This is a genomic window from Streptomyces sp. NBC_01750 (genome assembly GCF_035918095.1).
Lineage (GTDB): Bacteria > Actinomycetota > Actinomycetes > Streptomycetales > Streptomycetaceae > Streptomyces.
This window is the reverse complement of sequence record NZ_CP109137.1, coordinates 5,998,194-6,111,792: the sequence shown is the minus strand read 5'-3', so window position 1 is coordinate 6,111,792 and position 113,599 is coordinate 5,998,194. Positions and strand designations below refer to the sequence as shown.

Sequence of the window (113,599 nt, the reverse complement as noted above, 5' to 3'; positions counted from 1 at the left end):
CCCGCGGGCGTCTCGCGCCGCGACACAGTCGTCGCGGGCTCGTCCGAGGGCTTGCGCAGCCCCACAGAACCCAGTCCGGAAAGCCTTCCCAGCCCCGTGAGCGGCACGGCCGCCGGTACGCCTCCGGGCGGCGACGCCGACTCCTCGTGGCGCGCGGCAGGCACCTCCTCGCCCGCCGGGGTGCGGCCGCCCGGCACCGGGGCGCCCGAGCGGTCCGTCACGAGCGCCAGCGCCCTGCGACCCGCCACGGTGCCGCGCTTGTCGGCGAGCGCCCCGCGCATGCCGATCGAGGCCTCGAGCTCGGCGCGCGCCCGGTCCAGGTTGCCGTTGCAGAGCGCCAGAACGCCCAGTTCGTGGTGGAAGTACGCCTCTTCGGCCACTTCGCCCGCCAGCCGGGCCGCTTCGGAGCCGACCCGCAGGGTCTTCTCCCAGGCGCTCCAGTGCTGCCCGGCCGCGAAGGCGGGCGCCGCGCTGCGGGCCAGCAGTACGGCCGTGCTGGGGTGTCCGGACTCCTGGCCGGGCACGAGCGCGGTCAGCGCCGCGAGCACGGCGTCCGCCTCCGCCACGGCCCGCTCGGGCGTCACCGAGGGATGCCCGGCCCACCAGGCGTAGTGCTGGGCGGCGGTGTGTGCGTGTGCCGCCGCGTCGGTCGCGTAACCCTTCTCCGTCAGCTGCGCGATCACGCCGGCCGCCAGCCGGTAGCGCGTGCCGACCGGGGTGAGCAGGCCGCAGCTCATCAGTTCGCCGACAGCGGCGTCCGCGTGGGTGTCCCCCACGAGCGCCGGCAGATGCGCCTGGTGCGGGACCTCGCCACCGAGCGCGACGGCGAAGCGCAGCGTCTCGCGAGCCGACTTGCTCAGCCGGGAGGCGAGCAGCGCGGCGGGCGCGGCACCCTCCGCCAGACTCGGCAGCGGTATGTCGCCCCCCTCGACGCGGTCGGCGGGCATGTACGGGTCGAAGTCCTCGGGGTCGGTACGCAGGGCGTCGCACTGCCGCAGCAGAGCGCCGGCCTGTACGAAGCGCAGCGGCAAGCCCTCGGACTCGAACCAGAGGTCGCCCGCCCAGTTCGCCTCGTCCTCGGTGAGCGGCCGGTCCACGGTGCGCTGCAGCAGCTCCAGCGAGGCGCTGCGGCCGAGACCGCCGAGGAAGACCTCTTCGAGGTGTGAGTCCGCGGCGGGCGCGGCGACGTCGGGTGTGGCGGCGACCAGGAAGGCGCATTCGGGTGCGGAGTCCAGCAGCTCGCCGAGTGCGGCGCCACCGAACTCCAGGTCGTCGAGGAGGACGATCGCACCGATGTCACGGACGAGCGTGAGCAGCCCGGCCCGGTCGGGCCGGTGCTGAGGAGCCTTGTGGACGATGGCGTAGAGCTCGTACAGCAGCTCGGTGGGGGTGCGGCGGTGGCCGCTGAGGCGGACGACACCGTCGGGCGCTAGATCCGCGCACTCCTGTGCGACGGTGTCGAGCAGGGCGCTGCGTCCGGAGCCCGCGGGGCCGGTGAGCCGCACCGAGCGGCCTCGGCCCAGCAGCCGTACGAGCCGTCGGCGCTCCTCGTCGCGTTCCAGCAGCGGGAGCCGCGGCGCGGCAGGCCCTGCGGGTACGGGCGGCTGCGCCGCGCGCTGCAGCTCGGTGCGCTCGGCGGCGCTGTGCCGGGCCGGCGGCGCGGTCCGCTCTCCCCCATGGCCTTCGGCGTGGGCGGGGCCCCCACCGGGCGGGCAGGGCTCGATCTCGCTGCCGTCGACGGGATTGACGGTGAGCAGGAAGTCGCCCGAGACGAGCTGGACGGTACGGGCGAGAGTCGGCGCGGACTGTCCGAAGTCCGGCGTGGTGGCCTCGCGCGGCGTACGGGCCTGGCCCGCGCCCTCGCCGAAACTGTCGTTGTCCATGGTCCAAGCCCCCCAGATGCGCTTCGCTTAGCTTCGTCCCCGCCAGGATCGTGTGTTTTCTGGTGGCGGAGCCGCGTGCGGATGTGTCCCTCCCGGCTTTCTGCACGCCCCGCTGTAGCTTCGGTCCGGTGCCCGCCGCGTGGGTACGTCGAAACGGCGGGCGACCGAACCTTAGACCTTCGCTCAGTATCTATGAACCGGGGGGGTGCCGCCCCGCCCGTGACGTCACAGTCTCGTGAGGATTGCGAGCGTCGTACGGTTCACACCCGGGGAAGCGTTTCGGCCGCGATGCCGCCCTCGACGGCAAGGATGCGATGCAGCCGGGTCGCCACCAGCAGTCGCTGCATCTGCGGGGGAACTCCGCGCAGCACCAGTCGGCGGCCGCACCGGCCGGCCCGGCGGTGTGCGCCCATGATGACCCCGAGCCCGGTGGCGTCCCAGGAGTCGAGATCGGTCAGGTCGAGCACCAGGTCGCCGACTCCGCTGTCGACCGCCGCATGCAGGACCGTACGGGCGTCCGCCGCGCTGCGGACGTCGAGGCGGCCCCCGACGACCAGCTCGGCGTGGTCGCCCCTGATGTGCATATGCGCTCCCCGAGAGTGCTTCAGTGCCCTGTGTCTGTCTGTTCTGGTCTGCTTCTGTCTTGTTCCGTCTTGCACCAACTGACTGCCGTGCAGGCAGCGCGGTTGCTGCTTGTAAGCGAACCGATACCGAATTCACCCTGTGGGGTGATACCAAAACGGTCGATGAAGGTCAGTGCTTGTAGAAGCCCTGCCCGCTCTTGCGGCCGATGTCACCGGCATCCACCATCCGGCGCATCAGCTCCGGCGGCGCGAACTTCTCGTCCTGGGACTCGGTGTAGATGTTGCTCGTGGCGTGCAGCAGGATGTCCACGCCGGTCAGGTCGGCGGTGGCGAGCGGCCCCATGGCGTGGCCGAAGCCCAACTTGCAGGCGATGTCGATGTCCTCCGCGGAGGCCACGCCCGATTCGTACAGCTTGGCGGCCTCGACGATGAGCGCCGAGATCAGGCGGGTGGTGACGAAGCCGGCGACGTCGCGGTTGACGACGATGCATGTCTTGCCGACCGACTCGGCGAACTCCCGCGTGGTGGCGAGCGCTTCGTCGCTGGTCTTGTAGCCGCGCACCAGCTCGCACAGCTGCATCATCGGGACGGGCGAGAAGAAGTGCGCGCCGACGACCCGCTCCGGACGCTCCGTCACTGCCGCGATCTTCGTGATCGGGATGGCGGAGGTGTTCGAGGCGAGGACGGCGTCGTCCCGTACGAGCTTGTCGAGCGTACGGAAGATCTCGTGCTTGATCTCGAGCTTCTCGAAGACCGCCTCGACGACGATGTCCGCGTCGGCGACGGCGTCCAGGTCGGTGGTGGTGGTGATGCGCGCCAACGCCGCGTCGGCGTCGGCCGCTTCGAGCTTGCCCTTCGAGACGAACTTGTCGTACGAGGCCTTGATGCCGTCCGTACCGCGGGTCAGGGCCGCGTCGGTGACATCACGCAGCACGACCTCCCAGCCCGCCTGGGCCGAGACCTGCGCGATACCGGACCCCATGAGTCCGGCCCCGATGACGGCGAGCTTCCTGGCCACTGCGGCACTCCTTAACACCCGTTTACATGTGGACTCTCTGCGGGAGGTTAGCGCTCGTGAGGGGCCGTGTGGTGGTGAAGAGATGCGCGTCACGTCTCGTATTACGGACATCACACTGGTGCGACCCATCAGGCGTCGCATACGGCGCACTTGAGGATCTTCTCCCCCAGGACCTCCGCCATGTCGTCGGGGAGGACGAGGCCTCCGCGGGAGAACCCCCTCCGGGAAGCGGCACGGCCACCACCTCGCGGCCGTGCTGTCCGGCGCGATCATGGCGATCACCTTCGCGCCGGCGGCCGTGACGGTCGGCACACGTGTCTTCCGGCGGGCCGGTGCGTAACTAGGCTGGTCGCATGGTCAACCTCACGCGCATCTACACCCGCACCGGCGACCAGGGCACGACAGCCCTCGGCGATATGAGCCGGACGGTCAAGACCGATCTGCGGATCGCGGCGTACGCCGACGCCAATGAGGCCAATGCCGCCCTGGGCACGGCCGTCGCGCTCGGACAGCTGGACGCGGAGGTCGTACAGGTCCTCGTCCGGGTCCAGAACGACCTCTTCGACGTGGGCGCGGATCTGTGCACCCCCGTGGTCGCGGAGCCGGAGTATCCGCCGCTGCGGGTCGAGCAGTTCTACATCGACAAGCTGGAGGCTGACTGCGACCGCTTCAACGAGGAGCTGGAGAAGCTGCGCAGCTTCATCCTGCCGGGCGGTACGCCGGGGGCGGCGCTGCTGCACCAGGCCTGCACGGTCGTACGGCGCGCGGAGCGCTCGACCTGGGCGGCGCTGGAGGTGCACGGCGACATCATGAACCCGCTGACTGCCACCTATCTCAACCGGCTCTCCGACCTCCTGTTCATCCTCGCGAGGACGGCGAACAAGGAGGTCGGCGACGTGCTCTGGGTACCCGGCGGCGAACGCTAGGCCACTGTCCCGGCGGCTTCGCCCCGGACGCGCCCGCCCAGCGGGTACGGCAGGGGCGGGGCGCGGAACGAGCTCCGCGAGCGGGCTAGCGCTCGACGCCGACCCGTTCGCGCTCCGCCGCCGGTGCCTTCTTCGGGAAGAGGGTGTAGCTCCCGGCGATGATCACATTGATGCCGATGACGAAAAGCATCCTCTGCTGCCACATGCGCAGCGAACCGATGTCGCCGTCGCCGCCGACGTACCAGATCGCCACCTGCAGCAGGCCCATGGCGACCACTGCGGCGACGGTCCAGCGGGTGGCCGTCTTCCACTCGTGGATCATGCGGGCGGTGCCGTACTTCGGCGGTCCGACGGGCGGCGGACCGCCGGCGAAGCGGTGCGCGACCCGGGCGTCGACCCACTTGATCGTGTGGTGGCCCAGGCCCACGGTGAAGCCGATGTAGACCGCGGCGAGTCCGTGCTTCCAGTCCGGCGCGGCGCCGTTCTTGAGGTCGATCGCCGTCACGGCCAGCAGGACGACCTCCAGCAGCGGCTCGCAGAGCAGCACGGCCGCGCCGAGCCGCGGCATCCTCGCCGGATAGCGCAGGGCCAGTCCGGTGGCCAGCAGCACCCAGAAGCCGACCTCGCAGATCACAATCAGCGTGACGATCACGGCACTCTCCCTTCGTTCCGGCTTCACACTCCCGTCCCTACGGCGGTGAATCGTCGTCGGCAGTGACGAAGCGGCACTGCATCCTTCGATGTACTCGGCCTTCACCCGCGACGTGGAGGCTCGCGCGCCGCCTGCCGTGTTTGATGGGTCGGTGACCGCTCTCCCCCGCCCCCACCGCGACGATGTGCTCATCGCCGTGGCCGGTTTCCTCGGCGGCCTGCTGCTCTGGTCGCTGGGTCTGGACACCCGCCGCGGTCAGGGTTTCGACCCGCGCTGGCTCTCGCTGCTGCCGCTGGCGGTGATGTGCGGGGCGGAGCTGCTGCGCCGGACGATGCCGAACACCGCGCTGGCGATCGGCTGTGCGGCGATGCTGGCCGACCAGTTCACCGACGGGAACGTCGCCACGATCGCGCTGTTCACGGACCTGGTCTACGCGGCGGTCCTCTACGGCACTCCGGCCGCCGCTCGGCGCATCCCCGCCGTGTCCATGGTGGCCACCGCCGCCGTCACCGTCACCGCACTCGTCGTCTTCCAGGATGCGCAGGCCGTGCTGCTCGGTCTGCTCTTCGCGGTGGTCACGGTGGCCCCCGCCTGGACCGGCGTGAGCGTACGCACCCACCGCGACGCCGCCGAGGCGGCCCGGCTGCGTGCCGAGCAGACCGCACTGCTCGCCGAGATCGACCGCACCCAGGCCGTCACCGCCGAGCGCGCCCGGATGGCCCGGGAGCTGCACGACATGGTCGCCAACCACCTCTCGGCGATCGCCATCCACTCCACGGCCGCGCTCTCCCTCGACGATCCGAAGACCTCCCGCGAGGCACTCGGCGTCATCCGCGAGAACAGCGTCGACGGACTCGCCGAGATGCGGCGGCTGATCGGGCTGCTGCGGGAGAGCGGCGGCGAAACGTCGACGTCCGCCGTGCCCAGGCTGGCCGGCGTGGACGCGCTGCTGGAGCAGGCACGGACGAACGGCGCCTCCAGCGGCCTGGAGTTCACACTCACCGACAACCGCGGGGAGAACCTCCCACTGCCCGCACCGGTCGAGCTCGCCGCCTACCGCATCATCCAGGAGTCGCTGACCAATGCGCTGAAGCACGCCTCCCCCGGCGGGATCACGGTCGCTCTCGGCCGGGACGGGCAGATGCTGACGGTGGGCGTCACCAGCCCGTACGGGGACGCGGACGGGCCCGGACCGCGCGCCCCCGGCTCGGGAGCCGGTCTGGTCGGTATGCGCGAGCGTGTGGCGCTGCTGGCGGGGACCTTCGACTCCGGGCCGGTCACCGCCGCGGACGGAGCCAGGATGTGGCAGGTACGGGCGGAGCTGCCCCTCGACGAAGGGAACGGGACGGCATGACGATCCGGGTACTGGTCGCGGAGGACCAGGGCGCTGTGCGCGCCGGTCTGGTTCTCATCCTGCGCAGCGCGCCGGACATCGATGTGGTCGGCGAGGCGGCCGACGGCGAGGAGGCGGTACGGCTCGCCCGCGAACTGCGCCCGGATCTCGTCCTGATGGATGTCCAGATGCCGCGGCTTGACGGGGTGTCGGCGACCCGGCAGGTCGTCGCCGAACAGCTTGCCGACGTCCTCGTGCTGACCACGTTCGATCTGGACGAGTATGTCTTCGGGGCGTTGAGAGCGGGGGCCGCGGGCTTTCTGCTGAAGAACACCGAGGCCCACGACCTTCTCGAGGCGGTACGCACAGTGGCGCGCGGCGAGGGGCTCATCGCCCCGGCGGTCACCCGTCGGCTGATCGCGGAGTTCGCGGCGCCACGGTCCGCCAACGCGCGCGGCCCCGCCGTCCTCGACCCACTCACCAGACGCGAGCGCGAGGTGCTCTCCTGTATCGGTGAGGGGATGTCGAACACCGAGATTGCGGGGCGGCTCGACATGGCCGAGGCCACGGTGAAGACCCATGTGAGCCGACTGCTGGGCAAGCTGGCGCTGCGCAGCCGGGTTCAAGCCGCCGTACTGGCACGGGAGTTGGGTATCTGACCCACTTCTGACTCGCCGTCCGGTGCACGTCCGGCCCGCGTGGGACTCAGACCTCACGCGCAAACCGACCCGCGGCCGATCCCACCCTCTCGCCCACCCACCACAGCTTTGGTCTGGACCTATTGACGATTGGTCCAGACCTTCCTACTCTCACCGGACACGCTGCGGTGAGCCGTCGCAGGGTGCGCAGTTCACGGACCACCCCGATTGTCCGTCCGCAACTCGAGGAGCACCCCTTGAGCACCCAAGCCCCCCTCCACCGAGATAAGTTCAGATCCAGAGCCGTCGCGGGTCTGACTGCGCTGCTGCTCCCCCTCGCCGCCATGGTCGGCCTCGCCTCGCCCGCCCAGGCCGCCGCATCGGCCACCGCAAGCTACGTCAAGGTCTCCGACTGGGGATCCGGCTTCGAGGGCAAGTGGACGGTGAAGAACACCGGCACGACCTCCCTCGGCTCCTGGACCGTCGAGTGGGACTTCCCCTCCGGCACCTCCGTCACCTCCGCGTGGGACGCCGACGTCACCAGCTCCGGCACCCACTGGACCGCCAAGAACAAGAGCTGGAACGGCACTCTCGCGCCCGGCGCGTCCGTCTCCTTCGGCTTCAACGGCGCGGGCCCCGGCGCCCCCTCCGGCTGCAAGCTCAACGGCGCCTCCTGCGACGGCGGCAGCGTCCCCGGCGACAACCCGCCCTCCGCCCCCGGCACCCCGAGCGCGTCCGGCATCACCGACACCGCGGTGACGCTGAGCTGGACCGCCGCCACCGACGACAAGGGCATCAAGAACTACGACGTACTGCGTGACGGCGCCAAGGTGGCGACCGTGACCGGCACGACGTACACCAACACCGGGCTCACGGCCGGCACCGACTACTCCTACACCGTCCAGGCGCGTGACACCGCGGACCAGACAGGACCGGTCAGCGGCGCCCGCGCGGTCCGCACCACCGGCGGTGGCGGCGATCCGGGCCCCGGCCCGGGCTCCACGGTCAAGCTCGGCTACTTCACCGAGTGGGGCGTCTACGGGCGCAACTACCACGTGAAGAACCTGGTGACCTCCGGCTCCGCCGCCAAGATCACGCACATCAACTACGCCTTCGGGAACGTCACGGGCGGACGCTGCGCGATCGGTGACGCCTACGCCGACTATGACAAGGCCTACACCGCCGACCAGGCGGTCGACGGCGTCGCGGACACCTGGGACCAGCCGCTGCGCGGCAACTTCAACCAGTTGCGCAAGCTCAAGGCGAAGTACCCGAACATCAAGGTGCTCTGGTCGTTCGGCGGCTGGACCTGGTCCGGCGGCTTCGGCCAGGCCGCGGCCAACCCGGCGGCCTTCGCGCAGTCCTGCTACGACCTGGTCGAGGACCCGCGCTGGGCCGATGTCTTCGACGGTATCGACCTGGACTGGGAGTACCCGAACGCCTGCGGTCTGTCCTGCGACACCAGCGGCGCCGCCGCCTTCAAGAACGTGATGCAGGCGATGCGCGCCAAGTTCGGTACGAACAACCTGGTCACCGCCGCCGTCACCGCGGACGCCTCGTCCGGCGGCAAGATCGACGCGGCCGACTACGGCGGCGCGGCCCAGTACGTCAACTGGTACAACGTGATGACGTACGACTTCTTCGGCGCCTGGGCCGCACAGGGCCCGACCGCCCCGCACTCCCCGCTCACCTCGTACCCGGGCATCCCGCAGGCGGGCTTCAACTCCGCCGAGGCGATAGCCAAGTTCAAGGCGAAGGGCGTGCCGTCGGCCAAGCTGCTGCTGGGCATCGGCTTCTACGGACGCGGCTGGACCGGAGTGACCCAGAGCACGCCGGGCGGCACAGCGACGGGACCGGCCCCCGGCACCTACGAACAGGGCATCGAGGACTACAAGGTCCTCAAGAACAGCTGCCCGTCCACCGGAACGATCGCCGGCACGGCGTACGCGAAGTGCGGCAGCAACTGGTGGAGCTACGACACCCCGGCCACCGTCGGCTCGAAGATGAGCTGGGCGAAGGGCCAGGGCCTGGGAGGCGCGTTCTTCTGGGAGTTCAGCGGTGACACCACGAACGGAGAGCTGGTCGGCGCGATCAACAGCGGCCTGAACTAGCCGTCCGGACCAGCACTGCGTACAGCGAAGCCCGGGAGGCCTGCTCTCCCGGGCTTTGTCACACTCTCAAGCTACGTTCCCGCTTCCCCGGACTTCGTCCGGGGGCACCCCCACCCAACGAGACAGCCTATTTATGCCACATTGACTCTCCCCCAGACTCCGCCCGGGGGCACCCCCACCCAACGAGACAGCCTATTTATGCCACATTGACTCTCCCCCAGACTCCGCCCGGGGGCACCCCCACCCAACGAGACAGCCTATTTATGCCACATTGACTCTCCCCCAGACTCCGCCCGGGGGCACCCCCACCCAACGAGACAGCCTATCTATGCCACATTGACTCGTTGGCCGGGCGGAGCCGCCTCGAGCCAGGCAAGGAAGCCGGTGAGCGCGTCCTCACTCATCGCCAGCTCCAGGCGTGTCCCGCGGTGGCGACAGACGAGCACGACCGCGTCGGACAGCAGCGCCAGCTCCTCCTCACCCTCGGGCGTACGGCGTGCGACGACCTCGATGGCCGAGCGCTCCAGGAAGCGGCGCGGGCGTGGGGCGTACGAGAAAACCCGAAACCACATGATCCGGTCACCGCTGTAGCGGGCGACGCCGTACACCCATCCCTTGCCGGAGACATCGGTCTCCTCCGGGATGTTCCAGCGGAGGCTGCAGTCGAAGGTGCCGCCGGAGCGCTGGATCAGCCGCCGGCGCAGCCCGAAGACGAAAAGCCCGATCACCACCAGTGCGACGACCAGGCCGCCCACAAGAAGAGCGAGGAACATCTCCACCGACCTCCTCGCATCGTCCAGTAACGGGAATTCCGCTCGTACCTTCACCTGCATTGCCTCAGCCGCGGCACGCTCTGGAGAGTTCCAGGCCGGGCCGCGGCTGAGACGGAAACTGTCGGCGGGGCGCCTAGCGCACCGCCACCGCGCGCAGACGGACATCGGCGCGCCGCTCTGCGGCGGCGTCCTCGTCCGACTTGGCGCGCTCCAGCGCCCGCTCGGCGCGCTGTGCGTCGATCTCGTCCGCGAGCTCGACGATCTCCGCCAGCAGAGAGAGCTTGTTGTCCGCGAAGGAGATGAATCCTCCGTGGACAGCAGCGACGACGGTCCCGCCTTCGCTCGTACGAATGGTCACCGGGCCCGATTCCAGCACACCGAGCAGCGGCTGGTGACCGGGCATGACGCCGATATCGCCGGACGCGGTGCGCGCGACGACCAGGGTGGCCTCGCCGGACCAGACCTGTCGGTCCGCGGCGACCAGCTCGACATGCAGCTCAGCAGCCAAGGGTGGCTCCTCGGGTCACCACCCGGCGGTTCTGCCGGGTGTTGGGTCAAATTCTAGTAGGCGTAGTGAGAGGGGCGGGACACCCGCCCCTCTCACGGAGTCACGGGACTCAGGAGACGCCGAGCTCCTTGGCGTTGGCCTTGAGGTCCTCAATGCCACCGCACATGAAGAACGCCTGCTCGGGGAAGTGGTCGTACTCACCGTCGCAGATCGAGTTGAACGCGGCGATCGACTCGTCGAGCGGCACGTCCGAACCGTCCACGCCGGTGAACTGCTTGGCGACGTGGGTGTTCTGCGACAGGAAGCGCTCGACGCGACGGGCACGGTGGACAACGAGCTTGTCCTCCTCGCCCAGCTCGTCGATACCGAGAATCGCGATGATGTCCTGGAGGTCCTTGTACTTCTGGAGGATCCCCTTGACGCGCATGGCGGCGTTGTAGTGGTCCGCCGCGATGTACCGCGGGTCCAGGATGCGGGACGTCGAGTCCAGCGGGTCGACCGCCGGGTAGATGCCCTTCTCCGAGATCGGACGCGACAGAACGGTCGTCGCGTCCAGGTGGGCGAAGGTGGTCGCCGGCGCCGGGTCGGTCAGGTCGTCCGCGGGGACGTAGATCGCCTGCATCGAGGTGATCGAGTGACCGCGGGTCGACGTGATGCGCTCCTGCAGCAGACCCATCTCGTCAGCCAGGTTCGGCTGGTAACCCACCGCGGACGGCATACGGCCGAGCAGCGTGGAGACCTCGGAGCCGGCCTGGGTGTAACGGAAGATGTTGTCGATGAAGAAGAGCACGTCCTGCTTCTGCACATCGCGGAAGTACTCCGCCATGGTCAGACCGGCAAGCGCGACACGGAGACGGGTGCCCGGGGGCTCGTCCATCTGACCGAAGACAAGCGCCGTCTTGTCGATGACGCCGGACTCGGTCATTTCCTCGATGAGGTCGTTGCCCTCACGGGTACGCTCACCGACGCCCGCGAACACCGACACACCGTCGTGGTTGTTGGCGACGCGGTAGATCATTTCCTGGATCAGAACGGTCTTGCCGACACCGGCACCACCGAACAGACCGATCTTTCCACCCTTGACGTACGGGGTGAGAAGGTCGATGACCTTGACGCCGGTCTCGAACATCTCGGTCTTGGACTCGAGCTGGTCGAAGGAGGGCGCCTTGCGGTGGATCGGCCAGCGCTCGGTGACCTCGACCGTGGACGGGTCCACGTTCAGGATCTCACCGAGGGTGTTGAACACCTTGCCCTTGGTGATTTCGCCGACCGGCACCGTGATGCCGTTGCCGGTGTCCGTCACCGTGGCCTGGCGGACCAGACCGTCGGTGGGCTGCATCGAGATCGCGCGGACCACGCCCTCGCCCAGGTGCTGGGCGACCTCGAGGGTCAGCTTCTTGAGCTTGCCGTCCTCGGCCGGGTCGGCGACCTCAACGGTCAGCGCGTTGTAGATCTCGGGCATCGCGTCGACGGGGAACTCCACGTCGACGACCGGGCCGATGACCCGGGCGACGCGGCCCGTGGCGGCGGCCGTCACTTCGTTCTCGGTAGTCGTCGTCACTTACTTGTCACTCCCCGCGGTCGCGTCGGCCAGGGCGCTGGCGCCACCGACGATCTCGCTGATTTCCTGGGTGATTTCGGCCTGGCGGGCCGCGTTGGCAAGCCGGGAGAGGGTCTTGATGAGCTCTCCGGCGTTGTCGGTCGCCGACTTCATCGCGCGGCGGGTGGCAGCGTGCTTGGAAGCAGCGGCCTGAAGCAGCGCGTTGTAGATCCGGCTCTCGACGTACCGCGGCAGCAGGGCGTCGAGGACGTCCTCCGCCGACGGCTCGAAGTCGAACAGCGGAAGGATTTCGCCCTTCGTACCGGACTCCTCGGCCGCCTGCTCGAGGCTGAGGGGCAGCAGCCGGTTCTGTACCGGCGTCTGCGTCAGCATCGAGATGAACTCGGTGAAGACGATGTGGAGCTCGTCCACGCCGCCCTCGGCCGTGTCCTGCTGGACGGCCTCGATGAGCGGAGCCGCGACCTTCTTGGCGTCCGCGTACGTCGGGTTGTCCGTGAAGCCACTCCACGATTCCGCGATCTTGCGCTCGCGGAAGCCGTAGTAGGCGACACCCTTGCGGCCGACGATGTACGTGTCGACCTCCTTGCCCTCACCACGGAGCCGCTCGGTGAGCTGCTCCGCCGCCTTGATGGCGTTGGAGGAGTAGCCGCCGGCCAGACCACGGTCGCTCGTGATGAGCAGTACCGCGGCGCGGGTCGGGGCGTCCGCCTCGGTGGTCAGAGGGTGCTTGGTGTTCGACCCGGTGGCCACCGCGGTGACCGCGCGGGTGAGCTCGGTCGCGTACGGCGTGGAGGCCGCCACCTGGCGCTGCGCCTTGACGATGCGCGAGGCGGCGATCATCTCCATCGCCTTGGTGATCTTCTTGGTCGCGGTGACGGATTTGATGCGACGCTTGTAGACCCGGAGCTGGGCTCCCATGAGTCAGGTCCCTTCCGTCGTCACTTGGAGACGTTGACGGCCGGCGCGTCTTCGCCCAGAAGCTTGCCGTCCGAGGTCTCGAACTGCCGCTTGAAGGCGGTGATGGCGTCTGCGATCGACTGCAGCGTGTCGTCGGACATCTTGCCGCCCTCGGCGATGCTGGTCAGAAGCTCCTTGCGCTCGCGGCGCAGGAACTCGAGCAGCTCGGTCTCGAAGCGGCGGATGTCGGCGACCGGGACGTCGTCCATCTTGCCGGTGGTGCCGGCCCAGACGGAGACGACCTGCTCCTCGACGGGCATGGGCTGGTACTGGCCCTGCTTCAGCAGCTCGACCATGCGCTTACCGCGCTCCAGCGAGGCCTTGGAGGCCGCGTCCAGGTCGGAGCCGAAGGAGGCGAACGCCTCGAGCTCACGGTACTGGGCGAGGTCCACGCGAAGCCGGCCGGAGACCTGCTTCATGGCCTTGTGCTGGGCGGAGCCACCGACACGGGAGACCGAGATACCGACGTTCAGGGCCGGACGCTGGCCGGCGTTGAACAGGTCGGACTCCAGGAAGCACTGACCGTCGGTGATGGAGATGACGTTGGTCGGGATGAACGCCGACACGTCGTTCGCCTTGGTCTCGACGATCGGCAGACCCGTCATCGAACCGGCGCCCATGTCGTCGGAGAGCTTGGCGCAGCGCTCCAGCAGACGCGAGTGCAGGTAGAAGACGTCGCCCGGGTAGGCCTCGCGGCCCGGCGGGCGGCGCAGCAGCAGCGACACGGCGCGGTAGGCGTCGGCCTGCTTCGACAGGTCGTCGAAGATGATCAGGACGTGCTTGCCCTGGTACATCCAGTGCTGGCCGATGGCCGAACCGGTGTACGGGGCGAGGTACTTGAAGCCGGCCGGGTCGGACGCCGGAGCCGCGACGATCGTCGTGTACTCGAGGGCGCCTGCCTCCTCCAGCGCACCGCGCACGGACGCGATGGTGGAGCCCTTCTGACCGATGGCGACGTAGATGCAGCGGACCTGCTTCTTCACGTCACCGGAGCGCCAGTTGTCGCGCTGGTTGATGATCGTGTCGACAGCCAGAGCGGTCTTGCCGGTCTGACGGTCACCAATGATCAGCTGACGCTGGCCGCGGCCGATCGGCACCATGGCGTCAACGGCCTTGTAGCCGGTCTGCATGGGCTCGTGCACCGACTTACGGACCATGACGCCCGGAGCCTGCAGCTCGAGGGCGCGGCGACTGTCGGTCGCGATCTCGCCGAGGCCGTCGATCGGGTTGCCGAGCGGGTCGACAACGCGGCCGAGGTAGCCCTCGCCGACGCCGACGGAGAGCACCTCACCGGTGCGCTGCACCGGCTGGCCCTCCTCGATACCGCTGAACTCACCGAGGACGATCGCACCGATCTCGCGCTCCTCGAGGTTGAGGGCGAGACCGAGGGTTCCGTCCTCGAACTTCAGCAGCTCGTTCGCCATGGCCGAGGGAAGGCCCTCGACCTTCGCGATGCCGTCACCGGCAACGCTGACCGTACCGACCTCCTCGCGCGAGGCCGCGTCCGGCTGGTACGACTGGACAAAGTTCTCCAGCGCATCCCGGATCTCCTCCGGCCGGATCGTGAGCTCCGCCATCTGGGTTCCCTGCTCTCCTTGTTGGGCCCGAAGTTTCTTAGGGGGTCTGGGGGCCGACCCCCAGGAATCTTCTGCAATCTCTGCACGGCCCAACCGGGCCGCTCGTACTGCTTCGTACTGCTTGTTCAGTTGGTGGCTGGTCAGCCGGCGATGCGGCGGCCCGCCTCGGCGAGACGTGCCGCGGTGGTGCCGTCGATCAGCTCGTCGCCGACGCGCACCTGCACTCCGCCGAGGACCTCGGGGTCCACGTCGAGGTTGAGGTGCATCTCTCGGCCGTAGATGCGAGACAGACGGGCGCCGAGGCGCTGCTTCTGCTCATCGGTCAGCGGCACCGCCGAGGTGACGACCGCGACCATCCGGTCCCGGCGCGCCGCGGCGAGCTTGGACAGGGACTCGAGTCCAGCTTCCAGGCTACGTCCCCGGGGCTGGGTCACAAGACGGACGACCAGCCGCTCGGTGACCGGATTCGCCTTGCCGTCGAGCAGCCCGCGCACCAGGCCGCCCTTGGCGGACGCCGGCGCAGACCTGTCGGTCAGCGCGGCACGCAGCTCGACGCTGGAGGCGACGATCCGGCCGAACCGGAACAGCTCGTCCTCGACGTCGTCGAGAGCACCGGCCCGCTGCGCCGCGGTGAGGTCGGCGGTGGCCGCCAGCTCCTCGACCGCGTCGACCAGATCGCGCGACCGCGACCAGCGGGAGCGGACCATGCCCGCGAGCAGGTCGACGGCTTCGCTGCCCACCTGACCGCTCAGCAGCCGCCTGACCAGCTCGGCCTTGGCCTCGCCGGACTGCGCCGGGTCGGTCAGGACCCGACGCAACGACACCTCACGGTGGAGCAGCGCGGTGACGGCGGCCAGCTCCTCGGCGAGCTTCGCCACGTCGACCGACGTGTTGTCGGTCAGCGCGTCGAGAGACTCGCGTGCGGTAGCCAGTGCCTCGCGGCTCGCTCCGTTCATCGCGTGGCCTCGGCCTTCGAAGCGCCGTCCTCGAGAGCCTCGAGGAAGCGGTCGATGGTGCGGCTCTGTCGGGCGTAGTCCTCGAGGGACTCACCGACGATCTTGCCGGCCAGTTCGGTGGCGAGCTTGCCCACGTCCTGACGCAGCGCCGCGGCCGCGGTCTTGCGGTCGGCCTCGATCTGGGCGTGACCGGCAGCGATGATCTCCTCACGCTGCCGCTGGCCTTCCGCCCTCATCTCCTGGATGATCGCGGCGCCCTGCTCGGTCGCCTCCTGGCGCATACGAGCGGCCTCGTGGCGGGCCTCGGCGAGCTGAGCCTTGTACTGCTCGAGCACACTCTCGGCTTCGATCTTGGCCGCATCAGCCTTCTCGATGCCACCCTCGATGGCCTCTCGGCGCTCTTCCAGAACCTTGTTGATGTTCGGGAGGAGCTTCTTGGCGAGGAAACCGAAGACGATGACAAAGGCGATGAGGCCGATGACGAGCTCGGGCAGCGGCGGAATGAGAGGGCTCTCCACCTCCGCGGCTGCGAGAGGAACCAGAGGGTTCACATCAGTGCCTTTCGTCTAGTTGGCTGGTCGTGGATCCGAAGATCACTGGCCGTAGACGAACGGCATGACCAGACCGATGAGGGCGAGCGCCTCACAGAAGGCGAAGCCGAGAATCTGGTTCTGGCGGATCAGGCCGGCCGCTTCGGGCTGGCGAGCAAGAGCCTGGGTGCCGTTACCGAAGATGATGCCGACGCCGACGCCGGGGCCGATGGCGGCGAGGCCGTAACCGATGGAGCCGAGGGAGCCGGTGACGGCAGCAAGGGTCTGGGACATGCCAGTTCTTCCTTCTCTTTCACGGACCGGTGGGGGTTGGCCACCGGACGACAATGGGGTTCAGGGGTGGGCGGTCAGTGGTGCTCGGCGAGCGCGCCCTGGATGAAGCTGCAGGCCAGGAGCACGAAGACGTATGCCTGAACCGCTTGGATGAAAAGCTCGAAGAGGGTCATGACCAGGACCATCACGAACGAGACGCCGGCGTAGGCGATGCCGATTCCGTTCAGCAGGTACCAGCTGGCGATCGTGAAAAGCAGCAGGAGCGTGTGTCCCGCGAACATGTTCGCGAAGAGTCGGACCGCGTGCGTGAAGGGGCGGACCAGCACGTTCGAGAAGAACTCGATGACGACGACCAGCGGCAGAATCGCGCCGAGCGACTTGTCGTAGCCGGTCAGATTCTTGAAGCCGCCGACAAAGCCGTGTTTCTTGAAGGTCAGGGTCATCCAGATCACATAGACGATGGCCGCGAGACCAGCCGGGTAGGCGATGATCGCCGTCACCGGGAACTGGGCGAGCGGAATGATCGACCAGAGGTTCATCATCCAGACGAAGAAGAAGAGCGAGACCATCAGCGGGACGTACTTCTCGCCGGCCTTCTTGCCGATGATCTCGTAGACGATGCCTCGGCGGACGAAATCGTAGCCGGTCTCGGCGACCATCTGGAGCTTGCCGGGAACGACCTTCGGCTTGCGGAAGGCCGCCCAGAAGAAGCCGACGATGATGACCGAGCCGAGCAGGGCCAGCAGCATCGTCTTGTTGAAGTAGATGTTGCTGTCCGCATTGCCGAAGATCGGCTCGAACAGGAACGAATGCAAGCCGGGAGCCGGGAAACCACAACCGGAGAAGATGTGGCAGTCGGTCTCGAAGGCGAGCACCGTCGTCGGGTCAGCACTCACCGCGGGCTCCTTCAGCGTGGCGCATAGGTACGGCAACCTCGTTGTGTCGGCGCGGCGCACAGCCGCTGATCGGCACTGGACTGGTGTTACGAATGTGGGGGCGGCTGGCAGGCAGGGAGCCTCGCGATTGAGCAGGCGTCAGCTCAGATGCCCGCGCCCGCAGTGCCGCAGTTGGCACCGGACGATAGCAGGATCGCGAACGCCCGCTTATACCGGCCCTACCCCTCACGAGGAAGACCCCTTGTTCTCGGGCTTCTTGCCCTCGGAGGAGTCCGGTTCGACATAAAGGATTTTGGCCTTCATGTGCGCACGGGTCTGCGCGGCGATCCACACGAGGGTCGCTGCGACCAGCGTGATCGCGAAGGCCTTGGGGTTGAACAACGTGGTGTTCTTGAACGCGGCGACAAAGATGAACAGCAGCAGAATCTGTGCCGTATAGAGCATGAGCCCCATGGCCTGGAACAGATGCGGAAGCGACTTGGCCGTCCGCTCCAGGACCACCAGCCCGATCCCCATGAAGAGGATCACGATCAACGTCGCAACAACAGCGCCGAGAGCTCCCTTACCACCGGCAACCAACGCGCTGATCCCGACGGCAACAGCGCCGGCGACAGCGGTGGGTACGGCGACTCGAAGGAGAGTCCGGACGTCGTTGGACGGCATGGCGGCAGCTCCGCTTGCTTGGTGGGGGCAGTGGTGTCGTCATGGACGAGCGTAGGCCCGGTCCGAGTTGGGTCCTCGGGGCCAAAGAACCGTCGCACTACGATCCCTCGGCTCGTCTCCGGGTCTCGTGAACGGTATCACAAACTATTTGATGAGGTCTTTACCTGAGCGGTGTGCTGACTGTCACACATGAGAGTGAGTGCGCGCGTGTGTGCACTCAAACTGGTCGCCATGTCTGGTAATGGGCGGACATGCAGAGACACGTCACCCGCGGGTTCCGGCCTTCCGCCGGTCCGGGAAACGCGAACGGGGGCCGATAGCAGTCGCTCCGTTGACGCCCGCCGGAACGGGGGGCCGCTCCTCGGGCGCCCCCTCCGACGCCTCCGGCTCGTACGCAAGCGCCGGAACAGAGGACTCCGGAAGCACCTCGCGGCGCCGGTAACGCGGCGGAACGAAACCCTCCGCCCAGCGCGGGGCGCGCGGAGTGAAGCGCGGCAGCAGCAGAAGCACCAGGCCCACAGCGCTCAGCGCCACAATGAGCAGAACGCTCCACATCGACGCCGAGTGCACCGAGTACGCGACGACACCGAACGCGATCAGCGCCGACCAGAAGTACATGATCAGGACCGCGCGGCTGTGCGAGTGTCCGATCTCCAGCAGCCGGTGGTGCAGATGGCCACGGTCCGCCGCGAACGGCGACTGCCCGTTCCAGGTACGGCGGACGATCGCGAGCACCAGGTCCGCGACCGGGATCGCGATGATCGTCAGCGGCAGCAGCAGCGGGATGAAGACCGGCAGCGCCGCGTGCGTGGCCTGGCGAGTGCTGCCCTCGAAGATCTTCAGGGCGTCCGGGTCCACCTGTCCTGTCACCGAGATCGCGGCCGCCGCGAGCACCAGACCGATCAGCATCGATCCCGAGTCACCCATGAAGATCCGCGCGGGGTGCATGTTGTGCGGCAGGAAGCCCAGGCACATGCCCATCAGGATCGCGGTGAACAGAGTCGCGGGAGCGGCGGCCTCGATGCCGTAGCTGAACCAGATCCGGTACGCGTACAGGAAGAAGGCCGCGGCGGCGATGCAGACCATGCCGGCGGCGAGGCCGTCCAGGCCGTCCACGAAGTTCACCGCGTTGATGGTGATGACGACGAGGGCGACGGTCAGCAGGGTGCCCTGCCACTGGGTCAGCGAGACGGTGCCGACGCCGGGCACGGGGATCCACAGGATCGTCAGACCCTGCATCACCATCACACCCGCGGCGATCATCTGGCCGCCGAGCTTGATCAGGGCGTCGATCTCGAACTTGTCGTCGAGAACACCGATGATCCAGATCAGCGCCGCGCCGGAGAGCAGTGCGCGCGGTTCGTTGGACAGCTCGAAGACGCTGTTGAGGTTCTGCAGATGGTCGGCGACGAGCAGGCCCGCGCACAGGCCGAAGAACATGGCGATGCCGCCGAGTCTCGGTGTCGGCTCTCGGTGTACATCGCGGGCGCGGATCTGCGGCATCGCACCGGTCGCGATGGCGAACTTCCGCACCGGCCCGGTCAGCAGATACGTCACCGCAGCCGTGACACAGAGCGTCAGCAGGTAATCACGCACGGGCTGCCCCACAGGAATCGCTGGCCATCTCAGCCCCACACCCTAGCTCTGGTAGCCACATGCTTGAGGACATACGGGGACCGACGACGGTTGCACGACGTACCGGCTACCCCTGATAAGGCGGAAATCTACCCGTCAGCTCACGCACCTCCGCACGGATCTTCCTCGCCTCCTCGCCGTCCTCACGCATCGCCGCCGTGAAGAGTGCCGCGATCCGCGCCATCTCCGCCTCGCGCATGCCCTGGGTGGTGACGGCAGCGGTGCCCAGCCGGATGCCGCGCCCGTCCCCGTACGGCAGTGCGCAGGTGTCGAGGACCATACCCGCCGCGGCGAGACGGCCGCGGGCCACCTTGCCCTCCACACCCAGCGGAGCTGGATCCGCGCTGATCAGATGGGTGTCGGTGCCGCCGGTCAGCACCGCGAAGCCCTCCGCCTCGAGTCCGTCGGCCAGTACCCGCGCATTGGCGACGACCTGATGGGCGTACGCCGCGAAGGCGGGCGTCGCCGCCTCACCGAAGGCGACGGCCTTGGCGGCGATCGTGTGCATCTGGGCGCCGCCCTGGGTGAAGGGGAAGACCGCCCGGTCGATGCGTGCGGCCAGGGCGGAACCGCAGAGGATCATCCCGCCGCGTGGCCCGCGCAGCACTTTGTGGGTGGTGGCGCACACCACATCGGCGTACGGGACGGGGCTGGGGGCCGCGCCGCCGGCGATCAGGCCCATCGGGTGCGCGGCATCGGCGATCAGATAGGCGTCCGCCTCGTCCGCGATCTCGCGCAAGGCTGCGTAGTCGGGATGGCGGGGGTAGGAGATCGAGCCGCAGACGATGGCCTTGGGTCGGTGCTGCCGGGCCAGGACGCGCACCTGGTCGTAGTCGATCAGTCCGGTCTCGGCGTCGACGCCGTAACCGACGAAGTCGAACCAGCGTCCGGAGAAGTTCGCGGGCGATCCGTGGGTGAGATGCCCCCCGTACGGCAGTCCCATGGCGAGCACGGTGTCGCCTGGCTTGAACAGCGCCGCGTACGCCGCGAGGACCGCTGAGGAGCCGGAGTGCGGCTGCACATTGGCGTGTTCGGCGCCGAAGAGAGCGGTGGCACGCTCGACGGCGATCCGCTCGGCCGCGTCGACCAGCTCGCAGCCGCCGTGGTGGCGGGCGCCGGGGTAGCCCTCGGCGTACTTGTTGGCGAGCGGGGAGCCGAGGGCGGCGAGGACCGCGGGTGAGGTGAAGTTCTCGGCGGCGATGAGCTGGAGACTGTCGCTCTGCCGTCCAAGCTCTCCCAGGACCACTTCGGCGATCTGCGGGTCCTGTCGGCGCAGGGCTTCGAAATCCGCGCCGGGGGTGGTGATGCGGGCGGCGTCTGGTGCAGCGGTGACCGGCATCTGTGGCTCCAGGCGTGGGCGGGCCGTAACTGTGTCCTCCCGGGGACGGTGCTACCAGCGACCGACGCCGCGGGCCCGGCCCCCCGGCCGGGGAGTTCGGCAGGCTGAGCGGATCGTCCTCGCGAGGGTGAATCCCAGTGGAAACCAATGTAGGCCGGTGCGACGCGCGATGCGCGCCGATCGTCCGGGCGAGCCGTCAGTGACGCGCCGAGACCCCCGTCAGGGCCGTCACCACAGGGTCCAGCGCCTGGTTGATCTCGTCGCCGATCGAGCGGAAGAACGTGATCGGCGCGCCGTAGGGGTCGTAGACCTCGTCGGCGTCCGGGCTCGGGGCGAGCAGCCAGCCGCGCAGCGCCGCCGCCGCTCTGACCAGGGCACGAGCACGCTCGACGACGCCCTCGCGCGGCTCCGGCAATGTTGCCGGGTCGATCGCCCGTACAAGCCGGGTGAACTCCTTGAGCGTGAAGGTCCGCAGGCCCGCCGAGTGACCCATCGAGATCACCTGCGCGCGGTGGTCCCGCGTCGCGGTGAGGACGAGGTCGGCACGGATCACATGCTCGTCGAGGAGTTCGCGGCCGACGAAACCGGTCGCGTCCGCGCCGAAATCGGCCAGGACGATCTCGGCGTTGGCCTCCATCGGGGCGCCTTCGTGGCCCCAGGTGCCGGCGCTCTCCACGATCAGGCCACCCGTCAGCGGATCGCCGAGGCGGTCGCTCAGGGCATGGCGGGTCAGCCGCTCGGTGATCGGCGAGCGGCAGACGTTGCCGGTGCTGACGTGGAGGATGCGGAAAGTGGAGGTGTCTCCCCCGGACTCCGCCCGGGGGGACCCCCAGGATTCCGCTATGCCACGCCCCTCAGGGACGGTCAATTGGCCACCTCGAGGTCGGGTACGACCTTGCGCAGCTCGTCCGGTGAGAGCGCCCCCTCGCGCAGCAGGACCGGGACCTTGCCGGTGACGTCGACGATCGAGGACGGGACGATGCCCGGCGTCGGGCCGCCGTCCAGGTAGACCGAGACCGAGTCGCCGAGCATCTCCTGCGCGGCGTCACAGTCCTCCGGCGCCGGATGTCCGGTGAGGTTGGCGCTGGAGACGGCCATCGGGCCGACCTCGGTGAGCAGCTCGATCGCGACCGGGTGCAGCGGCATCCGGATCGCGACGGTGCCCCGGGTGTCGCCCAGGTCCCACTGCAGCGAGGGCTGGTGCTTGGTGACGAGGGTCAGCGCGCCCGGCCAGAAGGCGTCGACCAGCTCCCAGGCCTGCTCGGAGAAGTCGGTGACCAGGCCGTGCAGGGTGTTCGGGGAGCCGATGAGGACAGGGGTGGGCATATTGCGGCCGCGCCCCTTGGCCGCCAGCAGGTCGGAGACTGCCTCGGAACCGAAGGCGTCCGCACCGATCCCGTACACGGTGTCGGTGGGCAGCACGACAAGCTCGCCGCGGCGAACGGCCGACGCGGCTTCACGCAGACCAGTCGTACGGTCGGTCGCGTCGTTGCAGTCGTATCGCCGTGCCATTTAACGGCCCTCCTCGGACAGGGTCTGGAGATGATGCTGCGGGTCAGGATTGCCGGTCACGGCATGGCCTTGCGTGCGGTCGCGAAGCGCGGCCGCCGGTTCAGGTCGGGATGGTCGGCCGCGTCCGCCCATCCGGCCTCCTCGTTGAAGATCCACGGCACTTGGCCGCCCTGGGTGTCGGCGTGCTCGATGACCACCAGGCCGCCGGGCCGCAGCAGCCGGTGAGCGGTCCGCTCGATACCGCGGATGGTGTCCAGGCCGTCCTCGCCGGAGAAGAGCGCCATGCCCGGGTCGTGGTCACGGGCCTCGGGCGCGACATACTCCCACTCGGTGAGCGGGATGTACGGCGGGTTGGAGATGACCAGGTCGACCTGGCCGTCGAGCTCCGGCAGAGCGGTCAGCGCGTCGCCCTGGTGCACGGTGACGCGGGAGCCCTCGGCGTTCTTGCGGGTCCACCGCAGCGCGTCCTCGGAGAGCTCCACACCGTGCACGCGCGAGCGCGGCACCTCCTGCGCCATGGCGAGCGCGATGGCCCCGGAGCCCGTACACAGATCGACGATGAGCGGCTCGACGACATCCATGGCCCGTACGGCGTCTATGGCCCAGCCGACGACCGACTCGGTCTCCGGGCGCGGTACGAAGACGCCCGGGCCGACCTGCAGTTCGAGGAAGCGGAAGAAGGCGCGTCCGGTGATGTGCTGGAGCGGCTCACGGGCCTCGCGGCGGGCGACCGCCTCCCAGTAACGGGCGTCGAAGTCCGTGTCCTTGACGTTGTGCAGCTCTCCCCGCTTCACGCCGTGCACGAACGCGGCGAGCTCCTCCGCGTCGAAGCGCGGCGAGGGCACGCCGGCGTCGGCCAGCCGCTGGGTGGCCTGGGCCACCTCGGCAAGCAGCACAGAACGGGGGGACGGGGGTCGTCCCCCGGGAGTTAGCTGCACGCTGGTCCTCCGGGGCTGGGGCGGTGTACTGGGCTTACTGGGCGGCGGCGAGCTTGGCGGCGGAGTCGGCGTCGACACAGGCCTGGATCATGGCGTCCAGATCCCCGTCGAGCACCTGGTCCAAGTTGTACGCCTTGAAGCCGACGCGGTGGTCGGAGATCCGGTTTTCCGGGAAGTTGTACGTCCGGATCTTCTCGGAACGGTCGACCGTACGGACCTGGCTGCGGCGGGCGTCCGACGCCTCCTTCTCCGCCTCCTCCTGTGCCGCGGCAAGCAGCCTGGAGCGCAGGATACGCATCGCCTGCTCCTTGTTCTGGAGCTGGCTCTTCTCGTTCTGGCAGGAAGCGACGATGCCGGTCGGCAGATGCGTGATGCGCACCGCGGAGTCGGTGGTGTTGACGGACTGGCCGCCGGGGCCCGACGAGCGGTAGACGTCGATCCGCAGGTCGTTGGCGTAGATCTCGACGTCGATCTCCTCCGCCTCGGGCGTCACCAGAACGCCTGCCGCAGAGGTGTGGATACGGCCCTGGGACTCGGTGGCCGGCACCCGCTGCACGCGGTGCACTCCGCCCTCGTACTTCAGCCGCGCCCAGACGCCCTGTCCCGGCTCGGTCGCGCCCTGGCCGCCCTTGGTCTTCACCGCGACCTGGACGTCCTTGTAGCCGCCCAGCTCGGACTCGGTGGCGTCGATGATCTCGGTCTTCCAGCCGACGCGCTCCGCGTAGCGCAGATACATCCGGAGCAGGTCACCGGCGAACAGGGCGGACTCGTCGCCGCCCGCGCCGGCCTTGACCTCGAGGATGACGTCCTTGTCGTCGCTGGGGTCGCGCGGCACGAGCAGCAGCCGCAGCTTCTCGGTGAGCTCGTCGCGCTGTTTGTCCAGCTCTTTGACCTCGGCGGCGAAGTCCGGGTCGTCGACGGCCAGTTCACGCGCGGTCTGGATGTCTTCCCCGGTCTGCTTCCAGGAGCGGTACGTGCCGATGATCGGGGTCAGCTCGGCGTAACGCTTGTTGAGCTTGCGCGCGTTCGCCTGGTCCGCGTGGACCGAAGGGTCGGCGAGCTTCTTCTCAAGATCGGCGTGCTCGCCGATCAGTTCCTCGACCGCCTCGAACATCGGGTGCTCCTGGTTTTGTACGCGAGTACACGAAAGGATTGCTGCTCAGAATGGACAAAGCGCCGGCCTCGGCCACCCCGAGCAGGGGCGGCCAAGGGCCGGCGCAGTGGCTCGCTACTTCTTGGCGGAGCCGGCAGCCTTGCCGAAGCGGGCCTCGAAGCGGGCCACACGGCCACCGGTGTCGAGGATCTTCTGCTTGCCCGTGTAGAACGGGTGGCACTCGGAGCAGACCTCGGCACGGACGTTGCCGGACTCGATGGTGCTACGGGTGGTGAACGACGCGCCACAGGTACAGCTGACCTGGGTCTCGACGTACTGGGGGTGGATGTCGCGCTTCAAGGGTGTCTCCTAGTTTCGGGAGGGCACCGGGTCGTACACGCGGATTGCTCGTACGTGAACCGGGGCCGACGTACCAGTCTGCCAGGACCGGCCGTATCTCCCAAAACCGGGGTCGGGCCGGAGGTATTCCCTGCCGCGCTCAGCGGCTCTGCACGAGGGAGCCGGCAGCGCCCTTGTCGCCGGCGGAGTCCTTGACGGCGGAGGCGGGGATGGGCCTGTCCTGCTTGAGCGCGGTCCAGACCTGCCGGGAGGCCGTCTTGATCGGGATCACGCGGTTGGGGTCGGCGGGGTCGTACTCCACCGGCATCGTGATCATGTGCACGTCCTGGGGGCCGAGACCGCTGAGCCCCTTGGCGAAGCTCATCAGCTCCTTGACGGAGTCGAGCTCGGAATCGGGCGTGATCGCCTTGGTGCCGGTGTCGGCGACGTCGTAGAGCTTCTTCGGGTTGGTGAAGACGCCGACGTTCCTGACCTGATTGATGAACGCCTTCATGAACGCCTGCTGGAGCTGTATCCGGCCGAGGTCGCTGCCGTCGCCGACGCTCTTGCGGGTCCGTACGAGACCGAGCGACTTCTCCCCGTTGAGGGTGTGCGTCCCGGGCTTCAGGTGCAGATGGCTCTTGGAGTCGTCGATCGGCTTGGTGGTGGTGATCTCCACGCCGCCCAGCTCGTCGATGAGCTTCTTGAAGCCGGTGAAGTCGACCTCGACGTAGTGGTCCATGCGGATGCCGGACATCTTCTCGACGGTCTTCACCGCGCAGGCCGGACCGCCGACCTCGTACGCGGTGTTGAACATGGCGCGCTTCGCGCCGGAGACGGATGCGGATGCGGATGAGCCCTTCTCGCCGGCACACCGCGGTCGCTCGACAAGGGTGTCGCGCGGGATGGAGACGACACTGGCCTTCTTGTGGCCCTCGTAGACGTGCACCATCATCGCGGTGTCGGAACGGGCGGCGCCCTCGTCGACGCCGTACTCGGCGTTCGCGCCGGAGCGGGAGTCGGAGCCCAGGACCAGAATGTCCATGGAGCCGTTGTCGACGTTCTCGGGGCGGTCGGTGCCGAGTGCGGCATTGATGTCGACGCCCTGGATGTTGCCGTTGAGCTTGAAGTAGACGTAACCGAGGCCGGAACCACCGACCAGCACCAGACCCGCGGCGGACCACGCGGCGATGGTCAGCGCCCGGCGGCCCCCGCTGGGCTGCTTACGGCGCTTGCCGCGGCTGCGTATTCGGCTTCCGGTGCTGCTCTGCTCGCCCATGCTCTCCTCGGCTCTCTATGGTCCCGCTACCCCCTGCCGTGGTGTTCAGGCGCGGTTTGTCGGCACTTGGTCAGACGGTGAAGCACCATGAAGGGTTGCACAGGAGCCCGAGAGCCCCCTGAGAAACGCCTGGTGCCCACCGCGCACTGCGCGGTGGGCACAAGTCGGCGTGTGCGCTGGGGCTTTAGCCGAAGAGGTTGTACGCCTGCCAGCCGGTACCGAAGGCGACACGTGTGGCGAAGATCCCACCCGTGGACTTTCCGTTACCGGGGTAGAGCCAGAGCTTGCCGGTGGTGTCACGGGCGAGCAGGTCGGCGTTGCCGTCGCTGTTCACGTCACCTGTGGTGACAAGGGCGTTCATGCTGCTGAAGGCGCCCACCAGCACCCGCGGCGCGAAGGCGGCGGAGACGTTGCCGGTGCCCTTGTAGAGGTACGTCTGCCCGTCGGAGGCACGCGCGAGGAGGTCGGCGTTGCCGTCGCCGGTGAAGTCACCGTGACCGCGGACCATGCCGTACTGGCCCCAGCCGCTGCCGACCAGGACCGGCGCGGCGAAGCCGCCGTTGCCCTTGCCCGGGTAGATGTAGAGCTTGCCCGCGGAGTTGACCGCCAGCATGTCGGGCAGGTCGTCGCCGGTGACATCGCCGGGCGTCAGGATCTGCTTGTACGAGCCCCAGGCCTTGGCGACCAGCTTGGACTCCCACTCGTCGAGAGCCGGGTTGTAGTGGTCCCAGAACACGTCGCCGTTGCTGACGCGGTACAGCATGTCGCCGAAGTCGTCGCGGTTCAGGTCGTTCTGCGCCATCAGGTTGATGCCGCCGAAGTTGCCGTGGTTGAACGTGCGTGTGAGGCCGGTCACCTTCGAGGTCCAGCCGAAGAGCGTGCTGTCCGAGGCGCGGCGGGCCAGCAGGTCGGCCGTGTGGTCGTTGTTCCAGTTGGTGTCGTCCGCCCGCGACTGGATCTGCGCGGAGTACGTGGACACCTTCGCGTAGACCGTGTACTTGCCCGCGGCCGAGCAGTTCACATCGCCCCAGGACACCAGGCCGACGAGCTTGCCGCCGGCCACCAGCGGGCCGCCGGAGTCGCCGTTGCACGCGGTCTCGGAGGTCGCGTCGGAGCCGGTCGGCGGAGCGCCGGCACAGACCATGTGGCCGGCGATGAATCCGCCGGGGTAGGCGGCGCTGCAGGTGCTGTTGGAGTTGATGTCCGCGTCGGCCGTCTTGAGCGTCTGCGAGATGCCGGGCTCGGTGGAGCTGGTGCGGCCCCAGCCGTACACCTTCGCGTCCGTACCCGGCGTGTAGACCGCCGAGTCGGTGGGCTGCACGATCTTCAGCGGCTTGACGGCGACCGGCTCGGTCAGCGTCAGGACGGCCACGTCGTTGTCGATGGTGGCGCTGCTGTATCCCGGGTGGTTCCACTGCCGGTACGCCCCGACGAGCTTGCCGCCGTGGAAGTCCCAGTTGCCGGCGGTGTCCTGCGTGGGGAGCTGGTCGGTGCCGGTGATGATGGCGCCGCCCTGGTAGAACTTGCGGCCCTTGACGCAGTGCGCCGCCGTGGCGACCTTCGTCGGGGCGATCACCACACCACCGCAGAAGTAGCCCAGGTCGTCGGTGGTGTCGTCAGGGGTGCCCATGTCGTCCGTGTAGTGGACCTGGGCCATCCACGGCGCGGTGGAGATGGTCGTCTCGCTGCCGCCGATGATCCTCGGGTCACGCGTCGGAGCGTTGGTCGCGGCCTCACGGGGCGCCTTGGTGTCGCGGGCGTCGGCCACCATGGCGTCGATGACGCGCTCGCGCAGTTCCTTGGTGGACGGCGCCGTGGGCTTCGTCGCGTCGTAGCTGATCTTCGGCTGCTGACCGGCCTCGGCGGCCTGGGAGCCGGACATGGCGACGCCGGTACCGACCAATGCGATGACTGCGGCGGCGGCCGGGACCGCGATTCTCATTCGGCGCTTGTGCCGACCACCACGGGTGCGAATCTGCACTCGGTAACCCCTCGGGTTGAACCGGCGGAGCGCACGGCGCACCACCGGAAGACAAACGGGTAGCGGTGGGGCTGACGAGTAACAGGGCAGTCCGGATCCGAGGCCCCCCGGCCTCTCTCGGTACTGCGGCGGAATTCCCCCCCACCAGTAACCAGGACATGCTACGCCCGTCAACTGCGCGTTGACCAGCGGCTGGTGGGGCGTACGTGAAAACGAGACCGCCCCGTCACTTCCGTGCCGGGGCGGTCTCGTTCACTGCGAAGGAACGTCAGTCGTTGCCGTTTCCGGCGGACGGAGTCGTCTTCTGGATCTGCAGCAGGAATTCGGCATTCGACTTCGTCTGCTTCATCTTGTCCAGAAGCAGCTCGATCGCCTGCTGCTGGTCGAGCGCGTGCAGCACCCGGCGCAGCTTCCAGGTGACGGCGAGCTCGTCGCTGCCGAGCAGGATCTCTTCCTTACGGGTGCTGGACGCGTCCACGTCCACCGCCGGGAAGATGCGCTTGTCCGAGAGCTTCCGGTCGAGCTTGAGCTCCATGTTGCCGGTGCCCTTGAACTCCTCGAAGATCACCTCGTCCATGCGCGAGCCGGTCTCGACCAGCGCGGTGGCCAGGATGGTCAGCGAGCCGCCGTCCTCGATGTTCCGCGCGGCACCGAAGAAGCGCTTCGGCGGGTAGAGCGCGGTCGAGTCGACACCACCGGACAGGATGCGGCCGGAGGCCGGCGCCGCGAGGTTGTACGCACGGCCCAGGCGGGTGATCGAGTCCAGCAGCACGACCACGTCGTGACCCAGCTCGACGAGGCGCTTGGCGCGCTCGATGGCCAGCTCGGCGACGGTGGTGTGGTCCTCGGCCGGGCGGTCGAAGGTCGAGGAGATGACCTCGCCCTTCACCGACCGCTGCATGTCGGTGACCTCTTCCGGACGCTCGTCGACCAGGACGACCATCAGGTGGCACTCGGGGCTGTTGACGGTGATCGCGTTGGCGATCGCCTGCAGGATCATGGTCTTGCCGGTCTTCGGCGGGGCCACGATCAGGCCTCGCTGGCCCTTGCCGATCGGCGCGACGAGGTCGATGATCCGGGTCGTCAGGATGCCCGGGTCGGTCTCGAGGCGCAGTCGGTCCTGCGGGTACAGCGGGGTCAGCTTCTGGAACTCCGGGCGCCCGCGGCCGGATTCGGCCGCCATGCCGTTCGCCGAGTCCAGGCGTACGAGCGCGTTGAACTTCTCACGGCGCTCGCCCTCCTTCGGCTGCCGCACCGCGCCGGTGACGTGGTCGCCCTTGCGCAGGCCGTTCTTGCGGACCTGGGCGAGGGAGACGTACACGTCGTTCGGGCCCGGCAGGTAGCCGGAGGTCCGGATGAACGCGTAGTTGTCGAGGATGTCCAGGATGCCCGCGACGGGGATCAGGACGTCGTCCTCGGAGACCTGCGGCTCGTTGCCGAAGGAGTCCTCGCGGCCGCGACGGCCACGACGGTCGCGGTAACGGCCACGGCGTCCACGCCGGCCGCCCTCGAAGTCGTCGTCGGCCTCGTCGGCACGCGGGCCCTGCTGACCACCCTGCTGGCCGCCCTGGCCGCCCTGACCGCCCTGACGCTGCTGGCGCTGGCCGCCCTGCTGGTCGTCGCCCTTGCCGCGACGGTCGCGCTGACGGTCACGGCGCTCGCCGCCGCGGTCGCCGCCGCGCTCACCACGCTCGCCACGCTGGCCCCGGTCCTGGCGGTCGCGCCGGCCCTCGGCGGTGTCGGCGGCGGCCTCTGCCTTGGCATCCGGCTGAGCGTCCGTCTTGACGTCGACGGCCGTCTCGGTCCTGGCCTCTGCCTTGGCCTCGGTCTTGGTGTCCGGGCTGCCCGCCTGGGCGGTGGCCCGACGACGGCGGCGCTCACCGGCCGGCTGGTCGTCGCTGGCCGGCTGACCGGGAATGTCGATCTGCTGCTGCGCGACGGCCTTCTCGGCCTTGTCCGCCTTCTCGGCAGCGGCCGTGGACTCGTCGCCCGTGCGCGCCTTGGAGGTGGCGCGCCGCTTCGGCTTGGTCTCGGCCTCGCCGGTGCCCGCCTCGGCGCTCTTCGGCGCGGACGAGCCCCCGCCCGCCTGCGCCTCCTTGATGACCTCGATCAGCTGGCTCTTGCGCATCCGCGCAGTGCCCCTGATCCCGAGGCCGGACGCGACCTGCTGCAGCTCGGCCAGGACCATGCCCTCGAGGCCGGTGCCGGAGCGGCGGCGCCGTGAGGTGGTGCCAGAGGCAGCACCTGCGGCGGGCGCGGCGGTGTCGACGTTGTTGTCGGCAGTCACGCCCATCAGATCGGTGGTGTCGCTCACGAAGGGTCCTTCCCTGGAGCGGACGTCGGCCTTCTGGCTCGGCGACCGGTTGTGCTGTCCGACGGCGGTCCTGGCTTGCGGACCGTGTCGGAGCGGTGGTCCCGCCGGCAATTAACGGCGGAGAGATATACGTGCAAAACCCGGCCCGAGGTTCCCCCTGCTCGGCCCACTCCTGGAAAAGCGAGGGGTTTCGTGCCGTTTCCGGAGCGTGCTCGAAGCTGCTCAGGCAGGCTGCTCAGGCAGTCGGGGAGGCTCCCGGAAGAATGTTGGTCCCGAATGGGGACGCTAAGCACCGCGCCACAAAAACGTCGGGTGCAGACTTGAGGTTAACACTACCGGCTCCAACAAACATTCCCCCTCTCCATCACCGGCAATCTTGGTGTCGCTACGGGGCGAGCGGCAGAACACTCGCTCCCGCGACGTCGAAGGTGAGCCGGTTGGCCGCCCACCCCTCGCCCGCCAGCCGTGCGACCTTGTCGGCCACACCGTCCTCGGTCAGCGCGAGCACCGTCGGGCCGGCGCCGGAGATGACCGCAGGGACGCCGTCGGCGCGCAGTCGGTTGACCAGTTCCACGCTCTGCGGCATCGCCGGGGCGCGGTACTCCTGGTGGAGCCGGTCCTCCGTGGCGGGCAGCAGCAGCTCGGGGCGCCTGGTCAGCGCCTCGACGAGGAGGGCGGCGCGGCCCGCGTTGGCGGCTGCGTCCACATGGGGGACGCTGCGCGGAAGCAGCCCGCGCGCCGTCTCGGTAAGCACCGGCTTGCCAGGGACGAAAACCACCGGAACGACGGAATCGGAAGGATCCATCCTGATGGCGCGCGCCGCTCCGCCGTCGGTCCAGGCGAGCGTGAAGCCGCCGAGCAGACACGCGGCGACATTGTCGGGATGCCCCTCGATCTCGGTGGCGAGTTCGAGCAGCGCCTCGTCGTCGAGCCTGGCGTCGCCGCCTATGGTCACGGCGCGGGCGGCGACGATGCCGGCGCAGATGGCTGCCGACGACGAGCCCAGACCGCGCCCGTGCGGGATGCGGTTGGCGCAGACGACCTCGAGGCCGCGCGGCTGTCCGCCGAGCAGGTCGAAGGCCGTACGCAGGGAACGTACGAGCAGATGGCTTTCGTCGCGGGGAAGCGTCGTGGCGCCCTCACCCGCGATGTCGATGTGCAGACCGGAGTCCGCGACCCGGACGACCACGTCGTCATACAGCCCAAGGGACAGCCCGAGGGCATCGAAGCCCGGGCCGAGATTGGCGCTGGTGGCGGGGACGCGCACTCGGACGGCGGCGGCGCGGAACGCTGGACCGGCCATCGCTCGATGACACTCCTTGGTTCTGACTGCGAGATTTTTCGAGAGTTACGAACACCCGTGGGCCGTAACGGCAACAACACCGCGGCATATGCGGCGGGGCGGGATCAGGTACAGCGTAGCGAAGGATGGCTGAGTGGCGACATAGGGCGCACGGGAGGCGCACGATGCGTGTCGTAAGTCTCCTGTGCCCCTACGTACACCGTTGTCCGGCTTGCCATGCTTTCTCAGGTGCGCCCCGGGAAGGCAGGGCGGGGCTCTGCGGCAGAGCCCTATGCCAGACCTTTACCCAGAGCATTACCCGAGTACCCGGAGCCTTACCGCGACGTTCGCTCGGGGCTCTGGGCGGGGCTTCCCGCGCAGGGCTCTCAGCGCAGTGCCCTCCGCACAGTGCCCTGCGCGGAGGCCTTACGCAAGACCGAGCTGCTCCGCGGCCGCGGCCGCGTCGACCGGCACGGTGACCGGCTGGGGCGCTCCGGCGACCGCCCAGTCCGGATCCTTGAGTCCGTTTCCGGTGACCGTGCAGACGATTTTCTGGCCCGGGTCGACCTTGCCCTGCTCGGCGGCCTTCAGCAGACCGGCCACGGAGGCGGCCGACGCGGGCTCCACGAAGACGCCCTCCTGCGAGGCCAACAGCCGGTAGGCGCGCAGGATCTCACGGTCCGTCACCTCGTCGATGAAACCGCCCGACTCGTCCCGCGCGGCGAGCGCGTACTGCCAGGAGGCCGGATTGCCGATCCGGATCGCGGTGGCGATGGTCGACGGGTCCTTGACGATCTCGCCGCGCACGATCGGCGCCGAACCGGAGGCCTGGAAGCCCCACATCCGGGGAGTGCGCGTGGACATCCTGTCCGCGGCGTACTCCTTGTACCCCTTCCAGTACGCGGTGATGTTGCCGGCGTTGCCGACGGGCAGCACGTGGATGTCCGGGGCGTCGCCGAGCGCGTCGACGATCTCGAACGACGCGGTCTTCTGGCCCTCGATACGGAATGGATTGACCGAATTGACCAGCGCCACCGGGTAGTTCTCGGACAGGCCGCGCGCCAGGTTCAGGCAGTCGTCGAAGTTCCCGTCGACCTGCAGGATCCGCGAGCCGTAGACCAGCGCCTGCCCCATCTTGCCGAGGGCGATCTTGCCCTGGGGCACCAGGACGGCGCAGACCATTCCGGCCCGTACGGCATAGGCGGCGGCCGAGGCGGAGGTGTTGCCGGTGGAGGCGCAGATGACCGCCTGCGCGCCCTCCTCCTTGGCCTTGGTGATCGCCATGGTCATACCGCGGTCCTTGAAGGACCCGGTGGGGTTGGCGCCCTCGACCTTGAGGTACACCTCGCAGCCCGTGCGCTCGGAGAGGACCTGCGCCGGGACGAGCGGCGTGCCACCCTCGCCGAGCGTGACGACAGGCGTCGTGTCCGTCACCGGGAGACGCTCCCGGTACTCCTCGATGATGCCGCGCCACTGGTGGGTGCCGTTGGTCGTCATGGGTCCCTTACTCCCCTTCAACACGCATGATGCTGGCGACACCGCGCACGGTGTCGAGCTTGCGCAGCGCCTCGACGGTCCCCGAGAGGGCGGCGTCGGGCGCGCGGTGGGTGACGACGACGAGGTCGGCCTCGCCGTCCTTGCCCTGCTGACGGACCGTATCGATGGATACGCCGTGCTCGGCGAAGACCGTCGCCACCTGGGCGAGTACGCCAGGCTTGTCGGCCACGTCGAGGCTGATGTGGTACCGCGTCACCACCTCGCCCATGGGGCTCACGGGCAGCTGGGTGTACGCGGACTCGCCAGGACCGGTGGAGTCGGCGAGCTTGTTGCGGCAGACGGCAACGAGGTCGCCCAGCACCGCGGAGGCGGTCGGCGCGCCGCCGGCGCCCGGACCGTAGAACATCAGCTGCCCGGCCGCCTCGGCCTCGACGAAGACGGCGTTGTACGCCTCTCGGACGGAGGCGAGCGGGTGGCTGAGCGGAATCATCGCCGGGTGGACGCGGGCGGTGACGGACCGGCCGTCGGCCGCGCGCTCACAGATGGCGAGGAGCTTGACCGTGCAGCCCATCCGCTTGGCGGAGGCGATGTCGGCGGCGGTGACCTCGGTCAGGCCCTCGCGGTAGACGTCGTCGAGGCGTACGCGGGTGTGGAAGGCGATCCCGGCGAGGATGGCGGCCTTGGCGGCGGCGTCGAAGGCCTCGACGTCGGCGGTCGGATCGGCCTCGGCGTACCCGAGGGCGGTGGCCTCGTCGAGCGCCTCGGAGTAGCCGGCGCCCGAGCTGTCCATCTTGTCGAGGATGAAGTTGGTCGTGCCGTTGACGATGCCGAGCACGCGGTTGACCTTGTCGCCCGCGAGGGACTCGCGCAGCGGCCTGATCAGCGGAATCGCACCCGCGACGGCGGCCTCGAAGTAGAGATCCCTGCCGTGCTCCTCGGCGGCGGCGTAGAGGGTCGCGCCGTCCTCGGCCAGCAGCGCCTTGTTGGCGGAGACGACGGACGCGCCGTGCTCGAACGCGGCGGTGATGAGGGAGCGGGCGGGCTCGATGCCGCCGATGACCTCGATGACGACGTCGATGTCTCCGCGTTTGACCAGGGCTGTCGCATCGGTGGTGATCAGCGCGGGGTCGATGCCCTCGCGCACTTTGGAGGGCCGGCGGACCGCCACACCCGCCAGTTCCACCGGAGCGCCGATACGGGCCGCGAGGTCTTCGGCGTGCGTCGTCATGATGCGCGCCACCTCTGAGCCGACCACTCCGCAGCCCAGCAGCGCCACCTTCAGCGGACGCGTACGCATCATCCGACCTCGTTTCGTGTGCATCAACGGTGTGGACCAGTCTCACTCACCGGACGGGAGTTTCTATCCCCCGTCCGGCATGCGAGACATCTATCTCAACTAACCGACATCCAGACGCAGGAGATCTTCCTCCGTCTCACGCCGGACGATCACCCGCGCCTCGCCGTCCTTGACAGCGACGACGGGCGGGCGGAGTGCGTGGTTGTAGTTGCTGGCCATGGACCGGCAGTACGCGCCGGTGGCGGGCACGGCGATCAGATCACCGGGCGCGAGATCGGCCGGGAGGAAGGCGTCCTTGACGACGATGTCGCCGCTCTCGCAGTGCTTGCCGACGACGCGGGCGAGCATCGGCTCCGCCTCGGACGTCCTCGACACGAGCGCGACGCTGTACTCGGCGTCGTAGAGGGCCGTACGGATGTTGTCCGACATGCCGCCGTCGACGGAGACGTACGTACGCAGCCCCTGGAGCGGCTTGACGGTGCCGACCTCGTACAGGGTGAACGCGCTGGGCCCGACGATGGCGCGGCCCGGCTCGACGGAGATCCGGGGCGTGCGCAGCTTCGCCGCCTCACACTCGCGGGTGACGATCTCGCTGAGGGCCTTGGCGATGTCGTGCGGCTCGCGCGGGTCGTCGTCGGACGTGTACGCGATGCCGAGACCGCCGCCGAGGTCGATCTCGGGCAGCTCGATGCCGTGCTCGTCCCGTACTTCGGCGAGCAGCCGCACGACGCGGCGCGCGGACACCTCGAAACCGGCCATGTCGAAGATCTGCGAGCCGATGTGCGAATGAATGCCGATGAGCTCGAGGCCGTCGAGCCTGAGGGCGCGCCGTACGGCTTCGGCGGCCTGCCCGTCGGCGAGTGCGATCCCGAACTTCTGGTCCTCGTGGGCGGTGGCGATGAACTCGTGCGTGTGCGCCTCGACGCCGACGGTGACGCGGATCTGGACGCGCTGGCGCTTGCCCTGGCGCTGCGCGATGTGCGCGACACGGACGATCTCCTGGAAGGAGTCGAGGACGATGCGCCCGACGCCGACGCGTACGGCCCTTTCGATCTCTTCCTCGGACTTGTTGTTGCCGTGGAAGGCGATGCGGTCGGCGGGCATGCCGGCGTCGAGGGCGGTGGTGAGCTCGCCGCCGGAGCAGACGTCGAGATTGAGGCCTTCCTCCGTGAGCCACCTGACGATGGCCCGTGACAGGAACGCCTTGCCCGCGTAGAACACATCGGCGTCCTTGCCGAAGGCGTCGGCCCAGGCACGGCAGCGGGCCCGGAAGTCGGACTCGTCGAGGAAGTAGGCGGGAGTACCGAACTCCTCAGCCAGCCGCGTCACTTCGATCCCGCCGACGGCGACGGCGCCGTCCTCGTTCCGGGTGACCGTCCTGGCCCAGACCTTCTCGTCGAGGACGTTGAGGTCGGTCGGCGGGGCGGTGTAGTGGCCCTCGGGGACGACATCCGCGTGGCGGGGCCCGGCGGGGTGTGCGGAACGGCTCATGGTGTCTCTTTCACAGGTGTTCGGGTGCGCTGATGCCGAGCAGGGACAGGCCACCGGCGAGCACCGTCCCGGCGGCTTCGGCGAGCGCGAGCCGGGAGCGGTGGGCGGCCAGGGGTTTTTCGTCGCCCATGGGCAGCACCGTGTGCTGGAAGGCGAGGAGGGCGTCGGCCGTGTCTTCCAGATACCGGGCGAGCCGGTCGGGGGCGCGGTGACGGGCGGCGCCGGCGAGTGCGGCGGGGTAGTCGCCGATGGCGGTGGTGAGGGCGGCGGCGTCGACATGCGTTTCGGGGGCACTGCCGAAGTCGAGTTGTGCGGCGTTACGGGTGAGGGCGCGGGTGCGGGAACAAGCGTACTGGATCTTGAACAGTGGGTTGCTCTCCTGCCGCGTCATCAGCTCGTCCCCGACAAAGGGGTGATCGTGCCCGGCAGGTCGCAGCAGCGCCCAGCGCGCGGCATCCGGCCCGAGCCGCCGGAGGAGTTCACGGGCGCTCTCCCCGGCGGGCACGGGGGTCACATCCGTGGGCAGGTGGCGGCGTCCCCCCTGCGCCTCGACGCGCACGCCCAGCTCGGCCCAGACCGGGTCGGCCGCCCCTTCGCAGCTGGTACGGACGAGGGTGCCCTGCGACACCAGGATCCGGCGCAGGGCATCGGCGGTGACGGCAGCACGCACCTCGGCGCGGTAGCCGGGTTGCGCGACCGCCCCGGTCGGCGCGATCCACCCGTACCTGCTCCCCCGCTCCAGCACCTCCCGTACGAGCGCCTGCTGCGCGCCCGCGTCCAGGGTGATGTTGAGGAAGCCGGGCCCGGTGATCTCGATCCCGGCGATCCCGGGGACCTCGGCGATCCGGTGCCGCAGCATTTCGGCCACCGCGCGGGGCCGCTGCCCGGCCGGCCCGGCGAGCCGTAGGGCGACATTGGTGGCGTAGTCCCCGCAGCCACCGGGCCGGGGCCGCTCGACACTGACACTCTCGGGCACGGGCGCCCGCAGCGCACCGTCCTCCACCGCGCGGCACACGGCGTGCAGCACGGTTCGGGAGAGCTCGGCGGGGGTCACGGGACAAGCGTATGGGAGGGAGGGGGGCCCTTCGCGAACCGGTTTCGCGATGCGGTCAGCCGCGTGCGCTTCCCGCCCGCCCGGCGCCATGCCTGCCGTCGACGGACGGCGGGCCCTCCCTGTGCATCAACTGCCGTACGAGACGGACCAGCTCGGACGGTTCGAAGGGCTTCGCGAGAAAGGCGTCCACACCGGCGGCGAGCCCGTTCTCCACCTCGTACTGCGTGCAGGCACTGATGATCGCGACGGGCAGATGCCTGGTCCGCGGATCGGCCCGCAGCCGGGCGACGGTGCGCAGCCCGTCGAGGCGGGGCATCACGACATCGAGCGTGATCACATCGGGGCAGACGCGATGGACGACATCCAGACACTCGGCACCATCGGCCGCGGTCACGACCTCGAAGCCCTCCAGCTCGAGATTGACCCTGATCAGCTGCCGTATGACCCTGTTGTCGTCGACAACGAGCACCCGGCCGGACGCGCCTGACACAACTCGAGAGTAGGTCGGGGGGCAGGGCCGCGTCCGGGTTTTGCCGACTTCCACCCTGGCCGCGCGCCGCGAGCGGGCGGGGGACGGGGGCGAGGGGATGGGCGCGGGGGCTGCAGCTGGGGGCGGAAATACCTGTTCACGGCGACCCTGTGGGAGCTGGTAGGGTTCTACCCGTCGCCGCAGAAGTGCGGTGGAACGCCCCCGTAGCTCAGGGGATAGAGCAACGGCCTCCGGAGCCGTGTGCGCAGGTTCGAATCCTGCCGGGGGCACCCTGCATGAGGTGCCCAAAGACCCCGCCACCAGCGCTTTGGCTGAGGACGGGGTCTTGGCGTATGTGCAGCCGTATGCCGCTCACGGCCGCCGTATGACGGACTCTGTGGACTATTTGTGGACAGGATCTTGGTGGCATCTGCCCAGGCCAGTCCCCCGAAATGACGAAGGCCCCTGGACATGTCCAGGGGCCTCGGAGCGTACCGCCGCTCGCTCTCACTCGTACTCGCTCAGCAGGTCCTCGATGCGACGGTTGGCAACCTCCTGACGGCCGTCGAGACACTTCGCGTACCGACTCAGCAGGACCTCAACGCTGTTGCCTGCGCGCTCGGCAACCTCGGTTGCATCCACACCGGCGTTGAGCCATGTGGACAGGGCGGAGTGCCGAAGGTCGTACGGCCGGCGAGCCAGCGGCGAGGCGACCGCGGCGGGCGGGAGAGCCAACGTCCGGGCTTCCTGCCAGGCCCGGTAGTACGTGGAGGAGGAGACCACTCCCCCGCCCTCGCTGAAGAACAGCCGGCCGTCACCGGCGGTCCCGAAGGTGTCGATGTGCTCCCGGAAGATGGTCACGAGCTGCGGAGGAATCGGTACGCGCCGCACGTCCTCGGTCGGCCGGTTCTTCAGCCCGCGGTCGTCGTGGCTCTCTCCGGAGTCGGTCCACTGCTTGCCCACACTGGGGCGGGTGCGATGGAGCAGCGCGGCGCCCCATCCGGAGCCGGGCAGCGTGAGGTCAGACTCGGCAAGACCCACCACCTCAGCGGGGCGGAACCCGCCGAAGTACATCCCGGCGAACAGCCCCACGAGGCGACGGCCGCGGGCCCGCCGATAGCCACCGACGTACGAGACCGCATGCAGCAGCGACCGCGCCTGCTCTGGATTGGCCACCACTCGGGGATCCACCTCACTCGATACCTTGGGCTTCTGCCAGCGCACCGCGGCGAGCGGGTTTTCCTGGAACTCCCCCAGGTCGACCGCATAGTGCACGGCATTGACCAGGGTGCGACGCTTCCGCCGTACGGTCTCGGCAGCAGCCGCGGTCCCGTCTAATTTGATCTTGAGCGAATCGAGAACGGCCCGACCGGTCACCGGGTCCGCCAGGTCCGAGAGAGGCCGAGAGGCTTTAGCGACCCAATGCAACGTGTTGCCGATCTCCGTGGGGAGATCCCGATCATCCGGACCGGGGAGGACAAAGGCCCAGTTCCGCAGAGCTTTGCGCAGCAGTTCGTCCGCCGGCCGCCCGGGACGATCGTCCAGAAGAGCCACGGTCACCGAGGCTAAGGATTCGTTGATCCCATCGCGGGTGTTCGGAGCGGCATGCGGCCACTTCATAGCCAGGTATTTCAGCGCGAAGGCGTACCAGCTCAGCGTGGCTTTCTTCTCGGCCATCGAGCCGGGAAGGCCGGACTCGGTGTCGAAGTCCTCACCGTCGCGGGTCGCGCGCATCAGCATCGAGCGGTAGTTGTCGGCGAGCCCTTTCGTCCTGAAAGAATCCGAGAACACCCGGCCGGCTACTGACCAGCGCACATCGTACGAAGCCTTTTTGGTGTTCCGCTTGCGGACGCCCCAGATCTTGACGTCGAGCGACTTCATACCGCAGCGCCTTCCAGATTTCGCAGCCAGGCAGTGAAGTCGCTGCGCCAGACGCGCAGTTCACCGTTGGGCAGCTTGAAGGCAGCCGGTCCCCTCCCCAGCTCTCGCCACCGATAGAAGGTCCGTCGGGATACCTCACCGAGTTCCTCCAGGATCTGCGGAACAGTCATCAGCTCGTCCTTCACGGCATGGCTCCTTCCAGCGCACGTTGGTCTTGCATGGCTTCTCTGGCGGTTTCTCGGTTGATGCGGATGTCTTCGGCGATGGAGGCGGCGAGGGCGGATTCGCCGGGGGTGTGGCCGTGGCCGGCGTAGCGCCAGTCGGCGAGGACAAGGGTTGTTTCCGGCTCAGGCAGGCCGAGTGCCTGGCGTTGCTCGGTTGCGCGGTAGTCGGCGCGGACCTGGCGCCGTTCGGCGAAGGTCGAGGAGTAGCGGCGGGACTTGGTGAGGAAGTGGCCGCGGAAGCCGAGCATGTGAGCCCAGGCCCAGAGCTTCCGTTCGGGGTAGAGCGGGTCGAGGTCCCAGCAGGCGCGGATGAGCCGCCGGGCGTGGTCGGGTACGTCGTGCTGGTCGAGTTCGGCGAGTTCACCGACGCGGCGGTCGAGGGTGCCGGTGGTCTCGGCTGCCTTGGTGGCGTACTTGGCGACGTAGGCGGCCACCGCCCCTTCACTGATGTCGTCGCCGTCGTCGAAGGCCTTGATCGGGCGGATGTCGAGCTGAGTGCCCCAACGCAGCGTGCGGGCGGGCTGGTCACCGGCAGCGGGCACCTTCGCGGTGACGTAGGGGTGTGCTGCGGCGGCCTCGATGCAGTGGGTGAGGAGTTCGGTGGTGGCCCACTGGGGCGGAAGCGTGTCGGGGCCGTCTGGCCCGTCGATGCGGATCACTGCGTGGAAATGGATGGCGCCGCGCTTCTGGAACTCTGCGACCTTGTTGAACGACAGCCGGGCCGTTTCCTTGAACGCCTTCTGAGTAAGCCCGGCATACGCGGCGAGCTCGCGACGGAGCCGGTTGACGAACCGGTGCCACAGCTCCCCCGCGTTGTTGTTGAACAGCACCGCGCCCGCGTAGTCGTACGTTGCCGGATCCAGGGCGGTGCCGAGGGCGGGATCACCGTCCTGGTGGCGGGTGCCGCAGCGGCAGCGGCCGGAGTCGGGGATGTTGTGCACGTGGCCGAACGAAGGTGGGGTGAGTGTGGCGAAGACGCGGGGGCGTTCGCGCACGGTGGCAGGGATGTTCATGGCGTCGTCGCCGGACAGGCCCGCGCGGATCAGGCGGTACGCATCTCCGGCGTAGAGGTAGGCGCAGGGCTGGCAGCGGGAGGCCCGGCGGTTGCCGCAGGCGATGCGCAGCCGGCCACCGGGCTCATCCTCGGTCGAGTAAGTGTGCAGGACCTGCCCGGTGGCCTTGTCCCGGGTCAGCGACCAGCCGGTGAGGTGGACGGGTTGGGCGCATCCGCCGGTCTTGCGGATCTGGTCTTGCCAGCGGGCGAAGTCAGGGGCCGAAGCCACCCTGACCAGGTCGCCCAGGGTGGTCGGATCGAGCGTGTCAGGCACGGGCAGCCTCCAACCCGTCAGCGAGAAGCGGTGCGGCGAGCAGGCCGGGCGGCGGGGTCCACAGACCGCGTGCACCGGGCCACGGCAGCGGCTCGGCGAGCGGGTTCACGTCGGTCAGTCGCCAGTGCCAGCGGCCGCGGGCCGACCAGAGGGTGCACCAGCCGTCGTCCTCGTGGCAGCCGTCCAAGCGGGCGACGGCGACGACCGCACCTCGGGGGAAGGGGCGGCGCAGGAACGGGCGGCCCAGCGGCATGTCTTTCGCGTTCGGGTCGACGGTGCGTCCGGCATGGATGAGGACCAGGCCCCGGTGCTCGGTGGGCCAAGACCGGTTGTCGATCCGCTTCGTGCCGTAGGCGACGCAGGAGGCCCAGGGCTGCCACAGCGTCAGCGCCAGGACAGGGGTGCTGTCGTGCTCGGGGAGGTGGGTCATCAGAGCACCTCCAGGAGGGCGGAGGCGATCCACTGGGCGACGTTGGCGGGCACGGCGTTCCCGGCCTGCTTGGTCTGCTCTCCCCCGTGACCGAGCACCGTGTAGTCGTCGGTGAAGCGCTGGGCGCGCAGGTGCTCGCGGGCGGACAGCATCCGGAAGTAGCAGTCCTCCACATCGATCTGTTCGGGGGTGCTGTCGGCGCCGAGGACCACGCCGGCCGACTCGCGGGTGGCGATGGTGTGCAGCGGTGTCCCGGTCGTGGTCGGGCCGCCCCTGCGATACGGAATGACCAGGCCGTGGTGATTGCCTCCGGCGGTGATCGCGGCCAGCGGATCGTTGACGCCCCTCGTGGTGGAGCCACCGCCGCGGTGCTCGGTGATGAACGGACCGGGCAGCAGCAGGGCTTCACTCTCGCGGGTGGTGCGGGTCCGCATCGGCACGGTGACGGCCGCCGCGTCCGTGTTCCAGCTGCCGCCGACCGGGACGAGCAACGGCGGGATGGCGATGCCGTCCCCGATCCGAACGGTGCGAGTAGGCAGCGGTGCGGCGAGCGCGGGGAAGGCGCGGCCGTCGCCCTGGTCGGCGTGGTTGACCGTGACCACGGCCGGCACGCGGTGCTTTTCCAGTCCGAGGCGGATCTTGCGCAGGGTGGAGGCGGCGAGGGACTTCATGCCCTTGGTGTGCCGGTCGCCGATCCGGATTCCGGGGTCTGACCAGTTGATCGCACTGGCAGCGGGGCGCACGTACGGTTCGACGAGCCGATGGCGGCAGGCGGTGTTGGGGCACCGGAAGTCGTACTGCTGCCGGTACTTGCCGATCTTCCTCCCGTTGCGCCAGGACTGCACGGCCGGCACGTCCTGTTCGCAGACCGGGCACCAGGCGGGCGGGCGGACATCGAGGTTCGGTGCCCGCAACTCCCGTCGGGTGAAGACGATGAAGATGCGGTCCCGCCACTGCGGGGCGTGCGGGTTGTCGTCCGCGCCGATGTGGGCCGCGGTGACGGACACGATCTGGTGGCGGAAGCCGAGGATCTCCCAGGCGTGCAGCCACCAGGAGAACAGCGGCCAGGCGGTGGCGAAGCGGGGGACGTTCTCACACACGACGGCGTCGAAGTGGTGGACCTCGGCGGCGCGCAGGATGTCGTAGGCGGTGGCCCGGGTGCGCTCCCACGCGGCGTCCTGGATCGGTCCTTCTTCCAGCAGATCCAGTTGGCCGGGGGTGGGCGGGGGCTTGGGGCGGCTGATGCCGTCGGCGGGGCTGCCCTCGGTGCAGATCGGGGAACCGACCAGGACGCGGGCTTTGGGCAGACGCCGCATGTCGTAGTGGTCCAGGTCCACGCAGAGGTGTTCGGCCTCGGGAAAGTTCGCCGCGTGCGTCTCGACGGCGCGGTCCCAGTGATTCGCGCCCAGCACCACATCGAAGCCGGCCCGGCGGAACCCGTCGGAGTCCCCGCCAGCGCCGCAGAACAGATGGATCGAGGTGGGCCGGGAAGTGGCGGAACGGCGCGTCATCGAACTGCCCCCTGCACGGACGAGTCAATGGCGGGGCGGCGGGTGGTGACGAGCCAGGTCGGGGCGGTTCCGGTGCCGTGGCAGGCCGGGCAGACAACGGGCAGGGTGGTGCGGGTGCCGTCCTGGTTGCGGGTGCCGGTGGTGATGGCGACGGTCGGGAAGCCGTCGCAGTCGGGGCAGATCCGCGCAGCGCGGTCGGGCATGATGGAGTTTCCTTCCGGTTTCAGTGATCGGGTAGGGGCTTGGGCCGTCCGGGCGGCGGATGCTTGGCGGTATCGGAGCCGCCCGGAGGGCCGGTCAGCGGTGGTTGTTCATGAGTGAGCGGATGACCACGGCGAGCAGCGCGAGTGACCCGGCGGTGATGGCGATGGCCAGGAACATCGAGGTGAGGACCGCACCGCCGACCACGACACCTGCCGCGACGGCGAGCGGCTTGTTCTTGACCAGCTCCAGGACTGCGCTGGTGTGAGTCGCCGGGGTGGTGGCCGGCCGGGGCGCGGGAGTCTTGTTCTGTTGCGGAGCCGGGACGACGGCATGGGTGGTCGCGGTGTAGGTGTCGGGGGTCGGGTACTTGGGCTTGAACATGACGGATCTTCCTTTCGGGCCTGGTTACTTGGTGGTGCCGTTGACGACGTCGACGCCGTTCCTGGTGCCGGATTCGATGGCCGGGGCGAGGAAGGTGTCGGCGAGAAGGAAGCCGCCGAGGAGGAGCACGACGATCAGCCAGGTCGGCGGGCGCAGCATCTTGATCCCGAAGTAGCCGAAGATGGCGACCACGAGGATCAGGGGCAGTTCGAGGGTCACGAGGGTTCGGTCCCTTCAGTGATCTGGTGGGCGATGGCGTCGGCGAGCTGCGGGGCGACGCCGAGGCGGGTGCGCAGCGTTGTGGGGTCGATCGGGCTGCCGGTGGTGGCGCGGTGCGCGTCGGCGACCTTGCGCGCGTGCGCCAGCAGCGCGGGAGGCACCGCGATGGCGGGAGGCAGAGCCGCAACCGGAGCAGCCTCGGGAGCCGGGACCGGAGCGGGTGCATCGCGGCTCACGGCGATGTCCGGAGCCGGTCCGGCACCCGGAGCCGCATTCGGCGTCTCGGGGCGCGAGTGCGTTGGGGTGTGGACGAGGAGGGTTCCGCCGAGGAAGGCGAGGGCGGGCCAGCCGGCGACCAGGATCCGGAGCCAGGCCGGAACATCGGTCAGGTCGAGCAGCCCCGCGGTCGCGACATTGGCACCCAGGGATGCGGCCAGGGCGACGGCGAACCAGGTCCAGGCGGCACGGGTCGGGCCACCGGCCGAGCGGAGGATGCGCAGACGTCGCCAGGCAGCGACCAGCAGCAGGTCGACGCTGATGGGGTAGGCCCAGGCTTTCCAGCCGTCTTGTCCGGCGGCGGCGGCGATGTCGTGCAGGTGGGCGAACGACAGCGCACCGGCGATCACGGCCTGAACGAGTACGGCATCGGGCCGGACGGAACGGGTCGAGCGGGTCACGGGTCTTCACCTCCTTCACAAGGGGGTTGGGGCCGGGGCCGGGCGGGGCTCACAGGTCCTGCCGCCCGGCACCTGGCGGGGATCTAGTCGGGGGCCTGGCCGGTGCCGAAGCAGGTCAGGCAGAGGGCTTCCTGCCGGTCGCTGCTGTCGCGCTTGCTGCGGGTGCCGACCTTGAAGGACTCGGAGACCTGGCCGGTCTGGCAGTCCGGACACGGTGTGGGCTTGGGCTTGGCCGTTCGGCGGGCGGCGCGCTTGGCTGCGGTCACGGGGTTTCTCCTTTCAGGCATGGGAGGGGTAGGGACGTGGCGCGAAGACGGTCACGCCGACCGGGGGAAAGGGGGGTGCTACCAGGACTCGGGGACCGTCACCGTTGCGGCAGCCGGCGCCGGAACCGGAGCGGGGATGCTGGCCTCGGGGCGGAACGGCTCCAGTGCCGGAACGTTCGGGGTGAGGTGCGCGAACTCGCGGCACACCGCGGCGACTTCACCCAGCGTCGTCCTCGGAGTGCGGATGCGGGACCAGCCACCCGAGGAATCACCCGCGATCGCCGTCCCGGCGCGTTCCGGGGCGATGTTCGTCGCGGCGACGACGGCGAGTTCGTTGATGTCGCCCAGGCCCATGTCGGCGGTCTGCTTGTCGTTGCAGCGGTGCACCACCCGGCCGGTGAGCTGGGCCCGCAGGGCTGTTGCGCCCTTGCCGAGTTCGGAGCCGAAGCGCTGCCCGCACACCTCCAGATAGATCCCCACCGCACGAGCGAGCTGCGCGAGACGGACCAGCTGAGTGACCATGCGGTCCCGGCGCGCCGTGTCTGCCCTGGAGGTGATCAGGAACAGTTCGGCGATCTCATCGATCAGGACCACGATCGGGACCGGGCGCAGCTTCTTCGGCAGGCCCCAGATGTCCGAGGTGATGTCTTCCAACTGGGTGCCGGGGCCGATGCCCTGGTGCAGGCACAGCAGGTCGAACCGGTCTTCCATCTCCGCGACCAGGGCATCCAGCAGCCCGTCGGCCTGATCAGGGGTGATGGCGAGTGCGGTCAGGCGAGGGGCGAACGGGGTCTGTTCCACGCCGCGTTTGCAGTCGATGCCCACGATGGCGACATCCAGCGGCGCGAGGCCTTTGATCAGGCAGCGTTGGTACATCGACTTGCCCGACTTGTTCGCGCCCAGGGTGAGGCCGTGCGGAATGTCCTGGTAGTCACGGACGAACGGCAGGCCGTCTTCCCGCAGCGCCACGGTGACCGACAGTGGACCGGTGGCGAGGCGGCGGGGAATGCGCACCCGGTCGAGGATGTCGAAGCCGGTCAGCCGCAGGTCGACGACACCGGGCTTGATCTCGGCGACGTGGACGGAGTAGATGCCCCAGGCGTGCCGCAGCCGTTCGGCCGACTTGACCACGTCTTCCGGAGCCAGCCCCGCAGCGAGCCGCAGACGGAGCCGGAGCCCGGTGGTGGTGGGGCGTATCCCGCGCACCTTCGGGATGCCGGGTCGGGACACGGCGTCGCCGGCGGACAGCTTATGGGCGAAGACCCGCCACCAGGGAGGGGCGACGGTCAGCTCACAGGCTTCCATCGTCCGGCGGTAGGAGGAGAAGACCCGGTACAGGGCGGCCGGGAGACCCACCACGGTCCAGTACACAGCGGGGGCCTTGACGCGGGCCACCAGGAGCAGGGCGGTACCTATCACCGCCAGCGCTAAGAGCGTTCCACCGCTCATGGCGATCAGGCCTTGCCGTTGGAGGCGGCCGGAACCTGCGCGGCCATCACCGCGGTGGCGCGGTAGCTGATGCCGTGCCCGAAGTCGTTCTCCCACGGGCGGGCCACCAGACCCGGCAGAGCCACCGGCACACCGGGGAACAGGTCCGGCTGCACACCGTCCTCCGCGACCACGATCGTCAGCGCGTCCGGCCGGCCATCCACGATCACCGCGACGTTCACGTTGAACAGGGTCTTGCCGGACTGACGGTCGGTCGCGACCTCACCGGTCTCCCGGTTCTTGACCTTCGGCTCAGGGGCCTGGATGAGCATCACCGTCATCACGGCGGTGTCCACGGGGATCTGACGCATGCTTTTCACTCCTTGGTTGAATGACTTAACGCACTTAGTGCGTTAACTAGCTTCCACGTTGCACCTGTATCACTTGGTGTGTCAAGTGGCTGTGCTCGACCGCTGTCGGCGATATGTGCTGCACTAGGTACGACAACCGCGGAGAGGGGTTATGGCCGAGTTCACTGGACGTGCGGCGTACTTGCAGATCGCCGACGAGATCAAGAGGAAGATCCACGATGGGGCGCTAGTCCCTGGGGACAAGATCCCGTCAGAGGCGAAGCTGATGGAGGAGCACAGCGTCTCGCGCACGGTTGCCCGGCAAGCGATCTCCCGCCTTCGAGAAGACGGCTACGTGATCTCCCATCAGGGCAAGGGCAGCTTCGTTGCTCTGCCCAGCGAGGACAGAGAACGGCACAGCCCCGAGTTCACCCAGATCACGGAGCATCTTGAGGAAGTCCTTCGGGACGTACGGCAGTTGGCAGCGCGCATGGACCGACTTGAGGACCTTGTGCGTCAGCAGCCGCCAACGCCCTAGTGATCGCGTCGACTCTGTACGCAAGATCCGCCACCTCCTCTCCAACTCCACTGATGCGTTCGATCAGTTCCAATCGCTCTGCCGGGGTCAGTGCCATCGCTGGGCCTCCTCGCTCGGAGTGACAACCCCTCGGGTTGTGAGCAACGCTAGAACCGGTTCGCGGCCGGACCCCGGAAAATTTCTCCGGGGTCCTCTGAAGAGGCGGGGGGACGCTCTTCCCATGCGAGGAATGACGACGAACCTGACGATCGGCGAGCGAGTCGCGTGGTACCGGCGGAGGCGCGGCATCTCACAGGAGGTCTTGGCCGGTCGGGTCGGCCGTACGGTCGACTGGCTCAGCAGGGCTGAAAACAACCGCTTGGAACTGGACCGGCTCTCGGTCATCAAGTCCCTAGCTGACGCCCTGGACGTGACTCTTGGCGATCTGCTTGCCGAGCCGTCGCTCATGGACTGGACACCCGACAGCGGCACGCGCACTGTGCCGGCACTTCGGTCCGCGCTGATGAACTACCGGCAGCTCACGCCACTTTTGGGCGTGCCAACCGTAGGTGAGCCGACGCCACTTGGCGACCTACGTACGAACGTGGTCGAGGTCTGGGATGCCTACCAAGACTCCCGGTACGGATTTGCAACGCACCGCCTGCCACTGCTCCTGACAGACGCGCTCATCGCAGTGCAGTCGTACGAAGGGCAGGACCGGGAGACAGCACAGGACCTCACGGCACTGACCTACCAAGGCGCGGCCATGGTGCTCACCAAACTCGGGGAAACTGACCTAGCTTGGATCGCAGCCGACCGCGGCCTCACTGCTGCTCAGCAGACCGGCAACCCAGTCGTGACTGGCTCTCTATTCCGGTCAGTCGCTCACTGCCTGCTCTCCAATGGCCGATTCGATGCAGCCGTACAACTCATCAGCGACGCAGCCGACTACCTCCGCCCCCAGCTCGAGGGGGTCGACGTGTCGCCAGGGTTCCTCTCCATCTACGGGACGCTCTTCCTCACCGGATCGATGGCAGCAGCCCGCGCCGAGGATCGTGCGGCTACTCGTGACTTCCTCGCCGAGGCTGACCAGGTCGCACAGCAGCTCGGTGAGGACGCGAACCACATGTGGACGGCGTTCGGGCCGACCAACGTCGCCATCCATCGAGTCGCCACGGCCGCCGAGCTGGGAGACATGCAGATCGCCATGGATCTCGGGCCAGAGATCGACACCAGCAGCCTTCCGACCGAGCGCCGAACCCGGCACAACATCGAGGTGGCTCGCGCGCTCAGTGCCCGTAACCGCACGGACGAGGCGCTTAGCATGTTGCTCGAAGCCGAGAGCTGGGCCCCTGAGCAAGTGCGCAGTCACTACCTCGCCCGTGAACTGGTCCTCTCGTGGGTGCGGAATCAGCGGGGCCGACCGAGCCCGGCCTTGGCAGATCTGGCTCAGCGACTGCACGTCTTGTGACATAGGTACGCTCGACTGCATGGCGGAGAACGAGCACGAAGCGAAGATGGCGCATCCGCGTATGGCCGCGGGTGCGCTCTTCTTTGATCCCACTGGACGCGTTCTCATGGTCGAGCCGTCCTACAAGGACTACTGGGACATCCCCGGCGGGTACGTCGAGACTGGAGAGTCCCCGCTCCAAGCTGCCGCTCGCGAAGTCCGCGAGGAACTGGGCATCACACCGTCGCTTAGCCGCCTGCTGGCCGTCGACTGGGCCCCCAATCCCAACGAGGGCGACAAAGTCCTGTACCTCTTTGAGGGCGGACAGCTCGCACCCGAGGAGTTGGCCCGGATCACCCTGCAGCCGGACGAGTTGAAGAGCTATGCGTTCCTTGACCCGTCCGAGATCGATGAGCGCACGATCCCGCGGTTGGCCCGACGCATTCACGCAGCGATCGAAGCCCGGCTCGCGGTGGCGCCTGTCTATCTCGAGCACGGGCAGACGCCCGGGTCAACCGCCGCATAGCCCGGCACAGACAGACAGGCTTTTTGGGGTGTGTCCAGGTTAGAAGGCATGAATGGCTCGGTAGCCCAGCTCAGCGACGGCCCACAGCCCGACCATGAGCGTCCTCATGCGAGCGCCCACGCCCTGCGGTGTCGGGCGACCTGATAGACCCGCTCGACTTGCTCCAGACTCAAGGCACCTTTCAGCGGGCCCAGGGCTGCGACCTCTCGTTCCCGGTAGACCCGAACATCTAGCAAGGTGGCGACTCGCTTCAGTTCGCTCACTCCAACGAAGACGATGACAGGCTCGATGGGTACCTCGAAGTCGCAGTGCCGGCCGAGCACCTTCTGCACTCGCTGCGCTTCGGCGCGACTCTTGCGAGCGTATGGATGCGGTTTGCCGTGGTTCACCTTGACGGAGTCGTCTCCAACCCAGACTTTCGCGTTCTGGTGGTGCTTGGTGTTGATGCTGAAGACTCCACCCGGCCCGATGAGCAGGTGATCGATGTCGACCTCGCGAGGCAGGGGAACAGAGTGCAGCACACGCCAACCTCGGTTGGATAAGCGCTGCAACTCAGAGCCGACGCGGCGCTCCCCAGCCAGGCCTTTGCGCCAGGAATCCCACTCAGAATCGCGACGTAGCAGCCAAGTAATCGCCCGCTCCACAGGGCCAGGTCCGGCCGCCGCGAGCTTGGCTCGTAGGGCAGCGCCTGGTCGATTAAGCGCGAGGTCATCCTGGACAGTTAGCGGGGGGAGCAGCGGGGCCGGGGGACGCGGTGGTGGAGGTGAGGCGGGCACCGCCAGGGGTAAGTGATTCGCGAGAACTTCCATTGCGGCGCCACGGTGCTCCTCGCGCAGGATGGTGATCCTGCCCGTGCCCCGGTCGAGGAAGGCCACGGCCACACCATTGGGAAGGTTCGCGTAGAGCCGATCATGTCCGTATCGCTTCCACACTGTGATCTTCAAGTCGCTCACGCAAGCCCCCCGGCATCTCTGTATCGCCCCACAGACATGGCAACAGCCGAGGCGCGCAGCCACAAGACCGCGTCCGCGGACAGAGTTTCCCTACGTCATCAAGTGCTCGCTTCGCTCGCTGCCCGACCGAGTTCGGGCAGCGAATCATTGCCAGCCCGGCCGCCGTCACGCAGCACAGCCACAACGGGCCCGGCTTTCTCCCCATGCCCGCCATGCGCCCGAGTGGCCCCGGAAGGCTGCAAAGACACCAGGCCCAGGGCATCGGAGGACGGGCGGAAGCTCGGGAGAACACCACAGTTGACGCTTGGGGCGTCTTCATTCCCGGCCTCCTGAACAGCGATGCTGTCTGACACGAGGTCAGAGGTGCCGCGCACAGCGCGGCGGCGCCGGCCGGACGCCGACGCGCTTGCCCCTCCATGTCTACGCCACCGGGGCCGCACGTCGTCGCCCGCCCGCGCCCACAAGGGGGCGAAAAGACCAGGCCGGGGGTGGGGACGGACGGCTCCACGGCTTTACCCACACTCCCCGATTCGGGACCCGCGTCGAGCAAGACCAGGGGGCCACTCGGACACATTGCGGGCAGGGGACAAGCCTGCCCGAGTAGCCGGCAAGCGTACGGCCCCCTGATCATGCCCGACCCCAAACCGGGCAGGACACCGGCCAAAGCCCTTCCGCCGACCTCTGTTCCGCGAAGCCTCCTCACCGCAGGGGTCTGATGCCATACGATAACGGCCAAGAAAGGGAGGTACGTCATCAGATGATTGCTTTCGCCATCGGCAGCCTATTCCCGCAAATTAAGGGTTCGGAGCCTTACACCTCTTGGGCCGATGAAACAGAGAAGACGCTCAACCTAATCCCATCAATTAGAGATCTCGAAGTGAGAGGAGGGCGCGAAAGGTTCTCGCTCTTCGGCCTCCACGAGGAAGTCGACGATGGTAGCCTAATTCGTCATCCAATACCTCAGCATGGGCGAATTTCATTCATTCTGAACGTTCCGGCCAGAGTGCAGAGCCGATTGAATCCATGGGGGGACATTTCGGCAGGTAATGGCATCGAGGATTTTCTGGTCGTAACTGAACTCGATCGCGATTACCCCTATACCTACGTGCTGATTTCTGGGACAGCGGAGATCCTGAAACCCTCCGGCGCTGTCGTCGTTGTACGTGAGTTCCTAAAGGAGGAAATCGACAAGCTAGGCGATAGATCGACTGTCAGGCTTACCGCGCTGGGTCCTAGCCCATTTCACGCAGAATTCTACATTCAGCCAGGGAATCTCGGCGAGAAGGCTGCTCCTGGCCTTGGTGTCGCAAGAACCCATAGCCGGTGGTATGACAGATTGGATTTCTACTTTGATGAGGAAATTGCTGGACCCGCGCAAGCCATGGAGGAGATCTCGAAGCAGTTCGGTCCAGAGTTCGCAACTTACTACCTACTGACAGCAGAAGGGGTCATCAAGCAGCGCAAAATGGAGAGCCTCACTGACGATACCGAGGAGGCGGTATCCGCATACACGAGAAAAGGGCTTAAGAATTGGCTTCGCAGACTCTTGACGTCCCGCGCGAATCTAAGAAACCTGAGTCTCGAAATGTTGAGAATTCAGATGAGTATCACACGAACTCAGCAGAGTAATAATGAAACACTTGAAGGCCTCAAAGAGGGGAGGGAATTTCTGCTCCTTGGGAGAGAATTGAAGGAGGTGTCTGAACTTAACTACGCCAACGAATTGGAAAATTCTGGGGCAATTCTAAAAGTTCTTGAATCTCAACATACACAGACAGTGCAGAGAGTGACGGCGTTCGCCGTGTCACTTCTCGGTGTCATGGTAGGCGCATTTCTGACGGCAGCGCTGCGGAGGTAGCCCTCGACTCACCGCCGTTGCCCGTTTGCCGGGCGTACAGCAGCGAAGTACAGCAACCAGTGCTACAGCATCCGCCCCGGGGCGGCCCCAGGCACCACCTCGGCTGACCAGTTGAGTGGACCTCAGCGACCGCCCCGCCGGTAGTTCGCATCGAGGGGCGCAGTCTGGTCGGCGACTTGACACGGGCATTGGGACTCCACCGACCTCGGGTTACTACGCGGCCATCACCATGTTCTCAAGGGACTCCGCCGGCCTCAATGCAAGCTCCCTAAAACAGGGGATGCTGCTCCGAACTGGGCGATTCCGCTTGAACTTGAATCACTTCCATGGGGATCAACTCAATGCGTTCAGGATCGTATAGCCAGTAGTAGCGGCCTTCGATTTCCTGTCTGCCTGTCACCTTTATCGCCATGTTGTCACGGTGGGCATCCATGGCTAGGTCGTAATCTTCTGACTTTAGGCGCACGCGCATCTTCTTAGCTGTACTGCCCGACAAGACGTCTACGCGAATTAGCCCTGGGCGCCCAAATTGGGGCCTCTCCAGCAGAGTCACAGCACCCACTACGGTCACCTGCTGCGGCCGGGATGTCGCTGCAAGGATATTGCCAGCCGTTTCGAGCACTGGATAGTCCGCCGGAGAAAATTCCAATTTATGGGACTCTGTACGGGCGGCCTCAAATAGGTCAGCGGCAACATTCATTTCGATGCCGACCTCTGCACCATCTGAATCTCTTACCAGGTCACGCACCGCTTGTGTGATCTCGAAACAAAAACCTCGATTGACATTATCAACGAATCCCGCACTGGATCCGGTATTGGCGTAATGGTCGACAACTTCTCGGGTTGTCTGCAGCACATCTACCAGGCCACGCGTGATATCCCGACCGGTGTGTGTTCCCGTTGCGGGAAGCGTGTCTCCGGGACGAATCTTCTTTTCCGTGAAGATCTCCGCAGGTGGAGCGTATGCGGTCACAACATAGCTGCCTACCTCCGTCTGACCCATCAATACGGACTCAAGGAATGAGCGAGCTAGATGCGCGTTTGAGTTACCAAAGTACGCGAGTTTAGACTTGCGCGACTTCGCTGCGACAGTCATCGATTTCCGTGCAGCAGCGTGCAAGTCTTCGCCCGCCAGCCATTGAATCGTACCCACGTACGTCCTTGCTTCCTTATGAAACTTCATCTCGTCGCCGAGGGTTTGGACCGTGGCGGCTCTTTCTAGCAACGTCCTTAAGCGTGAATCTCCTAGCTTCCACGCCTGTGCGACGGCTTGCGCAAAGAGGTCGGAGTAGTCAACTAACTCATCATTCTGCGGGAGGAGAAGGCCTCGCTCAGCCTCACGGCCCGCCGGCCGCCAACGGCTATACATGTTCGTTTGGCCGCCGAACTTCTCCCAGCCGTTGACCTCGAGGAGATGGGCTAATTGTGCTTCGCTGATCCGAGAAGCGATTTCCGTAAACTTAAGCGAGTTCACGGCGCCCCTCCCTGTCCAATTCTTTCCATGATCTGGCAGAGTGCCACATCATCGAATATTTGGGCAGTGGACACGCGGACTGCGGTGTGGTCTTTTCCAGATGATTCCTTACCGGTGACACTGCGCCAATAGGCACAATGACGCAAAGAGAGATAGTCGTGACTCGCCTCCACCCATCCGGCGAAATCCTTCGGCACGATCATGGCCACCAATATTCGATGCACCGCGACGGGAGTGCGGGCGAGCATTTTGAGGCGATCGTTGCTCAGGTTCACGGAAACAAAGCCATTGGGAGGGTTAGGGGCGGAAGTCCACGTACTTTTTAGTTGGATCTTCAAGTCAATCTGGCAGTCGACCACGTGCAAGGTGGACGAGTGGGTTAACTGCCAATCGATGCCGTCATCTGGTTCCGGTTTCGCCATGGTGCACCCAGAGGCGGCCGCGACTGCCCGGAGGTAGCTGTCCTGCAGCATCTCCATGCGATCCGTCTGCCGCAGGTCGCCTCTCAGCGGCTCTGTCGGCATCTGTGCACTTACGCTGAGCATGTGTTGTGTTCTCCCCCCGGAGCGCCAGGCCCACACGGTAGATGGCTACTCCACGGGTTGGGTAGACCACTTCACGGCCTGTGCGTAGATCGTGACAACATGTTTGGACTACCCATGTGATCAGCGAATACTCCAACTCTCAGGTCGCCTTCATGACCTAGGCGGGGCGATATGCCACATCTGCGCCCCATCGGCGGTCAACGACGGTTCGAGGGGGTCGAGTTACGCCGCTGATCTGCGACACCCAAAGCAGTGATCACGGCACACCATCACTCTCGTGGCAGTGATGACGTGACAATCTCCAGTGCTGGGTCGCTCCAACCGAGAACGTCCCGCCATCCAGGCGGCCTCTCCCGCCGCATACGCACCACCCGCATCTCCTAGGGTGATCGCACCCTGACCAAGTGTCAGTACCTCCTGCTTTCATGGGCCGTTCGGTGACCAGACCATGAGGGGGAGGCAGCGGTGCCGTACATCCAGCCCTACACGAAGGCAGACGGGACCTACGTCCGTGGGCACTATCGATGGGCAGCAGGAGCGCGCCACGAGATGGCGATATTAGCCGTGGCCGCGGTCGCGATCGTCGGCATAGGCAACGGCGACATCAGCACCGGCACGGGAAGCGGCCAGGCACCCAGGCCGCAGAAGACAGCTACCTACCCGATCACGTTTCCGGACAACGGTCGGGCGGTGGAGCTTCGTCCACAGAAGTCGGTTACATACCCGATCCGTTTCCCCAAGGTGGAGCGGAAGCCCGTGCCACGGCGGTCCGTGTCGTACCCGGTCCGGTTCGAAACCAGCGGGAACGGGCAGTGACCCGCCGCCGGCCGCCAGTGCGGCGGCGCACGTCCCGTAGGAGCAGGCGAAAGCAGCAGGTAGAGGCACAGGCCGTCGCCTATGGCCTGGCTACTATCGCGGCCATCGCGCTCTTCGCCGCAGTGGTCAAATGGATCGATGACCACCCCTGGGTGTTCCTGGTGGCTCTCGTCCTCGCTGCGGCCGTGGTGGGCGGATGGTTGTACCAGCGCCAGCAGCGGGCGCAGTGGGAGCAGGTCCGGGCTCGTGGCCTGCGGTACGCGATAAGTCAGCTGGACGCGCTCCATCATCGGGAATTCGAGCACGCCATACGGGACCTGATGAAGCGGGACGGCTGCGCTGATGCGGTACAGGTCGGCGGGGCAGGCGACAACGGAGCAGATGTGAAGGCCACCGACCCATTCGGGCGTCGCTGGGTCATCCAGTGCAAGCACCGCCGCAACGGCCTGGCCAGCTCACCGGTGGGAACCCCCGACCTGCATGTCCTCAACGGCACCGCCCGCCAGCTCCACGGTGCAGACGTTGTGGTCCTCGTGACGAACGGCCGCTTCACCTCCGGCTGTCCCCCACTGGCCAAGTCACAGAAGCTCCACCTGGTCGACCGCAACCTACTCGGAGAATGGGCCGCCAGCGGACGACCACTGTGGGATCTCCTCCGAGCGGTGCCACCACCACGGCGCCCGACAGCGCTGTCATAGATCCCCTGGACGGATGAGCGCGCCGACGGACTTAAAGCCCTCGGCCGAGCGGCGGCCAACGAGTGGCCGTGAGCCGGAACGGCCGGAACGAGATCTTTGGCCTCGCGGACTCCGATCACGACCTGGTGGTGTACCTGAAGACGCCCATGAGTGGACGCGGCCTATTCGTGGACGGGCAAGGTTTCGCAGGCTGCGGCTAGGCTCCTGACCTGGTGAAACGCCTGAGACGCACGGGGCCTCCGGAGCCGTGTGCGCAGGTTCGAATCCTGCCGGGGGCACCCTGTATGAGGTGCCCAAAGACCCCGCCACCAGCGCTTCAGCTGAGGACGGGGTCTTGGCGTATGTGCAGCCGTATGCCGCTCGCAGCGGCCGTATGTCGGAAGGCGCGTCCTAGGTGCGGGATGGATCATGGAGCGCTTGCCCAGATCAGTCGCCCGAATGACGAAGGCCCAGACGAATCCAGGGGGCGGGGAGCCTCTCGCCGCTCACTCGTAATCACGGAACAGGTCCTCGATCTGAAAGTCCTCAGCCAGTCGCTTTGGCGATGATGCGGTCCATCTCCTCCCGGCCGAAGGCCCGCAGGGTCGTGGTACGGACGTTGCCCACTCCGCCGACCTGAAGGAGCGCCGCAGTGGCGGTCTCGTCGTCGGGTGCCTCTACGACGGCCACGAGGTCGTAAGGACCGACGGTCCAGTAGATGTTCAGGACCTCTGCCCCGAGCCTTTGTGCCGCTGCGGCGAAGGCCTCGGCGCGCTGCGGGGTGTCCTTGTAGCCCCGGACCCCCTGATCGGTCCAGTTCAGCAACGTGACGTACGTCGGCATGGCCTTTCACCCCTAGGAAGGAGACACAACACATCGTGGGTCAATTCTGGGCATCATGCGCGTAATGCGCATGAGAAGCGCGGCAGAACGGGTGATACGGGCGATCAGCGGTCGAACTCCCCGAGCGGTGGTCAGCTCGGCGGCACGAATGAAGGTGATGACGGCGGGGGCGGACGGCGGCAGCAGTCGGCGGCCCTCACGGCGGTGACGTCCGCCGGTCGGGCCGGCGTCTTACAAGGGCTAACACGGTGACGTGGAAGGCTGGCGACGCCTCGGTTCATGACGGCCACCCGCCGAACTGCCAGTTGGGAACCTCGATGTCGGCGTACCGGTCCGGGGTTGGGACGGCGCGTGCCGTGTCGGGGTCCGATGCCCGCACCAGCACCGCCCAGCCAGGGGCGCCGTCGTCAGACAGCAGCGGCCCGTACGCGATCAACTCGTCCTGGTTGGGCGGCACGGCGAGGTCGGCGGCCTGGCCCGTGCCGAGGCCGAGCATCAGGTACCGGTTGCCACCGGTGCGGCCACCGGGGAAATCCCACATTGCGCGCCCCGACGTGTTGGGTCACCCACGCAGCAGGACGTCGCGGTACATGCCTGCCTGATAGCTCGTCGAAGGCGAACGCGGGTCTCATCCGAACGACCGTGAACGGGGCTGAAGGAGACGGGGCGGGTCGTGCTGGACTGGCGAACGCACGTGATCGCCAGTGGGAGCGAGCCGTCGTGCTTGGGAGCGGGATGCTCAAGTCGCGGACCAGAGACGGCGGTAGAAGTCGGTCCGGTACGGGTCGGGGTCGATTCCGTAGGCGTCGAGGAGCGTGTGCTCCCAGCCGGGGCCGTAGTTCCACTCAGTGCTCCAGGTGGCAACGGCCAGGTCGGCCCATCGGTCGGCGACACCGAGGGCACCCATGTCCACGTGTCCGGACCAGGTGCCGTCCTCGTGGAGCAGCGTGTTCGGTGCGCAGGGGTCGCCGTGGCACACGACAAGGTGGTCGATCGTCGGAGGCGCGGGCAGGTCCGCGGGCACCTGGATGCCCGCGAGCTGGGCGCGTTCCAGGCGGCTTTCGATGGACCAGCTGAAGGGGCAGTCGGCCACGGGCAGCCGCTCGTGCAGGGCCCGCAGTCCTGCTCCCAGCGCACGGACGGCCGTTCCAGGATCTGCCTTCCACCGGGGAGTGACGGCATTCTCGCCGGGAAGCTCATGGGTGACGAGCCAGGCTCCGGCCCGGTCCGCTCCGTGGTCCCGTACGCGGGGCACGGGCGTGAAACCGCCGGCCCATTGCAGGCGTACCGCCTCGGCGGTCAGGTCCAGCCCGGAGCCTGCCGGCGCCCACTTGGCGAACAGTCGGCCATCCCCTTTGCCGATCTGGAAGGTCAATCCGCCCAACTCGTTCTGCCACACGGGCAGCAGTGGCCGGTCCCCGGTCAGGTCGGCGATGCGCGCAGGTACATGCACGGTGGAAGGCGGCGGTCCGGAAAAGGCCATGAGCGCATGTTTTCCTCCGAGTCGAGCTCCAAGCGAGTGGTTTTCTCCGGCGCACCCTGAGCCCGGGAATCACCGCGCTTCCGCGCTTCTACGGCCAGATCTGGCTCCTGACCAGGGGCAACGGGTGCTGGAACCGGCCCTGGGAGCCTGGGCCGGCATCTCCCGTTGACCGAGCCGCGGCCGCGGTCATGACGACAGGAAGCGGTACATGGCCTGGCCGTCGGCCTGAGCCTCGGAGTCGCGCAGTTCCGTCCAGGCCGCGTGGTTGGGATCCTGAAGAGCGCCCGCCAGTGCCAGCTTCCTGCGATCACCCTTGGTCAACTCACTTTTGAGAACCTGGGTTGGCCGGCAGCGAGAGCAGGAAAGCCAGATCACGGTAATGCTTGGCCTTTGGAGCGGTGGGGATGCTCAAGGCGGCCGCTTTGCCGACGATCGCACCCAGCAGGCTGGGACGACGGATGACGCCACGTCGCTCGCCCAGTTGAACGCCGACGCTCTCGCTCCGCTGCATGGCCTGGCGCCCTCCAGGAACTTCCAGCGTTACGCCTGGAGGCGTGGTGGTGAGGTCAGCCCTTTTGCCAAGGTTGTCCGGGGCGAGCAAGTCAACAACGAGCTCTCCCACGTCCCCATCGCGCTTGTACCTGTGCGCCTTGCCCTGCGGCGACACACCGGCGGACTCGAAGCCCAACTTCTCCAGCGCAGCGACAAGCAGACGCAGACTCTGCTGTTGAGACACCACATCGGCCAGCACATCAAGATCGAGGCTCGCGGCAGGCGGAGTTCTGTCGTGTTCCAGGCCGTGCATCAGCACCATCTGGCCACCGATCAACGTCCACGACTCCGTGACCTTCTCGGAAAGATCCAAGAGAGTGCCCCAAAGTCCCACGAGCGGCCCGGTGAGCAAGTCCGATTCGATACGAACCCGAGCTTGTGCCACTAACTGTCCGCCCCCCTCAGCTCGTGGGATGCCAGCAATGATTCAAAAATGCCTGCCGCCGCGGCACTTGCTCGATCTTCGTGCGCGTCGAGCAGGTCGGCCGCAACCACGGGAGCCGGAGCATCCCTCCCTTCCTTTGCTCGCCGAGCAGCCGAAACAAGGAAGGGCCAAGCACTGGCAGGCGACACGCGAACGACAAGGTTGCCGTGCTGGGCATCCGGCACCATGCCGAATGCCGCCTCCAGTTTCCCGACCATGTCCGGGTGTACGTAGACCTCGGCTCGGCCTGGTGCAACGTAGTCGGCCCCGATGTGGGGAGCCGCACTGGCCCCGGCGCGCACCACGTCCGCGTCTTCGAGCAACGCCGGCAGCAAACCGCGGTGCACGCGGTAGCGCCTCACTTCAGCCCTCGCCGCGAGAAGCTTTCGGATGCGCGCCACCGGCAGATCTTCTTGAGCCGCCAGGTTCCGCAGGCGCGCGAGCAGACGGGAGCGCTCCGGATCCGACAGGCCGGACGGGCGGCACCCGGCAAGTATGGCAAGTGCTCCCCACGCGTTACGCGCAGACAGAGGCCGTCCCGACTCAGGAGCAGCCACCTTGCGATCTTGCACACTCCGGGCGTCAACGAGCCATCGCCCGCCGACCATCGAACCTTGGAGCTTGCCCTCATGGAGTAGCTGGCGCACACGCGAGTCGTCCACGCCCAGGCCCTCCGCGGCCTGCCTCACGGACACGAAATCCACGTCACACCTCCTTGCGCGTACCCTCACGGAAGCAGGAGGGAACACGCAATCAGTGTCAGCCCTTCCAGCAGTTGCGTCAAACCTCTCGTAATCGGGAGAAAACCCGCAAGGCCAGCATCCGGATCGCCTCCGAGCATCTGCCCGAAACGCGCCTTTCGTACTGACATGCGAACCTGATAGTGCGTATCGTCCCCGATCCGCTACAGGAGGCACGATCGTGAGCAAGAAGCAGAGTCGGCAGAACCGCGGTGCCCGCACTGGCGGACATGAACGCAGCGGTGCGGTGGAGACGAAGGAGCAGGCGCAGAGATCCGCCGCGCAGGAGACCGTGCACTCGATCTCGGAGCAGGTATCCCATAAGAAGCAGAGGAAGTTCGGCCACAACTGATCTGAGGCGAGCGACCGACCGCCGTCGAGGCGCAGCAGTGGCGCCCCGCGAGGGGGCCACGACAGAGGGCTGCCCCGACGAGTCTCCCGGATGGTGGTCGCCGACTCCCGGAGCGAGGGGCCGGCGGTCCGGCGCGCGCCGCTGCCGAGCGCGGCGGACGGGCGCGGCGTACGGGCGCGGCGTACGGGCGCGGCGGACGGGCGCGGCGTACAGGTGCGGACCGGCGCGGCTACTGCTGGTCGAAGCGCTCGCGGCGCGATGGGGAGGGGGTATCGGGAGGGCCACCCTGTCCGGGCTCGCCCGCGCGGTCCTCGTTGTCCTTGGATAGCGGCTCGGGATACCGGCGCGGCATCACGGGCGACAGCACCAAGCGGCGGTCCGTGGCTGCCTACGCACGCGAGTGATCACGGGAGATCCCATCACCGAGGTCACTGACTCCCCCCGCGGCTGGAGGGGTGGACGACTCGCGCTGCATTCAGATGAGCCAGACGGATTGCACGCACTGGCTCTCCGAGCAGCGCGGCACCGCGAAACCGGGCCGCGGACATGCAGTCCCCGGCGGTCCTTGTCGATGCCGAGAGTCTCAGTCGTCGCTGCTGGCTCCCTCACCGACAGAATCTGCCGGGGGCCTGGCCAGAGCCGGGACAAGAGTCGCTCTGACCTTTGGACGTCTCCACAGACCGCGTGGCTCTTTCCGGTTGTCCGGTGTATTTGTTAGTCTCCTCCGTATTTCGAACTAGTCAAGGCGTTTGTCAGAATTTCTTGGGCCATGCCCGTCCCAGCCCCGTACGTAGGCTGGAAGCAAGCCTCGTCGCGCTCGCAATGAGCCCGACGGAAGGTGCCGCCAATGACCGCACCGGCAATTCCCCCCGGGCCGGCTGCCACGACCCGGGCACCCGAGACCGTCACGGCCGACCCGTACAGCGCCCGGTCGGCCGCGACCGTCACACACCCGTGGGTGCCTTCCTCGTACGCGACGACATCGGCGTACGCGACCACATCGGCGTGCCTCGGACGACACGCCGGCGCACAGCGTCCGGGTGATCGTCGTACGAGCGCCTCAAGAACAGCGAGCACGGCAGGGTGACGGAACATGAGCGAGATCGAGATCATGACCACGGCATCGCTCGGTGACACCAGCTATCTCCTCGTCAGCGGCGACGAGGCCGCGCTGGTCGACCCGCAGCGGGACAGCTGGGGACTGATGGAGTCCTGTACGTCCAGGGGGGTGCGGATCCATTACGTCCTGGAGACGCATGTGCACAACGACTACGTCTCGGGTGCGCTGGAGGTCCGCGCGGCGACCGGCGCCACCGTGGCCGGCCCGGCCCGCGCGCCGTATGCCTTCGATCATCTGCCGCTGGCGGAGGACGACGAGATCGTGGTCGGCGACGTGACCGTGCGGGCGATGGAGACGCCCGGGCACACGGCAGAGCACACGTCGTACCTCGTTCTCGACGACACCCGACGGTCGCCGACGGCCGTCTTCACCGGAGGCAGTCTGCTCGTCGGCGGCGCGGGCCGTACGGACCTGTCCGGTGACGACCGCACGGAGGAGCTGGCCAGGGCGCAGTTCCGTTCGCTGAGGCGGCTTTCGCTCCTGCCGGACGCCACCCGGGTGCTGCCGACGCACGGAGCGGGCAGTTCCTGCGCGGCCGGGCCGGTGTCGGGGGACAGGACGACCACCATGGGCGCCGAGCGGCGTACCAACCCCACGCTGACCGTTCAGGACGAGGAGAAGTTCGTCAGCCAACGGCTGTATGGCCTACCGCCGTATCCCGCCTACTACCACTACATGGCACCACTCAACCGGTCCGGACCGGAGGTACTCGGCGGCCGTCCCACGCTCCGGCCGCTCACGCCGAGCGTGGTGGAGGGCCTGGTCGGGGGCGGCGCGCAGATCGTCGACGGCCGCGACCGCAGAACCTTCGCCGCGGGCCATCTGCCCGGATCGCTCTGCGACGAGCTGGACGACCGCTACGCGAGCCTGGTCGGCGAGATCGTGCCGTTCGGCACCCGCCTGGCGCTGGTGCTGCCGGAGCCTGCCGAGGAGGCGGCCGACGAGGCGGTGATCCAGCTGCTGCGGATCGGATACGAGAACGTCGCGGGCTATCTGGCGGGTGGTGTCGACGCCTGGCGGGCAGCCGGCCGCCCGCTGCGTTCCTTCCGTACCGCCGACGTGCTCGAACTGGCCGGGCACGTCGCCGAACGGCGGGTGCTCGACGTACGGCCGGAGCACCCCGAGGGCGGAATCCCGGGCACGATCGCCGTGCCGCTCGCCGAACTGCCCAGGCGGCTCGGCGAGATGCCCAGGCGGCTCGGCGAGATGCCCAGGGACCGCGAGATCTGGACTATATGCGGGAGCGGACGCCGGGCGACCATCGCCGCGAGCCTGCTCGACCGGGCCGGGATCCCCGTGACGGCGGTGGTCAGCGGTGGCGTGGGGGACCTGGCGGCACACGCATCAGAACAGGCACGAGAACGGGCATGACAACAGGCACGAGAACACGCCTCAGCGCGCCATACGCATGAGAAGAGGAGAAGATCATGGGCCGCAACGGTTACGCCCACCCCGAGACACTGGTGGACACCGAGTGGCTGGCCGCCCGCCTCGACGACGGAACGGTGCGCGTCATCGACGTGGACGAGGACACCACCGCGTACGAAAAGGGCCACATCCCAGGCTCCGTCGGCTGGAACTGGACCAAGGACCTGCACACCGCCGTGGGCCGGGACTACCTGGACGTGGACGCGCTCGGGCAGCTGCTGGCCGCGGCCGGCGTGGAGGACGACACCACCGTGGTGCTGTACGGGGGCAACAACAACTGGTTCGCGGCGTACGCCTACTGGATCCTGCGGCTGCGCGGCTTCAACAAGGTGAAGCTGCTCGACGGTGGCCGGAAGAAGTGGGAGCTGGAAGGCCGCGGGATGAGCCAGGAGGTCGTGAACCGTCGGCGCACCGGCTTCACGGTGACGGGACAGGAGAACCCGCAGTTCCGCGCGCTGCGCGGTGAAGTGCTGGAGAGTCCGGGGTCCGCCGCTCGCATGGTCGACGTACGGTCCCCGCAGGAGTACCGGGGCGAGCAGCTGGCGCCCCCGCACCTGCCGCAGGAGCAGGCGCAGGTGCCCGGCCACATCCCCGGCGCGGCCAACATCCCCTGGGCGCAGGCGGCCAACGATGACGGGACCTTCAAATCGGCCGACGAACTGAAGGAACTCTATGCCCGGAAGGGCATCACGCCGGATCACGAGATCATCGCCTACTGCCGTATCGGAGAACGCTCCTCGCACACCTGGTTCGCGCTCCACGAGCTGCTCGGCTACCCGGACGTCAAGAACTACGACGGGTCCTGGACGGAATACGGCTCGCTCGTGCGCGCTCCTGTCGAGATGGGGTGACGCAGGAGATCAAGGCCCTGATCGACCTCGTCGACAAGGTGTGTTCCGGTAGTACTTGACCGGACTGCCGAGCCCGGAGTTCGCCCTCGCGGGGCCAACTCCCCTGACTCCAGGGGCCGATACCCACATGTGATCGTTCCATGTATACGCGCGACACGTTGATCGTTATCATCCGGTTGATCTTGGACGGCTCACGTAGCCGCCATGGTCAAGCAGTGGATGAAACGAAGAAGTGGAGCGCAGGAGTGAAGAAGCGGATCATAGGGACGCTCGCCGCGGCAGCATGCACCGTCCTCGTGGCAACCCCCGCCCAGGCCGAGCCCAATTGGCCGTCCTGGCCCGGCGAGGTCAGGACCAGCGACGGGATGGGATACGGCTACTTCGCGTACGACGGCGACTACATCGGCGCCAACGACTTCAAGTTCGACGGGGCGAGCACGGTTACCCGCTGGGAGACCGACTACGGCCGCTCGGGCGAGTGCAAGGACACGAACGGCGCCCAGAACGGCGTGACGGCCTGCAACTACGACATGGCCGAGAGCGGCTATGTCCGCATCAAGGTGTGCCACCGGGACTACAGCAACGACATCGGCTGGATCAACTGTTCCTCGTGGAGCCAGTGGCTCTCGATCCGTGACGGTGTTCCGCGCTAGCAGCGCCGCACGCCGGTAGTGCTGCGCCGCGAGGCTGCCCATGAGTGTCGGGCAGCCTCGCAGGCTGCGGCAGTCGCGGGCTCCTGGCCGGTCCGGGCCGCTCCTGAGGCGCGGTGGGCGAGCGTGGGCGACCATGGAGAGGCGGGGCAGCGGCAAGACGCGGAGCGACGCTCCAGGCCCCTGCCGAGCCTTGTCGGGAGGCCCTATGGATTACCCGGAAAGGTACGAGCTGATATTTCAGGCGTCCGCCGTGGAGGACGACGTCGTGATCGTCCGGCGCACCGAGAGAGCGGGAGCGGGCGGATATCCGATCTACGAGGACGAGACGGGGATCGTGCGCGCCGAGATCAGCGACCGAGGTGAGGTACGGATGGTGGCCAGTGGAGGACATCAAGCGCCCGGAACTCCGACGGCGCGGCCACTCGACTGACACGGCCACTCGACTGACACGGTCGGTCGGTTGACGGCACGGCCGCCCGGCTGACCGAGTGGTCGTCGACTGGCGCGGTCGCTCAGGGCGCGGCCGTCGACGGCACGGTCACGACTCGTTCGACGGGTCCGCCGGCCGCCGGCCGTAAGACCACTCCGGTCACGCCCGCCGACCCTGCCCACGCGGGCGGTCCGGCGGGCGCCGGACGGTGCAGGCCCCCTCTGGAGGTGAGCTCATGAACCCGCGCAAGGTGCCGGCCCGGTGGGCGGAACCACTGCAGCCCCCACCCGGCTACTTCGGAGCGGAAGAGAGCACGCCCGACGAGACGCGGCGGCGCCTCATCCTCGACTGGGCGGTGAATCAGCGGATCGCCAGCGGATGGCGTGTCGAATCCCGCTCGGAGACGCAGGCGGTCATGGTCCGTGGCGAGCCGGTGAACCATGTGCTGCACGCCATCCTCAGCCTCGTCACCTGTTTCCTGTGGGTCGTTGTGTGGGCCGTGCTCACCGTGGTGAACAGGGTCGAGCGGGTCGCACTCACGGTCGATGCGCAAGGCCACGTCGTCGCTGTGCACGCTCCGGGGTCCTGAGCCGTCCGGCACTCCATGTCACCTCGCCGGTGCCGTCCTCGCCGGTGCCGTCCTTGCCGAGGCCGGCGGCGCCGAGAAGGCCAGGCGGCGGTGAACGCGGCGGAGCATCAGACGGGACATGACCGGGTGGAAGCGACGGATCACCGCGAAGTAGAGCCTGCCGCGCCGGTTGTGGGTCTTCACCACCGTGGTGAGCGTGACCTTGTCGTCGGCGATCAGGACCGAGGCGCGGAAGTCCAGGTGGCTCGCGTCCTCGCCCAGCAGGAGCTCGTTCGAGGCCGTCGCCCGGACCGCAAAGGGGAGAACGCCGCGCCAGGCCTCGGGATCGCGGGGCATGCCCGGGGCCAGGGAAAGCTGCCATGCGTCGGTGAAGTCCGGGGCGGCAAAAGCCTGATGGGCAAGTTCGGCCTCACGCGGCACATCCGTCGCGGTCGGACGGTCCCAGATCATGCGGTGCATCAGACGTGCCCACCGGGACCAGCGGTACGGGCGGGGCAGGCCGGCCGGGGACGCGGCGCGCTCGATGTTGTCGATGAGCTCCTCGACCATCGTGTCGTGCAGCGGGCGGATCACCAGGGTCCAGAGCAGCGATGACCTGAGTCCCTGCTCCTGTTCGAGCACGTGCCGCACACGGCAGCGGTCCGCGTCCAGCGGTTCTACGGCGAGGGCGTGGAAGCCGTTGGACGGCGGCGCGAAGTCGAATCGGACGCTACGGCCCCGGTCGTACGCGCTCACCGAGTAGCGGACGAAGCCGTGGCCACCGTTCGCGCCGACGGCGAGCGGGCCGTCGAAGCGTATCGGCGGCCAGACGGGGCTCGGGCTGAGCGGGTCGTCCTGGGAGGAGACGCGGTCGAGCAGGGCGCCGACCACCCCCGGCGAGGCCTGAATTACGCGTTCATGGACGTTCCGGACCGAGCGCATCCCGCACCTCCGTACGGTGGCGTATGTTTCACCATACGGTAGCGTATGGACATGGCACAGGCAGAGCGGGCACGGCAGCCGGGACCGGGACGCAAGAGACTCTCGGCGCGCGACTGGGCCGACGCGGCGCTCGCCGCCATCAGTGAGCGCGGGCTCGCGGCCGTCGCGGTGGAGCCGCTGGCCGCCCGGCTGGGGACGACCAAGGGCAGCTTCTACTGGCACTTCACCAACCGCGAAGCGCTGATCGGAGCCGCGCTCGGCCGGTGGGAGGAGATCTGCACCGAGGAGATCATCACCGCCATGGAGTCCGAACCGGACCCCGAGAAGCGGCTGCGTAGCCTCTTCGCCAGGGTCACCGCCTCGGCCGCCGAGGATCCCCTCGAGGTCTCCCTGCTCGCCACCGCCGCTCATCCCCAAGTCGCGCTTGTACTGCGGCGAGTGACGGAGCGCCGGGTCGGCTACGTGGCGCGCCTCTTCGAGGAACTGGGTTTCCCGCCGGACCAGGCCCGGCAGCGCGGGCTGCTCGCGTACACCAGCTATCTCGGACACACCCAGCTGAGCCACGCCGTACCACAGGCCCTCCCCGTGGGGGCCGAGCGCGGCGACTATCTGGAGTCCGTCATCGACAACCTGCTGCGTCGCGCATAAGTCCGGCCGCGGCCCACTCGGCCCGCGGCCGGACCGGGATCAGGCCGTGGCGCGCTTCTTCGCGGTGGCCTTCTTGGCCGTGGACTTCTTCGCCGTGGACTTCTCCGCCGCCGACCCGGCCGTCGTGGACCTGGCCGTCGTCGACTTGGTGGCCGTCGACTTGGTGGCCGCGGACTTGGTGGCGGACGTCTTCTTCGCCGTGGATTTGGCGGTCGTCGACCTGGTGGCTGTGGACTTGCCGGCCGTGGACTTGTCGGCACCGGACGCCGTCTTCTTCGGCGCCGTCTTCTTCGGCGCCGTCTTCTTCGCCGCCGCCGTGGACTTCTTCGTGTCGGCACCCCCCGGCTTCGGCGCGGCCGCCGCCCGCTTGCGCCCCTTGATCGGAGTAACCTCGGCGACCTCCCGGCCCTCCTCGCCCCGCGCCTCCTTCGCCACACGCACGCTGTTCTCCAACGCGGCCATCAGGTCGATGACCTTGCCGCCGCCGGGCTCCGCGGGCACCTCCTCGGGCACCACACCGCCCTCCGCCTTCGCCGCGATCATGGCCTCGACCGCCGCCCGGTAGTCGTCGTGCAGCGAGTCCAGGTCGACCTCGCCGAGAGTGTCCATCAGCGCGTCGGCCAGGTCGAGTTCGGCCTCCCGGACGGTCACCTGCGCGTCCGGCGCGACATCCTCGGTGCTGCGGATCTCGTCCGGCCAGAGAAGGCCGTGCATGGCGATCACATCGTCGACGACGCGCAGCACTCCCAGGCGCTCCCGGCCGCGCAGCGCGAATTTGGCGACTGCGACCTTCTCGCTCCGCTTGAGTGCCTCGCGCAGAAGTATGTACGGCTTGACGGCCGGGACACCGTTGGCGGACAGGTAGTAGGCGGCGTCCATCTGGAGCGGGTCGATCGACGACGCCGGCACGAAGGCGACGATCTCGATCGTCTTCGCCGTGGGCAGCGGTAGCGAGGCCAGGTCCTCGTCGGTGATCGGGATGAGGGTTCCGTCCGCGGCCTCGTACGCCTTGCCGATCTCGGCGGCGGTCACTTCCTTCTCCTCCAGTTCGCAGACCTTGCGGTAGCGGATCCGGCCGCCGTCGGCGGTGTGGATCTGGCGAAACGAGATGGAGTGGTTCTCGGTGGCGTTGACCAGCTTGATGGGGATGCTGACCAGGCCGAAGGAGATCGCGCCGTTCCATATGGATCGCACGTTTCATCCCTTTCATCCGAAATAGAGGGATTCATGGGATTCTCATCGTATGACGCCGATCACGGAAGTGGAGGGGCGACGCCTGGCGCTCAGCAACCTGGGAAAAGTCATTTACCCCGCCACCGGAACCACCAAGGGCGAGATCCTGCACTACTACGCCAGCACGGCGGACGCGATCCTCCCGCATCTCGCCAACCGTCCGGTGTCCTTCCTCCGCTACCCGGACGGGCCGGACGGGCAGCTGTTCTTCACCAAGAACCCGCCTCCCGGTACGCCGTCCTGGGTGCGCACCACCGCCGTACCCCGCTCGGAGGACAAGAACGCGCGGCAGGTCGTCATCCAGGACCTGCCGTCACTGATGTGGGCCGCGAACCTCGTCGTGGAGTTCCATACGCCCCAGTGGCAGGCGGACGAGCCGGCGGTCGCCGACCGTATGGTCTTCGACCTCGACCCGGGCGCGCCCGCGACGATCGCCGAGTGCTGCGCGGTGGCACTGTGGCTGCGCGAGCGACTGGCGGCGGACGGCCTGCACTCGTACGCCAAGACCTCGGGTTCCAAGGGGCTGCACGTCCTCGTGCCGGTGACGCACACACCTTCCGAGGAGGTTTCCGCGTACGCGAAGAGCCTGGCCGTCGAGGGCGAGGCCGCACTTCCGGGGCTGATCCTGCACCGGATGGCCCGCTCCCTGCGGCCCGGGAAGGTCTTCGTCGACCACAGCCAGAACGCCGCCGCGAAAACCACCGCGGCGCCCTACACACTGCGCGCCCGCGTCGAGCCGACCGTCTCCGCGCCGGTGACCTGGGAAGAGGTCGAGGAACAGCAGAACCTCGCGTTCCGGATCGGCGACATCGCGCCACGGCTGGCGCGGTACGGAGATCTGCTCGGCCCGCTCGTCGATCCCGAGCAGGCCAGGCCGCTGCCATGAGCGGCGCGCCGACGCCCCCGCTGAAGGTGGCGCTCGCCGAATCGGTGAGCGTACTGCCGCGCGGCCACGGCCTGGCGTACGAGCCCAAGTTCGACGGCCACCGGATGGTGATCTTCCGGACCGGCGGGAAGGTGGTGCTCCAGGCCCGGTCGGGCCGGATCATCACCTCCGCCTTCCCCGATCTCGAGGATGCGGCACGGCAGCTGCCGGACGGCACGGTTCTGGACGGCGAGGTGGTGGTGTGGACGGAGGGCCGTACGGACTTCGCCGCCGTACAGAAGCGGGCGACCGCCACAGCCAAGCGCGCGCCCACTCTCGCGCGCCGGCTGCCCGCCTCCTACGCGGCCTTCGATCTGCTCGCCGAAGGCGGCGAGGATCTGCGGCGGCTGGCGTACGAGAAACGGCGCGCGCGGCTGGTCGCGCTGCTCGCCCCGCTCGGTCCGCCGCTGCAGGCCGTGCCGATGACCCTGGACGCCGAGGAGGCGGCCACCTGGTTCGAGACCCTGCCCGCGATCGGCGTCGAGGGGCTGGTGGTCAAGCGCCTCGACCAGACCTACCGGAGCGGCACGCGTGCGTGGCTGAAGGTTCGGCACACATACGCGCGCGACGCGGCGGTCATCGGCTTCACCGGCCCTCCGGCGCGGCCGTCCGCGCTGGTGCTGGCCGTGGCGGACGACCCCGTCCCGGTGGTGTCGAGTCCGCTCGCTCCGGCACTGCGCGCCCAGGCGGCGGCCGCGCTGGAGGGGCGGGTGACCGGCGGGACCGGAACGGCGACGGCGACCGGCGTGGGCGAGGTCGCGTACCGGACCGTCGGGCCCGGAGTGACGGCCGAGGTGGAACAAGGGACGACGCGGCACACAGTCACCACGGTGCTGCGGCTGCGGCTCCCCCAGGATCGGGATCGGGATCGGGATCGGGATCCGAGCCAGGGTCAGCAAGAGAATTAATCAAGTTTGACTAGTTGGCGACCTGGGGATACCTTCCTCGAGTAGTCAAACGTGAAGAGGAGACGGCGTGACCTTTCTGCCCGATACCGGATACACCGCTACCCCCGCAGAACTGGCGAGTATCGAGGCGTGGTTCGCCGCGTACGACGCGCACAGCGCCAAGCGCGAGATCGAGCGCATGGCGGACCTGGCCGTCTTCCCGCTCAACCTGGTCAGCGACGACTCGGCGGGAGATGGCGCCTCCGCGCAGTGGGACCGGCAGCAGTTCATCGAGACGATGAGCCAGGTGATGGGTGACGGCAGCGACGACATCACCTTCGAGTCGACGCGTACACCCGTCTTCCTCTCCCCCGCGATGGCCGTCGTCTTCACGGACTCCACCATGACCGCGGCCGGACAGACGCAGCAGCTGCGGTACGCCGACATTCTGATCAGGCGGGACGGGAAGTGGGCGTTCCAGACCATGCTCCAGAGCGGCTGGGGCGACAACCTCCGCTGACCACCGGCCGCTGACCACCGCCGGCAGCCGACGGCCGACGGTGGGCGGCCGTCGGCTGCTGATGCGACGCGGCGTCAGGCGCGCAGCCAGGTGCGACGGTCGCGCGCCGTCGCGTACAGCGCCTCGATGTCCGCGGGCTTCAGTACGCCGCCGAGCCTGGTCAGCGCGGGCACCTCGTCGTCCCGCAGAATCCTTACGTCCGGCGGCGCGGGCATGACGTCGAGCCGCGCAGCCGCGACCACGGCGAGCACCGGGCGCACCGCGGCCGTCAGCGCGAGCGCGGCACGCTCGGCCCGGCGGCGGGCCAGCCGGAGCCGGGGAACCGGTTCGCCACGGCCGACCCGGACCATGGGGTCGGCGATCCGCACCCGCAGCCGCCGGGCCTGGAGCGTGTGCACGGCCAGCACCCCGGCGGGCCCGATGGCCAGATGGTCGATGTGCTCGGTGCCGGGCAGCGGAACCGAGTGCAGGATCCGCCAGCCCGCGGCCTCCAGCCGGTCGAGCTCGCCGCCCAGCAGCTGGTGCGCGGCGAGTTCCGCGCGGCGCGGATCCTGGCGGAAACGGTGCCCGGCGGGGAGTTGGTCCAGTTCGGCCTGCAGCGCCTCGCCGGGGCGGTTGGGGGCCAGATCGTCGTCGGGGCGCAGAAACAGCCTGGCAAGGTCGGCGGAGGTGGGGACGGGCGGCGGACCGACGGTGACATCGTCGGTGAGATACGGGGCGAGGGCTGCCAGCACATCGGCGCGGTGGCGGTCGGAGACCAGGCTCACCCGGCCGCTGTCCCGGTCGTACCAGGCCACGCTCCGGCCGTTCGGCAGGCTGACGTACAACCGGTCCCGGCCCTGCTCGCGTGCCGGTGTGACGCGCAGTCCCGTCATGCCATCACCCCCCGACCATGGGAACAGCCCACAGCCTTCGGGGCAATAACCCCGCGATGTCCGGGCAGTGGTGCACACTCTCCCCAAGCGCACAGTTCTTGGGAGGGGGCAAGCGTGTTCGGGGGGATCGACGAGGTCGAGTGGGCCGCACTGGGGCATGCTTACGGCCCGGCGGACGATGTGCCGGAAATGCTGCGCGGACTGGCTTCCGCGGACCCGGCGGAGCGCGAGACGGCGCTCGACGGGATGTACGGGGCGGTGCACCACCAGGGCGATGTGTACGACTCGACGCTCGCCTGTATCCCGTTCCTTCTGGAGCTCGTGACGAATCCGGCGGTCCAGGACCGGGGCGGCATCGTAGAGCTGCTGACCAGCATCGGCGGCATCGATCTGGACGGCGACGACGAACTCGACCCGGACGACGAGGAGTTCGAGTACGCCGCGAACTACGCGATGGCCGCGTCGGCCGTGACCGCAGGCGCGGACGCCTTCCTCGGACTGGTCGACGCCGACGACCGCGGGGTGCGGCTCGCCGCGCCGCTCGCGCTCGCCACGCTGCACGACGATCCGGAGCTGGTGCTCGGTCTGCTGCGCGACCGGCTGGGCGTGGAGCCGGACGCGGAGGTGCGGTTCGCCTGCGTCGAAGCCGCGGGCCGGATAGCCCTGCGGCACGAGTATCTGGTGCCCGAGGTGGTGGAGTGGCTCTCCGGCCTGACCCGGGTGTCGTACGGCCCGGGGCTGCGGCTTGCCGCGCTCGCGCAGCTTGCCCGCTGCGCGCCGGGGGAGCTGCCGTCCGATGTCGTACCGAGCGTGGCAGGCCTGCTGCGCGAGCTGCGCGCCGAGCCGGTGGTGACGGCTCAGGCCGCCGAACGACCGTCGACGCCGACACTCATCGGGCAGCTGCGCGAGCGCCACGAGGCGGATACGGCCGGCCGCCACGCCCCCTGGACCGCGGATCTGCTCCGTACGCTGCACTCCGGTCTCGGCGATCGTGTCGAGGACCGGACAGCCCTGCTGACCGATCAGCTGTGCAGCCCCGACTGGGGGCAGCGGATCGACGCCGTGCGGATGAGCAGCGGACTGCTGCGGACCTGGCGCGGTGCGTACGAGGAGCTGGTCGGCCTGATCGGGGAGCAACTCGCCGACCCGGAGCCACGGCTGGCCGAGGCGGCCGCCGACGCGCTGGAGGAGTTGTTCTCGCTCGCCGGGCCCGCCACTGACGCGCTTGCGGACCGGGTCGCCGCGGACCCCGCGGCCTGGGTGCGGGAGTGGGCGGGCGGACCGCCGTCGCTCGGCAGCGCGGTCAAGGCGCTGGCACGGGCGGGCGACCGGCGTGCGGTGCCGGTGCTCGCGCGGGCGCTGGAGCTGCCCGAGGCGCCGCACGATCTGGGGTACGCGCTCGACCATCTGGGGGCGGCGGCCGCACCGCTCGCACCCGTGCTGCGCCGCAGCCTCGGCGAGATGGAGCTGGACGACCGGCTCCACGACCGGGCGGGACCGCTGCTGTACGGACTGACCGCGCTGCGGGCCGCCGACGCGGTGCCCGAGGTGCTGCGCATCCTGCGGGGCGCGCCGGAGTACCGCAAGGAGTGGCTGACCGAGTCGGTGCTGCGGGCGCTCACCGCGTTCGGGCCGGCGGCGGGCGAAGCCGTGCCGGATCTGCGCGCGATGCTGGGCTGCGGCGGCTGCTCGGCGGCCCTTGCGGCGCGGACCGCAGGCGCGCTCTGGGCGATCGAGGGTGACGCGGGGGCCGTACTGCCGGTGCTGCGAGCGGCACTGTCGGAGGCGGACTCCGCGGCCCGGCGTTCGGCGGCGACGGTGCTCGGCACGCTGGGCGCGGCGGGCGCGGAGGCCGCTCCGGCGCTGGGTGAACTGCTGGGGGCGGCGGAGCCATGGACCCGGGTGGACGCGGCGATCGCGCTGTGGCGCGTGACGCGAAACCCGGAGCGCCCTTGGCCGGTGCTCCTGGCGGCCTGGGAGGGGCAGGCGAACACCCGCGTGCCGACGGCCGAATGTCTGGCGGAGCTGACGGCCGACGGGGTGGAGGGCGCCGAGCGAATACTTCGCCGCGAGCTGGGATCCGTACGACGTCATAACGCGATCGACGGCGGATACAGCAGCCATGACATCTTTACGGACGAGAAGCTGCTGGCCCTGTGCCGGCAGGCACTTACCAGGGAGGGACCAACAGCATGATCATCTTTGGCACTCGGGGATACCTCTACCAGCTGGCGATACTGACGCTGGTATGCGGACACTGCGGCAATCCCTCCGCGCACACGCTCAGGAAGCGCGTCACGAAATTCACGCTGTTCTTCGTGCCACTGTTCCCGTTCTCCACGAAGTACGCGACTCAGTGCACGTTTTGCGGCGCGGAGGCGAGCGTGAGCAAGGAGAGTGCGGAGCAGCTGCAGATCCAGGGCGCGGGCGCGCAGGGCGGTCAGGCGTACGGACAGCCGTCGCAGCAGCAGCCCGGACAGCAGCCGTACCAGCACTGACGGCGGGCCGGAAGGCAGGCGGGGCCGGGGCGGACCGGGGGCGGCGGCATCATCTTCTTCACCGATCCGGTGGAGCGGAGCCGTATCCCGGGCGCCCGCCCGCCGGGGACCTTCGCGGGCGGTGCGGTCGTCCGGCTCACGCTGCCCGAGTACACACCGGTCCGTGAACGACAGGGAAGCCCACCGCCCAGCCGCACGCGGAGTGACGCGTCACCAACATCGGCTGCGCGCCCGGCACCGGTAGCGAACTGACGCTCCGTCGACTCTCCCGCCCACTCTTCGTCGACGCCCTATGACATAAAGGGACATAAGGCTTGCGTCTTGCTACGTTGCGTGGCATGACCGCAACGACGGCGGACGCTCCCCCGCCCGATCTACGCCTCCCCAAGCGGCGGGGTGTCGAGCTCTCGCTCCTCGTCTGCGCCGTCCTCATCTCCGTCTACGGCTATGTCGAGGTCGGCCTGGCAAAGGGCGGCGCCGTACCGCCGGACGCCGCGCGCTACGGAGCGGGCCTCGGTGTGCTGGCCCTCCTCGCCCATCTCGCCGTCCGCTACCGCGCCCCGTACGCCGACCCGCTGTTCCTGCCCATCGCGGTTCTCCTCAACGGCCTCGGCCTGGCGCTCATCTACCGTCTCGACCTGGAGACCCCGAACAACGCGGCCGCGCCGACCCAGCTGATCTGGTCCACGCTCGGCGTCGCCCTCTTCATCGGCGTCGTGATCTTCCTGCGTGACCACCGGATTCTGCAGCGGTACGCGTATCTCTCGGTCGTCGCGGCCCTGGTGCTGATGCTCCTACCGATCCTCTTTCCCGCCGTGAACGGCGCCAAGATCTGGATCCGGATCGGCGGACTGTCCTTCCAGCCGGGCGAGTTCGCCAAGATCCTGCTCGCCGTCTTCTTCGCCGCGTATCTCGCCGCCAACCACAACGCCCTTGCGTACACCGGCCGCAGAATCTGGAAGCTCCAGCTGCCCACCGGCCGTGTGCTCGGCCCCATCGTCGCGATCTGGCTGCTCAGCGTCGGCGTTCTGGTGCTCGAGCGGGACCTCGGCACCTCGCTGCTCTTCTTCGGGCTTTTCGTGATCATGCTGTACGTGGCGACGGGCCGCACCGGCTGGATCGCCGTCGGGCTGCTGCTCGCCGCGGCCGGCGCGGTCGCCGTCAGCTCCCTGGAACCGCATGTCCACAGCCGGGTCGAGGACTGGCTCAACCCCTTCGCCACCATCGACGCCGGTGAGGGCCCCGGCCAGCTCGCCCAGTCACTCTTCGCCTTCGCCGCCGGCGGGACACTCGGCGCCGGAATGGGACTCGGCCACTCCATCCTCATCGGCTTCGCCGCCAAGTCCGACTTCATCCTCGCCACGGCGGGCGAAGAGCTCGGCCTGGCCGGCCTGACCGCGGTCTTCCTGCTGTACGCGCTGATGGTGGCCCGCGGCTACCGCGCCGGACTGTCGCTGCGCGACCTCTTCGGACGGCTGCTCGCCATCGGCCTCGCCTCGATCCTCGCGCTCCAGGTCTTCGTCATCGCGGGCGGCGTGATGGGTCTGATCCCACTCACCGGGATGGCGATGCCCTTCCTCGCGCAGGGCGGTTCGTCCGTGGTCACCAACTGGGTCATCGTGGCGCTGCTCATCCGGGTCAGCGACTCGGCCCGCGCGCCGCAGCCCGAGCCGGTCGAACCGGGGATCGTCGCACCGGTCCTGGAGGGCGAGCGGTGATCCGCTACATCCGGCGGGCCGCCGTCCTGTGTCTGCTGCTCCTGGCCGCGTTGCTGGTCAACGCGGCTCGTGTGCAGGTCTTCGAGGCCAGATCGCTCAACAACAATCCGGCCAATCGCCGCCTCATCATCGACCGTTACGACGAGCCGCGTGGCGACATCCTGGCCGGCGGCGGAGCGGTCACCAGCTCGAACGACACCGGCGAGCAGCTGCGCTACGAACGCTCCTACACGCAAGGGCCGTTGTACGCACCCGTCACCGGTTACGCCTCGCAGACCTACGGCACCACGCTCCTCGAGAACGCCGAGGACTCCATCCTCTCCGGTGCGTCCCTGCTGCTCACCCGGATCCCGTACTGGAACAACCTCAGCCGCACGCAGCAGCCAGGCGGCAATGTCGTCACCACCATCAAGCCCTCGATGCAGCAGGCCGCGTTCAGCGGCCTCAACAACAGAAGGGGCGCGGTCGCGGCGATCGAGCCGTCGACCGGCAAGATCCTGGCGCTGGTCAGCAGCCCTTCGTACGACCCCGGTCTGCTCTCGGGAACCGGGAAGCAGGTCGCCGACGCCTGGAGCAGGCTGAACGGTTCGAGCGTCCAGCCGATGCTGAACCGGGCCATCCGGCAGACCTATCCGCCAGGGTCCGCCTTCAAGATTGTCACGGCCGCGGCCGCGCTGGAGGCCGGCGTGGTCACCGACGTCGAGGCGCCGACGGGCACTCCCGATCCGTACGTTCTGCCCGGCACCTCGACCACGCTCCCCAATGAGGCGACGGGCTGCGGCAACGCCTCTCTCGCGTACGCCATCCAGTGGTCGTGCAACACCGTGATGGCGCATCTCGGGGTGCGGATCGGAATGCAGGGAATGCTGGACACGGTGGAGAGGTTCGGCTTCAACGACCCCGGGCTGAGGATTCCTTCGGGCGTGGTGCCGTCCAATTTCGACACCCGGATGACCGTCGACCAGCTGGCGCTCTCCTCGATCGGGCAGTTCGACACCTCGGCAACGCCGCTTCAGATGGCGATGGTCTCGGCCGCGGTCGCCAATGGCGGCGACATCAGACACCCCTATCTGGTGGACCGGGTGACCACATCGGGCGGCGACACCGTCTCCCGGCACAGCCGGAAGTCGTACCACCGGGCGATGACCCCCTCGACGGCCCAGCAGCTCAAGCAGCTGATGATCGATGTCGTCGAGGAGGGCACCGGCGCGAAGGCCGCGATCGACGGGGCGCAGGTCGGCGGCAAGACCGGTACGGCACAGCACGGCATGGGCAACGCCGGTACGCCGTACGCCTGGTTCATCTCCTGGGCGCAGGCGGACCACGCGGCCCGGCCGGCGGTCGCGGTCGCGGTGGTCGTCGAGGAGGCCTCCGCGGAGCGCGGCGAGATCAGCGGCGGTGGCAGCGCGGCGCCGATCGCGCGGGCGGTGATGGAGGCGGCGCTGCGACACTGATCGTATGACGGTGGTGGAAGCTCTGGAGCGGATCGGGCGTCTCGACCCTGAACTGTGCGCCTTCATCGAGGTGTGGTCCGAGCAGGCGCTCGCCCGCGAGCCGGGCCCGGGACTCCCGCTGACCGGACGGCCGTTCGCCGTCAAGGGACGGTCCGGCATCCATTCGTACACGGCCCGGCGGCTGATCGCGGCGGGCGCGGTGGCGGTCGGTTCGACGGCGGTGCCGGTCCCCGGCACGCACTGGCAGACCTGGGGTCTGGGTGCCCACGGCCGTACGGTCAACCCGTGGCGTGCGGACCGTACACCGGGCGGTTCCTCGGCCGGCTCGGCGGTGGCGGTCGCCGCGGGGATGGTGGGGCTCGCCACCGGCAGCGACGGGGCCGGGTCGGTGCGGATCCCGGCGGCGTGGTGCGGAGTGTTCGGGCTGAAGACCACTAACGGACTGCTGCCGTCCCCGGACCGGACGGGTCTGGCCTCGGCGGGCGTGCTGACCCGCTCGGCGGCGGACGCGCGGGCCTTTCTGCGCTGTGTGCTGGACGGGTACGAGGACGTACGGGTGGAGTTGCCGGTACGGGCGCGCTGGTCCGCGGACCTGGGCTTCGCGCGAACGGACCCGGAGGTGGAGTCGGTGGCGCGGGCGGCGGCAAAACGACTGGCGGCGGCCGGAACCGTACGTCTGGACGAGCGGCCGTTCGCTCTCCTCGACCCGCGGCAGGCCTGGGAGGCGGTGCGACGCGGGGAGCCTTCGGCGGGGGCGGCGGTGCGCGGCGAGAACGACCGCCGGCTCGATGCGCTCTTCTCGGACACGGAGCTGCTGCTCACTCCGGCGACCCCGGGCCGCCCGCATGGTCACGACGGCCCCGGCGAGCTCTACTCCACGGCACTGACCTGGGCATTCAATCTCAGTGGCCATCCGGCGGCCAGCATCCCGGCCGGCTTCACAAGCGACGGCTGCCCGGTCGGCCTGCAACTGGTGACGGCGCGTGGCACGGACATCTCACTCCTCGAAATGGCGGTGGCGGCGGAGCGGGGCGCACATACCGTGTGGCCATGACCTTCGAACTCGCCCAGGTGAACATAGCCCGACTGAAATTCCCGCTGGATTCGACGGAGTTGAAGGATTTCACCGACGGCCTCGACCCGGTGAACGCGGTCGCCGACGCGGCGGACGGCTTCATCTGGCGGCTGAAGAGCGACACCGGCAATGCCACGGACGTGCCGGTGTTCGGGGACGACTGGCTGATCGTGAACATGTCGGTGTGGCGGGACACCGACGCGCTGACGGCGTTCATGTACCAGGGACAGCACCGGGAGCTGCTGAGCCGCCGCTACGAGTGGTTCGAGCGGGTCCAGGAAGCGATGACGACACTGTGGTGGGTGGAGGCGGGCCACCGCCCAACAGTTCAGGAGGCGGAGAAGCGCCTGGTCCACCTCCGCGAACAGGGGCCGACGCCACACGCGTTCACGCTGCGGACGTCGTTCCCGCCGGGAGCGGAGTGATCAGCCGGCCTCAGGCCCCGCGCCCCCGGGAGTGGTGCCCCTGAGTCGCCGGCGGTTGACGGCGGTGAGGACGGGCGTCGACGGGGAACGGGAGGTCCGGCTTCAGCTGCCTGTGGTGGACGCCGGCCACTGGCTCTCCGGCGCTGACCATCTGCACCGCGCCGCGTGCAGGGGCCGCTGCTGCTGGTCCGGGCCCGGCGGCCGCAGCCGCCGATGCCCGGCAGGGAAAGGTCCGGCGAGCTGCTGGAGGCGTACTCGAAGGGCCTCGCCGACCAGGAGCTGACGCGGCTCGCGGACGAGCACCCCACGGCGACGGCGGAGGACATCGACGCCACGCCGCCACGCTGCCCGAGGAGCCGGCGGCGGCGGCCGTGCGGTGCGCCGGTTCCTGGGCCGGTGGTCTACGAGCCCTGCGCGCCGTCCGCGATCGCCTCCTCGACCTCCGACACCCGTGCCTGCTCCTCCGCCGCGAAACGCTCGCGGTCGAGCTGCTCGGCGATCTCCTCGTCCTGGGACATCAGGAGGTCGAGGTTGGCGTCGCCCATCTCGAAGACGCCCATGTCCAGATAGGCCTTCTGCAAGCGCTCGCCCCACAGCCCGATGTCCTTGACGCACGGCACGATCCGGCTGAACAGCAGCTTCCTGAAAAGCTGCAGGTATTCGGACTGCTCGGACAGTTCGGCCGCCTCCTGCTTGGGGATGCCGAAGTTCTCCAGGACCTCCACTCCGCTCAGCCGGTCGCGCATCAGATAGCAGCCCTCGATGACGAACTCCTCGCGCTCGCGCAGCTCCGCGTCGCTGAGCTGTTTGTAGTAGTCGCGCAGCGCCATCCGCCCGAAGGCCACATGACGGGCCTCGTCCTGCATGACGTACGCGAGGATCTGCTTGGGCAGCGGCTTGTCCGTGGTGTCGCGCAGCAGGCCGAACGCCGCGAGCGCGAGGCCCTCGATGAGGACCTGCATGCCCAGGTACGGCATGTCCCAGCGGGAGTCACGCAGGGTGTCGCCGAGCAGGCCCTGGAGGTTGTCGTTGATCGGGTAGAGCATCCCGATCTTCTCGTGCAGGAAACGGCTGTAGATCTCGGCGTGCCGTGCTTCGTCCATGGTCTGGGTGGCGGAGTAGAACTTCGCGTCCAGATCCGGGACCGACTCCACGATCCGCGCCGCGCACACCATCGCGCCCTGCTCGCCGTGCAGGAACTGGCTGAACTGCCAGGAGGTGTAGTGCAGCCGCAGTTCGCCCTTGTCCTTCTCGGTGAGCTTCGGCCAGTGGCGGGAGCCGTAGAGGCTGAGTGCCTCGTCGGGGGTGCCCAGCGGATCGTACGGATCGACCTCCAGGTCCCAGTCGATACGCTTGGCGCCGTCCCACTGCTTGTCCTTGCCCTTCTGGTACAGGGCGAGGAGGCGGTCGCGGCCGTCCTCGTACTCCCAGCTGAAGCGGGCCGCGCCTGAGGCCGGGACCTGCCAGAGGGAGTGTTCCGGGGCGTGCGTATAGCGATCGTGCGTCGACACTGACGGCTCCTTCGCCTCATATCCCGTAGAACTTAAGGACACTTGGCAGGCTCACACGTTGGTAGACGAGGAGTCAACAAGTCGTACGCAAGGGATTGACGACCTTACTGACATGGAGTCTTATAAGGCGTGCCCCCGGATCGCGGCCCGTCCCGGGGGCGCCCCGGACCCGATGCGACTCGTGAGGTGCCCTCCGCAATGACGACCGTGACCCCACGCGATGTGCAACTGCTCCGTGACGCACTCGGCCCGCTCCGGGACCGCGAACAGGTCGCCCAGCGGCTCCTCGAGTCCTCCGCCAAGCACTCCTTCGACCCCGACAAGGAGCTCGACTGGGAGTCTCCCGTCGAGGAGGGCAAGTGGTTCTGGCCACCGGAGCTGCTCTCCCTCTACGACACCCCGCTCTGGCACAGGATGTCCGAGGAACAGCGGCTGGATCTGGCCAGGCACGAGGCCGCGTCGCTCGCGTCGCTCGGAATCTGGTTCGAGATCATCCTGATGCAGCTGCTGGTGCGCCACATCTACGACAAGTCCGTGACCAGCAGCCATGTGCGGTACGCGCTCACCGAGATCGCGGACGAGTGCCGGCACTCGATGATGTTCGCCAGGATGATCGAGAAGGGCGGGGCGCCGGCCTATCCGGTGCCGCGGATGTACCACAATCTGGCGCGCGTGCTGAAGACCGTCTCGACCACTCCCGGTTCGTTCGCCGCGACGCTGCTCGGCGAGGAGATCCTCGACTGGATGCAGCGGCTGACCTTCCCGGACGAGCGCGTGCAGACGCTGGTGCGCGGCGTCACCCGTATCCATGTGGTGGAGGAGGCCCGGCATGTGCGGTACGCCCGCGAGGAGTTGCGGCGTCAGATGGTGACCGCACCACGCTGGGAGCAGGAGCTCACCCGGATCACCAGCGGAGAGGCGGCGCGTGTCTTCTCCGTCTGCTTCGTCAATCCGCAGGTGTACACGAACATCGGCCTGGACCGGCGCGAGGCGGTCGCCCAGGTGAAGGCGAGCGGACACCGGCGCGAGGTGATGCAGTCGGGCGCGAAGCGTCTCACGGACTTCCTGGACGACATCGGAGTACTGCGAGGACCAGGCCGAAGGCTGTGGAAGGCGTCCGGCCTGCTGGCGTGATCCTCGTCGTCGGCCCGTACGGTGGCGAACAGTGCGGTTACGCTGCGGAGCATGACCAGTCCCGCTCCAGCGACCCGTGCGTACCGAAGGCTCAGCGTCGAGGAGCGCCGTAAGCAGCTGCTCGCCGCCGCGCTCACGCTCTTCGCGCACCGGCCGCCGGACGAGATCTCGCTCGACGACGTGGCGGAGGCGGCCGGTGTGTCCCGGCCCCTCGTCTACCGCTACTTCCCCGGCGGCAAGCAGCAGTTGTACGAGACTGCACTCCGGTCCGCCGCGAACCAGCTGGAGCAGTGCTTCGCCGAGCCGTCCGCCGGGCCGCCGACCGAACGGCTCGCCCGGGTGCTCGACCGCTATCTCGTCTTCGTCGACGAGCACGACGCCGGCTTCAGCGCACTGCTGCGCGGCGGCAGCGTCGCCGAGACGTCCCGTACGACCGCGATCGTCGACGAGGTGCGGCGGGCCGCGGCCGAGCATGTCCTGGTCCATCTCGGGGTGGCCAGTCCCGGACTGCGACTGCGACTGATGGTGCGCACCTGGATCGCGGCGGTCGAGGCGGCGTCGCTGATCTGGCTGGACGAGGGGAAGCAGCCGTCGGCCGGGGAGCTGCGTGACTGGCTGGTCGACCATCTCATCGCGCTGCTGGCGGCGACCGCCGCGACGGACGCGGAGACGACCGAGGCGGTCAGGGAACTGCTGGCGCTGGAGACCCCGTCCGGGTCGGTGGGCAGGCTGGCGCGGCGGGTGGGCCCGGTCGTGGACGACGTGGCGCGCCTGCTGTAGCGGCGGCCGTCTCACACCGGTCCTCAGTCCCCCGGAAGCCCTTCGGGCGTGTCCGCGATCGCCGGACGGATCCGAAGGAGTCCGCCTCCGCTCACAGGTCGTTGCCCAGACCCGGGCCCACCGGTACGTCCACCCAGCCCGTGTCCGCCGTCGTCGCGAATGCCGTCGGGGCCAGCGGCTCCGCGTCCACCAGCAGCGGCCCCACCAGATCCGCCGGGACCGTGGCATGCGGAAGCGCGGCGGCCAGATGGGCGGCGGCCAGTGAGGCGACGCCCAGTTCCGGCATGGAGCCGATCTTCACGGCGAGGCCCGCGGACTCGGCGAGCGCGGCGATCTGCCGTGCTCGGTGGAGCCCGCCCACTTTGAGAATCTTGATGTTGAGGACATCGGCGGCGCCACTGCGCACGATCGCCAGGGCGTCGTGGAGCGACTGCATGCTCTCGTCGGCCATCACGCGCACACCGCCACAGCCGCGCAGCGCGGCCATTCCGGCCAGGTCCCATCGGGGCAGCGGCTGTTCGACCAGGTCGAGACCCGCGTCGGCCAGCCGGGCCACCGTCCTGCCCGCGGTGCCGGGGTCGTAGCCCTCGTTGGCGTCCAGGGAGAGCTCGACGGAGTCCGGGACGGCCCCTCGTACGGAACGGACCAGCCGCTCGTCGAGGTCCGGGTCCTCGCCGCCCTTGACCTTGATGTGGGTGAAACCCTTCGCCGCGTATCCGGTCGCCTCCGCCACCATCTCCTCGACCGTGCCGAGACCCACCACCCAGGTGGTGGGGACGCGCGAGCGGGCGCAGCCGCCGAGCAGCAGGTGCACGGGCCAGCCCGCCGCCCGCGCCGCCACGTCGTGCAGCGCGATGTCGAGCGCTGCCTTGGCGAGGTGCTGGCCGCGGATGGCGGTGTCCATGGCGGCGTGCGCTCCCGCCAGGTCGCGGGGGTCGCGGCCGATGAGCGCGGGCGCGGCGTGCTCGGTGAGGGCCGCCTCGAGTCCGGCGAGGGTCTCGCCGGTGTAGGCGGTCATCGGGGAGGCCTCGCCGAAGCCGTGGTCGCCGTCGGTGGTACGCACTTCGACCACCAGGCTGATGAGTTCGGGGCTGGTTCCGCTGCTGATGACGAACGGGCGACGGTAAGGGGCCCTGACAACACGGGTGTTGATCGAGGCGATCTTCAAGCGCGGCTCCTTCGGCTTACGGCCCGGACCGTAAGGCCAGGCTCAGAGGCGTACGCGGTAGACGATCGGGGGGCGGCCGGTCCGGCCCTGCATGCGGTCGGCCGTGGGGACGGCCAGGCCCGCGCGTTCCAGACGCTTGAGTATGCGGCGGGCCGTACGCTGCTGGACGCAGAGGTGCTCGGCCACGCGGTACGCGGTGATGCCCGTCTCCGGTTCCTGGGCGGCCAGTTCACGCAGCCTGTCCAGTGTCTTCGGGTGCAGTCCGACGCGGCGGGCGAGCGTCACCGTGCTCTCCGGGCCCGCCGGCGGTCCGGGCGGCGCGTCCGGGGACCGTTCGCCGTCGATCACGATGTCGACGTCGTCGGTCATCGAGACGACTCCGGCCACGGCGCCCGCCGAACGGGCCCGTTTGACCGCGCGCCTGGCCAGCGACTCGGCCTCCGCGGCGGTACGGCCGAGACCGAAGCCCACATGCGCGGTGGCGTGCCGGGCCGCCAGGTCGTCGAGGAACGGCAGCCGGGTGAACTGCCCGCTCACCGTCTCCAGCACTCCGCGCGTGGTGACGACCAGGCGCTGACCGTCGGGCAGATCGGCCAGGCTGCCGCCCAGCACCCGGAGGTCCGCCGCCAGCTCCTGGTCGGCCGCCGGCAGATCGATGATGCCGAGAGCGACCTGCGCGTCTCCGCTGTGCTGTGCCGCGGTGGCGAGCGTCAGGGCCTGCAGGGTGGAGCGGATGGAGTGCCGGGACGGCGCCAGCCGTACGGCGTGCATCTCGTGGTCGAGCAGCTGGAAGGCCGAGCCGAGGCAGGTGATGGCGACCCGGGTCTCCTTCTCGTCGCGCGCGGCGAGATGGAAGTCGGCCAGCTCCCGCGAGGTCAGTCCCGGCCGGTACGGCAGTACATGCACATGCTCGGTGGGGAGCTTGGCCTCGGTGAGCGTCTCCATGACCTCGCTGCGGCGCAGGGTGTCGATGGAGATACGGGAGACGTCATGGCCGAGGCGGAGCAGTTCGACGAGCGCGCGCAGCAGGGTCGCTCCGTTGTACGGCACGTACATCGCGGGCAGGTCCACCAGGCCCGCGGCCGTGGCGAGCGTATGCGGTACGACGCCGGTGAAGAGGAGGGCGTCGACCTCTGTCCGTGCTTTGGCGACGACCTCGGGGGTCTCGTCCTCGTGCCGGTACGGAAGGGCCACCAGCCGGACCGCTCCGGCCGGGTCGCCGACCGCGACCACCTTGTGCACGAGGTCCTCGGGGCCGATCACTCCGACCGTGAGAGCCATCGGCCGGTCTCCGTTCTTCTGGAGTGGTTCCAGGGGTTCTTGACGCCCGCCGACGGCCGTCCTAATTTCGGCCCAGGCCATAAATGCAGGCTTGCCGAGAGGATAGTGCCCCGATGCCCGAACGGGAAATGCACCTGCCAACAGTTCTCGACCCGCGCGGCCGCACCTTCGGCGAGGAGGAGCGGGCCGCGGTCCTGCGCGTACTGGACTCGGCGGTGCTGTGCAGCGCCTTCGGCAGTGAAGCACGTTCTCTGGAAGCCGAGATGGCGCAGCTGTACTCCCGCGCCGATGCGGTGGCTTCCAGCTCGGGGACGGCGGCCCTGCATCTGGCCGTCGCGGCGGCGGGGGTCGGCCCGGGGGACGAGGTGATCACCACGCCGCTCTCGGACTTCGGGACGGTCGCGCCCGTGATGGCGCAGCAGGCGGGCGTGGTGTTCGCCGACGTACGCCCCGAGGACGGCAATCTCGACCCGGAGGCCGTCGAGGCCGCCATCACCCCACGTACCAAGGCCGTCATCGCCGTGCATCTCTTCGGCGGCGCCGCGGACATCGACGCGCTGCGCGCGATCTGCGACCGGCACCGACTCGTACTCATCGAGGACTGCGCCCAGGCCTGGCTCGGGGAGGACTCGGCGGGCCGGCTGCTGGGCACCCGTGGGGACATCGCCTGCTTCAGCCTTCAGCAGTACAAACACATCACCGCCGGCGACGGCGGTCTCTCCGTCACCGACGACCCCGCCCTCGCCCGCCGTATGAGGCTGTTCATGGACAAGGGCTGGGACCGCACGGAGGGCCGGATCCACCGCGAGGCGGGCCTCAACTACCGGATGACCGAGCTGACCGCCGCGGTGGCCAGGGTCCAGCTCACCCGCGTCGCCGAGGTCGTCCGGCTGCGCCGGGAGCGGGCCGAACGGTTGGCTGCCGCGATCGCCGGACTCGAGGGCGTCCGGATGGCCGGGCGGCGCGCGGGGCACGCCTGGTGGGTGGTACCGCTCCTGGTCGACGACAACTCCCGCTGGGCGAAGAGCCTCCAGGCCGTGGGCGTACCGGCGCTGCCCGGCTATCTGGAGCGGCCGCTGTACGCCAATCCGGCGCTGCCGGGGTATCCGCCGGGCCTGTGTCCCCGTGCGGAGCGGCTGATCGACCGTACGCTGCTGGTGCTGCAGTGGAACGAGGCGTACACCGAGGGCGATGTGGACCGGATCGCCCGGGCTCTGGGCGAGGCGGGATCACGATGAGCGCGTATGACTGGCTGAACGCGTACGAGTGGCTGCATCCGACGCCGGCGGAGCATGTCGGCTGGGACGTGGATGTGCTGTACGGGTCATGGCCGCGGCACCACATCGATGTCGGGTTCGCGGAGGTCCGGGCCCGTCTTGCCCGCTCCCCCGTCGCGGGCGCGCTGGCGCTGTCCACGCGGGGACCGCTGTTCGACGACGAAGCCGGCAACGCCGAGACACTGCGCGATCTCGCGGACTGCCCGGAGCTGCTGCCGGTCGGCACGGTCGACGTACGGGACGCGATGACCGCGGAGGCACGGCTGGACGAGCTGACCGCCGCCGGCGTGCGATTCCTGCGGCTGTTCACCGTCGAGCAGGTGGCCGAGCCCGGCTTCCCCGGCTACCGGCGGGTGGTCTCGCTCGCCCTGGACCGCGGCATGGTGCTCCTGCACGACGGCGACCCGCGCCGCTTCGGACCGCCGCTCGCCGGCCGTGGGGCCGATGTGATCTTCCTCGATCTGCACGCCTATCTGCTGGCCGACTTCCTGCTGCTGGCCCAGGAGGAACCCGGCTTCCGGGCCACCACCCGGATGCTGTCCGGGCCCGACTCCATCGAGCGGGTGGTGGACTCGGTGGGCCCGCGCCATCTGGTCTTCGGCTCCCGCACGCCCTTCATGGACATCTCGCCGCAGACACTGCGGCTGCGGTACGCGGACATCTCGGACGACGACCGCGCCGCGATCGCCACCAAGAACGTCGAGGAGCTGCTGGTCTGATGCCGATCATCGATGTGCACGCGCATGTGGGCCGCTGGCAGTTCCATCTGACCACCGGGGACGGGGACACCAATCTCCGCCAGATGGACCGGTACGGCATCGATCTGCAGCTCGTGTCGGCCGCCGAGGCGGTGGTGTACGACGCGGTGGCCGGCAATGCGGCACTGCGCGAGGTGCTGGCGCAGCAGCCGCGGCTGTACGGATACGCGGTGGTGAACCCCAACCGGCCCGAGCAGAGCGCGGCGGATCTGCGGCGCTGCCTGGACACCGGGAGGTTCGTCGGAGCGAAGATCCACACCCACTATCCGGGACGGCTGCCGGGGTCACGGGAGATGGCGGAGGCCTTCGACGTGGTCGCCGAGGCCGGTGTGCCGCTGCTGCTGCACACCTGGGGCCGTGAAGTCACGCTGCTTCCCGAGCTGCTGGCGTCCCGTCCCGGGCTGCGCGTGATCATGGGCCATGCGGGCGGCGACGCCTGGCGCGAGGCCGCGCATGCCGCGGCCTCGTGCGACAGGCTCTACCTGGAGCACTGCCGTACGGCGACGGACGCGGGCCGGGTGGCGTACGCGCGCGAGGCCGGGGTGCCGGTGGAGCGGCTGCTGTTCGGGACGGACGCGACGCTGATCGACCCGTGTGTGTCGCTCGGCGTCGTCCGCGACGCGGGGTTCACCCAGGCGGAGCTGGACCGGGTGCTGTGGCGCAACGCGGCGGAGCTCTTCGGGCTGGGGGCCGTTCCGTCCCCTACCCGCCCCTCGCCCTGACGGGGACTGCGCCTGTGGAACCCCGTACCCGCTTCCGGCCTGCCCTCATTCGCCGGGCGGGCCGGCCTGCTCCTTCGCGAGCGCCTCGAGGCACGAGACGACCGCCTGCCGCTCGGCGCCGGGCAGCTCGGGCCCGTACGGATCGTGCGCCGCCTCCTCCGGGATCAGCCCCTCCCACACCGCCGCCCACAGCATCCGCTGCACATAGCCCTCGATGGGCGCCAGGAAGGTCGCTTCCGCGAACCGGTCCAGCCGGGCCGACGCAGTGACGAAACCGGCATGGTCACCCGCCCGCCAGCTGTCCAGGACCGCCGTCGTCAGGGGCACCCGCGCCGCCGCGATGCCCACCAGGGCGGAGTCCGCGCCCCACATCAGCGACGGGCCGAACATCCGGTCCTCGCCCGTGATCACCAGCTTGCCGCTCCCGCTCGCCGCGCGGATCGCATCCTGGCAGGCCATCGCCCGGTCCAGCGTGGCAAGTTTGACCCCGGCGGCGGACGGCAGCGCGAGCAGCCGGCGGATCAGCTCGGGCGGGTAGGGGTAGCCGCCCGCCTCACCGTGCAGAAAGAACCCGAGCACCGGCAGCCCGCTCTCCTCGGCCACCCGCTCGTGCAGCCGTACCGCCTCCGACTGTCCCCCGGGGCGCTCGGCGAACTGCGCCAGCGGATAGACCATGACCGCGTCCGCGCCGAGCGCGGCGGCGTCCACCGCCATCGCGACGGTGGCGTCCCAGGCCTCCCGCAAGGTGCGGGGGCGGACCGGTCGTGACACCCCCACGCCTGCCACGATCGGCCCTTCGACCACCTCCCGCCAGATGCGCAGCACCTGATGACGGTCGGTCCGGGAGAGATGAAGACCGCGCCCGGTGTGCGCCCAGACGGCGACGCCGCCGATCCGTTCGGCCGCGATCCGCTCCGCGTAACCGCGCAGCGCGTCCAGGTCCACGACTCCCCGGGGGTCCATGGGGGTGGCCACAGCGGGCAGTACGGTGCCGCGCAGCCGGCGTACCAGGTCCTCCGTCGCAGACATGGGCGATCTTTCCCGTCTGTTGCGGTCGTTGGCGACACGCTAGCCTTTACGGCCCGGACCGTAAAGGAAGGGCAAGCGAGAATGCCACAGCGCACCATGCGTCTCGGCCTCTACGTCAATCTCTACGCGGACAAGGCCGACCGGCCCCGGCTCGCCGACGCGGTGGAGCAGGTGAAGCTCGCCGAACAGGCCGGGTTCGACTGGGTGGTGCTGGGCGAACGCCATCTGCACCGGCCCGGCTACCACGAGGCCGTCACCTCCCTGGCCTATCTCGCCGCACACACCGAGCGCATCGGGCTTGCCACGGCCGGGCTGATCGCGCCGGTCTACCAGCCGGTGTGGCTCGCCGAGACCCTCGCGCACATCGATGTGCTCTCCGGCGGGCGGCTCACCGCCGGTTTCGTACTCGGCTACCGGCCCGAGGAGTTCACGCTGTACGGCACCCAGCCGCGCGAGCGTGTGTCCCGCTTCGAGGAGTGCCTGGAGCTGGTCACCCGGCTCTGGACCGAGGACGAGGTGACCCACCACGGCCGCTGGACCTCGGTGGACCGGGCCTTCCTCGCACCCCGTCCGGTGCAGTCCCCGCGGCCCCGGATCTGGAACGGCGGACGGGTCCCGGCGGCGCTGGAGCGTACGGCCCGGATGTGCGACGGCTGGACCACCTCGTTCAACGAGCTCGACTCCGAACTCCCTGACAAGATCGACGAGTACCGCTCGTACCCACGCGGCGCGGCCAGTCTGGGTGCCGAGGTCATCATCTGCCGCGAGGGCTACGCCGCCACCACCTCGAAGCAGGCGCGAGCCGCCCTGGAGGGCCCGCTGCGCGGTCTGTACGACGCCTACGGCGACTGGAAGCGCACCTCCGCCGACGCCGCGCGCTACGCCCAGCAGTGGGACGACATCGAGGCGCGCTCCGTGATCGGCTCGGTGGACGAGTGCGTGCAGCGGCTCGGACAGTACGGCGAGATGGGCGCCGACGGGGTCGTCCTGCGGATCCAGCCGCCGGGCATGCCGCAGTCGGACGCGCTGCGGGCGATCGAGGCGTTCGGGACCGAGGTGCTGCCGGGCCTCAACGGCTGAACGGCCGTCGGCCGAACGGGTGCCAGGAAGAACGGCCGTCGGCCGAACGGGTGCCAGGAAGAACGGCCGTCGGCCGAACGGGTACTGCCCGAAGGTCTGTCACCGGCAGCGTCTCGCCGCCCAAGTCAGCTCTTGAGACCGGTGGTGGCGATCGAGTCGGTCAGATAGCGCTGCAGCAGCCCGAAGACAAGCAGGCAGGGGACCACGGTGATGGTGGCCCCGGCCATGATCTGGTTGATGGCCGTGTTCTCGCCCTCCAGCGTGGCGAGGCCGACGGTGAGCGTACGCATCTGCTCGGACTGCCCGATCACCAGGGGCCAGAGGAAGTCGTTCCAGTGCCACAGGAAGACGAACACCCCGAGAGTCGCCAGGATCGGCCGGATGAGCGGAATGACGATGGTGGTGTAGATCCGCCACTCCGACGCCCCGTCGATCTTCGCCGCCTCGAAGAGCTCGTCGGGCAACTGATACATGAACTGCCGCATCAGGAACACCGCCTGGGAGTTGGCGAGGGTCGGCACGATCAGCCCCCAGTACGTGTCGACGCCGCCCATCTTCGACACCAGGATGTAGTACGGGATGAGGGTGGCCTGAAACGGCACCATCAGCGTCGCGAGGAAAGCCCAGAACAGGATCTCGCGCCCGGGGAACCGCTTCTTGGCGAAGGCGTAGCCGGCCATCGACGAGAACAGCAGGATCAGCACGACCGAAACCAGCGAATAGACGAGGGAGTTGAGCGCCCAGCGGCCGATGTCCGCACCGTTGAGGACATCGGTGAAGTTCTGCCAGGTGGCGCGGGTGATGTCGAAGGCCCCGGGGAGGGCCTGACCGCCCGGCGGGGCGAAGGCGACCAGCACCATCACCAGGAACGGCGTGACGGTCACGAACGCGACCAGGATCAGCAGCACGGGCAGTCTGAGCCGCGCCATCAGTCCGCCTCCCTTCCGATGAGCCGGCGCTGAATGAGCGAGAAGATCAGGACGACGAGGAAAAGCATCAGGCCGACCGCGCTGGCGTAGCCGAAGTCGAAGTACTTGAAGCCCGAGTCGTACAGGAAGTAGACGAGCGAATAGCTGGCCCGGATCGGTCCGCCCGCGGTCATGACATACATCGCGTCGAAGACCTGGAAAGCCTGGATCGCCTCAATGACGAGCACAAAGAAAAGCACCGGCCGCAGCAGTGGCAGCGTCACCCAGCGGAAGCGCTGCCAGGCGGTGGTGCCGTCGATGGTCGCCGCCTCGGTGATCTCGCGGGGGATGGACTGGAGCCCGGCGAGAAGGATCAGCATGGTGTAGCCGAAGCCCTTCCAGGCGGACGTAGCGGCGATGGAGGGCAGGACGAGGGACTCGTCGCCGAGGAAGTCGACAGGGCCGAGAGAGAGGGCGCCGAGTGTCGCGTTGAGGAGCCCGTCGTCGACCTGGTAGATCCACTTCCAGATGACGGCGGCCAGCACGATGCTGGTGACGTACGGCAGGAAGAAGAGGCCGCGGAAGAAGCCGCGCAGCCAGAGGGTGCGGTGCAGCAGCACGGCCGTGCCGAGAGCGAGCAGCACGGTCATCGGGACATAGACCGCGGTGTAGACGGCGGTGACGCCCAGGCTCTCCCAGAACACGTCGTCCGCGAACAGACGGGTGTAGTTCTCGGCCCCGATGAACCGCCATTCGCCGCTGAGCCGGTAGTCGGTGAGCGAGAGGAACGCCGCACCGATGGTGGGGCCGAAGCGGAAGACGATGAACAGCACGAGCATCGGGGCCACGAACGCGAGGCCCACGAGGGCCTCGCGTCGTCGCGCGGGGGTGCCGGGCCGGCCCTGGTGAGGGCCCGCCTCGCGAACGGCCTGCTTGCCGGTGACCTGCTCACGGACGGTGACCACCCGCGCGGTGGCCACCTCGCGCGCGACCGGTTCACCTGTGGCCGCCTCGCGCGAGGCCGTATCGCGTGTGATCTCCTCGCTCAACGCTGCCGCGCCAGCAGGTCGTCGGCCGCCTTGGCCGCCGAGTCGAGCGCTTCCTTGGGGCTCTTCTTCCCTGCCAGGGCCGCCTGGATCTCCGGCGCGAGCAGACCCATCAGCTGGCGCGCGGCCGGGTTGGGCTCACCGGGACTGACGTTCGCCAGCGCCGCCTGGTACTGCTTCGCGTACGGCGAGGCGTTCGGCACGGTGACGTCCGTCCGCGGCGAGAAGTATCCGCTGGCGCTGCCCAGGGACTTGACCTGCGCCGGCTGAGTCATGAAGGCGAGGAACTTCTCCGCGCCGGCAGTGTTCCTGGACTTGGCGTTGACGCTGAGCGCACCGGGGATGCCGAACGCGACCTCCTTCGCGGGTCCCCTGAGCGGCGCTCCCACCACGACGTTCTCCGGGCCCCAGGTCTTCGAGGCCAGTTCGGCGTCGGCGAGGACGACGGAGAAGCCCATGGCAGCCTGCTGCTTGCCGAGTGCCTGGTCGGCGAGGAGGTTGGTGTTCGTCATCGACGACTTGGGGACCGAGCCCGCCTTGTAGAGGTCGGTGAGGAAGGTGAGCGCCTCGACACCCTGAGGACTGTTGAAGGCGACCTTCTTGCCGTCCTCGGCGAAGACACTGCCGCCCGCCTGCCACAGCAGCGGATAGAAGTTGAGGTTCAGCGAGGCCTCGTTGCTGGCGGAGTAGTCGAGGAGGGCGACGCCGTTCTTCTTGAGCTTGGGGGCGGCGGCCCTGATCTCGTCCCAGGTCCCGGGCGGTGCGGTGACACCGGCTGCGGCCAGCAACTTCTTGTTGTAGATCGTGGTCGTGATGGTCTGGTAGATGGGCGCGCCGTAGATCTTGCCCTTCTGTTTCATCGCGTCCAGCGTGGCGGGCAGGAATTTGCCGACGCTGTCCTTGAGCGCCCCGTCCACCGGGCTGATGGCGCCGCTGGCGGAGAACTGCGGAATCTGGTCCGGCGTCAGCAGGACGACGTCCGGCCCCTTGCCGCCGCCGAACGCAGTGGCGATCTTCTGGTCGCGGTTCTCCCACGGCTGCTGCTCGACGGTGAGCGAGGTGCCCGGCGCCGCCTTCTCGAAGTCCGCCTCGATCTGCGCCCAGTAGGCGGAGTTGGCCTTGGGATCGGCGATCACCGGGTACATCCAGACGGTGACTTTCTTCGATCCCGAATCGCTGTCACCGCCACAGCCTGCGAGCAGGGCGGCGAGCGTGAACAGAGCGAGAGGTGCGGCGGCGCGCTTGAAGCCTGTCTTCATGGGGGCCTCCGGAAGGCCTGAGAAGGGAGCCAGAGCCCGGCTAGTTTCGGCCTGGGCCGAAAGGTACGGGGTGGGATATGGCATGTCAATGCCTCAGCCAGGTGGTTCGCTGCGAAAGTGCCGCCCGGACCCCGCCGACCCGTCGGCGGACGGCTTCCTCAGCAGGCCTTCCTCCGGAAGGCGGCGCGCCCGGTGCGGACGGCATGCGGGGCCTGCGTGACACTGGCTCACGTGAGAAGCGAGAACACACCCTTCGTGGGCGGGCCGCTGGACGGGCGCGTGCTGCCGGTCCTGGTCGGGATGACGGGCCATCCGCCGAAGTGGTACAAGATCCCCGTGCCCAACGAGGACGGCAGCCCGCCGACGGTGTACGCATACCGGCGCGTCCCGGCCGGCTACACCAAACGGCTGAGGCTGCAGCGCGGCTGGAAGTACGAGTACGCCCCCGACGGCGTGGAACGCCGCGCGCTGAGGTGGCCCTGGTCGAAGCCGAACGGCGCGCCATAAGATCACGAGGACCGTGTCGCCAGGGGGGATGCTCTCGATGGAGCCGCTGCAGCAGGACGATCCGCGCCAGATCGGCCCGTTCACCACGCTGGCGCGCCACCGCGATTCGGCGGTCTGTGTCCGCTACCTCGCGCACGGGCCGGACGGCGTCACGGCGGTCGTCTCGGTGGCCAGGCCGGAGCTTGCAGCGCTGACGGCGTTCCGGCGCCGCTTCCGGTCGGAGACGCGAAGGACACAGCGGCTGGCCGGTGGCTGGGTGGCGCCGATCGCATCCAGCACGGACGGTGCTGACGGTACGGAAGGCACCGAAGGTACTGACGTCGCGGACGGTGAGCCGCTGTGGACGGCGAGCCCGTACGTCCCTGCGCTGACGCTGCGTGAGGCCATCGCGCTGGCCGGTCCACTGCCGGAACGGGCGGTACGGATACTGGGCGCGGCCCTCGCGGAGACCCTGTCGCGCGTGCACGCGACCGGGGCGGTGCTGCACGGGCTGGCGCCCGACACGGTGCTGCTCGCGGCGGACGGACCGCGGCTCACCGCGTTGGGGGCGCTGGGCGCGGCGGCCGTCGCCGAGGCGCATCCGGACGGGCAACTGACCGTGAAGCTCGGCTATCTGACCCCGGAGCAGGCGACGGGCGCGAAGCCCGGACCGGCGTCGGACATTTTCGTCCTCGGCCTGCTGCTGGCATACGCGTCGACGGGTACGACCCCGCTGGCGGACGCGGACCGTATCGCGCACGGAGAGCCGGAACTGGGCGGAGTGCCGGATGAGTTGCGCCCCCTGGTGGCCCGCTGCCTGTCGAAGTCCCCGGAGGACCGCCCCTCGGCGGGCACGGTGGCGGCGGACCTGGCCCTGGAGGGCGCGGCGGCGCTGGCACGGGAGGGCTGGCTGCCTCCGGGCCTGGTGGCGGCGGTGGAGGAGCAGGCGGCGCAGGTGATGGCGCTCGGGCGGGGCGATGCGTGGAATCCCGGCTCCGGCCCCGTCCCCGGTCCTGACGCCGGTCCTGACGCCGGCCAGTCGGAGGCGGACCTCCGAAGGGCGGGCGCGGAGCCCGTGGATGCGGTGGCCTCACTGCACGCGGGTGCCGCCGGGGCGGGACCGGGCTCCGTGCGGGACGCGGACACGCTGCTCGTGGGCAGCGCTCGCAACGCCCCCGGGGACGGCGGGCCCGGGGAAGGGGCTCGCGTCGACCGGGTCACGGCCGCGCTCGCCGTACCCGCGGCGCGGAGCGCGTCGACCGGCACCGCACCCGCAGTCGCGCGGCCGCCCGTCGCTCCTTCGACCGCAGCGCCTTTCCCCACCGCGCCCCTTCCCACCCCACACCTCCCCGCAGTACCTCTTCCCGCGGCGCGCCTCCCCGCCGCGCCCGCGCCCGATCGGCGGGCGCTGCTCACCGGCATCGCCGGCGCGGCTGCCGGCCTCGTGGTCGGCGGCGGGCTGGTGTACGCCATCGCCGCCGGGGACGCGGACAAGGGCCCCGCCCGAGCCGCCCCCGCACCGCGCCGCACCCGGGTGGCCGGGCTGCCGCCGGAGCCGGTGTGGCGTTACGAGCATCCGGCGACCGCCGCCGCGCTGCTCGCCACCGTCTGGCAGGACCGGGTGCTGGTCCTCACCGGCGAGGAGTCCACCGGGGTCGATCTCCGTACCGGACGGCGGCTCTGGCAACGCAAGGAGGCCGCGTCGGCCTCCCGCGCCGTACCCGTCGACGACGCGCTCTGCTTCGTCGACACCCCCGACGCGTTCCTGTGGATCGCGGCACAGGACGGACAGGTCAAGCACCGGATCGCCAAGGCCACGTCGGCCGGTCCCGGCGAGGTCCTGACTCTCACCGGCAGGACCGGCCTGGACGGGACCACGCTCTGGATGACCGGCCAGGTCAAGAAGGGCGCCGCGCTGCAGTCCTACCTGCTCGCGTACGACCTCACTGCCCGCAAGTGGCTGTGGCGCACCCGGATCCCGGGCGCCCCTGCCCCACACGCACCGCAGTACCAGCTGATCGCCGTGCGCCCCGCCGAGATCGTCGTACGGCAGTACTCGTCCACGCTGACCCCCGCTCAGCGGAAGGCCGCCAACGGCGCATCCGTACTGCTCGCCTTCGACCGGAAGACCGGCAAACAGCTCAAGTCGCTGCGGCTCGCCGGCATCCATCCGGCCGCCGCCCTGGTGGGCGATGAGTCGGGCAGGCTGTTCGCCCCGGTGGCCGACCGGCTGAATGCGCACACCATCAGTGGCGGAGCACTGCTGTGGCGGCTGGCCCCGGCCGATACGGCTCCCGGCGAGAGCGGAGTCTTCGTGTTCGGCGGCGCGATCGTCCGCAGCCCCATGCTGTATGTCGCCAACCGTCACCAGCAGGTGTCCGCCGTCGACACCGCGAACGGCCGCCTGTTGTGGCGGCGCTCCACCGACGCGCCGGTGTCGGACGAGATTCCGGGGACGGGCTTCAGCACGAGCGGCCGGACGGTACTCGCGTACGACAGCGGCCAGCTCACCGCGTTCGCCGCACGCGACGGAAAGCGGCTGTGGAAGTTCCAGGAGACGGGCGCGCAGGACAGCGGAACCGGCGCACCCCGCTACGAGCCCCTCGCCGGCGGCGGCCGGAATCTCGTCGTCCGGCGGGACCGTACGTTTTACGCCCTGCCGGTGGACTGACACGCCGGTGTATCCACGAACTCCGCCACGACGAGTGACCGTATTGCGCTGAATCGACCACTCGTGGGGCGGTGGGACCGGCGCGCTCCCATCATCGGCTGCGGGGGGACGGCCCACCCCGCAGCCGGAGGTGACGAGGTGTCGGACAGTCTGTTCCGTTCCGTCTGTACGGCGGCACTCGCCGCCGCCACGGTGATCGCGGCGGTGCCGGCCCCGGCGGCCGCCGCCGTGCCCCCCGCGCCCACGACCGTCGCCGGAATGCTGACCGAGCTTCAGAAGCTGTACCGCCAGATCGAGGAGGCCGGCGAGACGTACAACGCGACGGCGGAAAGGCTCAGGAAGCAGCAGACCGAGACGGCCAGGCTCTCCCGCGACCTGGCCACGGCGCGCAACGCGATCGCCGCCGGCCGCGGCGACGTCGGCCGGCTGGCTCGGGAGCAGTACCAGGGGCAGTCCGACCTCTCCTCCTACCTCCAGCTGCTGCTCGCCAAGAACCCGCGGCAAGCCCTCGACCAGGGCCATCTGATCGAGCGCGCGGCCAGCGACCGGCTGGCGACCATCGCGCGGCTGGAGGCGGGCGCGAGGCGGGCGGACACGCTGGCGAGCGAGTCCCGCAAGTCCCTGGACGAGGAGGAGGCGCTCGCGCAGAAGCAGAAGCGGGCACGCGACACGGCCACCGCACGGCTGCGGGAGGTCGAGAAGCTGCTCGCCTCGCTCTCCGCCGCGGAAATCGCCGGACTGGCCGCGCTGGAGCAGTCTCACACCGCCACGGCCCAGAAGAAACTGCTCTCCACGGGCGTGCTCAACGGCAAGCGCACGCCCTCCAAGAAAGGCGGCCAGGCGCTGCGGTACGCCGTGGAGCAGATCGGCAAGCCGTATGTCTGGGGCGCCGAGGGTCCCCAGGCGTACGACGGCTCGGGGCTGACCTCCCAGGCCTGGGCACGGGCCGGACGCGCCATTCCGCGTACGTCGCAGGAACAGTGGCTGGAACTCCCGAAGGTGACACTGCGCAAGCTGCGCCCCGGCGACCTGGTGATCTACTTCCCCAAGGCCACCCATGTGGCGATCTATCTGGGCAACGGCCTGGTGGTACAGGCCCCGCGCCCCGGCACCCGCGTCAAGGTCTCACCGATCGCGGCGAACCCGCTGCTGGGTGCCGTCCGCCCGGATCCGGACGGAGCCGCGCTGAGCGCCTACACACCGCCGAAGCTGCCGCCGGGCGCGACGAAGGGCTCGGACGCGGGATACGGAGCCGAGTCCGCCCCGGGCGACGGCTTGTCCGCACCCGGGGCACCCCCGGTGCGTCAGGCGCCGGCGCCCGAGACCTCGCCGAGGTAGGCGTTCGTCTTCTCGGGGTCGAAGAAGAAGTTCTCGAAGTCCGCCGGGTTGTTGAAGCCGTTCGCGAAACGGTCGGCGACCGGCTGGAGCTGGCCCGCCGCACCGATCAGGTTGAGGACGTGCTCCGGCGGCACGCCGAGCATCGCGTTCGTCCACTTGGTGACGTGCTGCGCGGTGTCCCAGTAACGGTCGAAGGTGGACTGCATCCACTCCTCGTCGAAGGGCCGGTCACCGTGCTCGGTGATCGAGGAGAGGTACGCGGCCGCGCACTTGGACGCCGAGTTGGAGCCCTGGCCGGTGATCGGGTCGTTGGCGACGACCACGTCGGCGACGCCGAGGACCAGTCCGCCGCCGGGAAGGCGGCCGATCGGATTGCGGACGGTGGGCGCGTACCGGCCCGCGAGGGTGGCGCCCGAGTCGGTCAGCTCGACCTTGGTGGCGCGCGCGTACTCCCAGGGAGTGAACTTCTCCATCAGCTCGAGGGTCAGCGAGAGGTGCTCCGCCGGATCCTTGACGCCCTGGAAGACATCGAGCGGTCCGCCCGGGATGCCCTCCCAGAAGAGGATGTCCGCGCGGCCGGTGGTGGTGAAGGTCGGCATCACGAAGAGCTCACCGACACCCGGGACGAGGTTGCAGCGGACCGCGTCGTACTCGGGGTGCTCGGGTCGGGGGCCCATGCCGTGGACGTAGGAGACGGCCAGCGCGCGCTGCGGGGCGTCGTACGGCGAGCGGGAGGCGTCCCGGGCGAACATCGAGACCAGCTCGCCCTTGCCCGCTGAGACCATGACCAGGTCGTACGTACGGGAGAAGAAGTCCAGGTCGGAGACTGCCGCGCCGTGGATGACGAGCTGCCCGCCGCGCTGGGAGAAGGTCTCCATCCAGCCGGCCATCTTCACGCGCTGGTCGACCGACTGCGCGTAGCCCTCCAGCTTGCCGACCCAGTCGATGGGCCGGGAGGCGTCGGGGGCGGCGACGGAGACGCCGAGGCCCTCGATGCGCGGGGCCTGGGACTCCCAGAAGTTGATGCCGAGATCGCGCTCGTGTTGCAGCGCCGTGTCGAACATGCACTGCGTGGACATGACCCGGCCGGACCGGATCTCGTCCGCGGTGCGGTTGGACATCAGGGTGACCTCGTAGCCCTGCGACTGGAGTCCGAGGGCGAGCTGGAGACCGGACTGACCGGCTCCGACTATGAGTATCTTCCGCATCGAAGGAGTCTCTTTCGTCAGTTCAGTGCTATTCGGGGGTGGCTTGGAGAGCGTGGGCGACCAGCGCGAGCAGCGACTCGATCACTGTGATCCGGTTGCGCGCATCCATGATCACAACCGGTACATGGGGCGGGACGGTCAGGGCCTCGCGCACGTCCTCCGCCTCGAACACCTCTGTACCCTCGAAGTGGTTGACGGCGACGATGTACGGCAGCCCGGAGCTCTCGAAGTAGTCGAGCGCCGGGAAGCAGTCCGGCAGCCTGCGGGTGTCGGCCAGTACTATCGCGCCGATCGCGCCGCGCACCAGGTCGTCCCACATGAACCAGAAGCGCTGCTGGCCGGGCGTCCCGAAGACATACAGCACCAGATCGTCGTCGAGCGTGATCCGGCCGAAGTCCATGGCTACGGTCGTGGTGAGCTTGTCGGGCGTGTCGGTGAGATCGTCGGTCTCCTCGCTCGCCTGCGTCATCAACGCCTCGGTCTGCAGCGGCGTGATCTCGGAGACCGCCCCGACAAAGGTCGTCTTGCCGACGCCGAAGCCGCCCGCGACCACGATCTTGGTGGCGGTGGGGGCCCGGGTGTGGTCCAGCTGCCAGGCCTGCGGGTCCTCTTCGGACTGCGGTTGGGGCCGGTCGAGGAGCGTGTCAGAGGCGGCGGAGTCCACTCAGCACCCTTTCGAGCAGTGCGCGGTCGGGCTGGCCGGCGCCGTGCCCGGTCCCGTACACGCGGATCTTTCCCTGGTCGGCCAGGTCGCTGAGCAGCACCCGGACAACGCCGAGCGGCATCTTGAGCAGCGCCGATATCTCGGCGACGGTACGCATACGGCGGCACAGCTCGACGATGGCCCGCAGCTCGGGCATCACGCGCGAGGAGAGGTCGCCGTTCGGCAGCTCCTTGCGCTCGGGCGGTGCTTCGAGCGCGGCCACGAAGGTCTCGACGAGCAGCACATGGCCGAAGCGGGTGCGGCCGCCGGTCAGGGAGTAGGGGCGGACCCTGGCCGGGCGTCGGCCGTCGCCACGCACCGGCAGTTTGGGGGGCGTCACTGGGCGCTCTCCATTGATTTGCGCAGTTCGCTGCGGAGTTCGGGGGTGAGGACATGTCCGGCACGGCCGACGAAGAGGGCCATGTGGTAGGCGACGACACTCATGTCGCAGTCGGGAGCGGTGTGTACGCCGAGCAGCGAGCCGTCGCTGATCGACATGACGAAGACGCTGCCCTCGTCCATCGCGACCATCGTCTGCTTGACGCTGCCGCCGTCCATCAGCTTGGCGGCGCCGAGGGTGAGGCTGCCGATACCGGAGACGATGGTGGCGAGGTCCGCGCTGGAGCCTCTGGGACCTTCCGGGCGGCCCCTCGTGGCCGGGCCGGCGTTCTGGGCGGGGTCGGAGGAGAGCAACAGCAGTCCGTCGGACGAGACGACGGCGACGGAGCGGGCTCCTGGCACCTCCTCAACGAAATTGCTCAACAACCAGTGCAGATTGCGGGCTTCGCTGCTCAGGCCGAATGTGCCGGTCGCAGTCAACTGCGTGCCTCCTCGACTGTGTCCCCCGCTTCTTCTGTTGTTGTCCGTGTATCTGCCGCGGTCTGTTCCGCGATCTCCGCCTCGACGTCGCGGCGGCCGTCCTTCGCGCCCTGGTGAAAGCCGCCGAGGCGGCGCCGCAGGGCTTCGGCGTCGACGCTGCCGGTGCGCTCGGTGGGCGCGCCGGTGGCGGGCTTGACGACCTTGGGGGTGCGCTTGGGCAGGCCCTTGTCGGTGACGCGCTCCCATGTGCGACCGGCCGCCGGCTTTTCGGCCTCGGGTTCCTGCAAGGTTCCGGGCTCCGTGGCGGGCTGCGTGCCGGGCTCGGGACCGGCCGCCGGCTCGGGGGCGGCCTGCGGGTACGCCGCCGGCCCGGGCTCGGGGGCCGGGTACGTCCGGGCCTCCGGCTCCGGCTCCGGCTCGTGGTCGGGGGCCAGGGCCGCTTGGGCCTCCGGCTCCGGCTCCGGCAGCCGCATCGAGAACGTCTCCTCGTCGACCCCGGTGCCGGTGGTCTCCGGGTCGCCGTCCGCCGTCCGCTCGTGCGTGTCCGGCTCCGCCTCGCGGATCGCCTGCTCGGCCGCCAGCACCAAGGGGTCGATCCGGCGCGTACTGCCGGGCAGCGCGTTGGAGTTGGCCTCCGCCACCGATCCGGGCAGATGCTGCGTGGGCGCCGAGCCCGCCACCGTCACGGTGTGCGACGCGGCGGCCGGCGGGCCGGCCGGAAGCAGGGCCTGCGGCAGCACGACGACCGAGGTGATCCCGCCCTGCTTCTGCTCGCGCAGCTGGACCCGTACGCCGTGGCGGGCGGCCAGCAGCGCCGCCACCCGCAGTCCGAGGCCCTCGCCGTCGCGGCCCTCATGCGTCTCGTACGCCTCGGGGTCCTCCAGCCGCGCGTTCAGCTCGGCGAGGCGCCCGCTGGTCATCCCTATGCCGGTGTCCTGCACGGAGAGCATCACTTCGCCGCTCTCCAGCAGCCAGCCCGACAACTCGACCTGGGCATCCGGCGGCGAGAAGGAGGCGGCGTTCTCGAGGAGTTCGGCGAGCAGATGGCTGAGGTCGTCCGCGGCGAACCCGGCGACCTGGGCGTGCGGCGGCAGGGACTGGATGACGACCCGCTCGTACCGCTCGATCTCGCTGACGGCGGCCCGCAGCACATCGACCAGCGGGACGGGCCCCGAGTGCCCGTGCCCGTGCTCCGCGCCGGCGAGGACCAGCAGGTTCTCGCTGTGGCGGCGCATGACGGTGGCCATGTGGTCGAGCTTGAAGAGGGTGGCGAGCCGCTCCGGGTCCTGCTCGCGCTCCTCCAGCTTCTCGATGACGCCGAGCTGCCGGTCGACGAGACCGAGCGTGCGCAACGAGAGGTTGACGAAGGTGTGATGGATCGTGTGACGCAGCCGTTCGAGATCAGCGGTGATCCGGGCAGTGCGCTCCTGGAGCTCGGCGCGTCCGGCGGCCAGTTCGGCGGCGAGCGCGTCGCGGGTGCCGATCAGGTCACCGCGGTCGCTGTCCAGCCGCTCAGCCCGTAGGCCGAGGTCCCGCAGCTTGCCGTGCAGGATGTTGAGTGACCGCACGACCTGCGCGAACTCGTCATTGCGGCCGGTGAAGCGGACCTGCTCCTCCACCTCGGGGGCGGCCGCGAGCCGGGCCGCGCCGATCCGCAGGACGGCGAGCGGACGGGTGAGTGTACGGGCGACGGCGGCGGACACTCCGACGGCGACGATCAGGAGTCCGCCGAGCAGCGCGATCCGCAGCTCCAGCGCAGTGACATCGTCGTCGCGCAGCTGCGCGAAGCTCTCGGTCCGGCCGGAGGCGAGGGAGGACTCGACGCCCCGCATCCGCTCGATACGGGCGGTGAGCGAGGACTCGAACTTCTCGCGGTTGGACTTGCGGTCCCCGTTCGAGAGCTCGGGCTGGTCGGTGAGACGGGCGAGATAGATCTCGGCCGTCTTGACCTCGGGTCCGGTGACGGTGGCTGCGAGCTTGTCGCGGGCGTCCTTGCCTGCGGCCTGGTCGAATTCGGCGAGCGCGGCGAGTTCCCGCACCCGGGACTGCTGGGCGGCGGCGCTGAGTGCGTTGCGCGTACGGTCGTCGGCCCCGTCGTCCTGGCTCTCGTCCTGGAGGGGCAGGCCGGTGACCGGGTCGATGCTCTGGGTGCTCCGCTGCCGGGGCACGGAGAGTGCGGCGAGCAGCAGCCCGCGGGTGGCGGATGCCTGCTCGACGGCGAGGCCGAGGGCGGCGGGCGCGCGGGTGTGGTCGGCGGCGCGCGGCGGCGTCTTCTCGGCGAGCTCGTCGGAGAGAGCCTGGAGGTTCGCAATGACGGCGGAGTACGCGCGGTAGGCCTCCATCGCCGTGCCCTTGCCGGTGAGGGCGCTGCGGCGGACGGAGGGGACGGATGCGAGGTCGCGGCGCAGCTCGGCGTGGTCGCCGGGAACGCCGCCGCGGATCTCGTCGATCTGCCGGTCGACGCGGGCGCTGCGGCTGCCGGAGATCTCGCGCCGGTCCTTCTTGTCGCCCTTCTGGTCCTCGCGACCCGCCGCGATGTACGCGGTGACCTCGTCGCGCTCGTCGGCGAGTGAGTGGGCGAGGGTGACGGCCTGGCGGTTCAGCCCGGCGAGGGTGACCAGGTGCTGCGACTCGGTCAGTTCCGCGGAAGTGGCGAGGATGCCGGGGGTGCCCGCGGCGATGACGACAAGGCTGACGGCGGCGACTCCGGCGACGAGCCGGCTGCGTACGCGCACGGTGCGTCCGCGCGCGGCGGGGCCGGACGAGGTCTCCTGCGAAGGCTGGATGCCTTGAGGGACCTGGTTGGCCAGGGCCGGGGGGATTCCCGGGGTTTCGGAGGGCCTGCCGCCTTTGCCCCGAGGCCGCTTCTTCTGCACCGGTGCTCGCAATCTTGCTTGACTCGTCCACCCATGAAGCAGAGATGACGACCGGTCACACACGCGAGCCCCACCCCTGGTATGGCTTCCGACCATTCCAGCGCTTTTGGGAGGGAGGCGCGCATCGGCCGCTCCGCCACCCGAACGAGTGAACAGCACTCAGGAGTTGGCAAACAACTCGCGGCGGCGGCCGGCCGGCCGCTGTGCGGTCCAACGGCTGGATCTTCCGGCCGGGCTTTGGCAGGATGCGCGCCCGCAGCTTCGACGGCCCGCCCCCCTTCCACCTCGACTCCCCCTGACCTGCTGTTATGGGCCAATTGTGTGGTCATGTGGGCCGTGTGAAGGAGTCATGCATGCTGGGGATCATGCGTATCGAACTTGCCACCGCCCCCGGCACTCCCGAACGCCCCAACGAGGACTGGGCGTCCGTGACCCTTCCCGCCTCGGGCCAGGGCGGAACGCTCGTCGTTCTGGACGGTGTGACCCCTCCGGAGGGGGATGACGGATGTGTGCACGGGGTGCCCTGGTTCACCGCCCGGCTCGGCGGCGCCCTGGTCGAACTGTCCGGTTCGCGGCGGGATCTGACACTGCCGGAGATCCTCTCCGTGGCAATCCGGCGCACCGCCGATACCCACCGCGACACATGTGACCTTTCTCACGTACGTACACCTCAGGCAACGGTGGTCATGGCGCGCTGGGGCGCCGCGACGGAGGCGGTTGAGCATCTGGTGCTCTCCGACTCCACGCTGCTGCTGGAGTCGCCGGGCGGTGAGGTGCGGGCGGTGCTGGACGACCGGATCGACCGGCTGCCCCGGGAGTCCCTGCGTACGCACGCCTCGGCGGACGCCCTGCGCAACGCGGAGGGCGGGTTCTTCACCGCCGCGGCGGATCCGGCCGTGTCGGTCCGGGCGGTGACGGGCAGTACGCCGCGCGCCGAGGTGCGTGCGGTGGCCGCGCTGACCGACGGGGCGTCCCGCTGGGTCGACATGTTCGGGGCGGGCAGCTGGTCCGAGTGCCTGGGCCTCATCCGCAAGGAAGGGCCGCAGGGGCTGATCGACCGGGTCAGGGCACTGGAGAACTCGGCCGAGGAGCGCACGGCCGTGATCCGCTGGAAGCTGCACGACGATGCGGCGGTCGTCTTCGCGGAGCTCTGACCCCACTGCCGGCTCTCTCAGCCCTCCGCCCGCGCGTTCAACTGGTGCAGCAGCCGGGCCAGCTCCGCGATCTCGCCGCGGTCCCAGCCGGCCAGTTTGCTCACATAGCTGTCGCGGCGCGCGTCACGCACCCGGCGGAAGCGGGCCAGGCCCTCGTCGGTGAGCCGCACGAGTGAAGCCCGCCCGTCGGCCGGATCGGGTTCGCGGGCCACCAGACCGAGCTCCTCGAGGGCGCGCAGCTGGCGGCTCATGGTCGCCTTGCCGACGCCGAAGTAGCCGGCGAGCTCGGTGGCGCGCTGCTGCCCGACCTCTTCCAGACGTACGAACAGGCCGTACGCGGCGGGCTCCAGCTCAGGGTGGACCTCGCGCGCCATCTCGCCCGAGGACGCCCGGGCCCGGCGCAGAAAGACGGCCAACTCCCGTTCCAGTGCGAGGAATACGTGGTCCGCACCACTATCACCCGTGGGGTCCGCTTCGCTCCCCGTACCGCTTTCGTGCACGTCAGCACCCCTCGCACGCTTTCCGGATCCTGAAAATTTCTACCGGCGGCATCCATTGCCGCAGCTCGGCCAGTATTTCGCAGGCGTAGACCAACGGCAGCACCCCGCCCCAGTTGCAACAACGGGGTTCTGCATGCGCAGCGCGCTGATTGGCATGTCCATACCACAACCGCCACGACATGTCGATACATCGTCAGATCCCGTCCCACCGAGGTCTGCGGATGCACGCTATGCCCGTGCACAGATCTGGAACGACCGGCCGCTCACGCCTCGCGACAGCCGCCGGCACTCTCCTCTCAGTCCTCTCCCTCCTCATCACGTACCCCGGAGCGGCCGGCGCCTCGGACACTCCCCCGCGCGGATCGGCCTACCTGGGTATGGGCGTCATCGCCCACGACGGCCTGGGCGGCACCCCGCGAGCCAACCGCGCCGCCCTGGCCGAAGGCGTGGACGTCTCAAGCCATCAGGGCAACGTCGACTGGACGGCCCTGTGGAGCAGCGGTGTGAAGTGGGCCTACGTCAAGGCCACCGAAGGCACCTATTACAAGAACCCGTACTACGCGCAGCAGTACGGCGGCTCGCACAACATCGGCATGATCCGCGGCGCGTACCACTTCGCCACCCCCGACACCACGACCGGCACCGCACAGGCCGACTTCTTCGTGAACAACGGCGGCGGCTGGACCAGCGGCGGCAAGACCCTCCCGGGCGTGCTGGACATCGAATGGAATCCGTACGGCGACGACTGCTTCGACAAGACCCAGTCCGGGATGGTCACCTGGATCCGTGACTTCCTGAACCGCTACAAGGCGCGCACCGGGCGCAACGCGGTCATCTACACCGCCACCAGCTGGTGGATCCAGTGCACCGGCAACCACAGCGGCTTCGGTAAGACCAACCCGCTGTGGATCCCGAGCTACGACACCACACCGGGCACTCTCCCGGCGGGCTGGATCTACCACACGATGTGGCAGTACACCTCGTCAGGACCGCTCGTCGGCGACCGCGACAGGTTCAACGGCGCGTACGACCGCGTCGTGGCGCTCGCCAAGGGCTGATCGGCGGCTGATCAGCGCTCGCCAGGCGCAGAGCCCCGACCCGCCTCGCGCCCCGCCAGCCGCGGCCAGTGCGCGGGGCGGGTCAGCGCGGGCGGCAGCCGGGTGGCGGCGTCGCCCCTGGCCGCGTTGAGCTGCGGCTGGGTGAGGAAGATGCAGCCGGTCAGATCGGCGCCCGACAGATCGGCGTCCCTGAGGTCGGCCCCGATGAGATCGGCCAGTCGCAGGTCGGCACCCGTGAGGTCGGCGGCGATGAGGTACGCGCCCCGCAGACTGGCGCCCCTGAGGTCCGCGCCCCGCAGCCTCGCTCCCATCAGGTCGGCGCCCCTGCGGTCCTTCTTCCTGCGTCCGGCCTGCCCAGCCCCGGCCCGGACCAGTTCGCTCGTGCGGAGCAGCAGCACATTGACGTCCTGCCGGTGCGCCGCCACATCCAGCTTCCCGAGGGCATCCGGACCGAGCTCGGTGAGACGTCCGGTCTCGTCGAGCAGCCGGCGGATCTCGCCGTGCAGCGAGCGGGCCGGCCGCAGCGTCAGGGCCTCGGTCAGATACCGGAGCAGTTCATGGAGCTGCCGTACGACCGGGAACACCGCGAACATCTCCTGTGCGGTCTCCGGTGCCTGCCGCCAGTCCTTGCCGCCGAAAGTGACCTGGGAGACCTTCTGTCCCGCACCGAAACAGTCGTACACGGTGCAGCCGGAGAAACCGCTCTGCCGCAACCGGGTGTGGATGCCGCAGCGGAAGTCCGTCCGCAGATTGGGGCACGGCGTTCCGGCGTCCTTGTTGATCGCGAAGTCGGCCGACGCGACGAACGGCAGCGCGGCACAGCACAGCCCGAAGCAGCTCTCGCAGTCGGCCTGCAGGGCGCGGTCCTCACTCTGTCCGGGCACGGTGTCCATGGACTCATTCTGAAGGACCCCCGGCGCACGGGCGCCGGGGGTCCGTCTCTCACGGAGAGATCATCACAGTGATCAGCCGCACAGGCCCGCCGGCCGGTCGCGGGTGACCAGGTCGGTCCAGCCCGTCGTGCCGTCGATCCAGACCACCTGCCGGCCGGAGACCGCGGCCGGCGAGACCTGCTCGCCGCGGTTGCAGGAGACCCGCTCCCGGCGCGAGCCGTTCGTGGTCAGCTGCCACAGCTTCGGCAGGGACTCGTTGCGGAGCGCCGTGCCGGGCAGCGCGCCGTTCACGGTGACCGCCTCCTCGGAGGACGTGAGATCGGAGGAGATCAGCGCGCCCGGCTTGCGCTCCGGGCTGATGTCCACCGTGCCGGTGCCGTCCAGGTCCGAGCGGCGGACCGACATCTGGCCCTCGTCGGCAAGGTTCTCGTCCACCAGCGAGAAGACGTACGACGAGTTGATACCGGTCTGGCCGAGTACCTCCGGCTCACCGAGCTGCTCGGTGAGCGTGGCCTTGGCGGTCTTCAGGTCGTAGACCTCGACGCCGAGCTTGTACCCCGCGCTGGTCGGATAGAGCTTGGCGTAAGCGAGCTTCCCGTTCTTGATCGAGGGAAGGGCGGTGAGTATCTCGAAGCCGCCGCCGTCCACGGTGGTGGGCTGACGGTCACCGGGGCGCAGATACTGGACATGCCGCTCGAAGAACCCGAGTGTCTCGAAGACGACCACGCCGTTCTCGACCCGCAGACCGCTGATGTCGCTGGTCGAGGTGTACAGCTTCTTGATCGGGCCGCCCGCGATCGGGCGGGAGAGGATGTCGAGGCTGGTCGCGCCGTACGCCGCCCAGACGACAGTCTTTCCGTCGGTCGCCGGATAGACGTGGTAGCGGCCGTCGTTGGGGCTCATCAGCTTCGGGGCGCCCTTGCCGTCGATGCGGCCGGCATAGACGGAGTACGGCTCCGAGCCCTCGTCGTTCGACTGTGAGACGGTCCACCAGTCGCCGCCTGCCTGGGCTCCGGTGCCGGCGGTGTTGACCTTGCCGAGCAGCTGGTCGGAGTCGACACCGAGCGCGTCCTCCCAGCCCGGCACGATGCCATGGGCGTTGAAGGAGCGCTTCACCACATTGAGCTGCTGCGTGGTGATGCCGAGGTCCTTGGCCGCGGCGAGCACGGCGTTGCGGCCGTCGGTGAAGCCGTCGAGCGGCGTCATGTACTCGGACAGCGCCTTGTAGACGATCCGGTCGGCGAGCTCCCCGCCCACGTCCTGGCGCAGGTCCCACAGCGCGCCGGAGAAGATGGTGGAGTTGAGGTGCACGCCACCGTTGTCGGTGCCGAAGGCGACGCCGAGGAAGTTCTTCGAGGTGCTCGCGCCGTCGTTGAGGTTGCGGAAGGCGCAGGCACGCGGCTTCGTCGTACGGCAGAGGTCCTCGCCGATCAGGCCGGAGTCCGGGTCGTCCATGGAGCTGCCGGAAGCGGCGGTGTCGATGGCGTTGCCGAAGTAGTCGGCGAGCGCCTCGTTCATCGCTCCGGACTGTCCGGCGTAGACGAGGTTGGCGGTGTTCTCGACGACACCGTGGGTCATCTCGTGGCCCACCACGTCGAGGTCGGCGGAGAGCGGCTTGTACTCGTCGTCACCGCTGCCGTAGACCATCTTCTGGCCGTCCCAGAAGGCGTTGACGTACGGCGAGCCGAACTCGGTCACCCCGACCAGGGAGTTGATCGTCATGCCACGGCCGTCGAGGCTGTCGCGGGCGTGGTTCTTCAGGTAGTAGTCGTAGACCTGGCCGGCCGCCCAGTGCGCGTCGACCGCGCCCGCCTCGGTGGCCCCCTTGCCGAAGTCCTTGGCCGGGTCGGCGAATTCCTTCAGGCCGCCGGGCCAGACGCCGGACACCTCGGAGACGTCGCGGCCGCGCGCGTCCCAGGTGGTGAGGGTGTTCTTGGTGGTGGCCGTCATCCGCGAGGAGTCGATCATCACGTACTGGTTGGCGGCGGTGTCGAGGCGGACGTCGAGTCCCACCTTCGCGCCGTCCAGCTTGACGCCGGTGCCCTTGACGCCTGCGGCCGGGTCGTCCGCGGCCGGCGCTCCGGCCTTCGGGGCGGCCTTCGGGGCCGTGACGGAGGCCGCCGCGTTCGGCGCGGTGAGGGTCTTGATGCCGCTGAACTGGAGCACCGGGAAGCCGGCATGGGCATCGATGTAGACCTGCTGCAGCACCGGTTCGCCGGTGGAGGGGTTCGTGCCGCGTACGGTGACGTGGTACGCGAGCACACCTTCGCCGCGCGGGATCACCACGAGGCCGCCCGCGGTGCCGCTGAGCGCGGCCGCCTTCGCGGACTTGGCCCCCTTGCGGTGTACGGCGTCGGCCTTGCTCAGCGTCTTGCCGCCCAGGCGGGCGGCGGTGGCGGAGACCGCGCGGCGTACCGCCGTGTCCTCGCTGACACTCGCCGTGGTGCCGGTCTTCAGGCCGGTGAAGTACTTGCCGGAGGTGCCGGTGACGACGCGCTTGCCGCCCTTGGACTCCATCCGGACGACGTACTGGCCGCCGAACACCGGGATGCCGTGGTGCTTCTGCTGAAGCCGTACGGTCTCTTCCGCGCCGTGCTTGACGGTCTGCAGCGGCGTGAGATCGCGGCGGGCCTCGGCGATCTTGTAGCGGCTCTCCTTGGCGGCGAGATGGCCGCGGGCCGCGTCGGCCGGGCTCGCCTTGGCGTCCGCCGCCTCCCGGATGCCGTCGACGAGCGACGGGGTGGCGGTTTCCGCGCCCGGAAGAACGTCGCCGGGCGGTGCGGCGGTCGGCGGGGTTACCGCCTGGGCCGGTATCGCGGTGAGCAGCAATCCTGCCGCTCCGAGCAGTGCGGCGAGACCGGTCCCCCTGGTAATGCCCGGTCTCTGCGTGCGTGAACTGAGCCTGCGCACAGTACGTACCCCTCCCACGTGCTGGTAAGCCGTAAAGGTGGTCATGGCCATGCAACCCGTGGGACGCCAACCAAACAATGTGGTCAGCACGTTGACAAGTGGACACGCACACTTGTGTGGCCCGTGAATACGGAGTGAGAATCCGACACATGAGCGAGGGGGAATTGAACACCCTCGGCCTGGACCAGGCCGAAGAACGCACCTACGAGGCACTGCTCAAGGAACGGGCCGCCGGAGCCGAGGAGTTGGCGCGCCTGCTGGGGCTGCCACGCGAGCGTCTTGACCAGGCGCTCGGCCATCTCGTCGAACACGGCATCGCGCTGCCGGCCGACGGCGGCGGACTGCCGCATCCGGCCGCGCCGGCCGCGGCCATCCGTACGCTCATCCACCGCCGCCAGGCCGAACTCCACTTACGTTCGGCCGAGTTGGAGCGATTACGGATGAGCGCGGACCAGCTCGCCGGCCGGCTGATGTCCGGCTCACCCAGTGCGCCCGAGGGCGGAATCGAGGTGGTGACAGGCCTCAAGGAGATCGGCGAACGGGCGGAGTATCTGCTGGCGTCGGCGGAGCGCGAGGTCGCGATCCTGGACCGACCGCCGTATGTGAAGGGGCCACGCGGGGAGCCACTCGGGGACGAGGGCTCCCCCACCCCCTGCCTGGACATCGAGTCCCTCCTGAACCGCGGGGTGGAGGTGCGGACCGTCCTGGACCGGGAAGGGCTCGGCCACCCGGGCCGGATGCGCTCGCTGACCGCCCTTGTCGAGCAGGGGCTGCGGGCACGCGTCGCGAGCGCCGTTCCCACCAAACTGATCGCCGTGGACCGCCGGATCACGCTGCTTCCGCCGGCCGACGCGGCCGACCCGACGGCCTCGGCCCTGGTGATCGGCGACGCTCTGCTCGGCAACGCGCTGGTGCCGCTCTTCGAGACCGTGTGGGAGCGGGCCACCCCGCTCGGCGGCTCCGGCAGCAGCTGCGGCTCACTGCCCACGGCGCAGAAGGAACTCCTCGGACTGCTCGCCGCCGGGCTCAAGGACGAGGCGATCGCACGCCGTCTGGGCGTCCATGTCCACACAGCGCGCAGAAGGATCAGCCGCCTGCTGGAATCGCTGGGCGCGGAGACCCGCTTTCAGGCGGGAGCGCAGGCGACCTTGCGGGGCTGGCTGGACTGACGGCCGTAAACAGGCAAGATGGCCGGATGACGTGGATCGCTCGCCCGAAGAGGCTGCTGAGGTGGCCCGCAATAGCCCTGCTCGCCGCCGCTACGGCGTGCGGCGGGCCGGTCTCCGCCGCCCCCGATACGGGCGGCGGGTCCGAGCTGCCGGACCCGCCCGCGCCGCAGTCCTCGGCGACTTTGTTCGCGGGTCTGCCGTCCGCCGGGGTGCTGCTCGACAAGGACGGCGCACACTTCTGTTCCGCGAGCGTCGTGGACAGCCCCAAGGGCAACGTCATCGCCACCGCAGCGCACTGTGTCTTCGAGTACGGCAGCTACCTGGAGAACTTCAGCTTCGCACCGGACTTCACCGGCGCGGGTGCGGGCAAAGCGCCGTACGGACGGTGGAAGGTCCGCGCCATCCAGGTGGACGACCGCTGGCGTGAGAACACCGAGGACTCCGACTCCGTGGACTATGCCTTCCTGACCGTGGAGCCGGACGCCAAGGGCCGCAACGTCCAGGAGGTCGTCGGCGGCATCCCCGTCGACTGGGCCTCCCCGGCCACCCGCCGGGTCACCGTCGTCGGCTACCCCAACCCCGACCACAACCCGGACAACAAGCCGATCTCCTGCACCACGGACACCCAGCAGGACCCGGAACTGGCCGGGTCCGTACGCATGGACTGTTCGGGCTTCTGGGACGGTACGAGTGGCGGCCCCTGGCTCGCCGACTACCGGGACCCCAAGCATCCGGGCCACCTGATCGGGGTGACCAGCGGCGGCGACACGGACAGCGTCTCCACGGCGGTCCGCTTCAACGCCAATGCGCGCAAGCTGTACGAGAAGGCCGCGAAGCAGTAGCCCGCGGCAGCGGTACAGCGCACGGCAGCGGGCGGACAGCGCAGGGCCCGGCGGTGCGGCACACCGCCGGGCCCTGCCGTCAGCCCGTCAGGCCGCGGCTGCCACCGGCACCTCGGCCGGGGAGAGCGCGATCTCCAGGACCTGGCGGACATCCGTCACCGGATGCACCTCGAGCCTCTCCAGGATCTCGGCCGGGACATCGTCCAGGTCCGCCTCGTTCCGCTTGGGGATCACCACCGTCGTGATACCGGCCCGGTGCGCGGCAAGGAGCTTCTGCTTCAGACCGCCGATCGGCAGCACCCGTCCGGTCAGCGACACCTCTCCGGTCATCGCCACATCCGTACGCACCTGGCGTCCGGACAGCAGCGACGCGAGCGCCGTCGTCATCGTGATGCCCGCGCTCGGGCCGTCCTTGGGGACCGCGCCCGCCGGGAAGTGGATATGCGCGCCCCGGTCCTTCAGATCGGCCACCGGAAGCTCCAGTTCCGCGCCGTGCGAGCGCAGGAAGCTCAGTGCGATCTGCGCGGACTCCTTCATCACGTCGCCGAGCTGGCCGGTGAGGGTCAGTCCCGCCGCGCCCGTCTCCGGGTCGGCCAGCGAAGCCTCGACGAACAGGACGTCGCCCCCCGCGCCGGTGACCGCGAGGCCGGTGGCCACGCCGGGCACCGCCGTACGGCGCTCGGCCGGGTCCTGAGCGGACTCGGGCACATGGTGCGGCCGTCCGATCAGACCGCGCAGCTGCTCCGCGCCGATCGTGAACGGCAGCTCCTGCTCGCCCAGTTCGTGCTGGGACGCCACCTTCCGCAACAGCCTGGCCACCGAACGCTCGAGGTTGCGGACGCCCGCTTCCCGGGTGTATTCGCCGGCCAGCTTGCGCAGCGCCGAGTCGTCCAGGGTCACCTCGCCGGACTCCAGCCCCGCCCGCTCCAGCTGGCGCGGCAGCAGGTGGTCCCTGGCGATGACGACCTTCTCGTCCTCGGTGTAGCCGTCCAGCCTGACCAGCTCCATCCGGTCGAGCAGCGCCTCCGGGATGGCTTCCAGGACGTTCGCCGTGGCCAGGAACACCACGTCGGACAGGTCGAGTTCGACCTCCAGGTAGTGATCACGGAAGGTGTGGTTCTGCGCCGGGTCCAGGACTTCGAGCAGCGCCGCGGCCGGGTCGCCGCGGAAGTCGGAGCCGACCTTGTCGATCTCGTCGAGCAGGACGACCGGGTTCATCGAACCGGCCTCCTTGATGGCGCGGACGATACGGCCCGGCAGCGCGCCGACGTACGTACGCCGGTGGCCGCGGATCTCCGCCTCGTCCCGTACGCCGCCGAGTGCGACCCGGACGAACTTCCGGCCCATGGCGTGCGCCACGGACTCGCCGAGCGAGGTCTTGCCGACGCCGGGCGGGCCGACGAGCGCGAGCACCGCGCCCCCGCGCCGGCCGCCGACCACACCGAGCCCCCGGTCGGCACGCCGTTTGCGCACCGCCAGGTATTCGGTGATCCGCTCCTTCACGTCCTGCAGACCGGCGTGCTCGGCGTCCAGGATCGCCTTGGCGCCCTGGATGTCGTGCTCGGCAGTGTCATCGGTCCGCTCGTTCCAGGGCAGCTCAAGGACGGTGTCGAGCCAGGTGCGGATCCAGGAGCCCTCGGGGCTCTGGTCGCTGGAGCGCTCCAGCTTCTCGACCTCCTTGAGGGCGGCTTCCCGCACCTTCTCGGGGAGATCGGCGGCCTCGACGCGCGTGCGGTAGTCGTCGGACTCGTCCGCAGCGTCGGTGGCCCCGTTGAGCTCGCGCAGCTCCTTGCGTACGGCCTCGAGCTGCCGGCGCAGCAGGAATTCGCGCTGCTGCTTGTCGACACCCTCCTGGACGTCCTTGGCGATGGCCTCGGCGACGTCCTGCTCGGCGAGGTGTTCGCGCAGCTGTTCGGTGGCGAGCTCGAGTCGGGCCACCGGGTCGGCGGTCTCGAGCAGTTCGATCTTCTGAGTGGTGGTGAGGAACGGCGAGTAGCCGGAGTTGTCGGCGAGCTGCGAGACATCGTCGATCTGCTGGACCCGGTCCACGACCTGCCATGCGCCGCGCTTCTTCAGCCAGCTGGTGGCGAGCGCCTTGTACTCCTTGACGAGGTCGGCGACCGAGCCCGGCAGGGGTTCGGGCGCGCTCTCGTCGATCCGGGCGCCCTCGACCCAGAGCGCGGCGCCGGGGCCTGTGGTGCCCGCGCCGATCTTCACCCGGCCGCGGCCCCGGATGAGCGCGCCGGGGTCGCCGTCGGAGAGTCTGCCGACCTGCTCGACGGTCCCGAGCACACCGGTCCCGGCATACGAGCCGTCGACGCGCGGAACAAGAAGCACGGTCGGCTTGCTCGCACCGCTGGACCGGGCGGCAGCTTGGGCGGCCTCCACCGCGGCACGCACTTCGTTGTCGGACAGGTCGAGCGGCACCACCATTCCGGGCAGCACGACCTCGTCGTCGAGCGGCAGCACGGGCAAGGTGAGCGGTGTAGACGTCGAGGCCATGATCTCCCCTTTGGCAGTCAAGTTGAGCTTTACCGACTCAATGCACGGAGCCCCGGAGATGTTCCCTCGGGCCTGTTCGCTGTCAGCGATCAGCTCTCGCCGAGTCGTAACCGTCGCGATGTAATGGATGAACGCGAATAACACCTATTACTGATCCCGAACACCTATTACTGATCCCGACTGCTGCCCGAGGAGTACGGATGCCCTTCGAGTCCACCGCCGAGACCGTCCGGGCCTGGGTCCACGGCTGGGCCGCCTCGCGCGGCGCCGCGGATCCCGTCGCCGAACCCTGGGGGTTCAGCATCGACGTGGGCCAGGTCAAACACGCCACTCGGCATGTTCTGACCGCCGACGACGAGGCGACCGTCCGCAAGATCGCCGACACGGTCGCGGCCCCGAGCGTCTGGCTCAAGGTGTTCGCCGACCCCGCGTCCGTCCTTTCCTGGGCCGGACCGGACTGGCGGGTCGACGACCCCGGCTGGCTGATGTGGGCCGAGCTCCGCCTTACCGAGACCGCCGTGCCCGACGGTTACACCCTCAGGACCTGGTCCCGCGGCGGCGTCACCCGGGCCCTGGTGGTCGCGGCGGACGGCTCGTTCGCCGCCCGCGGCCAGATCGCGCCGACCGGCGCAACCGCCGTCGCCGACCAGGTGGAGACCTCACCCGCGCACCGGCGCAAAGGGCTCGGCAGCCTGGTGATGCGCACGCTCCACAACGCGGCGGTCGAGCAGGGCGCCGGCATCGGCGTGCTGGGCGCGACGCCCGACGGACGGGCGCT

General features: G+C 69.0%; 109 protein-coding genes, 1 tRNA gene and 1 pseudogene (2 of these 111 only partly in view). 41 read left to right on the top strand and 70 right to left on the bottom strand.

Annotated features, from left to right (window positions below):
- The 3 genes from OG966_RS27940 to OG966_RS27930 form a co-directional block, all read right to left on the bottom strand.
- Positions 1 to 1,883 carry the 5' portion of an ATP-binding protein gene (locus OG966_RS27940; protein ID WP_326652648.1) on the bottom strand. 598 nt of this gene lie to the left of the window's left edge, so only the first 1,883 of its 2,481 coding nucleotides appear in the window; it begins with the start codon at positions 1,881 to 1,883; its stop codon lies off the left edge, out of view.
- Between the two features lie 260 nt (positions 1,884 to 2,143).
- Complete coding sequence (locus OG966_RS27935; RefSeq protein WP_326652645.1) at positions 2,144 to 2,467, bottom strand: STAS domain-containing protein; 324 nt, start codon at positions 2,465 to 2,467, stop codon at positions 2,144 to 2,146.
- 169 nt (positions 2,468 to 2,636) lie between these two features.
- Positions 2,637 to 3,485, bottom strand: a complete 849-nt coding sequence (locus OG966_RS27930) for a 3-hydroxyacyl-CoA dehydrogenase family protein (RefSeq protein ID WP_326652644.1) — start codon at positions 3,483 to 3,485, stop codon at positions 2,637 to 2,639.
- Positions 3,486 to 3,838: 353 nt separating this feature from the next.
- On the opposite strand from OG966_RS27930, the gene OG966_RS27925 reads away from it, so the two are divergent.
- Positions 3,839 to 4,411: a cob(I)yrinic acid a,c-diamide adenosyltransferase gene (locus OG966_RS27925; RefSeq protein ID WP_326652643.1), complete on the top strand. Its 573-nt coding sequence runs from the start codon at positions 3,839 to 3,841 to the stop codon at positions 4,409 to 4,411.
- A gap of 85 nt (positions 4,412 to 4,496) precedes the next feature.
- Here OG966_RS27925 and OG966_RS27920 read toward each other — a convergent pair whose 3' ends face one another.
- On the bottom strand, positions 4,497 to 5,063 hold the full coding sequence (locus tag OG966_RS27920) for a hypothetical protein (protein ID WP_326652642.1): 567 nt from the start codon (positions 5,061 to 5,063) through the stop codon (positions 4,497 to 4,499).
- Positions 5,064 to 5,214: 151 nt separating this feature from the next.
- On the opposite strand from OG966_RS27920, the gene OG966_RS27915 reads away from it, so the two are divergent.
- The 3 genes from OG966_RS27915 to OG966_RS27905 all read left to right on the top strand — a co-directional run bounded on the left by OG966_RS27915 (position 5,215) and on the right by OG966_RS27905 (position 9,145).
- Positions 5,215 to 6,417 (top strand): sensor histidine kinase, encoded by a 1,203-nt coding sequence (locus OG966_RS27915; RefSeq protein WP_326652641.1) that lies wholly within the window; start codon positions 5,215 to 5,217, stop codon positions 6,415 to 6,417.
- Entirely contained in the window at positions 6,414 to 7,055 is a 642-nt protein-coding gene (locus tag OG966_RS27910) for a response regulator transcription factor (RefSeq protein WP_326652640.1), read from the top strand. The genes OG966_RS27915 and OG966_RS27910 overlap by 4 nt, the downstream gene beginning before the upstream one ends.
- A 323-nt stretch (positions 7,056 to 7,378) precedes the next feature.
- Positions 7,379 to 9,145 (top strand): glycoside hydrolase family 18 chitinase, encoded by a 1,767-nt coding sequence (locus tag OG966_RS27905; protein ID WP_326655403.1) that lies wholly within the window; start codon positions 7,379 to 7,381, stop codon positions 9,143 to 9,145.
- Between the two features lie 326 nt (positions 9,146 to 9,471).
- Here OG966_RS27905 and OG966_RS27900 read toward each other — a convergent pair whose 3' ends face one another.
- From OG966_RS27900 to OG966_RS27775, 26 genes are all read right to left on the bottom strand, one after another.
- Positions 9,472 to 9,918 carry a DUF2550 domain-containing protein gene (locus OG966_RS27900; RefSeq protein WP_326652639.1) on the bottom strand — a complete coding sequence of 149 codons (447 nt, stop codon included), beginning with the start codon at positions 9,916 to 9,918 and terminating at the stop codon, positions 9,472 to 9,474.
- Between the two features lie 133 nt (positions 9,919 to 10,051).
- Positions 10,052 to 10,426: a F0F1 ATP synthase subunit epsilon gene (locus tag OG966_RS27895; protein WP_326652638.1), complete on the bottom strand. Its 375-nt coding sequence runs from the start codon at positions 10,424 to 10,426 to the stop codon at positions 10,052 to 10,054.
- Between the two features lie 109 nt (positions 10,427 to 10,535).
- Positions 10,536 to 11,987: a F0F1 ATP synthase subunit beta gene (atpD, locus tag OG966_RS27890; RefSeq protein WP_326652636.1), complete on the bottom strand. Its 1,452-nt coding sequence runs from the start codon at positions 11,985 to 11,987 to the stop codon at positions 10,536 to 10,538.
- Positions 11,988 to 12,905: a F0F1 ATP synthase subunit gamma gene (locus OG966_RS27885; RefSeq protein WP_326652635.1), complete on the bottom strand. Its 918-nt coding sequence runs from the start codon at positions 12,903 to 12,905 to the stop codon at positions 11,988 to 11,990.
- Between the two features lie 20 nt (positions 12,906 to 12,925).
- The gene (gene atpA, locus OG966_RS27880) at positions 12,926 to 14,521 is read right to left on the bottom strand and encodes a F0F1 ATP synthase subunit alpha (RefSeq protein ID WP_326652633.1); all 1,596 of its coding nucleotides are present in this window, start codon (positions 14,519 to 14,521) and stop codon (positions 12,926 to 12,928) included.
- 140 nt (positions 14,522 to 14,661) lie between these two features.
- On the bottom strand, positions 14,662 to 15,477 hold the full coding sequence (locus tag OG966_RS27875; RefSeq protein WP_326652631.1) for a F0F1 ATP synthase subunit delta: 816 nt from the start codon (positions 15,475 to 15,477) through the stop codon (positions 14,662 to 14,664).
- The gene (locus tag OG966_RS27870; protein WP_326652630.1) at positions 15,474 to 16,028 is read right to left on the bottom strand and encodes a F0F1 ATP synthase subunit B; all 555 of its coding nucleotides are present in this window, start codon (positions 16,026 to 16,028) and stop codon (positions 15,474 to 15,476) included. Before OG966_RS27870 ends, OG966_RS27875 begins: the two co-directional genes overlap by 4 nt.
- 42 nt (positions 16,029 to 16,070) lie before the next feature.
- On the bottom strand, positions 16,071 to 16,301 hold the full coding sequence (gene atpE, locus OG966_RS27865) for an ATP synthase F0 subunit C (RefSeq protein WP_326652629.1): 231 nt from the start codon (positions 16,299 to 16,301) through the stop codon (positions 16,071 to 16,073).
- A 74-nt stretch (positions 16,302 to 16,375) separates the two neighbouring features.
- Positions 16,376 to 17,197, bottom strand: a complete 822-nt coding sequence (gene atpB, locus OG966_RS27860) for a F0F1 ATP synthase subunit A (RefSeq protein WP_326652627.1) — start codon at positions 17,195 to 17,197, stop codon at positions 16,376 to 16,378.
- Positions 17,198 to 17,422: 225 nt separating this feature from the next.
- Entirely contained in the window at positions 17,423 to 17,860 is a 438-nt protein-coding gene (locus OG966_RS27855) for a hypothetical protein (RefSeq protein ID WP_326652626.1), read from the bottom strand.
- 264 nt (positions 17,861 to 18,124) lie between these two features.
- Positions 18,125 to 19,456 carry an MraY family glycosyltransferase gene (locus tag OG966_RS27850; protein ID WP_326652625.1) on the bottom strand — a complete coding sequence of 444 codons (1,332 nt, stop codon included), beginning with the start codon at positions 19,454 to 19,456 and terminating at the stop codon, positions 18,125 to 18,127.
- A 106-nt stretch (positions 19,457 to 19,562) separates the two neighbouring features.
- Positions 19,563 to 20,834, bottom strand: coding sequence for a serine hydroxymethyltransferase (gene glyA / locus OG966_RS27845; protein WP_326652624.1), 1,272 nt, complete (start codon positions 20,832 to 20,834; stop codon positions 19,563 to 19,565).
- A gap of 196 nt (positions 20,835 to 21,030) precedes the next feature.
- Positions 21,031 to 21,702, bottom strand: coding sequence for an arsenate reductase/protein-tyrosine-phosphatase family protein (locus tag OG966_RS27840; RefSeq protein ID WP_406731027.1), 672 nt, complete (start codon positions 21,700 to 21,702; stop codon positions 21,031 to 21,033).
- The gene (locus OG966_RS27835; RefSeq protein WP_326652623.1) at positions 21,699 to 22,346 is read right to left on the bottom strand and encodes an L-threonylcarbamoyladenylate synthase; all 648 of its coding nucleotides are present in this window, start codon (positions 22,344 to 22,346) and stop codon (positions 21,699 to 21,701) included. The genes OG966_RS27840 and OG966_RS27835 overlap by 4 nt, the downstream gene beginning before the upstream one ends.
- Positions 22,347 to 22,402: 56 nt before the next feature.
- A complete protein-coding gene (gene prmC / locus OG966_RS27830; RefSeq protein ID WP_326652622.1) occupies positions 22,403 to 23,284 on the bottom strand; it encodes a peptide chain release factor N(5)-glutamine methyltransferase in 882 nt (293 codons plus the stop codon).
- A 34-nt stretch (positions 23,285 to 23,318) separates the two neighbouring features.
- Positions 23,319 to 24,398, bottom strand: coding sequence for a peptide chain release factor 1 (gene prfA, locus OG966_RS27825; RefSeq protein WP_326652621.1), 1,080 nt, complete (start codon positions 24,396 to 24,398; stop codon positions 23,319 to 23,321).
- A gap of 114 nt (positions 24,399 to 24,512) precedes the next feature.
- Positions 24,513 to 24,737 carry a 50S ribosomal protein L31 gene (gene rpmE, locus OG966_RS27820; protein WP_326652620.1) on the bottom strand — a complete coding sequence of 75 codons (225 nt, stop codon included), beginning with the start codon at positions 24,735 to 24,737 and terminating at the stop codon, positions 24,513 to 24,515.
- Positions 24,738 to 24,876: 139 nt separating this feature from the next.
- Positions 24,877 to 25,995 (bottom strand): LCP family protein, encoded by a 1,119-nt coding sequence (locus OG966_RS27815; RefSeq protein ID WP_326652619.1) that lies wholly within the window; start codon positions 25,993 to 25,995, stop codon positions 24,877 to 24,879.
- A gap of 184 nt (positions 25,996 to 26,179) precedes the next feature.
- A complete protein-coding gene (locus OG966_RS27810) occupies positions 26,180 to 27,937 on the bottom strand; it encodes a trypsin-like serine protease (protein WP_326652618.1) in 1,758 nt (585 codons plus the stop codon).
- Positions 27,938 to 28,244: 307 nt separating this feature from the next.
- Positions 28,245 to 30,290 carry a transcription termination factor Rho gene (rho, locus tag OG966_RS27805; RefSeq protein ID WP_326652617.1) on the bottom strand — a complete coding sequence of 682 codons (2,046 nt, stop codon included), beginning with the start codon at positions 30,288 to 30,290 and terminating at the stop codon, positions 28,245 to 28,247.
- A 385-nt stretch (positions 30,291 to 30,675) separates the two neighbouring features.
- On the bottom strand, positions 30,676 to 31,593 hold the full coding sequence (gene thrB, locus OG966_RS27800; protein WP_326652616.1) for a homoserine kinase: 918 nt from the start codon (positions 31,591 to 31,593) through the stop codon (positions 30,676 to 30,678).
- Positions 31,594 to 31,998: 405 nt separating this feature from the next.
- Positions 31,999 to 33,069 carry a threonine synthase gene (gene thrC, locus OG966_RS27795; protein ID WP_326652615.1) on the bottom strand — a complete coding sequence of 357 codons (1,071 nt, stop codon included), beginning with the start codon at positions 33,067 to 33,069 and terminating at the stop codon, positions 31,999 to 32,001.
- Between the two features lie 7 nt (positions 33,070 to 33,076).
- Positions 33,077 to 34,366 carry a homoserine dehydrogenase gene (locus tag OG966_RS27790; RefSeq protein ID WP_326655400.1) on the bottom strand — a complete coding sequence of 430 codons (1,290 nt, stop codon included), beginning with the start codon at positions 34,364 to 34,366 and terminating at the stop codon, positions 33,077 to 33,079.
- 99 nt (positions 34,367 to 34,465) lie between these two features.
- The gene (gene lysA / locus OG966_RS27785) at positions 34,466 to 35,857 is read right to left on the bottom strand and encodes a diaminopimelate decarboxylase (protein ID WP_326652614.1); all 1,392 of its coding nucleotides are present in this window, start codon (positions 35,855 to 35,857) and stop codon (positions 34,466 to 34,468) included.
- Positions 35,858 to 35,867: 10 nt separating this feature from the next.
- The gene (gene nrtL, locus OG966_RS27780; RefSeq protein WP_326652613.1) at positions 35,868 to 36,911 is read right to left on the bottom strand and encodes an ArgS-related anticodon-binding protein NrtL; all 1,044 of its coding nucleotides are present in this window, start codon (positions 36,909 to 36,911) and stop codon (positions 35,868 to 35,870) included.
- Between the two features lie 55 nt (positions 36,912 to 36,966).
- Entirely contained in the window at positions 36,967 to 37,401 is a 435-nt protein-coding gene (locus tag OG966_RS27775; RefSeq protein ID WP_326652611.1) for a response regulator, read from the bottom strand.
- A gap of 197 nt (positions 37,402 to 37,598) precedes the next feature.
- Between OG966_RS27775 and OG966_RS27770 the strand changes: the two genes are divergently transcribed.
- Positions 37,599 to 37,670, top strand: a tRNA-Arg gene (locus tag OG966_RS27770).
- Positions 37,671 to 37,887: 217 nt separating this feature from the next.
- On the opposite strand, the gene OG966_RS27765 is transcribed toward OG966_RS27770, so the two are convergent.
- The 12 genes from OG966_RS27765 to OG966_RS27710 form a co-directional block, all read right to left on the bottom strand.
- The gene (locus OG966_RS27765; RefSeq protein WP_326652610.1) at positions 37,888 to 39,261 is read right to left on the bottom strand and encodes a tyrosine-type recombinase/integrase; all 1,374 of its coding nucleotides are present in this window, start codon (positions 39,259 to 39,261) and stop codon (positions 37,888 to 37,890) included.
- A complete protein-coding gene (locus tag OG966_RS27760; RefSeq protein ID WP_326655399.1) occupies positions 39,258 to 39,431 on the bottom strand; it encodes a helix-turn-helix transcriptional regulator in 174 nt (57 codons plus the stop codon). Before OG966_RS27760 ends, OG966_RS27765 begins: the two co-directional genes overlap by 4 nt.
- Before the next feature lie 11 nt (positions 39,432 to 39,442).
- Positions 39,443 to 40,813: a replication initiator protein RepSA gene (gene repSA / locus OG966_RS27755; RefSeq protein WP_326652609.1), complete on the bottom strand. Its 1,371-nt coding sequence runs from the start codon at positions 40,811 to 40,813 to the stop codon at positions 39,443 to 39,445.
- Complete coding sequence (locus OG966_RS27750; RefSeq protein WP_326652608.1) at positions 40,806 to 41,243, bottom strand: hypothetical protein; 438 nt, start codon at positions 41,241 to 41,243, stop codon at positions 40,806 to 40,808. Before OG966_RS27750 ends, repSA begins: the two co-directional genes overlap by 8 nt.
- Positions 41,243 to 42,754, bottom strand: coding sequence for a DNA cytosine methyltransferase (locus OG966_RS27745; RefSeq protein WP_326652607.1), 1,512 nt, complete (start codon positions 42,752 to 42,754; stop codon positions 41,243 to 41,245). Before OG966_RS27745 ends, OG966_RS27750 begins: the two co-directional genes overlap by 1 nt.
- Positions 42,751 to 42,957 carry a hypothetical protein gene (locus OG966_RS27740; protein WP_326652606.1) on the bottom strand — a complete coding sequence of 69 codons (207 nt, stop codon included), beginning with the start codon at positions 42,955 to 42,957 and terminating at the stop codon, positions 42,751 to 42,753. The genes OG966_RS27745 and OG966_RS27740 overlap by 4 nt, the downstream gene beginning before the upstream one ends.
- Positions 42,958 to 43,051: 94 nt before the next feature.
- The gene (locus tag OG966_RS27735; RefSeq protein ID WP_326652605.1) at positions 43,052 to 43,339 is read right to left on the bottom strand and encodes a hypothetical protein; all 288 of its coding nucleotides are present in this window, start codon (positions 43,337 to 43,339) and stop codon (positions 43,052 to 43,054) included.
- A 24-nt stretch (positions 43,340 to 43,363) separates the two neighbouring features.
- Entirely contained in the window at positions 43,364 to 43,558 is a 195-nt protein-coding gene (locus tag OG966_RS27730; protein WP_326652604.1) for a hypothetical protein, read from the bottom strand.
- Positions 43,555 to 44,235, bottom strand: coding sequence for a DUF2637 domain-containing protein (locus OG966_RS27725; RefSeq protein WP_326652603.1), 681 nt, complete (start codon positions 44,233 to 44,235; stop codon positions 43,555 to 43,557). The genes OG966_RS27730 and OG966_RS27725 overlap by 4 nt, the downstream gene beginning before the upstream one ends.
- An 83-nt stretch (positions 44,236 to 44,318) precedes the next feature.
- Entirely contained in the window at positions 44,319 to 44,501 is a 183-nt protein-coding gene (locus OG966_RS27720; RefSeq protein ID WP_326652602.1) for a hypothetical protein, read from the bottom strand.
- Between the two features lie 78 nt (positions 44,502 to 44,579).
- Complete coding sequence (locus OG966_RS27715) at positions 44,580 to 45,950, bottom strand: FtsK/SpoIIIE domain-containing protein (protein WP_326652601.1); 1,371 nt, start codon at positions 45,948 to 45,950, stop codon at positions 44,580 to 44,582.
- A gap of 5 nt (positions 45,951 to 45,955) precedes the next feature.
- The gene (locus tag OG966_RS27710; RefSeq protein ID WP_326652600.1) at positions 45,956 to 46,300 is read right to left on the bottom strand and encodes an SCO3933 family regulatory protein; all 345 of its coding nucleotides are present in this window, start codon (positions 46,298 to 46,300) and stop codon (positions 45,956 to 45,958) included.
- Between the two features lie 151 nt (positions 46,301 to 46,451).
- Here OG966_RS27710 and OG966_RS27705 point away from each other — a divergent pair, with 151 nt between their 5' ends.
- The 3 genes from OG966_RS27705 to OG966_RS27695 all read left to right on the top strand — a co-directional run bounded on the left by OG966_RS27705 (position 46,452) and on the right by OG966_RS27695 (position 48,772).
- Entirely contained in the window at positions 46,452 to 46,817 is a 366-nt protein-coding gene (locus tag OG966_RS27705) for a winged helix-turn-helix domain-containing protein (protein ID WP_326652599.1), read from the top strand.
- Positions 46,818 to 47,046: 229 nt separating this feature from the next.
- Positions 47,047 to 48,267 carry a helix-turn-helix domain-containing protein gene (locus OG966_RS27700; protein WP_326652598.1) on the top strand — a complete coding sequence of 407 codons (1,221 nt, stop codon included), beginning with the start codon at positions 47,047 to 47,049 and terminating at the stop codon, positions 48,265 to 48,267.
- A gap of 19 nt (positions 48,268 to 48,286) precedes the next feature.
- Positions 48,287 to 48,772 (top strand): NUDIX hydrolase, encoded by a 486-nt coding sequence (locus OG966_RS27695; protein ID WP_326652596.1) that lies wholly within the window; start codon positions 48,287 to 48,289, stop codon positions 48,770 to 48,772.
- 104 nt (positions 48,773 to 48,876) lie between these two features.
- On the opposite strand, the gene OG966_RS27690 is transcribed toward OG966_RS27695, so the two are convergent.
- Positions 48,877 to 49,581 (bottom strand): nuclease-related domain-containing protein, encoded by a 705-nt coding sequence (locus OG966_RS27690; RefSeq protein WP_326655398.1) that lies wholly within the window; start codon positions 49,579 to 49,581, stop codon positions 48,877 to 48,879.
- A 901-nt stretch (positions 49,582 to 50,482) separates the two neighbouring features.
- On the opposite strand from OG966_RS27690, the gene OG966_RS27685 reads away from it, so the two are divergent.
- Positions 50,483 to 51,583 (top strand): hypothetical protein, encoded by a 1,101-nt coding sequence (locus OG966_RS27685; protein WP_326652595.1) that lies wholly within the window; start codon positions 50,483 to 50,485, stop codon positions 51,581 to 51,583.
- 268 nt (positions 51,584 to 51,851) lie between these two features.
- On the opposite strand, the gene OG966_RS27680 is transcribed toward OG966_RS27685, so the two are convergent.
- The gene (locus tag OG966_RS27680; protein ID WP_326652594.1) at positions 51,852 to 53,057 is read right to left on the bottom strand and encodes a hypothetical protein; all 1,206 of its coding nucleotides are present in this window, start codon (positions 53,055 to 53,057) and stop codon (positions 51,852 to 51,854) included.
- Positions 53,054 to 53,536, bottom strand: a complete 483-nt coding sequence (locus OG966_RS27675) for a DUF4365 domain-containing protein (protein WP_326652593.1) — start codon at positions 53,534 to 53,536, stop codon at positions 53,054 to 53,056. Before OG966_RS27675 ends, OG966_RS27680 begins: the two co-directional genes overlap by 4 nt.
- Before the next feature lie 615 nt (positions 53,537 to 54,151).
- On the opposite strand from OG966_RS27675, the gene OG966_RS27670 reads away from it, so the two are divergent.
- Positions 54,152 to 54,418, top strand: a complete 267-nt coding sequence (locus tag OG966_RS27670) for a hypothetical protein (protein ID WP_326652592.1) — start codon at positions 54,152 to 54,154, stop codon at positions 54,416 to 54,418.
- Complete coding sequence (locus tag OG966_RS27665) at positions 54,415 to 55,116, top strand: restriction endonuclease (RefSeq protein WP_326652591.1); 702 nt, start codon at positions 54,415 to 54,417, stop codon at positions 55,114 to 55,116. Before OG966_RS27670 ends, OG966_RS27665 begins: the two co-directional genes overlap by 4 nt.
- Before the next feature lie 525 nt (positions 55,117 to 55,641).
- On the opposite strand, the gene OG966_RS27660 is transcribed toward OG966_RS27665, so the two are convergent.
- The 6 genes and pseudogenes from OG966_RS27660 to OG966_RS27635 form a co-directional block, all read right to left on the bottom strand.
- Positions 55,642 to 55,938 carry a GYD domain-containing protein gene (locus OG966_RS27660; RefSeq protein WP_326652590.1) on the bottom strand — a complete coding sequence of 99 codons (297 nt, stop codon included), beginning with the start codon at positions 55,936 to 55,938 and terminating at the stop codon, positions 55,642 to 55,644.
- A gap of 277 nt (positions 55,939 to 56,215) precedes the next feature.
- Positions 56,216 to 56,545, bottom strand: a pseudogene (locus OG966_RS27655) (YciI family protein); the annotation flags it as partial.
- Between the two features lie 132 nt (positions 56,546 to 56,677).
- Positions 56,678 to 57,421 (bottom strand): aminoglycoside 3'-phosphotransferase, encoded by a 744-nt coding sequence (locus OG966_RS27650; RefSeq protein WP_326652589.1) that lies wholly within the window; start codon positions 57,419 to 57,421, stop codon positions 56,678 to 56,680.
- Positions 57,422 to 57,607: 186 nt separating this feature from the next.
- A complete protein-coding gene (locus tag OG966_RS27645) occupies positions 57,608 to 57,742 on the bottom strand; it encodes a hypothetical protein (RefSeq protein ID WP_326652588.1) in 135 nt (44 codons plus the stop codon).
- A 1-nt stretch (position 57,743) separates the two neighbouring features.
- Entirely contained in the window at positions 57,744 to 58,286 is a 543-nt protein-coding gene (locus OG966_RS27640; protein WP_326652587.1) for a hypothetical protein, read from the bottom strand.
- Between the two features lie 71 nt (positions 58,287 to 58,357).
- On the bottom strand, positions 58,358 to 59,101 hold the full coding sequence (locus tag OG966_RS27635) for a type IV toxin-antitoxin system AbiEi family antitoxin (RefSeq protein ID WP_326652586.1): 744 nt from the start codon (positions 59,099 to 59,101) through the stop codon (positions 58,358 to 58,360).
- A gap of 217 nt (positions 59,102 to 59,318) precedes the next feature.
- Between OG966_RS27635 and OG966_RS27630 the strand changes: the two genes are divergently transcribed.
- The 6 genes from OG966_RS27630 (at position 59,319) to OG966_RS27605 (ending at position 64,560) form a co-directional block, all read left to right on the top strand.
- Positions 59,319 to 59,489, top strand: coding sequence for a hypothetical protein (locus OG966_RS27630; protein WP_326652585.1), 171 nt, complete (start codon positions 59,319 to 59,321; stop codon positions 59,487 to 59,489).
- A gap of 1,093 nt (positions 59,490 to 60,582) precedes the next feature.
- A complete protein-coding gene (locus OG966_RS27625; RefSeq protein ID WP_326652584.1) occupies positions 60,583 to 61,980 on the top strand; it encodes an MBL fold metallo-hydrolase in 1,398 nt (465 codons plus the stop codon).
- Positions 61,981 to 62,036: 56 nt separating this feature from the next.
- On the top strand, positions 62,037 to 62,888 hold the full coding sequence (locus tag OG966_RS27620; protein ID WP_326652583.1) for a sulfurtransferase: 852 nt from the start codon (positions 62,037 to 62,039) through the stop codon (positions 62,886 to 62,888).
- A gap of 215 nt (positions 62,889 to 63,103) precedes the next feature.
- Positions 63,104 to 63,541, top strand: a complete 438-nt coding sequence (locus tag OG966_RS27615) for a hypothetical protein (RefSeq protein ID WP_326652582.1) — start codon at positions 63,104 to 63,106, stop codon at positions 63,539 to 63,541.
- 205 nt (positions 63,542 to 63,746) lie between these two features.
- Positions 63,747 to 63,971 carry a DUF6296 family protein gene (locus tag OG966_RS27610; protein WP_326652580.1) on the top strand — a complete coding sequence of 75 codons (225 nt, stop codon included), beginning with the start codon at positions 63,747 to 63,749 and terminating at the stop codon, positions 63,969 to 63,971.
- Between the two features lie 235 nt (positions 63,972 to 64,206).
- The gene (locus OG966_RS27605) at positions 64,207 to 64,560 is read left to right on the top strand and encodes a hypothetical protein (protein WP_326652579.1); all 354 of its coding nucleotides are present in this window, start codon (positions 64,207 to 64,209) and stop codon (positions 64,558 to 64,560) included.
- An 18-nt stretch (positions 64,561 to 64,578) separates the two neighbouring features.
- Here the strand turns inward: OG966_RS27605 and OG966_RS27600 are convergent, their stop codons facing one another.
- Entirely contained in the window at positions 64,579 to 65,481 is a 903-nt protein-coding gene (locus tag OG966_RS27600; RefSeq protein ID WP_326652578.1) for a DUF2867 domain-containing protein, read from the bottom strand.
- A 45-nt stretch (positions 65,482 to 65,526) separates the two neighbouring features.
- Between OG966_RS27600 and OG966_RS27595 the strand changes: the two genes are divergently transcribed.
- Entirely contained in the window at positions 65,527 to 66,129 is a 603-nt protein-coding gene (locus tag OG966_RS27595; protein WP_326652576.1) for a TetR/AcrR family transcriptional regulator, read from the top strand.
- Positions 66,130 to 66,168: 39 nt separating this feature from the next.
- Here the strand turns inward: OG966_RS27595 and ku are convergent, their stop codons facing one another.
- The gene (gene ku, locus OG966_RS27590; protein WP_326652575.1) at positions 66,169 to 67,323 is read right to left on the bottom strand and encodes a non-homologous end joining protein Ku; all 1,155 of its coding nucleotides are present in this window, start codon (positions 67,321 to 67,323) and stop codon (positions 66,169 to 66,171) included.
- A gap of 49 nt (positions 67,324 to 67,372) precedes the next feature.
- On the opposite strand from ku, the gene ligD reads away from it, so the two are divergent.
- From ligD to OG966_RS27575, 3 genes are all read left to right on the top strand, one after another.
- Entirely contained in the window at positions 67,373 to 68,248 is an 876-nt protein-coding gene (gene ligD / locus OG966_RS27585; protein WP_326652574.1) for a non-homologous end-joining DNA ligase, read from the top strand.
- Positions 68,245 to 69,195, top strand: coding sequence for an ATP-dependent DNA ligase (locus tag OG966_RS27580; protein ID WP_326652573.1), 951 nt, complete (start codon positions 68,245 to 68,247; stop codon positions 69,193 to 69,195). Before ligD ends, OG966_RS27580 begins: the two co-directional genes overlap by 4 nt.
- Before the next feature lie 67 nt (positions 69,196 to 69,262).
- Positions 69,263 to 69,694, top strand: a complete 432-nt coding sequence (locus OG966_RS27575) for a DUF4440 domain-containing protein (RefSeq protein WP_326652572.1) — start codon at positions 69,263 to 69,265, stop codon at positions 69,692 to 69,694.
- A gap of 74 nt (positions 69,695 to 69,768) precedes the next feature.
- On the opposite strand, the gene OG966_RS27570 is transcribed toward OG966_RS27575, so the two are convergent.
- Entirely contained in the window at positions 69,769 to 70,569 is an 801-nt protein-coding gene (locus OG966_RS27570) for a nuclease-related domain-containing protein (protein WP_326652571.1), read from the bottom strand.
- Between the two features lie 114 nt (positions 70,570 to 70,683).
- On the opposite strand from OG966_RS27570, the gene OG966_RS27565 reads away from it, so the two are divergent.
- From OG966_RS27565 to OG966_RS27540, 6 genes are all read left to right on the top strand, one after another.
- Entirely contained in the window at positions 70,684 to 72,765 is a 2,082-nt protein-coding gene (locus OG966_RS27565) for a PBS lyase (RefSeq protein ID WP_326652570.1), read from the top strand.
- Complete coding sequence (locus tag OG966_RS27560) at positions 72,762 to 73,067, top strand: zinc-ribbon domain-containing protein (protein WP_326652569.1); 306 nt, start codon at positions 72,762 to 72,764, stop codon at positions 73,065 to 73,067. The genes OG966_RS27565 and OG966_RS27560 overlap by 4 nt, the downstream gene beginning before the upstream one ends.
- A 338-nt stretch (positions 73,068 to 73,405) precedes the next feature.
- On the top strand, positions 73,406 to 74,785 hold the full coding sequence (locus tag OG966_RS27555; RefSeq protein WP_326652567.1) for an FtsW/RodA/SpoVE family cell cycle protein: 1,380 nt from the start codon (positions 73,406 to 73,408) through the stop codon (positions 74,783 to 74,785).
- Complete coding sequence (locus OG966_RS27550; protein WP_326652566.1) at positions 74,782 to 76,239, top strand: penicillin-binding transpeptidase domain-containing protein; 1,458 nt, start codon at positions 74,782 to 74,784, stop codon at positions 76,237 to 76,239. Before OG966_RS27555 ends, OG966_RS27550 begins: the two co-directional genes overlap by 4 nt.
- A gap of 4 nt (positions 76,240 to 76,243) precedes the next feature.
- The gene (locus OG966_RS27545) at positions 76,244 to 77,293 is read left to right on the top strand and encodes an amidase (protein WP_326652565.1); all 1,050 of its coding nucleotides are present in this window, start codon (positions 76,244 to 76,246) and stop codon (positions 77,291 to 77,293) included.
- The gene (locus OG966_RS27540; RefSeq protein WP_326652564.1) at positions 77,290 to 77,739 is read left to right on the top strand and encodes a DUF3291 domain-containing protein; all 450 of its coding nucleotides are present in this window, start codon (positions 77,290 to 77,292) and stop codon (positions 77,737 to 77,739) included. The genes OG966_RS27545 and OG966_RS27540 overlap by 4 nt, the downstream gene beginning before the upstream one ends.
- 401 nt (positions 77,740 to 78,140) lie before the next feature.
- Here the strand turns inward: OG966_RS27540 and OG966_RS27535 are convergent, their stop codons facing one another.
- Positions 78,141 to 79,250 carry a ferritin-like domain-containing protein gene (locus OG966_RS27535; RefSeq protein ID WP_326652563.1) on the bottom strand — a complete coding sequence of 370 codons (1,110 nt, stop codon included), beginning with the start codon at positions 79,248 to 79,250 and terminating at the stop codon, positions 78,141 to 78,143.
- A gap of 198 nt (positions 79,251 to 79,448) precedes the next feature.
- On the opposite strand from OG966_RS27535, the gene OG966_RS27530 reads away from it, so the two are divergent.
- Entirely contained in the window at positions 79,449 to 80,384 is a 936-nt protein-coding gene (locus tag OG966_RS27530) for an AurF N-oxygenase family protein (RefSeq protein ID WP_326652562.1), read from the top strand.
- Between the two features lie 51 nt (positions 80,385 to 80,435).
- Complete coding sequence (locus OG966_RS27525; protein WP_326652561.1) at positions 80,436 to 81,164, top strand: TetR/AcrR family transcriptional regulator; 729 nt, start codon at positions 80,436 to 80,438, stop codon at positions 81,162 to 81,164.
- Between the two features lie 91 nt (positions 81,165 to 81,255).
- Here OG966_RS27525 and OG966_RS27520 read toward each other — a convergent pair whose 3' ends face one another.
- Together OG966_RS27520 and OG966_RS27515 are read right to left on the bottom strand one after the other, a co-directional pair.
- Positions 81,256 to 82,332 carry a mandelate racemase/muconate lactonizing enzyme family protein gene (locus OG966_RS27520; protein WP_326652559.1) on the bottom strand — a complete coding sequence of 359 codons (1,077 nt, stop codon included), beginning with the start codon at positions 82,330 to 82,332 and terminating at the stop codon, positions 81,256 to 81,258.
- Between the two features lie 42 nt (positions 82,333 to 82,374).
- Entirely contained in the window at positions 82,375 to 83,613 is a 1,239-nt protein-coding gene (locus OG966_RS27515; protein WP_326652558.1) for a hypothetical protein, read from the bottom strand.
- A gap of 113 nt (positions 83,614 to 83,726) precedes the next feature.
- Here OG966_RS27515 and OG966_RS27510 point away from each other — a divergent pair, with 113 nt between their 5' ends.
- Genes OG966_RS27510 through OG966_RS27500 form a run of 3 tightly spaced genes read left to right on the top strand, consistent with a single transcriptional unit; the run spans position 83,727 to position 86,370 of the window.
- On the top strand, positions 83,727 to 84,851 hold the full coding sequence (locus OG966_RS27510; protein WP_326652557.1) for a DegT/DnrJ/EryC1/StrS family aminotransferase: 1,125 nt from the start codon (positions 83,727 to 83,729) through the stop codon (positions 84,849 to 84,851).
- Entirely contained in the window at positions 84,848 to 85,609 is a 762-nt protein-coding gene (locus OG966_RS27505; RefSeq protein WP_326652556.1) for a hypothetical protein, read from the top strand. The genes OG966_RS27510 and OG966_RS27505 overlap by 4 nt, the downstream gene beginning before the upstream one ends.
- Positions 85,609 to 86,370: an amidohydrolase family protein gene (locus OG966_RS27500; protein ID WP_326652555.1), complete on the top strand. Its 762-nt coding sequence runs from the start codon at positions 85,609 to 85,611 to the stop codon at positions 86,368 to 86,370. The genes OG966_RS27505 and OG966_RS27500 overlap by 1 nt, the downstream gene beginning before the upstream one ends.
- 45 nt (positions 86,371 to 86,415) lie before the next feature.
- On the opposite strand, the gene OG966_RS27495 is transcribed toward OG966_RS27500, so the two are convergent.
- Positions 86,416 to 87,399: a dihydrodipicolinate synthase family protein gene (locus OG966_RS27495; protein WP_326652554.1), complete on the bottom strand. Its 984-nt coding sequence runs from the start codon at positions 87,397 to 87,399 to the stop codon at positions 86,416 to 86,418.
- An 81-nt stretch (positions 87,400 to 87,480) separates the two neighbouring features.
- On the opposite strand from OG966_RS27495, the gene OG966_RS27490 reads away from it, so the two are divergent.
- The gene (locus OG966_RS27490) at positions 87,481 to 88,479 is read left to right on the top strand and encodes an LLM class flavin-dependent oxidoreductase (protein WP_326652553.1); all 999 of its coding nucleotides are present in this window, start codon (positions 87,481 to 87,483) and stop codon (positions 88,477 to 88,479) included.
- Between the two features lie 125 nt (positions 88,480 to 88,604).
- On the opposite strand, the gene OG966_RS27485 is transcribed toward OG966_RS27490, so the two are convergent.
- Genes OG966_RS27485 through OG966_RS27475 form a run of 3 tightly spaced genes read right to left on the bottom strand, consistent with a single transcriptional unit; the run spans position 88,605 to position 91,692 of the window.
- Positions 88,605 to 89,408: a carbohydrate ABC transporter permease gene (locus OG966_RS27485; protein ID WP_326652552.1), complete on the bottom strand. Its 804-nt coding sequence runs from the start codon at positions 89,406 to 89,408 to the stop codon at positions 88,605 to 88,607.
- Positions 89,408 to 90,436, bottom strand: a complete 1,029-nt coding sequence (locus OG966_RS27480) for a carbohydrate ABC transporter permease (RefSeq protein WP_326652551.1) — start codon at positions 90,434 to 90,436, stop codon at positions 89,408 to 89,410. Before OG966_RS27480 ends, OG966_RS27485 begins: the two co-directional genes overlap by 1 nt.
- On the bottom strand, positions 90,433 to 91,692 hold the full coding sequence (locus OG966_RS27475; protein ID WP_326652550.1) for an ABC transporter substrate-binding protein: 1,260 nt from the start codon (positions 91,690 to 91,692) through the stop codon (positions 90,433 to 90,435). Before OG966_RS27475 ends, OG966_RS27480 begins: the two co-directional genes overlap by 4 nt.
- Positions 91,693 to 91,923: 231 nt before the next feature.
- On the opposite strand from OG966_RS27475, the gene OG966_RS27470 reads away from it, so the two are divergent.
- The 3 genes from OG966_RS27470 to OG966_RS27460 all read left to right on the top strand — a co-directional run bounded on the left by OG966_RS27470 (position 91,924) and on the right by OG966_RS27460 (position 96,187).
- Positions 91,924 to 92,199 (top strand): hypothetical protein, encoded by a 276-nt coding sequence (locus tag OG966_RS27470; RefSeq protein WP_326652549.1) that lies wholly within the window; start codon positions 91,924 to 91,926, stop codon positions 92,197 to 92,199.
- Between the two features lie 37 nt (positions 92,200 to 92,236).
- Positions 92,237 to 94,849 (top strand): outer membrane protein assembly factor BamB family protein, encoded by a 2,613-nt coding sequence (locus OG966_RS27465; protein WP_326652548.1) that lies wholly within the window; start codon positions 92,237 to 92,239, stop codon positions 94,847 to 94,849.
- A 138-nt stretch (positions 94,850 to 94,987) separates the two neighbouring features.
- On the top strand, positions 94,988 to 96,187 hold the full coding sequence (locus OG966_RS27460) for a C40 family peptidase (protein ID WP_326652547.1): 1,200 nt from the start codon (positions 94,988 to 94,990) through the stop codon (positions 96,185 to 96,187).
- Here OG966_RS27460 and OG966_RS27455 read toward each other — a convergent pair.
- The 5 genes from OG966_RS27455 to OG966_RS27435 are packed head-to-tail and all read right to left on the bottom strand — an operon-like array spanning position 96,154 to position 101,793.
- A complete protein-coding gene (locus OG966_RS27455; RefSeq protein ID WP_326652545.1) occupies positions 96,154 to 97,395 on the bottom strand; it encodes a styrene monooxygenase/indole monooxygenase family protein in 1,242 nt (413 codons plus the stop codon). The two genes, OG966_RS27460 and OG966_RS27455, sit on opposite strands and share 34 nt — an antisense overlap.
- A 28-nt stretch (positions 97,396 to 97,423) precedes the next feature.
- The gene (locus OG966_RS27450) at positions 97,424 to 98,059 is read right to left on the bottom strand and encodes a GTP-binding protein (protein ID WP_326652544.1); all 636 of its coding nucleotides are present in this window, start codon (positions 98,057 to 98,059) and stop codon (positions 97,424 to 97,426) included.
- Positions 98,040 to 98,438 carry a DUF742 domain-containing protein gene (locus OG966_RS27445; RefSeq protein WP_326652543.1) on the bottom strand — a complete coding sequence of 133 codons (399 nt, stop codon included), beginning with the start codon at positions 98,436 to 98,438 and terminating at the stop codon, positions 98,040 to 98,042. Before OG966_RS27445 ends, OG966_RS27450 begins: the two co-directional genes overlap by 20 nt.
- Positions 98,435 to 98,917, bottom strand: coding sequence for a roadblock/LC7 domain-containing protein (locus OG966_RS27440; protein ID WP_326652542.1), 483 nt, complete (start codon positions 98,915 to 98,917; stop codon positions 98,435 to 98,437). The genes OG966_RS27445 and OG966_RS27440 overlap by 4 nt, the downstream gene beginning before the upstream one ends.
- A complete protein-coding gene (locus OG966_RS27435; protein ID WP_442806762.1) occupies positions 98,914 to 101,793 on the bottom strand; it encodes a nitrate- and nitrite sensing domain-containing protein in 2,880 nt (959 codons plus the stop codon). The genes OG966_RS27440 and OG966_RS27435 overlap by 4 nt, the downstream gene beginning before the upstream one ends.
- A 365-nt stretch (positions 101,794 to 102,158) precedes the next feature.
- Between OG966_RS27435 and OG966_RS27430 the strand changes: the two genes are divergently transcribed.
- A complete protein-coding gene (locus tag OG966_RS27430) occupies positions 102,159 to 102,947 on the top strand; it encodes a hypothetical protein (RefSeq protein WP_326655397.1) in 789 nt (262 codons plus the stop codon).
- A gap of 17 nt (positions 102,948 to 102,964) precedes the next feature.
- On the opposite strand, the gene OG966_RS27425 is transcribed toward OG966_RS27430, so the two are convergent.
- Positions 102,965 to 103,447: a MarR family winged helix-turn-helix transcriptional regulator gene (locus OG966_RS27425; RefSeq protein WP_326652540.1), complete on the bottom strand. Its 483-nt coding sequence runs from the start codon at positions 103,445 to 103,447 to the stop codon at positions 102,965 to 102,967.
- A 230-nt stretch (positions 103,448 to 103,677) separates the two neighbouring features.
- On the opposite strand from OG966_RS27425, the gene OG966_RS27420 reads away from it, so the two are divergent.
- Positions 103,678 to 104,505, top strand: a complete 828-nt coding sequence (locus tag OG966_RS27420; protein ID WP_326652539.1) for a lysozyme — start codon at positions 103,678 to 103,680, stop codon at positions 104,503 to 104,505.
- 11 nt (positions 104,506 to 104,516) lie between these two features.
- On the opposite strand, the gene OG966_RS27415 is transcribed toward OG966_RS27420, so the two are convergent.
- Complete coding sequence (locus OG966_RS27415; RefSeq protein WP_326652538.1) at positions 104,517 to 105,398, bottom strand: pentapeptide repeat-containing protein; 882 nt, start codon at positions 105,396 to 105,398, stop codon at positions 104,517 to 104,519.
- A gap of 72 nt (positions 105,399 to 105,470) precedes the next feature.
- Positions 105,471 to 108,353, bottom strand: coding sequence for a M4 family metallopeptidase (locus OG966_RS27410; protein WP_326652537.1), 2,883 nt, complete (start codon positions 108,351 to 108,353; stop codon positions 105,471 to 105,473).
- Between the two features lie 104 nt (positions 108,354 to 108,457).
- Between OG966_RS27410 and OG966_RS27405 the strand changes: the two genes are divergently transcribed.
- Positions 108,458 to 109,477 (top strand): helix-turn-helix domain-containing protein, encoded by a 1,020-nt coding sequence (locus tag OG966_RS27405; protein WP_326652536.1) that lies wholly within the window; start codon positions 108,458 to 108,460, stop codon positions 109,475 to 109,477.
- A gap of 26 nt (positions 109,478 to 109,503) precedes the next feature.
- A complete protein-coding gene (locus tag OG966_RS27400) occupies positions 109,504 to 110,319 on the top strand; it encodes a trypsin-like serine peptidase (protein WP_326652535.1) in 816 nt (271 codons plus the stop codon).
- An 87-nt stretch (positions 110,320 to 110,406) separates the two neighbouring features.
- Here the strand turns inward: OG966_RS27400 and lon are convergent, their stop codons facing one another.
- A complete protein-coding gene (gene lon / locus OG966_RS27395; RefSeq protein ID WP_326652534.1) occupies positions 110,407 to 112,821 on the bottom strand; it encodes an endopeptidase La in 2,415 nt (804 codons plus the stop codon).
- Between the two features lie 200 nt (positions 112,822 to 113,021).
- Here lon and OG966_RS27390 point away from each other — a divergent pair, with 200 nt between their 5' ends.
- Positions 113,022 to 113,599, top strand: partial view of a GNAT family N-acetyltransferase gene (locus OG966_RS27390; RefSeq protein WP_326652533.1) — the 5' portion only. 67 nt of this gene lie beyond the right edge of the window; the window shows 578 of its 645 coding nt (coding positions 1–578); its start codon is at positions 113,022 to 113,024; its stop codon lies off the right edge, out of view.

Coding starts and splice junctions, on each gene's coding strand:
- OG966_RS27505 (WP_326652556.1), top strand. CDS start 84,848: ATGAGCGCGTATGACTGGCTGAACGCGTACGAGTGGCTGCATCCGACG.
- OG966_RS27810 (WP_326652618.1), bottom strand. CDS start 27,937: ATGAGAATCGCGGTCCCGGCCGCCGCCGCAGTCATCGCATTGGTCGGT.
- OG966_RS27910 (WP_326652640.1), top strand. CDS start 6,414: ATGACGATCCGGGTACTGGTCGCGGAGGACCAGGGCGCTGTGCGCGCC.
- OG966_RS27695 (WP_326652596.1), top strand. CDS start 48,287: ATGGCGGAGAACGAGCACGAAGCGAAGATGGCGCATCCGCGTATGGCC.
- OG966_RS27905 (WP_326655403.1), top strand. CDS start 7,379: ATGGTCGGCCTCGCCTCGCCCGCCCAGGCCGCCGCATCGGCCACCGCA.
- OG966_RS27765 (WP_326652610.1), bottom strand. CDS start 39,261: ATGAAGTCGCTCGACGTCAAGATCTGGGGCGTCCGCAAGCGGAACACC.
- OG966_RS27465 (WP_326652548.1), top strand. CDS start 92,237: ATGGAGCCGCTGCAGCAGGACGATCCGCGCCAGATCGGCCCGTTCACC.
- OG966_RS27525 (WP_326652561.1), top strand. CDS start 80,436: ATGACCAGTCCCGCTCCAGCGACCCGTGCGTACCGAAGGCTCAGCGTC.
- OG966_RS27660 (WP_326652590.1), bottom strand. CDS start 55,938: ATGCCGACGTACGTCACGTTGCTGAACTGGACCGATCAGGGGGTCCGG.
- OG966_RS27530 (WP_326652562.1), top strand. CDS start 79,449: ATGACGACCGTGACCCCACGCGATGTGCAACTGCTCCGTGACGCACTC.
- OG966_RS27605 (WP_326652579.1), top strand. CDS start 64,207: ATGAACCCGCGCAAGGTGCCGGCCCGGTGGGCGGAACCACTGCAGCCC.
- thrB (WP_326652616.1), bottom strand. CDS start 31,593: ATGGCCGGTCCAGCGTTCCGCGCCGCCGCCGTCCGAGTGCGCGTCCCC.
- lon (WP_326652534.1), bottom strand. CDS start 112,821: ATGGCCTCGACGTCTACACCGCTCACCTTGCCCGTGCTGCCGCTCGAC.
- OG966_RS27675 (WP_326652593.1), bottom strand. CDS start 53,536: ATGGAGATGCTGCAGGACAGCTACCTCCGGGCAGTCGCGGCCGCCTCT.
- OG966_RS27790 (WP_326655400.1), bottom strand. CDS start 34,366: ATGCGTACGCGTCCGCTGAAGGTGGCGCTGCTGGGCTGCGGAGTGGTC.
- lysA (WP_326652614.1), bottom strand. CDS start 35,857: ATGAGCCGTTCCGCACACCCCGCCGGGCCCCGCCACGCGGATGTCGTC.
- OG966_RS27555 (WP_326652567.1), top strand. CDS start 73,406: ATGACCGCAACGACGGCGGACGCTCCCCCGCCCGATCTACGCCTCCCC.
- OG966_RS27415 (WP_326652538.1), bottom strand. CDS start 105,398: ATGGACACCGTGCCCGGACAGAGTGAGGACCGCGCCCTGCAGGCCGAC.
- OG966_RS27715 (WP_326652601.1), bottom strand. CDS start 45,950: ATGAGCGGTGGAACGCTCTTAGCGCTGGCGGTGATAGGTACCGCCCTG.
- thrC (WP_326652615.1), bottom strand. CDS start 33,069: ATGACGACCAACGGCACCCACCAGTGGCGCGGCATCATCGAGGAGTAC.
- OG966_RS27490 (WP_326652553.1), top strand. CDS start 87,481: ATGCCACAGCGCACCATGCGTCTCGGCCTCTACGTCAATCTCTACGCG.
- OG966_RS27400 (WP_326652535.1), top strand. CDS start 109,504: ATGACGTGGATCGCTCGCCCGAAGAGGCTGCTGAGGTGGCCCGCAATA.
- prfA (WP_326652621.1), bottom strand. CDS start 24,398: ATGTTCGAGGCGGTCGAGGAACTGATCGGCGAGCACGCCGATCTTGAG.
- OG966_RS27885 (WP_326652635.1), bottom strand. CDS start 12,905: ATGGGAGCCCAGCTCCGGGTCTACAAGCGTCGCATCAAATCCGTCACC.
- OG966_RS27410 (WP_326652537.1), bottom strand. CDS start 108,353: ATGACCACCTTTACGGCTTACCAGCACGTGGGAGGGGTACGTACTGTG.
- OG966_RS27700 (WP_326652598.1), top strand. CDS start 47,047: ATGACGACGAACCTGACGATCGGCGAGCGAGTCGCGTGGTACCGGCGG.
- OG966_RS27510 (WP_326652557.1), top strand. CDS start 83,727: ATGCCCGAACGGGAAATGCACCTGCCAACAGTTCTCGACCCGCGCGGC.
- OG966_RS27705 (WP_326652599.1), top strand. CDS start 46,452: ATGGCCGAGTTCACTGGACGTGCGGCGTACTTGCAGATCGCCGACGAG.
- ligD (WP_326652574.1), top strand. CDS start 67,373: ATGACGCCGATCACGGAAGTGGAGGGGCGACGCCTGGCGCTCAGCAAC.
- OG966_RS27760 (WP_326655399.1), bottom strand. CDS start 39,431: ATGACTGTTCCGCAGATCCTGGAGGAACTCGGTGAGGTATCCCGACGG.
- OG966_RS27495 (WP_326652554.1), bottom strand. CDS start 87,399: ATGTCTGCGACGGAGGACCTGGTACGCCGGCTGCGCGGCACCGTACTG.
- glyA (WP_326652624.1), bottom strand. CDS start 20,834: ATGCCGGTCACCGCTGCACCAGACGCCGCCCGCATCACCACCCCCGGC.
- OG966_RS27745 (WP_326652607.1), bottom strand. CDS start 42,754: ATGACGCGCCGTTCCGCCACTTCCCGGCCCACCTCGATCCATCTGTTC.
- OG966_RS27545 (WP_326652565.1), top strand. CDS start 76,244: ATGACGGTGGTGGAAGCTCTGGAGCGGATCGGGCGTCTCGACCCTGAA.
- OG966_RS27855 (WP_326652626.1), bottom strand. CDS start 17,860: ATGCCGTCCAACGACGTCCGGACTCTCCTTCGAGTCGCCGTACCCACC.
- OG966_RS27625 (WP_326652584.1), top strand. CDS start 60,583: ATGAGCGAGATCGAGATCATGACCACGGCATCGCTCGGTGACACCAGC.
- atpE (WP_326652629.1), bottom strand. CDS start 16,301: ATGTCCCAGACCCTTGCTGCCGTCACCGGCTCCCTCGGCTCCATCGGT.
- OG966_RS27540 (WP_326652564.1), top strand. CDS start 77,290: ATGACCTTCGAACTCGCCCAGGTGAACATAGCCCGACTGAAATTCCCG.
- OG966_RS27485 (WP_326652552.1), bottom strand. CDS start 89,408: ATGGCGCGGCTCAGACTGCCCGTGCTGCTGATCCTGGTCGCGTTCGTG.
- OG966_RS27685 (WP_326652595.1), top strand. CDS start 50,483: ATGATTGCTTTCGCCATCGGCAGCCTATTCCCGCAAATTAAGGGTTCG.
- OG966_RS27875 (WP_326652631.1), bottom strand. CDS start 15,477: ATGAACGGAGCGAGCCGCGAGGCACTGGCTACCGCACGCGAGTCTCTC.
- OG966_RS27595 (WP_326652576.1), top strand. CDS start 65,527: ATGGACATGGCACAGGCAGAGCGGGCACGGCAGCCGGGACCGGGACGC.
- OG966_RS27500 (WP_326652555.1), top strand. CDS start 85,609: ATGCCGATCATCGATGTGCACGCGCATGTGGGCCGCTGGCAGTTCCAT.
- OG966_RS27750 (WP_326652608.1), bottom strand. CDS start 41,243: ATGACCCACCTCCCCGAGCACGACAGCACCCCTGTCCTGGCGCTGACG.
- OG966_RS27610 (WP_326652580.1), top strand. CDS start 63,747: ATGGATTACCCGGAAAGGTACGAGCTGATATTTCAGGCGTCCGCCGTG.
- OG966_RS27430 (WP_326655397.1), top strand. CDS start 102,159: ATGCGTATCGAACTTGCCACCGCCCCCGGCACTCCCGAACGCCCCAAC.
- OG966_RS27560 (WP_326652569.1), top strand. CDS start 72,762: ATGATCATCTTTGGCACTCGGGGATACCTCTACCAGCTGGCGATACTG.
- OG966_RS27475 (WP_326652550.1), bottom strand. CDS start 91,692: ATGAAGACAGGCTTCAAGCGCGCCGCCGCACCTCTCGCTCTGTTCACG.
- atpA (WP_326652633.1), bottom strand. CDS start 14,521: ATGGCGGAGCTCACGATCCGGCCGGAGGAGATCCGGGATGCGCTGGAG.
- OG966_RS27815 (WP_326652619.1), bottom strand. CDS start 25,995: ATGGGCGAGCAGAGCAGCACCGGAAGCCGAATACGCAGCCGCGGCAAG.
- OG966_RS27835 (WP_326652623.1), bottom strand. CDS start 22,346: ATGGCACGGCGATACGACTGCAACGACGCGACCGACCGTACGACTGGT.
- OG966_RS27925 (WP_326652643.1), top strand. CDS start 3,839: ATGGTCAACCTCACGCGCATCTACACCCGCACCGGCGACCAGGGCACG.
- OG966_RS27455 (WP_326652545.1), bottom strand. CDS start 97,395: ATGCGGAAGATACTCATAGTCGGAGCCGGTCAGTCCGGTCTCCAGCTC.
- OG966_RS27900 (WP_326652639.1), bottom strand. CDS start 9,918: ATGTTCCTCGCTCTTCTTGTGGGCGGCCTGGTCGTCGCACTGGTGGTG.
- OG966_RS27740 (WP_326652606.1), bottom strand. CDS start 42,957: ATGCCCGACCGCGCTGCGCGGATCTGCCCCGACTGCGACGGCTTCCCG.
- OG966_RS27405 (WP_326652536.1), top strand. CDS start 108,458: ATGAGCGAGGGGGAATTGAACACCCTCGGCCTGGACCAGGCCGAAGAA.
- OG966_RS27515 (WP_326652558.1), bottom strand. CDS start 83,613: ATGGCTCTCACGGTCGGAGTGATCGGCCCCGAGGACCTCGTGCACAAG.
- OG966_RS27935 (WP_326652645.1), bottom strand. CDS start 2,467: ATGCACATCAGGGGCGACCACGCCGAGCTGGTCGTCGGGGGCCGCCTC.
- OG966_RS27570 (WP_326652571.1), bottom strand. CDS start 70,569: ATGACGGGACTGCGCGTCACACCGGCACGCGAGCAGGGCCGGGACCGG.
- OG966_RS27735 (WP_326652605.1), bottom strand. CDS start 43,339: ATGTTCAAGCCCAAGTACCCGACCCCCGACACCTACACCGCGACCACC.
- OG966_RS27690 (WP_326655398.1), bottom strand. CDS start 49,581: ATGGAAGTTCTCGCGAATCACTTACCCCTGGCGGTGCCCGCCTCACCT.
- OG966_RS27420 (WP_326652539.1), top strand. CDS start 103,678: ATGCCCGTGCACAGATCTGGAACGACCGGCCGCTCACGCCTCGCGACA.
- OG966_RS27710 (WP_326652600.1), bottom strand. CDS start 46,300: ATGCGTCAGATCCCCGTGGACACCGCCGTGATGACGGTGATGCTCATC.
- OG966_RS27620 (WP_326652583.1), top strand. CDS start 62,037: ATGGGCCGCAACGGTTACGCCCACCCCGAGACACTGGTGGACACCGAG.
- OG966_RS27650 (WP_326652589.1), bottom strand. CDS start 57,421: ATGGCCTTTTCCGGACCGCCGCCTTCCACCGTGCATGTACCTGCGCGC.
- OG966_RS27670 (WP_326652592.1), top strand. CDS start 54,152: ATGGCGATATTAGCCGTGGCCGCGGTCGCGATCGTCGGCATAGGCAAC.
- OG966_RS27580 (WP_326652573.1), top strand. CDS start 68,245: ATGAGCGGCGCGCCGACGCCCCCGCTGAAGGTGGCGCTCGCCGAATCG.
- OG966_RS27600 (WP_326652578.1), bottom strand. CDS start 65,481: ATGCGCTCGGTCCGGAACGTCCATGAACGCGTAATTCAGGCCTCGCCG.